General features: G+C 52.6%; 80 protein-coding genes, 1 pseudogene and 1 riboswitch (2 of these 82 cut by a window edge). Of the genes and pseudogenes, 39 read left to right on the top strand and 42 right to left on the bottom strand.

Features of this window, described 5'->3' with window-relative positions:
* The 4 genes from BM123_RS00425 to BM123_RS00440 form a co-directional block, all read right to left on the bottom strand.
* On the bottom strand, positions 1–170 hold the 5' portion of the coding sequence (locus BM123_RS00425; protein WP_245748365.1) for a zinc dependent phospholipase C family protein. Its footprint begins 1,090 nt before the window's first position; 170 of the gene's 1,260 nt are visible here — the first part of the coding sequence; the start codon lies at positions 168–170; its stop codon lies beyond the left edge, outside the window.
* Positions 171–313: 143 nt separating this feature from the next.
* On the bottom strand, positions 314–1,327 hold the full coding sequence (locus BM123_RS00430; protein WP_090164835.1) for a DUF4340 domain-containing protein: 1,014 nt from the start codon (positions 1,325–1,327) through the stop codon (positions 314–316).
* A 92-nt stretch (positions 1,328–1,419) separates the two neighbouring features.
* On the bottom strand, positions 1,420–3,156 hold the full coding sequence (gldG, locus tag BM123_RS00435; protein ID WP_175489200.1) for a gliding motility-associated ABC transporter substrate-binding protein GldG: 1,737 nt from the start codon (positions 3,154–3,156) through the stop codon (positions 1,420–1,422).
* 270 nt (positions 3,157–3,426) lie between these two features.
* Positions 3,427–3,819 (bottom strand): hypothetical protein, encoded by a 393-nt coding sequence (locus BM123_RS00440; RefSeq protein ID WP_090164837.1) that lies wholly within the window; start codon positions 3,817–3,819, stop codon positions 3,427–3,429.
* 507 nt (positions 3,820–4,326) lie between these two features.
* On the opposite strand from BM123_RS00440, the gene BM123_RS00445 reads away from it, so the two are divergent.
* Complete coding sequence (locus tag BM123_RS00445) at positions 4,327–5,637, top strand: polysaccharide deacetylase family protein (RefSeq protein WP_090164838.1); 1,311 nt, start codon at positions 4,327–4,329, stop codon at positions 5,635–5,637.
* Positions 5,638–5,779: 142 nt separating this feature from the next.
* Here the strand turns inward: BM123_RS00445 and BM123_RS00450 are convergent, their stop codons facing one another.
* From BM123_RS00450 to BM123_RS00465, 4 genes are all read right to left on the bottom strand, one after another.
* Positions 5,780–6,664 (bottom strand): sugar phosphate isomerase/epimerase family protein, encoded by an 885-nt coding sequence (locus BM123_RS00450; protein WP_175489201.1) that lies wholly within the window; start codon positions 6,662–6,664, stop codon positions 5,780–5,782.
* Between the two features lie 122 nt (positions 6,665–6,786).
* Complete coding sequence (locus BM123_RS00455; RefSeq protein ID WP_090164839.1) at positions 6,787–7,737, bottom strand: NAD(P)-dependent oxidoreductase; 951 nt, start codon at positions 7,735–7,737, stop codon at positions 6,787–6,789.
* 6 nt (positions 7,738–7,743) lie between these two features.
* Positions 7,744–8,229: a VOC family protein gene (locus tag BM123_RS00460; RefSeq protein WP_090164840.1), complete on the bottom strand. Its 486-nt coding sequence runs from the start codon at positions 8,227–8,229 to the stop codon at positions 7,744–7,746.
* 531 nt (positions 8,230–8,760) lie between these two features.
* Positions 8,761–9,921: a mandelate racemase/muconate lactonizing enzyme family protein gene (locus BM123_RS00465; RefSeq protein ID WP_090164841.1), complete on the bottom strand. Its 1,161-nt coding sequence runs from the start codon at positions 9,919–9,921 to the stop codon at positions 8,761–8,763.
* 115 nt (positions 9,922–10,036) lie between these two features.
* Between BM123_RS00465 and BM123_RS00470 the strand changes: the two genes are divergently transcribed.
* On the top strand, positions 10,037–10,879 hold the full coding sequence (locus BM123_RS00470; protein ID WP_090164842.1) for a carboxypeptidase-like regulatory domain-containing protein: 843 nt from the start codon (positions 10,037–10,039) through the stop codon (positions 10,877–10,879).
* A gap of 780 nt (positions 10,880–11,659) precedes the next feature.
* On the opposite strand, the gene BM123_RS00475 is transcribed toward BM123_RS00470, so the two are convergent.
* From BM123_RS00475 to BM123_RS00490, 4 genes are all read right to left on the bottom strand, one after another.
* Positions 11,660–12,430 (bottom strand): SGNH/GDSL hydrolase family protein, encoded by a 771-nt coding sequence (locus BM123_RS00475; RefSeq protein WP_090164843.1) that lies wholly within the window; start codon positions 12,428–12,430, stop codon positions 11,660–11,662.
* Complete coding sequence (locus tag BM123_RS00480) at positions 12,430–14,259, bottom strand: arylsulfatase (RefSeq protein ID WP_090164844.1); 1,830 nt, start codon at positions 14,257–14,259, stop codon at positions 12,430–12,432. The genes BM123_RS00475 and BM123_RS00480 overlap by 1 nt, the downstream gene beginning before the upstream one ends.
* Positions 14,260–14,364: 105 nt before the next feature.
* Positions 14,365–15,168: a hypothetical protein gene (locus BM123_RS00485; RefSeq protein ID WP_090164845.1), complete on the bottom strand. Its 804-nt coding sequence runs from the start codon at positions 15,166–15,168 to the stop codon at positions 14,365–14,367.
* 82 nt (positions 15,169–15,250) lie between these two features.
* Positions 15,251–17,671: a zinc-dependent metalloprotease gene (locus BM123_RS00490; RefSeq protein WP_090164846.1), complete on the bottom strand. Its 2,421-nt coding sequence runs from the start codon at positions 17,669–17,671 to the stop codon at positions 15,251–15,253.
* A 191-nt stretch (positions 17,672–17,862) separates the two neighbouring features.
* On the opposite strand from BM123_RS00490, the gene BM123_RS00495 reads away from it, so the two are divergent.
* Complete coding sequence (locus BM123_RS00495; protein WP_090164847.1) at positions 17,863–18,927, top strand: fasciclin domain-containing protein; 1,065 nt, start codon at positions 17,863–17,865, stop codon at positions 18,925–18,927.
* Positions 18,928–19,023: 96 nt separating this feature from the next.
* Here the strand turns inward: BM123_RS00495 and pgi are convergent, their stop codons facing one another.
* Complete coding sequence (gene pgi / locus BM123_RS00500; protein WP_090164848.1) at positions 19,024–20,673, bottom strand: glucose-6-phosphate isomerase; 1,650 nt, start codon at positions 20,671–20,673, stop codon at positions 19,024–19,026.
* A 457-nt stretch (positions 20,674–21,130) separates the two neighbouring features.
* On the opposite strand from pgi, the gene gldA reads away from it, so the two are divergent.
* Genes gldA through gldF form a run of 3 tightly spaced genes read left to right on the top strand, consistent with a single transcriptional unit; the run spans position 21,131 to position 23,535 of the window.
* Positions 21,131–22,066, top strand: a complete 936-nt coding sequence (gene gldA / locus BM123_RS00505) for a gliding motility-associated ABC transporter ATP-binding subunit GldA (RefSeq protein ID WP_090164849.1) — start codon at positions 21,131–21,133, stop codon at positions 22,064–22,066.
* A 53-nt stretch (positions 22,067–22,119) separates the two neighbouring features.
* Positions 22,120–22,779, top strand: a complete 660-nt coding sequence (locus BM123_RS00510; protein WP_090164850.1) for a hypothetical protein — start codon at positions 22,120–22,122, stop codon at positions 22,777–22,779.
* Between the two features lie 24 nt (positions 22,780–22,803).
* Positions 22,804–23,535 carry a gliding motility-associated ABC transporter permease subunit GldF gene (gene gldF / locus BM123_RS00515; RefSeq protein WP_090164851.1) on the top strand — a complete coding sequence of 244 codons (732 nt, stop codon included), beginning with the start codon at positions 22,804–22,806 and terminating at the stop codon, positions 23,533–23,535.
* On the opposite strand, the gene BM123_RS00520 is transcribed toward gldF, so the two are convergent.
* Together BM123_RS00520 and BM123_RS00525 are read right to left on the bottom strand one after the other, a co-directional pair.
* Entirely contained in the window at positions 23,536–25,485 is a 1,950-nt protein-coding gene (locus tag BM123_RS00520; RefSeq protein ID WP_090164852.1) for a glycosyltransferase family 2 protein, read from the bottom strand.
* Positions 25,486–25,658: 173 nt separating this feature from the next.
* A complete protein-coding gene (locus BM123_RS00525) occupies positions 25,659–34,034 on the bottom strand; it encodes a gliding motility-associated C-terminal domain-containing protein (protein WP_175489202.1) in 8,376 nt (2,791 codons plus the stop codon).
* 338 nt (positions 34,035–34,372) lie between these two features.
* On the opposite strand from BM123_RS00525, the gene BM123_RS00530 reads away from it, so the two are divergent.
* The 4 genes from BM123_RS00530 (at position 34,373) to BM123_RS00550 (ending at position 38,742) form a co-directional block, all read left to right on the top strand.
* Complete coding sequence (locus tag BM123_RS00530; protein WP_090164854.1) at positions 34,373–35,260, top strand: CPBP family intramembrane glutamic endopeptidase; 888 nt, start codon at positions 34,373–34,375, stop codon at positions 35,258–35,260.
* Positions 35,261–35,468: 208 nt separating this feature from the next.
* The gene (locus BM123_RS00535; RefSeq protein ID WP_090164855.1) at positions 35,469–36,707 is read left to right on the top strand and encodes a cytochrome-c peroxidase; all 1,239 of its coding nucleotides are present in this window, start codon (positions 35,469–35,471) and stop codon (positions 36,705–36,707) included.
* Positions 36,708–37,106: 399 nt separating this feature from the next.
* The gene (locus BM123_RS00545) at positions 37,107–37,832 is read left to right on the top strand and encodes a sulfotransferase-like domain-containing protein (protein ID WP_245748366.1); all 726 of its coding nucleotides are present in this window, start codon (positions 37,107–37,109) and stop codon (positions 37,830–37,832) included.
* A 13-nt stretch (positions 37,833–37,845) separates the two neighbouring features.
* Entirely contained in the window at positions 37,846–38,742 is an 897-nt protein-coding gene (locus tag BM123_RS00550; RefSeq protein ID WP_090164857.1) for an aminotransferase class IV, read from the top strand.
* A 42-nt stretch (positions 38,743–38,784) separates the two neighbouring features.
* Here BM123_RS00550 and BM123_RS00555 read toward each other — a convergent pair whose 3' ends face one another.
* Positions 38,785–39,681, bottom strand: coding sequence for a hypothetical protein (locus BM123_RS00555; protein ID WP_139211705.1), 897 nt, complete (start codon positions 39,679–39,681; stop codon positions 38,785–38,787).
* A gap of 160 nt (positions 39,682–39,841) precedes the next feature.
* On the opposite strand from BM123_RS00555, the gene BM123_RS00560 reads away from it, so the two are divergent.
* The 6 genes from BM123_RS00560 (at position 39,842) to BM123_RS00585 (ending at position 47,678) form a co-directional block, all read left to right on the top strand.
* The gene (locus tag BM123_RS00560) at positions 39,842–40,654 is read left to right on the top strand and encodes a queuosine precursor transporter (RefSeq protein ID WP_245748367.1); all 813 of its coding nucleotides are present in this window, start codon (positions 39,842–39,844) and stop codon (positions 40,652–40,654) included.
* A gap of 42 nt (positions 40,655–40,696) precedes the next feature.
* Positions 40,697–41,179 carry a YkgJ family cysteine cluster protein gene (locus BM123_RS00565; protein ID WP_090164859.1) on the top strand — a complete coding sequence of 161 codons (483 nt, stop codon included), beginning with the start codon at positions 40,697–40,699 and terminating at the stop codon, positions 41,177–41,179.
* A 178-nt stretch (positions 41,180–41,357) separates the two neighbouring features.
* Positions 41,358–42,572, top strand: coding sequence for a DUF4856 domain-containing protein (locus tag BM123_RS00570; protein ID WP_090164860.1), 1,215 nt, complete (start codon positions 41,358–41,360; stop codon positions 42,570–42,572).
* A gap of 34 nt (positions 42,573–42,606) precedes the next feature.
* Complete coding sequence (locus tag BM123_RS00575; RefSeq protein ID WP_090164861.1) at positions 42,607–43,662, top strand: imelysin family protein; 1,056 nt, start codon at positions 42,607–42,609, stop codon at positions 43,660–43,662.
* 55 nt (positions 43,663–43,717) lie between these two features.
* Entirely contained in the window at positions 43,718–45,154 is a 1,437-nt protein-coding gene (locus tag BM123_RS00580) for an HTTM domain-containing protein (RefSeq protein WP_090164862.1), read from the top strand.
* 25 nt (positions 45,155–45,179) lie between these two features.
* Entirely contained in the window at positions 45,180–47,678 is a 2,499-nt protein-coding gene (locus BM123_RS00585) for a TonB-dependent receptor family protein (RefSeq protein WP_090165180.1), read from the top strand.
* A 134-nt stretch (positions 47,679–47,812) separates the two neighbouring features.
* On the opposite strand, the gene BM123_RS00590 is transcribed toward BM123_RS00585, so the two are convergent.
* The 3 genes from BM123_RS00590 to BM123_RS00600 form a co-directional block, all read right to left on the bottom strand.
* Complete coding sequence (locus tag BM123_RS00590; RefSeq protein ID WP_090164863.1) at positions 47,813–48,769, bottom strand: T9SS type A sorting domain-containing protein; 957 nt, start codon at positions 48,767–48,769, stop codon at positions 47,813–47,815.
* Between the two features lie 154 nt (positions 48,770–48,923).
* Positions 48,924–49,196 carry a hypothetical protein gene (locus BM123_RS00595; protein WP_090164864.1) on the bottom strand — a complete coding sequence of 91 codons (273 nt, stop codon included), beginning with the start codon at positions 49,194–49,196 and terminating at the stop codon, positions 48,924–48,926.
* Positions 49,197–49,286: 90 nt separating this feature from the next.
* Positions 49,287–50,399 carry an Mrp/NBP35 family ATP-binding protein gene (locus tag BM123_RS00600; protein WP_090164865.1) on the bottom strand — a complete coding sequence of 371 codons (1,113 nt, stop codon included), beginning with the start codon at positions 50,397–50,399 and terminating at the stop codon, positions 49,287–49,289.
* A 265-nt stretch (positions 50,400–50,664) separates the two neighbouring features.
* Between BM123_RS00600 and BM123_RS00605 the strand changes: the two genes are divergently transcribed.
* A complete protein-coding gene (locus tag BM123_RS00605) occupies positions 50,665–52,698 on the top strand; it encodes a bifunctional riboflavin kinase/FAD synthetase (protein WP_090164866.1) in 2,034 nt (677 codons plus the stop codon).
* Here BM123_RS00605 and BM123_RS00610 read toward each other — a convergent pair.
* Both BM123_RS00610 and BM123_RS00615 read right to left on the bottom strand, forming a co-directional pair.
* Complete coding sequence (locus tag BM123_RS00610; protein ID WP_090164867.1) at positions 52,691–54,565, bottom strand: tetratricopeptide repeat-containing sensor histidine kinase; 1,875 nt, start codon at positions 54,563–54,565, stop codon at positions 52,691–52,693. The two genes, BM123_RS00605 and BM123_RS00610, sit on opposite strands and share 8 nt — an antisense overlap.
* Before the next feature lie 173 nt (positions 54,566–54,738).
* A complete protein-coding gene (locus BM123_RS00615) occupies positions 54,739–55,773 on the bottom strand; it encodes an SIMPL domain-containing protein (protein WP_245748368.1) in 1,035 nt (344 codons plus the stop codon).
* A 315-nt stretch (positions 55,774–56,088) separates the two neighbouring features.
* Between BM123_RS00615 and BM123_RS00620 the strand changes: the two genes are divergently transcribed.
* Positions 56,089–57,309, top strand: coding sequence for a VWA domain-containing protein (locus BM123_RS00620; protein WP_090164868.1), 1,221 nt, complete (start codon positions 56,089–56,091; stop codon positions 57,307–57,309).
* A gap of 61 nt (positions 57,310–57,370) precedes the next feature.
* Here BM123_RS00620 and BM123_RS00625 read toward each other — a convergent pair whose 3' ends face one another.
* Positions 57,371–58,330 (bottom strand): ThuA domain-containing protein, encoded by a 960-nt coding sequence (locus tag BM123_RS00625; protein WP_090164869.1) that lies wholly within the window; start codon positions 58,328–58,330, stop codon positions 57,371–57,373.
* 250 nt (positions 58,331–58,580) lie between these two features.
* Here BM123_RS00625 and BM123_RS00630 point away from each other — a divergent pair.
* From BM123_RS00630 to BM123_RS00655, 6 genes and pseudogenes are all read left to right on the top strand, one after another.
* Positions 58,581–59,096 (top strand): annotated as a pseudogene (locus tag BM123_RS00630) (isocitrate/isopropylmalate family dehydrogenase); the annotation flags it as partial.
* Positions 59,097–59,315: 219 nt separating this feature from the next.
* A complete protein-coding gene (locus BM123_RS00635) occupies positions 59,316–60,134 on the top strand; it encodes a Gfo/Idh/MocA family protein (RefSeq protein WP_245748370.1) in 819 nt (272 codons plus the stop codon).
* Positions 60,135–60,623: 489 nt separating this feature from the next.
* On the top strand, positions 60,624–63,908 hold the full coding sequence (locus BM123_RS00640; protein ID WP_090164871.1) for a SusC/RagA family TonB-linked outer membrane protein: 3,285 nt from the start codon (positions 60,624–60,626) through the stop codon (positions 63,906–63,908).
* Between the two features lie 20 nt (positions 63,909–63,928).
* Positions 63,929–65,608 (top strand): RagB/SusD family nutrient uptake outer membrane protein, encoded by a 1,680-nt coding sequence (locus tag BM123_RS00645; protein WP_090164872.1) that lies wholly within the window; start codon positions 63,929–63,931, stop codon positions 65,606–65,608.
* Positions 65,609–65,885: 277 nt separating this feature from the next.
* Positions 65,886–67,361 (top strand): outer membrane protein assembly factor BamB family protein, encoded by a 1,476-nt coding sequence (locus BM123_RS00650; RefSeq protein WP_175489203.1) that lies wholly within the window; start codon positions 65,886–65,888, stop codon positions 67,359–67,361.
* Entirely contained in the window at positions 67,358–68,833 is a 1,476-nt protein-coding gene (locus BM123_RS00655) for an FG-GAP repeat domain-containing protein (protein WP_090164874.1), read from the top strand. Before BM123_RS00650 ends, BM123_RS00655 begins: the two co-directional genes overlap by 4 nt.
* Before the next feature lie 79 nt (positions 68,834–68,912).
* On the opposite strand, the gene BM123_RS00660 is transcribed toward BM123_RS00655, so the two are convergent.
* The 6 genes from BM123_RS00660 to BM123_RS00685 form a co-directional block, all read right to left on the bottom strand.
* Positions 68,913–70,256 (bottom strand): TolC family protein, encoded by a 1,344-nt coding sequence (locus BM123_RS00660; protein ID WP_090164875.1) that lies wholly within the window; start codon positions 70,254–70,256, stop codon positions 68,913–68,915.
* 13 nt (positions 70,257–70,269) lie between these two features.
* Entirely contained in the window at positions 70,270–70,743 is a 474-nt protein-coding gene (locus BM123_RS00665; protein ID WP_090164876.1) for a GtrA family protein, read from the bottom strand.
* Complete coding sequence (locus BM123_RS00670) at positions 70,740–71,285, bottom strand: 5' nucleotidase, NT5C type (protein WP_090164877.1); 546 nt, start codon at positions 71,283–71,285, stop codon at positions 70,740–70,742. Before BM123_RS00670 ends, BM123_RS00665 begins: the two co-directional genes overlap by 4 nt.
* Before the next feature lie 152 nt (positions 71,286–71,437).
* Entirely contained in the window at positions 71,438–74,635 is a 3,198-nt protein-coding gene (locus tag BM123_RS00675) for an efflux RND transporter permease subunit (RefSeq protein ID WP_090164878.1), read from the bottom strand.
* A 145-nt stretch (positions 74,636–74,780) separates the two neighbouring features.
* Positions 74,781–75,977 (bottom strand): efflux RND transporter periplasmic adaptor subunit, encoded by a 1,197-nt coding sequence (locus BM123_RS00680; RefSeq protein WP_090164879.1) that lies wholly within the window; start codon positions 75,975–75,977, stop codon positions 74,781–74,783.
* Positions 75,970–76,440, bottom strand: a complete 471-nt coding sequence (locus tag BM123_RS00685; RefSeq protein WP_175489204.1) for a MarR family winged helix-turn-helix transcriptional regulator — start codon at positions 76,438–76,440, stop codon at positions 75,970–75,972. Before BM123_RS00685 ends, BM123_RS00680 begins: the two co-directional genes overlap by 8 nt.
* 250 nt (positions 76,441–76,690) lie before the next feature.
* On the opposite strand from BM123_RS00685, the gene BM123_RS00690 reads away from it, so the two are divergent.
* Together BM123_RS00690 and BM123_RS00695 are read left to right on the top strand one after the other, a co-directional pair.
* A complete protein-coding gene (locus BM123_RS00690) occupies positions 76,691–80,053 on the top strand; it encodes a VCBS repeat-containing protein (protein WP_175489205.1) in 3,363 nt (1,120 codons plus the stop codon).
* A gap of 216 nt (positions 80,054–80,269) precedes the next feature.
* Positions 80,270–83,716, top strand: a complete 3,447-nt coding sequence (locus BM123_RS00695; protein ID WP_090164881.1) for an FG-GAP repeat domain-containing protein — start codon at positions 80,270–80,272, stop codon at positions 83,714–83,716.
* Positions 83,717–83,796: 80 nt separating this feature from the next.
* Here the strand turns inward: BM123_RS00695 and BM123_RS00700 are convergent, their stop codons facing one another.
* From BM123_RS00700 to BM123_RS00710, 3 genes are all read right to left on the bottom strand, one after another.
* The gene (locus tag BM123_RS00700; protein WP_175489206.1) at positions 83,797–85,107 is read right to left on the bottom strand and encodes a TolC family protein; all 1,311 of its coding nucleotides are present in this window, start codon (positions 85,105–85,107) and stop codon (positions 83,797–83,799) included.
* A gap of 161 nt (positions 85,108–85,268) precedes the next feature.
* Positions 85,269–86,657 carry an HlyD family secretion protein gene (locus BM123_RS00705; protein WP_245748371.1) on the bottom strand — a complete coding sequence of 463 codons (1,389 nt, stop codon included), beginning with the start codon at positions 86,655–86,657 and terminating at the stop codon, positions 85,269–85,271.
* A gap of 80 nt (positions 86,658–86,737) precedes the next feature.
* A complete protein-coding gene (locus BM123_RS00710; protein ID WP_245748372.1) occupies positions 86,738–88,432 on the bottom strand; it encodes a peptidase domain-containing ABC transporter in 1,695 nt (564 codons plus the stop codon).
* A gap of 245 nt (positions 88,433–88,677) precedes the next feature.
* Here BM123_RS00710 and BM123_RS00715 point away from each other — a divergent pair, with 245 nt between their 5' ends.
* Entirely contained in the window at positions 88,678–89,298 is a 621-nt protein-coding gene (locus tag BM123_RS00715) for a porin family protein (RefSeq protein WP_090164884.1), read from the top strand.
* An 8-nt stretch (positions 89,299–89,306) separates the two neighbouring features.
* On the opposite strand, the gene BM123_RS00720 is transcribed toward BM123_RS00715, so the two are convergent.
* Together BM123_RS00720 and BM123_RS00725 are read right to left on the bottom strand one after the other, a co-directional pair.
* Positions 89,307–90,794 carry a GH3 auxin-responsive promoter family protein gene (locus BM123_RS00720; RefSeq protein WP_090164885.1) on the bottom strand — a complete coding sequence of 496 codons (1,488 nt, stop codon included), beginning with the start codon at positions 90,792–90,794 and terminating at the stop codon, positions 89,307–89,309.
* A gap of 103 nt (positions 90,795–90,897) precedes the next feature.
* Positions 90,898–91,833, bottom strand: a complete 936-nt coding sequence (locus BM123_RS00725; RefSeq protein ID WP_090164886.1) for a lytic transglycosylase domain-containing protein — start codon at positions 91,831–91,833, stop codon at positions 90,898–90,900.
* A 166-nt stretch (positions 91,834–91,999) separates the two neighbouring features.
* Here BM123_RS00725 and BM123_RS00730 point away from each other — a divergent pair, with 166 nt between their 5' ends.
* Complete coding sequence (locus tag BM123_RS00730; protein ID WP_090164887.1) at positions 92,000–92,602, top strand: RNA polymerase sigma factor; 603 nt, start codon at positions 92,000–92,002, stop codon at positions 92,600–92,602.
* 6 nt (positions 92,603–92,608) lie between these two features.
* Positions 92,609–93,415, top strand: coding sequence for an anti-sigma factor (locus tag BM123_RS00735; RefSeq protein WP_090164888.1), 807 nt, complete (start codon positions 92,609–92,611; stop codon positions 93,413–93,415).
* A gap of 106 nt (positions 93,416–93,521) precedes the next feature.
* Here the strand turns inward: BM123_RS00735 and BM123_RS00740 are convergent, their stop codons facing one another.
* Positions 93,522–93,995, bottom strand: coding sequence for a DUF2452 domain-containing protein (locus BM123_RS00740; protein WP_090164889.1), 474 nt, complete (start codon positions 93,993–93,995; stop codon positions 93,522–93,524).
* Between the two features lie 100 nt (positions 93,996–94,095).
* Between BM123_RS00740 and arfB the strand changes: the two genes are divergently transcribed.
* Positions 94,096–94,533, top strand: a complete 438-nt coding sequence (gene arfB, locus BM123_RS00745; RefSeq protein WP_090164890.1) for an alternative ribosome rescue aminoacyl-tRNA hydrolase ArfB — start codon at positions 94,096–94,098, stop codon at positions 94,531–94,533.
* Between the two features lie 256 nt (positions 94,534–94,789).
* On the opposite strand, the gene BM123_RS00750 is transcribed toward arfB, so the two are convergent.
* Entirely contained in the window at positions 94,790–95,467 is a 678-nt protein-coding gene (locus tag BM123_RS00750; protein WP_217642074.1) for a GDSL-type esterase/lipase family protein, read from the bottom strand.
* A gap of 121 nt (positions 95,468–95,588) precedes the next feature.
* On the opposite strand from BM123_RS00750, the gene coaE reads away from it, so the two are divergent.
* From coaE to BM123_RS00770, 4 genes are all read left to right on the top strand, one after another.
* Positions 95,589–96,173, top strand: a complete 585-nt coding sequence (coaE, locus tag BM123_RS00755; protein WP_090164891.1) for a dephospho-CoA kinase — start codon at positions 95,589–95,591, stop codon at positions 96,171–96,173.
* A 78-nt stretch (positions 96,174–96,251) separates the two neighbouring features.
* Complete coding sequence (locus tag BM123_RS00760) at positions 96,252–97,391, top strand: LOG family protein (protein WP_090164892.1); 1,140 nt, start codon at positions 96,252–96,254, stop codon at positions 97,389–97,391.
* A 10-nt stretch (positions 97,392–97,401) separates the two neighbouring features.
* Positions 97,402–98,160, top strand: a complete 759-nt coding sequence (locus BM123_RS23790; RefSeq protein ID WP_139211708.1) for a hypothetical protein — start codon at positions 97,402–97,404, stop codon at positions 98,158–98,160.
* A 104-nt stretch (positions 98,161–98,264) separates the two neighbouring features.
* Entirely contained in the window at positions 98,265–100,655 is a 2,391-nt protein-coding gene (locus BM123_RS00770; RefSeq protein WP_175489207.1) for a choice-of-anchor B family protein, read from the top strand.
* Between the two features lie 96 nt (positions 100,656–100,751).
* Here the strand turns inward: BM123_RS00770 and mnmH are convergent, their stop codons facing one another.
* Both mnmH and BM123_RS00780 read right to left on the bottom strand, forming a co-directional pair.
* Positions 100,752–101,783, bottom strand: a complete 1,032-nt coding sequence (mnmH, locus tag BM123_RS00775) for a tRNA 2-selenouridine(34) synthase MnmH (protein ID WP_090164895.1) — start codon at positions 101,781–101,783, stop codon at positions 100,752–100,754.
* 127 nt (positions 101,784–101,910) lie between these two features.
* Entirely contained in the window at positions 101,911–102,507 is a 597-nt protein-coding gene (locus BM123_RS00780) for an RDD family protein (protein ID WP_090164896.1), read from the bottom strand.
* A gap of 123 nt (positions 102,508–102,630) precedes the next feature.
* Positions 102,631–102,826: riboswitch (cobalamin riboswitch) on the top strand.
* A 187-nt stretch (positions 102,827–103,013) separates the two neighbouring features.
* Here BM123_RS00780 and BM123_RS00785 point away from each other — a divergent pair.
* Positions 103,014–104,900: a TonB-dependent receptor plug domain-containing protein gene (locus BM123_RS00785; protein WP_090164897.1), complete on the top strand. Its 1,887-nt coding sequence runs from the start codon at positions 103,014–103,016 to the stop codon at positions 104,898–104,900.
* A gap of 847 nt (positions 104,901–105,747) precedes the next feature.
* The gene (locus BM123_RS00790; RefSeq protein ID WP_090164898.1) at positions 105,748–106,434 is read left to right on the top strand and encodes an HAD family hydrolase; all 687 of its coding nucleotides are present in this window, start codon (positions 105,748–105,750) and stop codon (positions 106,432–106,434) included.
* Positions 106,435–106,456: 22 nt separating this feature from the next.
* On the opposite strand, the gene BM123_RS00795 is transcribed toward BM123_RS00790, so the two are convergent.
* Positions 106,457–107,851: a NupC/NupG family nucleoside CNT transporter gene (locus BM123_RS00795; protein WP_090164899.1), complete on the bottom strand. Its 1,395-nt coding sequence runs from the start codon at positions 107,849–107,851 to the stop codon at positions 106,457–106,459.
* 133 nt (positions 107,852–107,984) lie between these two features.
* On the opposite strand from BM123_RS00795, the gene BM123_RS00800 reads away from it, so the two are divergent.
* Positions 107,985–108,599: a uridine kinase family protein gene (locus BM123_RS00800; protein ID WP_090164900.1), complete on the top strand. Its 615-nt coding sequence runs from the start codon at positions 107,985–107,987 to the stop codon at positions 108,597–108,599.
* A gap of 209 nt (positions 108,600–108,808) precedes the next feature.
* Here the strand turns inward: BM123_RS00800 and BM123_RS00805 are convergent, their stop codons facing one another.
* Both BM123_RS00805 and BM123_RS00810 read right to left on the bottom strand, forming a co-directional pair.
* Positions 108,809–109,153 carry a hypothetical protein gene (locus BM123_RS00805; protein WP_090164901.1) on the bottom strand — a complete coding sequence of 115 codons (345 nt, stop codon included), beginning with the start codon at positions 109,151–109,153 and terminating at the stop codon, positions 108,809–108,811.
* Positions 109,153–109,872 (bottom strand): carboxylesterase family protein, encoded by a 720-nt coding sequence (locus tag BM123_RS00810; RefSeq protein ID WP_090164902.1) that lies wholly within the window; start codon positions 109,870–109,872, stop codon positions 109,153–109,155. The genes BM123_RS00805 and BM123_RS00810 overlap by 1 nt, the downstream gene beginning before the upstream one ends.
* A gap of 213 nt (positions 109,873–110,085) precedes the next feature.
* Between BM123_RS00810 and BM123_RS00815 the strand changes: the two genes are divergently transcribed.
* Entirely contained in the window at positions 110,086–111,225 is a 1,140-nt protein-coding gene (locus BM123_RS00815; RefSeq protein WP_090164903.1) for an HU domain-containing protein, read from the top strand.
* 71 nt (positions 111,226–111,296) lie between these two features.
* Here the strand turns inward: BM123_RS00815 and BM123_RS00820 are convergent, their stop codons facing one another.
* Together BM123_RS00820 and BM123_RS00825 are read right to left on the bottom strand one after the other, a co-directional pair.
* Positions 111,297–112,973: a caspase family protein gene (locus BM123_RS00820; RefSeq protein ID WP_090164904.1), complete on the bottom strand. Its 1,677-nt coding sequence runs from the start codon at positions 112,971–112,973 to the stop codon at positions 111,297–111,299.
* 206 nt (positions 112,974–113,179) lie between these two features.
* Positions 113,180–113,794 carry a hypothetical protein gene (locus tag BM123_RS00825; protein WP_090164905.1) on the bottom strand — a complete coding sequence of 205 codons (615 nt, stop codon included), beginning with the start codon at positions 113,792–113,794 and terminating at the stop codon, positions 113,180–113,182.
* 379 nt (positions 113,795–114,173) lie between these two features.
* Between BM123_RS00825 and BM123_RS00830 the strand changes: the two genes are divergently transcribed.
* On the top strand, positions 114,174–115,343 hold the 5' portion of the coding sequence (locus BM123_RS00830) for an alpha-1,4-glucan--maltose-1-phosphate maltosyltransferase (RefSeq protein WP_090164906.1). Its footprint extends 765 nt past the window's final position; only the first 1,170 of its 1,935 coding nucleotides appear in the window; its start codon is at positions 114,174–114,176; the stop codon falls past the right edge of the window.

Genomic DNA, 115,343 nt, shown 5'->3' on the forward strand with positions numbered 1-115,343 from the left:
ATGTTGGCCCGAAAGAAGGGCATCATCTCCTGATCGAGCGTAAAAACGGCCAGGCGGTTAAGACGACGATGGCCGAAAAAGCCCCATTGCGGGTCTTCAGCAATCGTCCAGGCGCTAAAAGCAATGAGCGCCAGGAAAAGAGTAACAAAAAAGGTGGTGGTGAACCGCACGGCATTGTTTTTTGAAACCCCCTCCCCAACCCTTACCGTAATACTGCGGGATGAGGGAGTGGGAAAACGCTCCGCGTTTTAATTATCGAGATCGTTTAGTATACAGCCAGATCATTCGGTATTGGATGTAAACTTTCCAGCATTTAAAAAGAGTCATACCCCACCAGTAACGGCAGCGTTGTTTCTACGTTCAAAAGTACCCAATCCTCTCCGTTATTGATGTAGGCTTTAAAGGATTTTATGTCTCCGCTTGTGATCACTTCACCACTCTTAGGGTCGTTTTGGTAGGTGACTTCCTGGTATTGGGGATACAACTCCATCACTTTCTCATCTTCCCCTTCTTCTTTAAGGGTGATGATGGCGAAGGGGAGTTTTTCTTTAGCTTCCTCCATCCCCTTTTCGTCCTCGTTCTGGTAACGGTTTACATAGTATTTTTCGTAGCGGGCCAAAATCCCTTCTGCGACACCACGAGCGATATCCCTACCTGTTTGCTCCGATTCATAAAAGGGTTTTAGCTGGTATTGACTTCCTTGCTTTTCCAAAAGGAAGCTTTTATTCCGGATGGTAGGATATTCGATGCTGAAACGTTCTACCCGGTCGGGGTCTATCCGAAAATAGACCTTATCCCTCCAGTCATCGTCCCAAAGATTGAAGCGAGCCCGAATATTTCCGGTCCAGCCCGTCATTTGCACGATGTAAGGGTTTTCGCTTCCCTCCATGATCGCAAAAGTGCCCATTTCATCGTTGGTGGAGCCCCCGATGTAGTAGCCACGCAATTTCTTACCGGCTTCGTCGAAGAGCTGGACGAGTATGCCCTCCGTTGCCAGGTTTTTCACCATGTTAGGCACGGCTTTACTGGTTGGCAGCGACTGAATGTCTATCTTCTGCAAGGTCGTCATCATATTCTTCATGATGTTCTCATTAGCCGGGCGGCCATCTACCAGCCAACCGGTAACTCCTCCCCGGGTAAAGGTGGCGGTATGCTCTTTCCGGTCAGCGATGAAGATCCGGTGCACCTCGTCAATATTTGAATAACCGAACTGCCGGTCGTTGCCCCGCTCGCTCACTTTTTCAGGTGCAGCGCCTGCGGTGGTAGCGTACCAGGCAATGCCCCCCAAAAGCAGCACGGCCAGTAAAAGAATAAGGGTACGATTCATGGGTATAACTTTAGTTCAGAAGCGCGAAATTGAGGCTAATTATGCAGAGCCCGGCCATTCGACGGCAATATTTTCGGGTTGGGTCGGCTTGCTTACCCCTTCTGTGCATACCGGCGCCGGCGGAGCCAGTTAAACAACAGCCCGAAAATGGCCAGTAGAACCATCGGAACCAAAAGGTTAATGGTTCGCCATTTGTTAGCCTCAGCAATGGCTGCTTCCTTGTCGATCAATCGCAGCTTCACGTCCTTGCCCCTTGCGGCAATCACTCCGTCGGGGTTCATGAGGTACTCGATAGCGTTGAGCATAAGCGCCTTATTGGCGTACTGAAATTTCTCCCAGGGGTTAATGCCTAAGGCCCGGTAGCCCTGGCTGCTAACGCCGTTGGCCAATACATCCCCATCAGCAATAATGATCATGCTGGTGGGCGCAGATTTCCCTTTAAAGTCCATCCCTTGTGCCCGAAGACTCTGTTCGTTCTCCCGGCTCAGTCGGTTAGCATAGGGGCTGGTAAAGCTCCCCTCCAACAGGTAAGCTAAGGGCAAATTGCTTTCATTGAAACGATCCAGGTCCATCTCATATTTCTGGGCGTCCAGGTCAATGGGAGACGGTAGTCGTTGCCGACGGGAGCGGTTACTGGTCGACAGCAGGAGTGTTTTCTTGACCGAAGGGTCTTCGTCGTTAACCGTTTCGATAACGGAAGGGAAACGCAAGTCTACGGGGTCCAGATTTTTAATGATGGGATGATCTCCCTCCGGTACTGCCATCACGTGATAAGGAAAGGGCACCATTGAAATATTCGGTTTCCCTCCGGTACTACCCGTTACGATTCCGATACGGGTACTGACCAGGTCAAGTGCCAAAACGGGATCGAGCCGAAAACCGTATTTGAAGAACATGTCTTCCAGTCCGAGTTCTCTGGCCTGGGGGTAGAACTCATTTCTGCCCTGAAGAGAATCATAGTCCATCCCTACAGCATCAATGGCCCAGAGCACCTTACCACCGTTCATTACGTATTGATCGAGTTTGAAGGCATCAAAGTCCGAGAATGGCTTCGTCGGCTTCGCAACGATGAGCAGTTTTACATCCTGTGGAATGGTAGCGAAACTATCCAGATCAATGGGCCCGAGGTCATAGTCCTCCCGCAGACTGCGGACCAAATCAACGGTGTTAGGCCCGGGCAGTTCTCCGTGCCCCAGGGTAAAGCCGATGAGTGGTTTATCGTTATTGGTTAGTCCTTCAATAGCACGGCTGAAGTTATACTCTAACAAAGCTTCCGCCTGATTTACCTGCCGCTCTTCGCTGACGTTAGGCAGCGCATTGCCGAGGAAAGGAACGACGCGGGTACGGTTGCCGTAGTAGACAATTGCGTAGGGATAAATGGCATTGACCGAACGCTCGGCAGCGCTGGCGGCGGAGAACACCGTGACGGGCGTAATGCCAAGATCTTCCTGCAGTTGCTTCTGCCGTTCCTGTATTTGTTCCGCGCTACCGCCGGAGAGCGGGTCAGCAAATTCCCATTCCAATTTTGGAGAATAACCGGAAAAATCGACCAATAATTCCTCCACCTTATCCTTTAGCCGCTGGTAATTGGCGGGGAGATCTCCGTCCAGCAATACCCGAACGAAGATGGGCTCTTCAATGGACCGCAATTGTTCTGCCGTATTTTCCGTGAGGGTAAACCGCTTATCCTCCGTAAGGTCCCACGCGCCGTAAAGTGATGTGCCACCAATGCGAGTGTTAGCCAACACATTGATGATGATCAACAGCGCTACAGCGAGTAGCAATTGGATCAGCGATTGGGTACGGTTTTTACGTTCGAGTTCAGCCATAATTCTGGAAAGAGAACGCGAAGATAGGGCGTTGGGGTATTTTTGGTGGGGGGAATTTGGTAGCGTGCCCGAGCGAGCGCAAGCTTCACGCAGGGACGCTCGAAGGTCCCGCAATACTGCGGGACGCTTAAAGGTCCAACGGATAGTGGCAGGTAAACCTCGAAGCGTCTTGGAAGGACCTTCGAGCGTTTGCTCTTTTCCGACTTTGCAATTGCCCTGGGTAGCGTGCCAGGGCAAACCCAATTCCGGCATAAAAGCCGGAGAACCAGTCTAGCGCCTCACCAATTCCATCTTGAGCCAGCGAGCCCGGCTGAATTCTTCCCCATCGGTGCCCACGATCCCCTGCACTACAATCTCGTTTCCAGCTTTAATTTTGACGTTCCTGATTCGAAAGTTGAAAGCTTCGCCAGCCTCCCAGGGCTCCGTACTCAGGGGCAGCTTCTTTTTACCAACTGTTTTATCATTGACGAGAATTTCGAAGGCAGACTGTCCGTCACTTTCCCCAATGCCGTAAAAGACAATATCGTAGCGCCCGCTTTGCCCGAGAAAACGATGAGCAATGGCGCCCGTCTTTTTCAAGTTGGGGTTGAGCGCCAACAGCGGCATACCGGTGAAATTATCCAGATAAAAATCGCTGTCTTCGTAAGGGAAATCTTTGGACATCAGTGTGGTGATCGTTCCAGCAGGATCTTGAGGTCCGGTCGTGGTGGTCGCACAGGCGGACAAAAGCACAGCTAGAGATAACAGAAGAAGGAAGCGCATTACAAAGACAATTTCGGTGGTAGATAAAGGGCTAATTTACTGCCTCAGAGAGAGATTGCCGAATTGGATGTTCATTGGCTACTAATTGGCTCTTCGGGGGCTTACTTTCAAACAAATGTCAATTTGTAAGAGACTATGTCACTGGTACCATTCATCAGTGATAGTAACAGACGAAGAACTAAACCTTGTTGCCAGATCAAATTTAGTGCAACTGCTGTGATCAACACGATAGCCTTTAGTCCCGATAGGGACGGGCCAGCTCCTTAGCGAGGTACGCAAGAGCGGCGAAGCCAGCGATGGCGTGCCTCGCAAACAAGCTATGTAATACTTGATTTTCCCGAAAGCAAAGCCCACCTCTAGTAGAAAAATTATTCCCGATCCAAAAGACGATTCCCTTACCTTAGCCCAATGCCACAGCCCCTCATCACCGTTCTGAGTGCGCACCGCCATCCGCGACTTCGTTACACGCTTAAAGAGCTTGGACGAGACCTTGGCTACCAGTTTCAATTGATGACAGACCGGGAAAAGTGGACAGCATCATCGGCTGACGCAAAAGTGGTGTATGGTGAGGCGAAAAAGGGAGAAACAGCCTGGCCGGCGCATCCGGTTTTGCAGGGCGCGGACGCGGGTGCAAAGGATTTGACCGTTGACAGCAAGGAAGGAACACCCCGTTTCTTCGCCAGCGGCGAAGGCCATGACCTCCTGGCCTGCATTTTCTTTGCACTCTCCCGCTACGAGGAATACCAGGCCTTTACCCCTGACCATCATGGCCGCTTCCCGGCCAGCGAAAGCCACGCCCAACAGCATGGCTACCTGGAGCGCCCCGTCGTGCGGGAATGGGCAACGCTATTGGCGGACTCTTTGCGGAGAGACTTCCCCACCCTGCCGCCGCCTAAGCGGCGGCCCTTCACCTTCCAACCCACCTACGACATCGACATCCTCTGGGCCTGGCAACACCGCGGCCTGCGGGGAATCGGCGCAGGAATCAAGGATTTTTTCAGCGGCCGGTTCGGCCGGGCCTGGAGAAGATTCACCGCTCCGAAGGAGCAGGACCCTTTCCAAACCCTTGCCTATATCCGGTCTTTGCACCCGCGTACGCGCCCTCAAATTTTCTGGCTGCTATCCAACGGACAAGACCGCCGCGATACAAACCCCTACCCCATACCTCCCGCTCAGGAGGCTTTAATTCAGGAACTCGCCGAGCAATCTACCATCGGTATTCATCCCAGCTATCACAGTAGTGACCGCCCTGAACTCATCCGGGAAGAAATTGCCCGACTGAAAGGCATCATCGGCCGAAATCCACTGCACTCCCGCCAGCATTTTCTGCGCTTTCGCATTCCCCAAACCTACCGGGAGCTGCAACGCTCCGCCATCACTAATGATCACAGCATGGGGTACGCCGATGCCGTTGGATGGCGCGCGGGCACTAACCTGCCTTTCCACTGGTACGATCTCGAGCGGGAAAGCATGACCGGCCTGCTCGTCCATCCCTTCGCCGCCATGGACGGTACCCTTAAAGATTATCTCCAGCTCTCCGTTCCGGAAGCCCTGAGAAAAGTGGAGACTCTCGCTGAAGATGTTCGCCCCTTCGGAGGGGTTTTTCCGCTCCTGTGGCACAACAGCAGTTTTTCCGACGATTATGGTTGGGCCGGCTGGCGGGAAATGTATGAGGAGTGCGTAAAATTCCTGGGGGATGGAGCGATTATCTCCGGCTGAGGGGCTCCGCCCAGAACGGCCAAGGGAGCGCAGTGACTTTGGCCGTGTGACGCATGATATTACTTTAGCTACCGCTGTTACGCGCTCCGGGAGCCTGCGGCCCCGTTCGCGTTCGGGGCACAGCCCCTCAACCAGAGATCACCTACAGCAAAGGCTGTAAGGTATCCAGCGAGGTCTGGGTCAACTGCGCATAAAATTCTTCCGTAAACGCTGAGCTGCCATGGTCTTCCAGAAACTTTTTCTGCTCAGGAGACAGGCCAACCGGGTTGGTATCGATACTGCCGGGATAAGGGTTCGCCGGCGTGCGGTCCAGGGGCGGGCAGAACTCCACGGAGACGGCGCCATCGTAGCCAATTTCTTTGAGCACACCGATGATGGCCGCCCAGTCCAGGCTCCCCATGCCGGGGGCCATGCGGTTGTTATCGGCGACGTGGAAGCCGTGGAGACGATCAGCACTTCGGCGCAAAGCGGCGGCCCAGTCCGCTTCCTCCAAATTCATGTGGAAGATGTCCAGGCAAACTCCGCAGTTCTCCCCCGTGGCTTCTGCTAATGCATAAGCCTGATCCGCCCGGTTGACGAAGTAGGTCTCGAAGCGGTTGATGGGTTCAATCCCCAGCAAAACGCCCGCTTTTTCCGCATGAGCATATATCTCCTGCATACTGGCGACTGCCCATTTCCACTCCTCCTCCGGACGGCCGTCCGGGACGATCTTACCCACCGTGCCCGGCACGACGGAGACCATGTGTCCATCCAGTTCTTTCACCATATCGACGAGGCTTTTGACGTAGGTGACGGAGTTAGCCCGTTCGTCCGGATCAGCAGAGAGCAGGTTCAAACCGTCTTCCATCAGGGTCACACTACCCCAGCACTTGAGGCCATAATCTTTGAGTTGCTGCCGTACTACTTTGGTATCGTAGAGCTGGGGAGCGCCCATGATTTCAATGGAGCCGTAGCCCATGGAGGAGATGCGACGGAGGGTAGTTTCGAGGGGCTCGGCCCGCATCCAGTTGTGAATGGAAAGGTGCATGAGGAAGGGAGTGAATGAGGGAATGAGAGAATGAGAGAATGAGGGAATGAGAGAATGGGAGAATGAGGGAATGAGGAAATGAGAGAATGACAGGTTCACAGGTTCTTTGAGCGGTAGGTCTTCTAGCCCAGCGCCGCCCCATTAAACAAGTAATGTCGATCAATCGCCTGCCCGTTCAGAACAGCCATGGTATTGCGGACAGAAATTAAGCAAATTTCGCGGTAGGTATTGGCCGTAAGGCTGGCGGCGTGGGGAGTTACCAGTACGTTGGGCAGTGCCAGTAAGGCAGCCCGCGCTTCGCCATCAAGGCCGAGAACGTCCGATGCGTAGCCGCCGATCGCTCCGCTTTGCAGTCCGGAAAGGAGGGCTGTTTCGTCGATGATCTCAGCGCGGGCGGTGTTAATGATCGACGCGCCGGGGCGCAGGTGAGCGAGGGCTTCAGCATTAAGTAACTGTCGGGTGGTGGCCCGGAGCGGCAGGTGGACGGAGATGATGTCACACTCCGCCAGCAGGTCGGGTAGCTGTCGGGCATCCTTGCCGTCCAACTTTGCCGGCACCTGCGGGTGCGCCATGTGCAAGACTTGCATACCAAAAGCCAGCGCCAGGTTTTTCACCCGCTGACCAATGTTGCCAAAGCCCATGATGCCGAGGGTCTTGCCGCGAATCTCATCGCCGCTAAAGGAGGTTCGGAAGGCCCAGTTACCCGCCTTTACGGCGGTGGCGGCGGCGAAGGTCTGCCGTTGCAGGCTCAGCATCAGGTTCAGGGTATGCTCGGCTACGGTGTCGGCATTGCTGCCGGGGGCGTTGATCACCTGGACGCCACGTTTGGTGGCGTGTTTTACGTCGACATTGTCCAAACCGACACCACAGCGGGCAATGACCCGAAGGTTAAAACAAAGATCGATCAGCTCAGCGGAGACATCACCTTTACCCCGGGTCACGATGGCGTGAATGTCGTTAGCACGAGCCAGCTTCGGGCCGGAGCCTGGTGTCTCTGCCATCAGCAAGGTCGCAGACGCCTCGAGCAAGTCATGTGCCTCGGGCGCAATGGTTTCGAGTAAAAGGATATTCATAGTTGCTTATTCACCGGTGTATAAGGTAGCATTCTCTGCCTTATATCCCCGGAAGTCGTTGCGGCCGGAAACATAGAGCCCTTCCTGGTAGAGTTCATCTTCAAAAATAGCCGGGTCGATGGAATCGGCGTCTTCGGGGCGGGAAACGAATTCGACCAGGTTACCGGAGGGATCCCGCACGAATAGTTGCATGACGCCTTTCTGCAGCTGCCGGACCTTACCCCAGGGCTTGATGTCAATGATGCCTAGCTCTTTCATCCGGTAAAAGACTTCGTTGAAGTTATCCACCGTAATGCACAAGTGGCCACGAAATGATTGCTCATCCTCCCATTCGGAGAGGTGAAGCTGTTGTCCGTTCGGGAATTTGAAAAAGGCCGTGGGATAGTCAAAAACGAAGGCAGGGACGGCTTCTAATCCTACTTCTTCCTCATAGAACTTCGCCGCCGTTTCCAGCTGATCAACGATAAGAGTGACGTGGTTGATTTCGGGCATGATCAAGATTTGGAGTAAGATAGGAAGGCGCGGGCGCAGGTGCAAGCTTATCGAGGGGTGCGAAGTGCAAGGGAGGCTCTTTGAAAAGAGTCGAGAAAATTAGAATTTCTATTATTGGGCGGTGGGTTGACAGGGTAAGGAGAGAGACCGTGAAACTTGCACAAAGTGTACAGACCCAACTAACACATTGTATTTTTTAATATTTAACACAACACTGTCACTCACGCATTGTGTTGTTACCAACTACCTACGCACCTCAAACTTAACAAGCACAAGCCTTCCAGCTCTAAAAGCCTTGCGTAATGGCCAATATCATGCGATCTTGAGTTGACGTAATTGACAAAAATATAGCGCAACAAAGTCACTTATCCACGGTTCATGCTGCGTATACCAAGGCAATCGCAAGCTCTCCGCCGAGACGCTCAAAGGTCGCTCCGCGACGCTTTGAGGTCCCTTAAGCGAGGTAAAGCGGACCTCGAAGCGTCCTGGAAGGACCTTCGAGCGTCCGCGTTACCCGAGCTTGCGATTGTCCTACTGCGCATACTCCCCCACAAAATCCCAATCCGGCGTCACCCCCAAGCCCGGTCTGGTGGGTGCTTCGATGTGACCATCTACCGCCACTATTTTTTCGTTCACCAGATCATACATCATCGGGTTGCCGCCGGAGGAGAATTCGATGATGGCCGCAGAGGAACTGGCGAAGGCTACTGCCACCCCCGCCATAAAACTGAAGGCCGAGCCCCAGCAATGCGGGGCCAGCTCCAACTGGTAGGCTTCGGCCAGCCCGGCGACCCGCCGGGCCTCGGTAATCCCGCCAATGATGGCGCAATCGGGCTGGACGACGTCTACGGCCCGGTGCTCAATGAGTTCGCGTACGTTGAAGCGGGTGAACTCGCTCTCCCCCGCCGCAATGGGGGTACAGGTGGAGGCGCGGACTTCCGCCGTACCGATTTTGTTATCCGGAGAGATGGGTTCTTCGAACCAGTAGAGATGGCTATCCTCTACACCCCGGCAAAACTGCTTTGCCTCCGGCACACTGTAGGTACCATGGGCATCGGCCATAATCTTCACCTCAGGGCCAAGGGCCTCGCGGGCGGCGCGGACACGGGCCACGGAGTTGGCCACCGTCTCATCCATCACCCCAACGCGCATTTTCACCGCCTTAAAACCTTTGGAGCAGTAGCCGAGGAGTTGCTCTCCGATATTATCCGCGTCCGCCCAACCGCCACTGGCGTAGGCTTCCATCCGTGGGCGAAGGGCTCCGCCCAGCAGCTGCACGACGGGCACGTTGAGGTCTTTGCCCAACAGATCCCACAAAGCCATATCGACGCCGCTCATGGCGGCGACGTGAATACCCCGGTTACCGAGTACGGGAAAGACTCGTCCGCGTTTGATGGCGTAGTGATCGCGGGTTCCGTTATACATCCGCTCCCAGAGTTCGTTGATGTTGCGGGCGTCACGACCGACCAACATGGGAGCCAGCTCCTTCTCTACGCAGGTAACAATGGAAGAACAGCTGCCGGAGGAACCTACGGCGGCTTTACCCTCTCCAAAACCCTGGCGGCCGTCTTCGGTAGTGACAACAACGAGGGTCATATCAAAATCCGTAAGCAATCCGTAATCCGACCGGTGCTGTTTGGCCTTAGGAATGGGGCAGGAAAGCCAGTAGGCTTCAACTTTGGCGATTATCATGGATGCTAAGGTTTTGTTAAACGCGGAATTTACGGATTTGAGCTGCAACCACGCCTAGCGACTTCAGTCATTATGACGAATAATAGCTTCCCTGCCTGAATTCAACGGACAAATTATGAAACACCTCTCCTTATTCTGTTTATTCCTGATTTCGCTTTCGGGATACGCCCAAACCTTCCTGACCGGAACCATCATTGACGCGAAGAACGGGCAAGCCATCCCCTACGTCAATGTAGGCCTGGTGGGCAAAAACACGGGTACGGTATCCAACGACAATGGCACTTTCGACTTACGCGTCTCTGCGCGAGATGAGAATGCTGAAATCCGGGTATCTATTCTCGGCTATCAGAGTCAATCCTTCACGGTTAAACAGCTCGAGGCCAAACTGGAAGAGAACGCTGCACTCAGGCTTCAGGCCCAGGCCTACAACCTTGATGAGATTGTTGTCGTTCCGAAATTCACAAAAACGAAAAGGTTCGGAAACCGGGCTGTATCCACTAACCTTAATGACGGTTTTGCCGGCGACAAACTCGGGCGTGAAGGAGGCATCGTAGTGAAATTAAAAGAGCGGTACCGCCCGGCAGTTGTCACTAACTTCAGCACTTACATCGTCAAAAACACCTACGATGAAATAACCTTCCGCCTCAACTTTTATACCGTAAAGAATGGACTGCCCGACAAGCCGCTCCCCCGGGAAAGCATCATCATTAGCAGCAAGATCGAGAAGGGCGTACTCAGTGTAGACCTGGAGGAATATGGCATTGTTGTGGAAGATGACTTCGCCGTCACCCTGGAATGGATCAAGGATTTCGGTGAATACGGCAGCCTTCTGTTCGCTATGCGGCTCTTCACCGGGCCAACCTGTGTATACCGCTATACCAGTCAGGCCAGGTGGGATGCCTACACCGGAATCATCAGTCCCAGCCCCTGCATGAACGTTACGGTTGGGTATAAGTGAGGTAACCCACCAAAAGGGATTCACTTCGTGGCTGCTGCGCGGTAGAATGATAGAATGATAGAATTTTAGAATGAGGCCGGGGGAGCTGGATTCCTAGGATGAAAAACAGGATTTTTAGGATTAGAAACAGATTTGTTATCCCTCTCTGTGGACCTCCGTAAAATACCTCTCTGTACCTCTGTGGTAAAAACATCTCCCGTCGCGAAGCGACCAAAATCTGTGGTCCTCTGTGTAAATCTGTGGTTAAAAAAGACGCTGCGAAGAAGCCTCTCCTCGGCTCTGGAAAGAAAACCATGCCCCATCCAAAAGGGATTAGAATGAAAGAATTTTAGAATGAGGCAGGGGGAGTTGGATTCCTAGGACAACAACCAGGATTCTTAGGATTAGAAACAGATTCGTTGTCCCCCTCTGTGAACCTCCGTGAAATACCTCTCTGTACCTCTGTGGTAAAAACATCTCCCGTCGCGAAGCGACCAAAATCTGTGGTCCTCTGTGTAAATCTGTGGTTAAAAAATAACCGCTGCGAAGCAGCCTCTCCTCTACTGCGGAAAGAAAAACATAATCCACCAAAAGAGATTAGAATGAAAGAATTTTAGAATGAGGCCGGGGGAGCTGGATTCCTAGGATAACAACCAGGATTCTTAGGATTAGAAACAGATTCGTTGTCCCCCTCTGTGAACCTCCGTGAAATACCTCTGTGCACCTCTGTGGTTAAAAAATATCTCCCGTCGCGAAACGGCCAAAATCTGTGGTTAAAAAGCCGCTGCGAAGCAGCCCCTCCTACTCCCAATCCAAAGCCCCGCTCCCCAGCACAAACTCCCCAAAGTTCTTCCCCCAAACCTGATAGGTCAGTCCGGAAGGATGCACCCCATCGCTGAAGAAGGCCGTGGGGTCTTCGTCCAGGTTCAGTTCTTTGGCCCAGGGCTTAAGGCGAATGATTTCATCATTAAAAACGACCGTCGGGTACTTTTTTGTCAGCTTACGAATCTCCTTGCCATGCCACTCCACCAGATTACCGATCGTCCATTTTATGAGAGGCGTAAAAGCAGGAAATTCTTTAATGGGCGGGATGTTGGCAAAAGCAATCGGCGTACCCGGAAAACGCGCCTGCAGGAAGGCAATCATGTAAGCTACGTCTTTCCGGAAGTTCCAGGGCTGGGTCAGCTTAAAAGCATCATTTCCTGCGGTTCCAATGACGATCAGGTCGGCCGCTGTTTCCGTAATTTGGGGCAAGACCTCTTCATTGAGCCGGGCTGCCGTATAGCCGCTGCGGGCATATATTTTCCAACGCACGCTGCTCTTTAGTTCTTCGGCCAGCACCTGCGCCAGCGCCGCCGTAAAACCTTCCTCTTGTGTTTCCACCCCAACGCCCGCAAAAGTACTTTCCCCGATGGCCAGTAGCCGAAAGGGCTTCCCCTCCCCCGTTACTCCCTGCGGCCCGGTTGCATCCGGTAGTTTAGGAACAGATGCCAGAATTTTCTGCCCGTGCCAATACATGATGGGAAGCGTAGGAATCGCCGCCATAAGCCCCAACAGGTATCGTATGTACATTATTTCGAATTTAGTAGTTCCAGAGAAACATAATAAGCGCCCCGGGTCACCCCTTGTTCATCCGTGATCCAGGTTTGTAAGTCCTGCGGGCCTTTCAGCAGGTAAACCACCTTCGAAATGGCCTCCGCTCCGGGAGCTACTTCCAATTTTAAGACTTTCTCTCCAACCTTAAGCACGGCATTTTGAGGGTTAATCGTTACGCCCTCTTTATACCCATCTCCGCCCGGAACGGCCGGCATTGAAGGCACCGTTGCCGCAAACTGGCGCGCCACTCCGGGCGGCCACCGGTACAGATTAATGAGGTATTCGCCCGCTTCCGCTACGTCAATGGCCCAGTAGCCGTTGTGGACCTGCCCGGCCCGCACGAGGTTTTGGTTCCAGGGGGAGCCCGTTTCCGTATGCCAGTCGTGTGCCGTAATCAGCGCCGGATTTTCGGCCGGGTGCCCCACGATTATTCGACTCATCATTGCGCTGTCAATGGCCACCTGACGCCACCAGTCTTCATAGGCTTCGTTCAGTTTCCCCGCCAGTTCAGGCTGCGTACTGATCAGGTTTTCCCGCTGCCCCGGATCATCCTTCAGCTTATACAATTCTTTACCGTTAATCAGTCGCCAGTCCTGCATCATCACGCAGCTTCGCTTTCCTTTTTCCAGAAGTTCCTCACGTTGAGTGTCTACTACGACGATGCGATCATTAAGTTCCGGCTGCTCCCCGTTTTGAATGAGAGGCAGCAGGCTCTGCCCGTCTAACGGATAATCTACTTCCAGCGGGTGACCCACTATATCCAACAGTGTGGGCAAAATATCGGTGTAGGTCGTCAGCTCATCGTGAGCGACGGGCGATGGCCCGCCTTTAGGGAAACGCAGAAATAAAGGCACCCGGTGTCCGCCTTCATATTCATCCACTTTTCGGCCGCGCATACCGGCGTTGTAGCCTTTAGTGACGTGCCGGTCCTTTCCGAGGTTTGCTCCGGAAGAGGTGCCATTGTCGGTCATGAACACGATCAGGGTATTGTCTTCGATGTCTAAATCACGGAGTTGAGCCCGCAGTCGCCCGATATTATCGTCCACGTTGGCAATCATACCACAAAACCGGGGGTTGGGTATCTCCGTATTATCACGGTAGGGATCAACGTATTTATCGGCAATGTGATAGGGCCCGTGTGGGGTATTAGTTACGATATAGGTGAAAAAGGGCTCCCCTTTTTCTACTTTTTCCTTCATGAAATCACCGGCTTCTTCAAACCACACATCGGTGCAGTAACCTTCGTATTTTTTGGGCACTCCGTTATGGAAGTAGGTATCGTCAAAGTAGTCGTTCCCCCAGGCGTCAGGGGTTTGCCCGACACCACCGCCACCGTGGATGAGCACTTCGTCAAAGCCCCGGTCCTGCGGCCGAAAGGGATAATTGTCCCCCAGGTGCCATTTGCCAAAAATGCCGGTCGCATAGCCAGCGGATTGCAACTCTGAAGCCAGGGTGGTGAACCGGCTGGCCAGCAGGGAACGGCCGCCAATGGTGTGCCAGGCACCGGCCCGGTTGCAGTTGACGCCCGACATCAAACCCGCCCGGGTAGGCGCACAAGTGGTGGCCACATGAAAATTAGTGAAGCGTACGCTTTCGTCATGCAGCGCATCCATCTCTGGTGTGTTGAGCCAGGGGTTTCCGTGAGCTGCGATATCTCCGTAGCCCTGATCGTCCGTCATGATCAAGACGATATTCATCGGTTGATCTGAGGCTTTGTCAGAAGAAGAAGAAGAAGAAGAAGAAGAAGGAGGAGTCGAGCAGGCAGCCAGACAAAGTGCCAGTAATAAAGCGGGGATTGATCTCATGCCCGAAATATAGCGTCCGGAAAAATAAGCGGCGCTGACGCAGGTGCAAAGAATGTTGTGAGAAGCAAAGTTTGAACCATTACTGGCAGCGACTCTCTGACGGGATCATCCCCTCATGGCCTCCCCCAATTTTTTCATGTACTGAGCGCTGGTCTCCTTCAGGTATATGCCTAAAGATATGGCGGTTTTATCCAGCAGGTTAACGTCAAAGAAAACGTAGTCAAAGCCATGCTGTCGCCCGCTGGTGGCCTCCTCCCGTTGGCGAATCAGCAGCTGAAGCTCTGCATCACTGATATTATTCTTTCCGCCCACATTTACGTACCCACGAATCCGGCGTTCGGTGTCTTCCAGACCCTTTTTCAGGATCTGCAGACTGTTGGTGGCCTCGGCCAAAATCTTCCGCTGCAGGTTAATTCCATCCACGGCACGCTTTTTTTCGGCAGCAATTACCTGATCGGTTTTCTCTACGGAATAGTAGTGCTCATCGATGTCCCGGTTGAACTGCTTTACCGTTGCCAGGTGGAGATCTGCCAGCTCGCGCATCGGCTGAATAATGGTTCTGAATTTGGTTAATTGCAGTTCGTGATACTGCTTCTCTCCGGAGAGAGTCCCTCTTTGGTGAGGATCATCCACTTCAAGAAAAAGGCGGGTGAGCTTCCCTTTCACTTCATGATCAACCACCCGAAGTTCGCTTAGTAATCTTGAAAAAGTGAGGGCTTTTTCATTGAAGGCAGCGACGGAACCCAGCACTTCGTCCAGGGCTTCCGGGCCGTCATCCTGAAAGCGAGGATCGTTCAGGTCAACGGGTTCGTACTGCGGCGTAGCCGCAGCGGGAGGAGGTGTTTCCTCCCGCTGCGGTGTTTTTTCCGGCTCATCGTTGCTCAGTATGTCGTCGTAGGGGTTGGGCATAGTGGCAAGTTAGGACCTGAGATGGAATCCGGCAAAGCCTGCCGGAAAAGTACGGCTGATTAATCCTTCAAACCTTCAGGTATTACTCACGATCAAGCAGTTCATCCACAAGAGCCACAATGTCTCTGAGATGATAGCGCACGATACCACGCTTGTAAGCCGGGGAGGCCACCTTAGCCATTTGCCTGATCTTTTCCAGTTCAGCCCTGGCGGCCGCGCTGACGTCTGTCCGCTTCTTAGCGTCTTCTTCCATAATGTCCGCCAGTCGCTGTACATGTGCCCGTTGCAGGTTACGGCGGAAGGCGTCTACCTCTTTGTTTCCCGGTATTTCTGACCAAAGCCCCATTCTGAGGTCAGCCAGCATGTCCGTTAACAAATAGGCTGTCTCCGGTTCCATCGCTCCATTGTCTATCATGCGCTGAAGCCGGCTGTACCGGAGCAGGTTATTTAGTTGGCGTTCCTGCATCCCACGGATCCGGCTGAGCGTACCGTCGGGGCTAATGTTTCTAACAATATTATCCGGCAATAACCATTTTGGGGTGCTGAAGACGTGATTGTTGAGAAAGTCCATCGACTCCTTTTGGACTTCTTTAGTCGTGGGGGTATACACGAAGCCTGGCTCATCGGTGATTCTACGCTGTTCATAGACACCGCCAACGTTAGTTACTACGTGACCGGCAAAACGGGACCAAACGCCCAGTAATTCGCCGTAGAGTTCTTCCAGATCAGCATAGCCTTCTCCGGGAGTAGCGGTCCATTCCGCAAGTTTTGGAGCCACTCGCTTGAGGTTGGCCAGTGCGTAGGAACTTGCCTTAACCGGGTCATCTCCCACTGACTCCGTTTGAGAACTGGGGTCAAAACTGTTACGGGCGCCAAACAGATAAAACGGGTCGCCTTTTTTGTCTGCAATCCACTTATCCAGGGTTGCCTTCTCCGCAGCCGCCGAGCTTGCCCCGGGGATATAGCGGTACCCCCAGTTGATGGCATAAATATCGTAGGGGCCGAGCATACGGACCCAGCGAACACCTTCATCCCCTGGCTGCGCAACGTAGTTGTAGCGGGTATAATCCATGATGGTGGTTGCCAATCCCCATTTATTGGTAAAAGTGGCTGAACGCAGCGAATCCACCGGGTAAGCGTAGCTGGCCTTCATGTTGTGGGGCAAACCGAGTGCGTGCCCGATCTCATGCGAGATAACCCGGCGCATCATTTCCCCGATTTCCTCTTCGGGGGTATCCAGGGTTCTTGCTTTGGGGTTTGCGGCGCCCGTTTCCAGCAAATAGCGGTTACGGTAGCTCCGCAGATGGTTGTGGTACCAGATAATATCACTCTCGATGATTTCCCCTGACCTTGGGTCACTAACGCTGGGCCCTACCGCATTTCGGGTGGTACTTGCTACGTAACGGACGGTGCTGTAGCGGGCATCTTCCGGGCTCCAGTCGGGGTCTTCCTCCGGGCTGGGAGCCCGTTTTGCAATAATAGCGTTTTTGAATCCTGCAGCCTCAAAGGCTTCCTGCCAGTCTTCTACTCCCTGAATGAAGTAGGGCACGAACTTCTCCGGGGTTGCGGGATCAATGTAGTAGACGATGGGCTTTACGGGCTCCACCAGTTCACCACGCGCATAGGCAGCCTTATCCTTTGGCACCAGTTGCCAGCGACGAATGAAGGTCTTTTCATCTGACTTTAGCTTATCACTGCCGTAGTCTACCTGGCTAACGGTAAACCAACCCACACGAGGGTCATACATTCTTGGCTGCATAGGCTTCTCTGGCAATAGGTAAAATGACTGTGCCATCTGTAAGCTTAGAGTTCCTGTCCGGGAATTGCTCGGTGGCTGCCCTGCATTGAAAGTCATGTCATGCCGAACTTCAATGTTTTCCGGATAACTGGCCATCCGACTGATGAAGGTGCGCTTTTTATCCAGGTTTTTAACCTTGTAGGTCGTTCTGATTCTGGTTGACAGACCGCTTATTGCCGGTACGTCGGAGAGGAAAAAGTCGTTCACCTCCACCACTGCTGCCGTAGAGTCCGGATTAAAAGCTTCAATTTTAAAGGCCATCAGAAGTGGCGCGTAGTTATTGTTCTTGACGGAGATATAGATCGGAAGGCTATCCGCAGCAACGCTGTTGTACGATTCCGAGGTAAGATGAATCCGATCGTTGACCCGGGCAAAGCGCACCAGCTGCTCGTTCGTTTTAGAACCTGCGTTGACGTAACCTCCTCCTAATCCGGAAGGGATTTTAGCGATCCGACTCACCAGTAACATATCCCGCTCCAATGTTTCAAAGGGGATTTCAAAGTAGTACTTCTCCCCTACCCGATGGGTTTTGAAAAGCCCGTCGGTGGATACGGCTTCGGGCGTAATCAGTTCATCATAAGGTTTAAAGGGGGACTTTTTCTTTTCCTCGCTTTTCTCTTTTTCGGTAGTTGGCTTGGCGGGCTCCTGGCCAAAGCTCCATAAAGAACAAGTAAACAGCAGAAAAAACAGACAGGCAGTTCTCATTGGGTTGGGTTGTTTTAAAAAATGGGCGGCGTTCGAAAGATTATTAAAAGAAAATCCCGCGCGCGTGTGTATAACGGCGTAAAGCCTCCTTTGTTAATTCCCCGCCCAATCTGTTTGCATATATTTCATGAACACAATTCGGCAGGCTACGTTTGGAGGAGTAGCATTAGTAATTTTTAAAAACCCAAACCATGAAAAGCTTCTTTTTAACCTTGCTTGCACTTGCAAGCTTCTCACTCGTAGTGCCCAGCTACGCCCAGGCTCAGGACATGAGCGACAAAAACATCGTCGAAATTGCAGCTGCAAACGGTGACTTCAGCACACTGGTAGCAGCCGTAAAAGCTGCTGACCTGGCTACGACCCTAAGCGGAGAAGGACCGTTTACCGTGTTCGCCCCGACCAATGATGCATTTGCGGACCTGCCAGAAGGCCTGGTAGCCGCATTGCTGAAGCCCGAGAATAAGGCAACGCTGCAGAAAATCCTTACTTACCACGTTGTCTCAGGCAAACTCATGGCAGGAGATGTAGTGGAAGGCATTACAACCTCTGGCGGAAACCTGTCTGCCGCAACAGTCGCCGGCTCGAACTTTAACGTGATGACAATGGACGATGCCGTGAAGATCAAAGATGGTCAGGGTGCGGTGACCACCGTGACGGCAACGGACATTACGGGCTCCAACGGAGTTATTCACGTGATTGACCGCGTTCTCCTGCCAGCGGATGTAAACCCCGCAGCCTTGCTTAAGGAAAAAGGAACGGCCATGACCGAAAGCAGAGTCAAAAAGCCGACCAACCGAAGCCAGAATCTGGACAACAGTATTGCAAAAGTTGCCTCTGGTAATGACAACTTCGAAACACTGGTAACGGCACTTGGTGCTGCTGGATTTGTGGACATGTTTGATTCCCCCGGAGAATATACCGTCTTTGCTCCCACCGATGCGGCCTTTGACAAGCTGCCCGAAGGCACCGTTGGCACGCTCGTCAAGCCCGAAAACAAGGAAAAGCTGCAGGGAATTCTTGCTTACCACGTAGTGCCTGCACGAATTACGGCCACTCAACTCATGGCAGCAATTGAGAAGAGCAATGGCTATTACCTCTTTAATACGGTAGCCAATCAAACCCTGGTGGCCAGCATTAAAGATGGCAAAGTAAAGATCACGGATGGCAACGGAAATACTTCTACCGTTATCATGACTGACGTAGATGCTGACAACGGCATCATCCACGCTATTGATAGCGTTTTAATGCCGAAGTAAATCTGCCTTCCGCTGACAAGGCGTTCATAATGGGTGGCCACTCATCAGCTTTAGCAATTCATTGCTGAAGTTCTGGTGAGTGGCCACCTTTTTTCTTTAGCGCCATTCTTTATAGGCATTAATCAGACCATTCGTGCTGCTATCATGACTTTGCACCTGCGCACCGTCGCCCAATTCCGGAAGGATAGCTTTGGCCAGCTGTTTACCTAGCTCCACTCCCCACTGATCAAAGCTGTAAATGTTCCAGATAATACCCTGAACGAAAATTTTATGCTCGTACAGAGCAATGAGTTGCCCAAGAACGTAAGGCGTTATTTTCTTCACCAGAATGGAGTTGGTAGGCCGGTTACCATCAAAAACCTTAAAGGGTATCAGCTTCGCGATTTCATCCTCTGTTTTGCCCTCCTTTTTTAATTCTGCTGACACCTGAGTAGCGGTCTTACCGTTCATCAGGGCTTCCGTTTGGGCAAAAAAGTTGCTCAACAGGATTGCATGGTGGTCTCCCAAAGGGTTATGAGAAACTGCCGGAGCGATAAAATCACAGGGGATGAGACGCGTTCCCTGATGGATGAGTTGGTAGAAAGCATGCTGGCCGTTGGTGCCGGGCTCGCCCCAGATGATGGGGCCGGTTTCGTAGTCTACCGGATTGCCGTTACGGTCTACGCTCTTACCGTTGCTTTCCATATTTCCTTGCTGGAAATAAGCGGGAAATCGATGGAGGTATTGATCGTAAGGAAGGATAGCTTCCGTTTCCGCGCCAAAGAAATTAGTGTACCAGATGCCGATCAAAGCCAGCTTTACCGGCAGGTTATCTTCCGGGGCTGTCCGGTGGAAGTGCTCATCCATGTTGTACATCCCGTCCAGCAAGCCCGCAAAATTATCAAAGCCTACGGTAAGCGCGATGCTCATCCCGATGGCACTTGACAGACTGTAGCGACCACCTACCCAGTCCCAGAAACCGAAGATGTTCTCCCGGTCAATGCCAAATTCCATAACTCCGTCGGCGTTCGTACTCAGTGCCGCAAAGTGCCTGGCTACGTCCGCTTCGCTTCCTCCCTGCTCATAGAACCACTGTCTGGCACTACGGGCGTTGGTCATGGTTTCCTGAGTAGTAAAGGTTTTTGAGGCGACGAGAAAGAGCGTTGTTTCAGGGTCTACCTTTTTTAGGACTTCCGCTAAATGAGTCCCGTCAATATTACTAACGAAGTATACCTCACGGCCCTCAATCCAGTAGGGCTTCAGTGCCTCCGTTACCATGACGGGGCCAAGGTCAGAACCTCCAATGCCAATATTGACAACCTGCGTCAGCGGCTTGCCCGTATAGCCCAGGTGTTTTCCGGAATGAACCCGCTCACAAAAAGCTTTCATCCGATCCAGGGTCTGGCGAACTTCGGGCATCACATCTTCGCCATCCACCAGGATGCTGCCGTCACCACGATTGCGCAGCGCTACGTGAAGGACCGCCCGGTTCTCCGTACCATTAATGATTTCACCGGCAAACATCTTTTCAGTCGCCTCCTTAACGCCGCATTCTTCCGCCAACCGGAAAAGTAAATCCAGCGTAGATTGCGTAAGAATGTTTTTGGAGTAGTCCAGTAAAATGTCTTCGTAAGTCTGACTGAGATTTTCAAATCTTTTGGGGTCCTGAGCGAACAGATCTTTCATGTGCCGCCCCTCCATTTCGTGGGCGTGCATTTCGAGTTCCTTCCAGGCAAGCGTAGAGGTGGGGTCGATTTGAGGAAGCATAGTGGTTGATATTCTTGAATGTGTGGGTATAAAGTCCGATGATATCTGGTTTGCGGCAGGAGCACAAATATGGTTAGCAATCATGAATTAGGCGTACTGTACCTACCTTAAAGTGAAAGAAATAGAAAAACAAATTCATTTTTGATAAATATTTCCGTCTTATATTGGTGATTAATCGCACATATTCCATGACGAGCGAAACTTTAAGATTTGTTCCCTTTCCTTTGATATAAGTTTGCACTTGTACATTACCCTCAGGCACCCCGGTGTCTGGCGTTAATGATTAGCTGTCCTATTGTAAATCGTTTTTTATCCAGCGTATTTGAGGAGGAGCACTGCGACTAGCTCCTCCCTTTTTATCTTTGCTCACTGACCTCAGAAGGAAGTTTACTTTTTGTGAAATAATCATGGTTCCTCTCTGTTCTACTACTATCGAATTAACCTCAACTTCGAGACTTTGTCAGTAAGTGTAAATAAGCTAACCAAACTTTACGGAGAGCAACGGGCTCTGGACGAGATATCCTTTAAAGCGAATCCTGGAGGAATCCTTGGTTTTCTGGGGCCAAATGGCGCCGGGAAGACCACCACTATGAAAATTCTGACCTGTTACTTAAGCCAGACCTCCGGAAGTGCCACCGTTTGCGGACATGACGTGACGACGGATAGTCTGGCGGTAAGAAAGCTCGTAGGCTATCTCCCCGAACATAATCCTTTGTACAAGGACATGTACTTACGGGAGTATCTCGCCTTTGCTGCCGGGGCCAACCGGGTGGAGAATGCCAAATCCCGGATAAAGGAACTCATTGAGGTAACGGGGCTGGGCCGGGAGAGTCATAAACGGATCGGCGCACTATCCAAGGGATACCGCCAGCGGGTTGGCCTGGCGCAGGCGATGCTGCACGATCCTAAAGTGCTGATTCTCGATGAGCCCACCAGTGGGCTTGACCCTAATCAATTGGCGGAGATCCGCTCATTGATCAAAAAACTGGGTCAGGAGAAAACGGTGATTTTCAGTACGCACATTATGCAGGAAGTCCAGGCTCTTTGTGACCGGGTGATTATAATTGACCGGGGTAAACTCGTAGCAGATGACCCCATCGAAAAGCTGAAACGTCGTTTGAGTGGTGACCGCTCCTTACTGGTGGCCTTTGATAAGTTAGCCGATCCCCAAAAATTACGGTCTATTCCCGGTGTTGCCCGGGTAGAAACCAACCCCGAAGGGTTCAGTTATCGTCTTTATCTGGACGCCAAGGCTGACCCACGTGCTGAAGTTTTCCGCTTTGCCGTTCAAAACGAGCTCGTTTTGCTGGGTATGCAAGCGGAAGACCTTAGCGTGGAAGAAGTCTTCAGAGCGCTCACCAATTCGAACGCCGGCAGTAAGGCTACCGTCTGACGTACGAGTTGCTTTCCGCTTAATCAACTTACCCTTCGCTCTCCCCCCCCAATATGGTACGACTCTTACTCCTTTTCTTCTTTCTTTCGGGTGCCTTGCTGTCGGCTCAGGCTGACTCCGCCCGCTTTGACGCCAATTTCCGCTTCGCAGAGGGTATCTATTTCAGCCACGCCTCGCTGCTGGCGAATCAACCGGACCTGGGCTGGGAGGCCATCGACGGGGAAATGGTGCAGCTTCCCGAGGACTTTAAAGTTCAGATTGCGAATTATGGCTACAAGGATGTACGGATCAACCAGGGCATTATTCCCTACGCCATCAGCCTTGACGGCAAGCCCTACTTCTTCGTTCGTCATGACCAAAAGCGGCAATTTCATGAGTTCACCGGGCTAAGGGTTCATGGCTTACTGAGCACGTTGCAGTACGACACTACGATACAGACCCGTCAATTGATGAAAGCTTACAACCCGGCTAACGGCCAACCCTTTCGTCAGGCATGGGTAGAACGCGAGAAAACCCTGCGCCTCCATCGAATACTGCACCTGCGCTCCGGCGCCCGCCTGCCTTTCACCCAAGAGAATATCCTGAAGCTTTGTGCTGATGATAAAGACCTCACCGAGGCTCTGATGAAACAAGAAAAAACAGAAGAGTCTTTGCTTTTACGAGCGGTACGACTCTATGATGATCGCCATTTCCTAAATTTGCCCCTTCGGTAAATCCTTATTTCTAAGTTCCCTTTCATGCTCGCTATCTTCCGTAAGGAAATCAATGCCTTTTTCAGCAGCCTTATTGGTTACATTGTAATTGCCGTGTTTCTGCTGGTGATGGGCCTGTTCATGTTTGTCTTCCCCGATACGAGTTTGCTCAACTTTGGCTACGCCAGTCTGGGACCATTTTTCACCCTGGCGCCTAACGTTCTTACCTTCATCATTCCGGCCATCTGCATGCGGGCTTTTGCAGAAGAAAAACAAACTGGTGCCATTGAGCTGTTGGTTACCCGTCCGCTGCGGGACGTAGAAATCATTATGGGCAAATTCCTTGCCTGCCTGAGCCTGGTGCTCATTGCACTTTTGCCCACCCTTCTATACTATTACACTATTTACCAACTCGGTTCTCCGGTGGGCAACATCGATGCTGGCGGCACAATTGGCTCCTACCTGGGGCTGGTATTCCTGTCCATGGCATTCGTGGCCATCGGCCTGTTTGCCAGTTCACTGACCTCCAATCAAATCGTTAGTTTCCTCATCGCCCTGGCGCTCAGCTTCTGGTGCTACTTTGGTTTTGACCTGCTGGCCAGCCTTCCGGTCTTTTACCTAAATGGTGAAAGTTTCATTCAGTCTCTTGGCATGCAGCACCACTTCCGATCACTGGGTCGTGGGCTTATTGACAGCAGAGATGTCGTCTATTTCCTGAGCCTGTCCGCCTTTTTTCTGCTCTTAACGGTACTCAGCCTGGAACGACGGAAATGGTAATCAGCTTCTGCCCAAATGCCGAAAATTGCTGAGCACAATTCGCCAATCCTCCCCAACGGAGTAATCCCGGGCGTAGAGAAAATTAAGATGTTGCAGCGTTTCCGAATCCGTTATTCGGGATCCCGTCGCGGGGCTTACAACCCCCGCTTTTAAGCCAGGAAGATTAGAACGGGCCTCCTGCACGGCGTAGCTCACCCAATGTTTACTACCAAAAAGAACCCGGAAGATATTTATCAAAAAAGCCCCTTTGTGCTCCACTAACCAGACCAAAACGGGTGACAGGATAAGTAAAAGCAAGGAAAGCCCTCTGTCAAAAAGCCACTTTCCCCTTCGGTTGACGGGCTCATCGATGCGGAGGTTTACGTCAATGGTATACAGCACCCCACGTTGATCAGAGCGGTGGCTGCCAATTATGCTACTACTGGCTTCGGGGAGGATCCGATACTGACAGCCCGGGCCCAACTGGCTCATCCATCCCTGAATATTTTCGTTGCTAAGATCCGCGGAGCAGAAGATGATTTCTTCCGCCCGATAGAGCTCGATCAGGGCCGGCAGACGATCCGTACTACCGATCGCGTCGACGGTCTCCGGATCATCAACGGGAGCAATGCGACCGAGCAGATTGCGTTGCGCGCCCGCTCTTTGCAGCAAGCTCAGGGCGCGTTCCATTTCCGACTCACTGCCCACAATAACAAGACGAAGGTCGTTTTGGGCGCCGAAGCGCAGGTGCCGAAACCGGACTAGATAAGCAATGATTCGGAGGCCCAAAGTCCAGCCTGCTGCCCAGGCAGCTCCCAGTAAGAGCAGGGCCCTGCTGGGGCGAAACTCCTCTGGCAGCAGGCCGTACACAGCGAATAGAATGAGCGTCCCGGTCCCGAGGCTCCGGAGTAACCTCCCCGGTGCGTAGGGGTGGTCGTAGCCTCCACTTAGAAAAATACTCCCCACCCAAAGCAGAGTATAAGCCGGGAAATGGAGGTAATTAATGTTTTCCGAAAAGTAGGTGGGGTCACCAAAGTGATACTCCGCCCAGAGCACCTTTAGTATTCGCAGCCCAACGTATATGCCCGCAGCATCCAGCAGCGGAAATTTAAGCCTGCTCCAAAGGTTAGAAACGACGGTCAATAGTGCTCTGAAGTAAATGGCGAACTGCATCAGTGCCACCAGGAGCTTGCCCTGAGAGCCGGAAAAGTGTTTCCGGGCGAAGATGATCATGGCCTGATAAAATACCCGCACGTAATTCAGGCTTCCCCGTTTTGTGCTTTCCCCCTTGTAGTGAATGATACTTGTTTCCGGAAAGTAGTAATTCTTATACCCTCCTTTAATGAGGCGGTAAGAGAGATCGATGTCCTCCCCGTACATAAAGAAGTCTTCGTCTAGCAAACCAACTTCGTCCAGTGCTTTACGACGCATTAGCATAAAGGCGCCAGCAAGAATTTCCACCTCGTGTACCTCTTCTTCGCTGAGGTACCCCAGATGGTAATGATTGAATCGCCGTGAACGAGGGAAAAGAGTGGAAAGACCAAAGGCTTTAGAAAAGGCCACCCAGGGCGTTGGCAGTCCGCGTTTACTTTCCTTCAGAAATCGCCCCTGACCATCCATCATACGCACCCCAAGGCCGCCAGCATCCTCATGCGCTTCCATAAACTGCAGGCAACGGCTAAAGGTATCTTCTTTTACTACCGTATCCGGATTAAGGAGCAAAACATACTTACCCCTTGACTGCCTGATCGCCTGATTATTAGCGATGGAAAAGCCGGGATTTCCCTCATTAGCGATCAGCCGGACCCACGGAAAGCGCTCACGGACCATCTCTACCGAACTATCCGCAGAGTTATTATCCACGACCCACACCTCTGCTTCCACGCCGGCAATGGCACGCTCTACGCTTAGCAAGGCCTGCTCCAGGAAGTAGCGGACATTATAATTAACGATGATAACGGAAAGCTCCATTAAGAGCAAAGGTAGCTTGGTGTTTTGGTTCCTGGGTATTGAAGGCTGCATGAAAAAGCGGTCAGCGGTCAACATTCAGGCACAAGGGCGCTGAAGGTTGACCGCTGACCGCTAAAGCATTATGGATAAGCCTGACGGAAAAGCCATAGTGCGGTTAAAAGCCTGGCGGGCCATTAGCGCAACAACACAAAGTCTCCTTTGTAAACAATTACTTCTCCGTCAGAGAAGTGAACGGTTGCGGTATAGACCAGCACCTGCGGATTCATCGGCCGGCCATTGAGCATTCCGTCCCAGCCGAAGTCAGGGTCATTGGGCAGGAACCGGCTACCATCACCCGGAGTTGCAATCTGATCTGCAGTGCCTACCTGCCCTCCTGTATAGACAGCTTCTCCCCATCTGTCATAGATGAAGAAGTCTTCGATAAAGTCAATCTCATCCAGATCACCTCCGATGAAGTATATATCGTTGATGTTGTCTCCGTTCGGGCTAAAGGCCGTTGGGAAGTAGATCGGACGATCCTTACGGACCAGGAGCATTTCGCGGTCAGTCGCGGAACATCCAAGTTCATCTACCACGGTTACCGAGATCATCTGAGTCTCCGTAGCCGTAAACTCGATACCAGATAAACCTCCTTCGGTGGTTTTGATACTGTCAGGCTGCCAGAGTAAAGTGTCAATAGCGTTTCCACCATTAACTGAGGCAGTAATAAAGATCTCCTCACCGTAGCTGACTTCAGTACTATCCCCCGGGAAGCGAAGACGGATAGACAGTTCGTCGGGCTCCGTCATGTCAATCAGGATGTTACTGAAACAACCATTCGCATCCGTAATCATCAGATCGTATTCTGCAGGTTCCAAACCAGCAAAGAGTGTCGATTGACCACGTTCCTCTCCATTCAGGCTGAAGGTATAGGGCGCTCTGCCACCATTAACATTGGTAACAAGAATTGCACCATCATCTGCCTGGAAGCAGGTAATCTGGCTGAGTTCTACTTCCATTACGGGGGCCTCTGTTTCCGCCGTAACGATTACATCGTTGGTGGAACTACAACCGATAGCATTGGTAACTTCCAGTTGATATACACCTGGCTGGCCAACGTCAATCATGGGTTGATCCGGATCCATAATCGTAATGTTCGGGTCATCAGTCGTCCAGCGGTAGGTAAAGCCTTCGCCGGAGTCCGAGTTCGTTCCGTTAAGGCTAACCATTCCCATCGTACAGGTAATGAGTTGATCAGGGCCTGCGTCAGCCACCGGAGCTCCTAATAACAAGAGCCCCAGTTCGGTGGTAACCGTTGGGCAGGTCGTTCCGTCAATGGTATATGCGAAGCGGTAATCTCCTGGAGGTAAGCTACCCGCGTCGAAAATTCCGGTACTTAGATTCAGTCCGGAATTGGAGGGGTTGCCACCTGGCGCAAAGTCCCAAACACCGCCCGGATCCTGCCCGGCAATCAATGTGTTCAGGTTAATGGTTTCGCTGTTGCCCGCACAAAGCTGTAAGTCATCACCGACGGCATTACCGGCATTGGCGGGTGCGGATACTTCTACTACCAGGTCCATCCGATCAGTACAACCATTGCTCGTTACCACGAGCTGAACGTTATGCGGCCCGTCCTCAGCCCAGCTGACGGGGAAATTGCTCAGCGCTCCCGTTGCCGTAGCGGGACTGGCTCCGGGGAAAGACCAGCTATAATCAGCACCGGCAATTGTGGGACCGTCAAGAGAAACCAGGGTTTCACTTCCGGCACAAATGACATTGTCAGAGACACGGAAAGCCGCGGAAGGCAGATCGAATAAGCGGACCGTTATTTGGTCGAAAGAATTACAGTTTGCTTCGCCAGTGTAGCTAACCGTGAGCTGATAATCTCCAGCAGAAAGCCCCGTTGGATCAAAGGTGTACATACCATTGCCCATATCTACGACACCGGTTCCAGACCATTCAACAGGCCCCGTCGGAGTTCCCATGTCGAGAGCAGCTTCCAGAGTAATAGCTTGTTCGTCACCATCGAGGCACATGTCCTGGTCCTGGGTGATAGCCTGAATACTGCCTCCCGGGCAGGGAAGCGTTTCACAGATTACGGTTCCGGCAACGGAGTTTCCGCAGGGGCCGGAGTTTAGTGCAACTACGGAAATGCCCATGGTCGTTTCCGGGCTCAATCCGGTCACGGTATAGCCCACCGTATCAATGATGGCAACCGTTTCGTCACTAAGTGTAACCTGATACCCCATTGCCCCTGGCACTGCGTCCCAGAGGAAGGTAATGGATTCCAGTTCTTGTTGACCGCAGCTTACTACTGGCATTGCCAGCGGAGATTCGATAATAACCTCCCGCATTACGGGCAGGCTTTCACAGCCACTAATATTGCTTACTACCGTTGCGATGATGGTTTTTGTGCCTGGGGTATCCCATACGACGAGGTAACTATTGTCGTCAGGGTTATCATCTTCTTGCACAATGCCACCATCCCAATCGACCTGAATATCATCATCAGAGACAAAGTTCGTGCTACCAATGAGGATACTTACGGCACTACCGACACATTCCGGATTAGTTTCTGTGATGAATGCCGCCGGACGTTCAAACACCGTTAAATCAAAATCTCCGGAGAAGGTACATGGTCCTGCTTCAACATAGTTGACGGTAATTGAATGAGCTACTCCTGCTTCACTTCCTCCCGCAGCAGCGGCGTCGAAGGTGGTGCCGGTAACTCCGTTCCCCGAGAACTGATACATTGCCCCCGTCCCGCTGCCTCCGGTAACGAGAACTGTCGTGAGGTCAATGGTTTCATCACCATTGAGCAAGCAAACTTCGTCCACCAATCCAGAAAGGTCGATGGCCAGCGTAGGACACTCTTCTGCCATACAGCTTTCACTCTCTGACGCGGGGCTGTTTCCGCAAGCAGCGGTAGATACCGCTATCACGGTGATGGATACGGATTCTCCGGGCTCAAGCCCGGTAACGACATGCGAGCGTTCAGTTGCCGTAAGCATAGTGCCATCGCTCACGAGATAGCCCTCGGCTCCCGGAACTGCATCCCAGCCGAAGGTAACGGAGTTAAGATCAGCCCCGGTGCAGCTCACAACCGGTGCGGCTAACGGAGCTTCAACGGTTACCGTCAGTCTGCTGGTATCGCTTACACAGTCATTGGCCGTTACCACCAGGCTGATGGTGTATTCTCCCGCATCATCGTAGGAAAGGCTGTAGGATTCAAAATTGCCGTCAGGGCCTCCGGCAGCGGAGGCAAAGCCCCATCCGAATGTTGCTCCATCAGCAGCCGTGAGCCCTCCGGTATAGAGCGCTGTAAAAGATTCTCCTTCACAAACCGTAATGGTTGCCGTCTGCCCGTTAAGGGTAAAGTCACTCGTGGGGACTTCGTTAACCGTCCAGTCGAACGTTGCCGTGCCGGAACAAACCCCTTCGTTGTAGGTAACGGTGATGGTGTGAACACCTGCGCCAGCGGCATCCGGATTGAAGGAATAAACACCGGCGTTTTCCGTAACGCCATTCCCGGCGAAGACAAAAGCTCCGGTGCCGGCAGCTCCCGATTGAGTGGCGGCAAGAACGATATCATTAGTGGGGTCACCCAGACAGAAGGATTCAGCAGCAGGAGGAGTTACGGTAATCGTGGGGCAGCTACCCGCTACACAAGGTTGGGTTGCGGGCTCGCTATTGCCACAAACACCACTTCCCATGGCGATGACAGTGATGGTTACCACATCTCCCTGGCTCAGTCCACCAACAAATAGGTTGGTGCTGTCCTGGAAGAAAGGTGCGCCTCCGTCAACGGAAACCTGGAAACTATCGACTCCGGCTTCCATGGCCCAGGAAAACTCAACGCTCGTTGGGGAACTCACACCACAACCAATGGCGGGAGCCATAAGCGGGGCGATAACATCGATACTATCCGTGAAAATCTCACTTTCACACGTCATGGCGTTGGTAACAACAAGGCTGATGCCCTTGCGCCCGGGTGTTGACCAGGACACTTCACGCACGGTGTTGGACGGTGAGACTACCGTGGCGTCAGCCGCGGCGATGGTCCATTCATAGCTGTTTCCAGCCACCTCTGCACCTGCGTCCGCGCTCACTACTTCATCAATACAGACCGGTCCGGTGGGCAAACTAAAGGACGCAACGGGAACAGGGTCAATCACAATATCGATGAAGGCCGGAAAGGCGCAACCTCCTTCGTTAAAGGTTGCATCAATTCGGTATGAGCCGGCGGCCCGACCAGCGGTGTTAAACATTCCGGTTCCACCGTCAGCAAAAGTGACTGTCCCTGATCCATCGGATCCGGTGACCGTAGTGGCGAGTTGAATATCCACCTCTTCGCCCTCACAGACAGAAGCTACCGGATCAATGCTGAAGGTTATGTTCGGGCAACTCTGGGCCGTACAGGTTTCCGATGCGGCATCCGCATCCCCACAAGCATTCACGCCCAGGGCCGTTACTTCAATGGTTACAGACTCTCCCTCGGCCAGCCCGGTGGCCAGTAGACTATTATTGGTTTGCGTGATCATCGCTCCTGCGGGCTGATCAATAATCGTAACCGTAAAGTTGGTCGCCGTAGGGTGCGTCCAGGAAAAACCTACCTGATCAAAACTCACGTTGGCACAGTCAATGGTTACGGGAGGGATCGGTTCTGCTACAATAATGCTGTCCCGCAGAGTATCGATTTCGCAGAAAGGTCCGGTAATGAGCAGTTGAGCAAACTGCCTGCCAGTACCAGAGAAGCTTACGTCCAGTGGTCCTGGCCCGTTTACATCACCAGCGACCAGCGTAGCGTCAGCGGGTAAAATCCATTCAAAATTGACATTATCCAGGTTCCCTCCCGTAAAACTCACGGTAGCGGTACCATCCTGACAAATATCATCAGCGTCAATATCCACCGTTCCGAAAGGCGGATCCACGACAACCAGCTGGAAGGATACCGGATAGGTACAGGTACCTTCCGTATAAACAACGGTGATAATGTGTTCGCCCGCGCCTGCGGCGGCGGGGTCAAACTGGTTTTGCGTAGCGTCAACTCCCGGGCCAGACCACATTACCGTGCCTGCGGCAGGAACGTTAACGGTCAGATCTACCAGCATTTCAGTTCCATCGGAACAGAAGGTATCAACCGGGGTTGTAATAACCGGGACGATGTTGGCACAAGACTGAGCGACACAGACGATTGTATCAGAAACTACTGGTGAGCAACCTGCTGAATTTGCCGTAACGGCGATTTCTACAGCATCCCCTGCGTTGAGGTTACGGACGATGAAGCCCGTTGTCGTTCGTTCGATCACACCTCCGGCAGGCACATCAATTGGATCAACGGTATAGCTGTCCGCTCCGACGTCCGTCCAGCCGATGGCTACGGAATCGAGCCCGGTGCCTTCACAAGTCAGGGTTGGCCTTGCCGGTGGGCGGACCAGGGTAAAGGGAATGGTAAAGCTGTCTGAGCAGTTAACATTCCCCATGGTCGTTGCCGTCAGGGTAATTTGGTAGGTCCGGAACTCCGTAAACCTGATTTCGTAGAGTTGATTGGCGGGATCTTCCTGAAGGATCGTTGTGCCAGCCGGGTTATCGATACTAATGGCATAGCTGGTATTCGGGTCTGCGACATTTGCCATCGTAAAGTCTACGTCGGCTTGTGCGGCACAAATACTAGCCATTGGCGTACTTATTTCCGGATTGGCCGGAGTCACTACCGGAATATTCAGGATGGTATCAAACGGACAGGATCCGTCCGGAAGCGCAAAAGATGCCGTTACCGTATAGGTTCCCGCAGTAGTACCAGCGGCAAGAGCTGGAAGGCTGACAGCAGTAACGCCACCAGGGCCGGTGCTTACGTCCGTCAGGCTGAGATCAGTACTGTTCAGTAGCACATTACCAGTGAGAGAGGTGTTGATCGTAAAGTCGAAGGCCTGCCCGTCGGTAGTCAGACAAACCGGCTCAATGGCGGTGAATTGCCAGCCAGGGTTATCGCAGGACTGCGTCGAACAAGTTGTTGACTGCTCGGGGCCGGCGCAAGTCACGCCATTGTTAACGGCAATGGGAACGACCCGAATGGTTACATTAGTCCCGGGGGTAATACCGGTTGCTGTGTAGCTCAAATCAGTGTAAGTCGTAGAAATAGTTGTCTCAGGGTTTACTCCCTCCGTCAGGTATACTTCAAAGCGGTCCTGGCCCACATCATTCCAGGAAAAGGTAATCTCGGAAGGAGAATCAGAGACACAGGTACCGAAGTTGACGCTCACCAATGCCGGCAGAATGGTAACATCCGCAAAATTGGAGAAAGCTGTACAGCCATTGGCGTCGGTGACTTCCACATAAATGGCCTCCGTGGTAGTCGAGTTCACGTCTACCGTGAGTGTAGAGGAGGTTACAACATTGTCCGGCCCCCAAAGATAAGTATAGGGTTCAGTGCCTCCGGAAACCGTTGTCATTAGCGTAACCATGCCATCAGCACAAATGGTAGGAGCATCAGGACTAATGGACACCTCTGGCCCTTCAAGCACCCGGAAAGGTTCGGCGACCGTAGCGGAACACATTGAGGGATTGGTAACCACTACTTCCATAGTATAAGGCCCTGGCGGGTAACCAAGGTTTTCAGCAGCGGTAAGCGTATAGGTAGTTCCCGTCCCATCACCGTTGTTCCAGTCAAAGGTCCATCCTGAAGGAAAAAAGGAACCGTCCGCCTGTCGTATCGAAAATTCAATATCTTCTCCTTCGCAGACTTCTCCGTTAGGGTTCATAATAATCATGCCGGTAATCTCGTCGGCAACGAAGACGTCTACCGTACGGGTAACGGAACAGTTGGCATCAGAGATGTTGACGGAGTAAGTCTGAATACCGCCAGGACCACCGGCAGTCGTGGTGATGGTGGCGCTGTTACTCCCGATAATATTTCCGTCGGGGTCATACCACTCGAAGTCTGTCCCTCCGTCGGTAACTTCCATTTCCAGGTCATCCCCAAAACAGAGGTTATCGTTTACTGCATTGGCCTGTGGATCAAATACTAAGTACTCCACCTCTACATCGGTTGGATCACTATCACAACCGTCGACGGTGATAGTCAGCGTATAGGTTCCTTCTACCGCAGGGTCAGCAGTGAAGGCACTTGCTCCGTTTGCGGTAAAACCACCGGGGCCTGTCCAGTTATAATCAATAACGGTCCCCGGTGTAGTCGTTGATCCGATAAGCTCGATAGCTCCGCCGTCGGGGCAGACATCGGAGTGTTCAGCGGTTACGTCTACGGGGTCACCGGGGTCGATGGTACCGGTAGTTACCTGTGGGCAGCCGGAGATAATTCCGATGGCCTCAATCGTATAGTCTCCCGGAGGCAGATCTCTTGTTTGAACCGGAGAAGGGCAGCCATTACAAACGAATACCGCCGTTGACGTTTCGTCACGAACCGTGAAATTGTACAGCAGCCCCGGGGTCAGGCCTCCGTTCGCCTGAATGTCAAAGAAACCGTTTTCGGCACCGGGGCAATCCTCGGCTGTAGGCATTGCGATAGGCTCTAAATCGTCACAGACGATAACACTAGCAATAGTTTCAAACGTTGGCGTACCACACACTTGTTGGTTCCAGGAACCAGAGAAAGCATCACTGAGAACCTGAACACTTACGGTCAAGTCTTCTCCGGTGAAGGTGTTAGAGCCTGGCGGACAATCTTTAACATCGACAGTAAAACACCAGGTGAGCGGAGCGGGGATGGCCGTACATCCTGCACCACCATCACCATAATTATTGCCTGGCCCAGTATTCGACGCATCAGTACAATCTCCTTGACCAGCCGTAGTTTCATAAGCAAACCCTCGGTCGAACGAATCGCCAGAAAAACACCCCGTCCAACCAGCGGGGTACCAGCCCCAACTACCGGAACCACTACAGCTACCAGGTATAACAGTAGGTGTAATGGTGGTTAAATCCCAACCAGGTCCTAAAGTAGGCACCATAGCATGAATCCATTCTACTGAGCCAGCGTCGTTACCTGACCATTCGTAAAGGGTGAAACAAATTTCAGCCGTCGAACCACAAGCATAAGTAGCTGAAGCATTTCTAGGGTTTATGGTTACTTCACCATTATCATCACGTGCGCAAGCGGAACAGTTACTGGAGCTTTCCACCTCAATGTCAAAGGTTCCCTGGTCCGCTAAGTCACCAGGAGCACCAGCCACTAAAATGAAGACTCTTTGACCGGGCTGAGCGATTATACGCATAGTCGCTGTTCGCCCTTCACCACAAGCCCTGAACTGAATGTTATTACAATCGTCCCCTACAAATCCGAAAATTTGCAAACTATTCATGTCGTTAGTCGTAACCGTTATGTCATTGATCGCACCACTGGCTTGAAACCGGAAGTAAACGTCCGGAGAAGCATCATTCGTACAGTTCGGACTGCTGGGAAAAGGTGCAGTAGGTCCAGCATCTATGTTTGTCCCTGAAATGGAAGAAGAAAAGGAGACTCCATCATCTGCCGGACAGGTTTGTAATCTGGCAAAAGGCGGCATCGCTACCGCCAACTCACAAATATCATTCGCCGGAGCTTGTGCGAACAAGGTCAAAGGAAGGATAGCCAATAAAAATGCAAACGTTAAGTAGGTAGAAAACTTCATTCATTTAGCCGGTGGAGGGACGTCAAACACCAATACATACTCTACCACAGGTTCCGTTGTGACGTTGTAGGGCAGTGTAAATTAGGTGAAGATTTTCAACGAACTTTGTTGATAGCTTAAGCCAATCGAAAAGGTTGGTAAAAAGGTGGTTAGGACCTGAGTTGAATAGTAAGCAAAGGGATAAGTCACGAGTAAAATAAAAACGGGCGAAGTAGAACTTAACCCGACAAATCGTCCGCAAAATACGCCAATCATTTACATTTAGCCAACCAAAACTTAATATGAAGCAAACAAACGTCAATTCTGCCTTACCTCTACGGCTCTTTTTAACAGCTATTTTTTTCTTCATCCTCTTATTATTTGCCGGTAGTGGTCTGTCCGCCGCAATTATCAGTTTACTCGGCTTTTCTCCTTATTCAACCCTGGATTTACCCGAAAGGCAATGGTTTCGACTGGCTTTATTAGGGAATAACCTGCTAACTTTTTCTGTATCCGCCCTGCTATCCTTTTGGTGGGTTTATCGCAAAAGGTGGGCAAGTGCCGCGGGCTTTACGCTGAAGGCTAATGACAAGTCCGTTCCTTTCGGGGTTTCTGTTTTTTTACTGTCGCTTCCTTTAGTAGCCTGGCTGGCCTGGATCAACTTACAGGCACCACTCCCCGATTGGGCGGTTCGCAGTGAGGAGCAAACCAATCAGTTCTTGCACAGTATTCTCACCATGGAAAGTGTTCCGGAGCTATTTCTTGCTCTACTGACTGCAGCGGTTACTCCTGCGATAGGGGAAGAATTGTTACTGCGTGGTTTGCTGCAACGCCGGGTATTAGCCCCACTGCTTGGCAATCATCACCTGGCCATTTGGCTAGCGGCTTTTGCCTTTAGTTTTATGCATTTTGAATTTGCGGGCTTTCTGCCACGGCTGCTTCTGGGCGCAACTCTGGGCTATGCTTACCATTGGTCTCGTTCCATCTGGGTCCCCATTGTTTTACACTTTCTGTTCAATGGTATGCAGGTTATGGTCGCCTATTTCAGCGGAGGTTTCACCCCGGACACGGAGATGGAGATCGTGCCGCCATGGTGGCTGGCGCTGGCCAGCCTGGTCGCCATTCTGTACATTGGCTGGAAAGCAGAACAACTGTATGGAAGAGCTGAAGCCAGGCAGGAGACCGCATAAGGGGCGGCGCTACCGCAGGTGCAATGAAAGCTTAAAAAGCAGTGAAGCCCCCCCGAGCAGAGCCTCTTTCCATCGGTGCCCGAAACGTTAAAGTTGGGCCAGCAGCAAACGGTTAAAGACTTTCCTTCGTCTTTTAACTGACCCTTAACTGACACTTGCGTGGCAATTCCATGACATTCGTCTTACTTTTAGGGTAAATATCATCGGTATGAGATCACTTCTTCCCCTTTTAGCCCTTACACTTTCTCTTTTCACCCTCACGGGATGTTTGGAAGAAAAGGTTACAACTGAGACTCCTGCAGGCAATGGATTCAGCTCACCCCAGGAAATGTCCTTTAACGGACAGGAATTCGGCAAGCTCAATGAAACGCTTAACATTGCGCAAACCATTCAAATCCCTTCAACCTCCGTTCCGGACCACATCGGCCGCAGGTCGGGTATTAATCACATTACCCAAAGTGCTTCGGATACCCGTAAGGCTTTGTTAGGCCGGGTGCTCTTTTACGATACCCAGCTTTCCGCTACCGGAGAAACCAGCTGTGCTACCTGTCACGAACAAGACAAGGCCTTCGCCGATGGCAAGGCATTTTCTGATGGCATTAATGGTGCCGTTACCAAGCGCAACTCCATCGCCCTGGGTTCAGTGCCTACTTTCGCCCCCTCAATCAGTGGTTATGGGCGCTCCGGGGACAGCGAGAGTGTTGCAGTTGAAGGCCGGGTCAAGTTCTTCTGGGACGAACGGGCTGCTACCGTGAAAGAACAAAGCGAAGCCACCATCCAGGATGAAATTGAAATGGGCCGTGAACTGCACGAACTCTCGGCAGACCTCCGTAATCAGGAGATGTACAAGATCCTGACGATGAAAGCCTTCGGCACGACGGACCTTACCCCCGACCGGATCACCCTGGCGCTGGAGAAGTTTACCAGTTCTATCTCTTCCATGAATACCCGCTTTGATGAATTAGTAGATGCGGAGAACAGCCACCGCGTTGAATCTTCGGGTTTATTCTCTGAACTGGAAATTGAAGGCCGGGAACTGTTTAACGCCAATTGTGCCTCCTGTCACAGTTCTAACCTAACGGAACCCATTTTCCCCGTAGCCAACAACGGGCTTGATATGAACTACGAAGACAAAGGCGTTGGTTCCATCAGCGGCGAAGTGTGGCAAAATGGACTGTTCAAAGTCCCCTTCCTACGCAATGTTGCCCTTACCGGACCATACATGCACGACGGCCGCTTCGAAACCCTTCGGGAAGTTATTGATCACTACAGCGAAGGCATTCAGGATCACCGTAACCTGCACCCTCTGCTACGAGGCACCAATAACCGCGCCATCCGTATGAACTTTACCGAAGCCCAAAAGGATGCGCTGGTGGCTTTCCTGGAGATGACAACAGACAATGAGGTGCTACAGGCAGAACGATTCTCCAATCCTTTCAGAGAATAAATTCCTCTGAGAAAACCAAAAACAAGAAACATGAGTCATCCCTAATTTTCGGATTAGATGACGGTGTTTTCTGGCAAAAAATAGGATTTTTAGCGATCAGCGGACAGCATTCAGGCAAAACGGCTCTGAATGCTGTCCGCTGATCGCTTTTTTATACCGACCGAACCAGGTTCCATCCGAGAAAACACAGAAAAGGCTGCCCAAACTCCGGGATGAGCCATGTTTTTCTTTTAAACGGGTTCATTTGAAAGTTTGTGGAGGAGGGCCGAAGTGAAGGCATCCTGACGTTTTGAGCAAAAAACAGAAATTGAGGAGTAAAATTTGTTGGGTTAAACCTACTTTGGCCCCTCGGAAGCCAGCGGGTTTCCTTCATCAGGAAAATTGCACTAAGCTCCATCAATGGCTACCACCCAAAGGATTAATCTCTGGTCTTCTCCGCGAAACATCAGCACTGCTTTGATGTACAGTCTGGCCAACCACCCCGATATCCGGGTGGTAGATGAACCGCTTTATGCCCATTACCTTATCCATCAGCGAACGGAGGCCAAACATCCCGGCAAAGAAGAAATACTAGCCAGCCAGCCAAATGACGGAACGGAGGTAGTCAGATCAATGCTGACGGCAGATTTCGAAAAACCGATCGTCATATTCAAACAGATGACCCATCATCTCATTGAGCTTGACCGGGCTTTTATCGGAGAGATGCACAATGTATTACTCATCAGAAACCCACGGGCGATTCTTGCCTCCTTCAGCAAGGTTGTTGATGAAGTAACTGCGGAGGACATCGGACTCCCCCAGCAATACGAGCTCTTCCAGTCCCTTCGGGCAAGCGGGCGGGGGGTTGCTGTTCTCGACGCCCGGAAACTGCTAGAGGACCCCAGAGGCGTATTGAGTCGCTTATGCGCTAACCTGGGGATACAGTTCAACGAATCTATGTTGAGCTGGCCCGCAGGGGCCAGAGTGGAAGATGGTGTGTGGGCCAAATACTGGTACGCCAATGTCCATAAAAGCACCGGCTTCCAGCCCTTCGTACCAAAAGAATATTCATTAACGCCCGCACTGGAAACCATCGCCCGGAGCTGCGAACCACTTTATCAAGAAATGTTGGCGCAAGCCTTCTAAATGTACAATCACTATGCTTCAGCAATTTAACCCTGACAATAAGGACCTGCTCATCTACATTGACGGAGAAATGATTCATCGGGATAAAGCCGGAATCAGTGTTTTTGACAGTGCCGTTCAGGGTGGAGATGCAGTCTGGGAAGGAATTCGGGTATATAAAGGCCGGGTATTCTCTTTGGAGGCTCACCTGGATCGGTTATTTGACTCCGCTCATGCGATGCTCTTTGCCGGCGTGCCGAGCAGAGAAGAAGTTCGCCAGGCCATCTTCACCACACTGAAGGCTAATAAGATGACAGACGGTGTACACATCAGGTTGACTCTCAGCCGGGGCAGGAAGATAACATCTGGTATGGACCCCCGCCTGAACCAGCAGGGCTGCACCCTGATAGTGGTTGCGGAGCACAAACCTCCCGTTTATCCGGAAACCATCACCCTGGCCACCAGCTCTACCCGGCGTAACAGCCCGATGAGTATTGACAGCAAAATCCATCACAATAATCTGATCAATAATATTCTGGCAAAGATCGAAGCCAATAACGCCGGCGCTGATGCAGGTCTGATGCTCGATAAAGACGGGTATATCTCGGAAGCCAATGGCGTCAATGTTTTCTCTATTCGCCGGGGCGTCGTCTACACTCCCCATGCAGACTATTGCCTGCCGGGCATTACCCGGCAGACCATCCTGGATATTTGCAAAGACAATGATATTCCCTGCCAGGAAAAGCGCTTATCACTTACCGAGTTTTACACCGCTGATGAGGTGTTCACAACCGGTACAATGGGAGAACTCACCAAAGTGGCCAGTATTGATGGGCGGGACATTGTCAACAAATCCGAAGGCTCCGTACTTGACCGGCTGAAGCAACTCTTCCGGGAGTTAACGGCTACAAAGGGGACGCCCATTGCCTGAAAAAACTTCCTTTGCACCTGCGTGCTGCGCCCACTGCTTTTTCTACCAGTAGTAGGAATAACCAACGTAGGGCAGCGGCGGTGGAAAGAAGTTGTCTTCATCAAAGAAGACCGTGAAAATACCAAAGTGCCAGCGATGTTTCTTCGCCCCTAAGCTGGCGTTGATGGATGGGAAAAGGCTCAATTCGCTGAACTCGTCATTGAGCGTCATCAGCATCTCCGAATACACATGCCAGCGCGGGCTGATCCGCCCGCCAATACCAAACCGGTGGCCCCAGATAGGGGACCCGGGGTCGTCATTGTTGAAGAGAATACCCGTACCGAAATTAGCAAACCGACGATCGTTTCCAACGGTCAGCATCGCCGAAACATCACCAAGAACCACCGGTCCGTTATTTGGAAAACGTTCAATCAGGGGAAGGAACAGTATTTGACTACTAACTCCCAGGTGGAGATCCGGAGTTATGCTAAAACGATATTTCTGTGTGGTCATTATCCCTAATGGTCCCGCCAATCCGACTCCCAGGCGAAGGTTTTTATTTAGGTTCCACTCGGCTACCGAGTATAAGAGATTAATTACCCGTATTTGCCCCTTTGAATGATGGGGAAGTGCCGTGCGTTCATAGGTAAGATCCGAAAAGCCGGGTACCCCTCTGGTGTCCCGATACGGGCGGCTTTCAACACTGTTGAAGACCCCTAAGAATCGTAACTCCCTGAGAGGAATGGCTGTCGGTTCATTAGTTCCTCTCACCAGAAAATAAATGGAGTCCTTCTCTACCTCCACGGCAGTGCCCAGAAGCTTGGTATAATCCAGTAATATGAGTTGATGTAATTGACTACTGTCTCCCATATTCACTTTGTAATGAATTCTGGACTTGAAGGACTGAGCAGAAAGGCCTACACTAAAAGCTAATAAGGCGAACAAAACGATATGGCGCATGAAAACGGGGTAGAGTGAAAGAAGGTAGGTTAATAAACCTTATTGAATTATCAGACGTCAAGATAGGCATTCCACGTTGGTCTACAAGTTTCAAAATCTCTCTTAACTTGTGAGCGCTCTACATACTGCATTTTTAAAAACTGCTTTCAGACAGATTGATTTGAACGACAAAGAAGCAACACCCCAAAACGTCATTTCTTACCGCCCCAGCCGATTATTTATCGTATTGGCCGGCTTTTTTGTCGCTAACGCCCTGGTGGCAGAATTGATTGGGGTAAAAATCTTTGCGCTGGAAGATACTTTAGGCATCGCACCCTGGAACTTCAACCTATTCGGTGAAAGCGGTGCCCTGCAGTTTTCTGCCGGAGTGCTGTTATGGCCGGTCGTTTTTGTCATGACCGACCTGCTCAACGAATACTACGGCCAGCGGGGTGTTCGGTTTTTAAGTTACCTGGCAGCGGGCCTGATCTCCTATGCCTTTGTGATGATTTATTTCGCCATTGAACTTGCCCCGGCTGATTGGTGGGTTGTACAGTCCGTTGACCGGAACATTGCTGACAGCCAGGCTGCTTTTGCCGTTACTTTCGGTCAGGGCTTATTCATCATTGTCGGCTCCCTGATGGCTTTCCTCCTGGCACAGCTGACGGACGTGCTTGTGTTTCAGCGAATCCGGCGGTCAACCGGCGAAAAATGGCTGTGGCTGCGGGCAACCGGCTCCACGATCGTCAGCCAGCTGGTGGACAGCTTTGTCGTGCTGCTGGTAGCCTTCAAGCTTGGCCCGGAGCTGTTTGGCGGCATCGCTGATCCCTGGCCATGGTCTCGTCTGCTGGCAGTGGCTACGGTGCAGTACACCTTCAAATTCATCATGGCGGTAGGGCTTACCCCGGTCATCTATGGAATGCATCATCTTATTGACCGGTATCTCGGCAAGGAGTTGGCAGATGAGATGAAAGCCTCAGCGGGAACCGCCTGAAACCTCAGCGACCAGCCAACGACAGCAAGTATCTTTGCCGCAATGAATCTGCCCAAAGAAATCGAACGTGCCCGCCAGGAGCACAAGGTCAACAAGAAATTTCTCAGCCGGGTGAAAGCCCGGCCGCCAAAAGACCTGGACCAGCAATTCCACCAACTGCATGATGAGGTCTTCACCGAGGTAGACTGCCTGCAGTGTGCCAACTGCTGTAAAACGACCAGTCCCATATTTAGGGACGTTGACATTGACCGCCTGAGCAAGCACCTTAGCGTAAGACCAGCAGATTTAGTCAATGAGTACTTACACCTCGATGAAGACGGTGACTACGTACTGAACAGTTCCCCCTGCCCCTTTTTGGGCCCGGACAACTATTGCTCGGTCTACGAGGCCAGGCCCAAAGCCTGCCGTGAATACCCCCACACAGACCGGAAAAACATGATCCAGATCTTGCCGCTTACGCTACGGAACACGCTTGTTTGCCCGGCCGTCAGTAAGGTCATGCGCAGGATGAGAGGGGCAGAATAGAACGTCTGGTCGACGTGAGCTCGTACGGAAGATGCATTATGCAAATCCGGTTAAAACCTCACCAATAAACCCTTATCAAGAATCATTCAAAATAAGTTCCAAAAACCTTGCACAGCACATTCGGCTGACGTTACCTTTGCACTATTAAGATTTATTACAGATAAAAATAACCCGCCGAATGAAGCTTTCTATTTACTCCTTTCTTGCTCTTTTTCTGGTTCTTGCTGCTACTGGCTGTGATGACGATGATATCATGACGCCGTCTTTCGTAGTACCCGACACTTACGCCTTTGAGCGGAATGGTACATCCACCGTTAGCTTTAGTGGCCAGACTGAACGCCTTGGTATGGCGCAGGAATTATCCGCAGCTCTTCTTGATTTTTCCAAGAGTGAAGAAGACCTCTTCAATATGTACCAAAACCCTGAAGGAGTAGATCCGTTTAGTGACCCTGCACTCAACGAGGCCACCAAATCCATCAGCTCTAAAGTTGCTGCCAGCCGTGACCTCTTCTTTACCAATGCAACCGCTGCCGCCGCCATTAAGGCAGACTTTGATGCCTGGATTAGCGGGCAGGTAAATGAAGTATTCCCCAACGAAAATGAACTGGCTGCACGTGGCCAGGCCGGACAGGTAGCTGATGGAGGTAGCGTTCGCTACGTCAATGAATGGGGTCTGGAATACAACCAGGCTTTCAGCAAAGCGCTCATCGGCGGATTAATGTACGATCAGGCCGTGAACAACTACCTGAGTACGGCCGTACTGGACGAAGGCACCAATCAGGACGACAACGACATGGGCATTACGGTAGAAGGCGAGTCTTACACCAACATGGAGCATAAATGGGACGAAGCTTTTGGCTACATCTTTGGCCTCTCCGCCAACCCCGCTCAACCGCTCGACGATCTTGGCGAAGCGGATAACTTCCTGAACAAATACCTCAGCCGGGTAGAGGATGACCCCGACTTTACGGGCATTGCTGCAAACCTCGAGTCTGACTTCCGTTTAGGACGCGCCGCCATTGTAGTGGGCGAATACGCAGAGCGTGACGCACGGGCCAATCGCATTAAAGAAATCCTGACCGACGTACTCGTTATCCGGTCCATCTACTACCTCAAACAAGCTGAAGCCCAACTGCGGGCAACACCACTTATGCCGCAGGCAGCTTTTCACGACCTGAGTGAGGCTTACGGTTTCGTGTATTCTCTTCGTTTCATTCGCCTGCAGGTGGATGGCCAGTTAGTGGATTACACCACCTTCTCGGACAACAGCCTCGCGGCTCTCCGTAACGCTGACGATAACGGCTTTTGGGGACTTGAGGCTGACGAACTAGCCACCCTTGCGGAAGATATTGCCTCCGTATTCTTCATCAACCTGGAAGCGGCTGCTAACTAAACCACTCTTCAGGGTTCATAGAAATACCTTCACGATGCGTATTACCTCTCTTGCTTTCCTTCTCTTGCTCTTTATTAGTGCCTGCACCACTAATAACGGGGATGATGACGGCCCGGAACCGGTAGCCTTTGATCGGCAGGCGATGCTGGCGAATTGGGCGGACAATTTGATCGCCCCCGCCTATGAAGCGCTTGAAGCTGCGCTAATCAGTCTTGATCTGGCCGCACAGGTTTATGAGGAAAACCCCAATTCGATCTCCAGGGCACAGCTGGAAAGCAGATTTGAGTCAGCCTACCTGAGTTGGCAACGTGCCAGCCCCTTCTCCCTTGGGAAAGCTGAAGAGATTCGTCTTCGCGGACAACTCAATACCTACCCCACTGACGTGTCGCTAATCGAAGAAAACCTTGCTAACCTAAATGGTATAAACCTGGAGTTACCATCCCAGGCGGCTGCTCAGGGTTTACCGGCACTGGACTACCTGCTTTTTAGCCTTTCAGAGGATGCACTGAATAACAGCCCTGCCTACCGCAGCTATCTGAAGCAACTCACCAGCCGTATGGTCAGCCTTACCCGGATCGTCCGGGATGACCTGGCCGTTAACCGTGATGCTTACATTCAAAACGACGGAAACAGTGCCACGGCCAGCATCGACCGGACGGTTAACGACTACATTTTCTACTTCGAGAAGTTCCTGCGGGCAGGCAAAGTGGGTATTCCCGCCGGTGTGTTCAGCGATGACCCGCTGGCCGACCGGGCAGAGAGCCTGTATGCGGGCCAGTCAAAAGCCCTGTTCTTAGCCGGACTCAACGGTAGCGAACAGTTCTTTAACAACGGCCTGAATGACTACCTCGACGCCCTTGGCGTAGAGCGGAGTGGCGAACTGCTGAGTCAACAGATCAATGATCAATTCGCTGCCATCAAAGCAGCTGCGAACTCATTAAACGACAACTTTTCCACCCAGGTGGAAAATGACAATACAGCCATGTTACAGCTTTACGACGAACTACAAAAGCAGGTGGTTTTTCTAAAAGTTGACATGCTGCAAGCACTAAGCATCAACGTGGATTACGTGGATGCTGACGGAGATTGAGTAGACAATATGAAAGACGGAAAGCCCCATTGAATGGTTTTAAAATGGCGATGCTATGAACGATAAATTACCGCCAGGTCAATCGGGGCTTTCGTCTGTCTTTCTCTCCGGTAATGACACCGTTTCCGCCGCACCACTGGCAACATTCCGGATTGGCTTTGGCCTCATGATGCTCCTTAGTGTCATCAGGTTTTGGTGGAATGGATGGATTGAAAAGCTCTACCTCGAGCCTGAATACTTTTTCAGTTACCGCTATTTTGAATGGGTAAAACCGCTGGGTGACTGGACCTACCTCCTCTTTGGCATCATTGCTCTTTCTGCCTTCCTGATGATGATCGGCTGGCGTTTCCGACTGGCCAGCATAGCGTTTTTCCTCAGTTTCACCTATGTGGAATTGATGGACAAGACGACCTACCTCAACCACTACTACTTCGTCAGTATCCTGGCCTTCACGCTAATCTGGTTGCCAGCGGCCAGTGCTTACTCCGCGGATACAGGTTGGCAAAAGGGACAAGGTGTCCCGGGCTGGACGATAACAGCGCTCAAAGTATTGGTCGGGGTTGTCTATTTCTACGCCGGCCTGGCGAAACTTAACTCCGACTGGCTGCTGCACGCCCAGCCGCTCGCCATCTGGTTACCGGCTAAATACAGCATCCCCCTATTGGGCGATCTCTTGCAGCAGCGATGGGTTCAATATGCTTTTTCCTGGTCGGGTGCCGCTTACGATTTACTGATACCCTTCCTGCTTTTGTGGCGACCAACGCGGATTTTTGCCTTTATCCTCGTCGTCGTTTTCCACCTTTTGACCCGGGTGCTGTTTCCGATCGGGATGTTTCCCTACGTGATGATCGTCAGCGCAACGATCTTTTTTGCACCGGCGGTACATGAGCGTTTCCTGGATTGGGTAAGCCTGACCGTCAGATCAATCTGGCCCGGTAGCCGTTCAACTACCGAGGAAAATATTTCGGCACTTCGGCAAGCTCAGCAGGGGGCGCAAACGCAGGTGCAAGGGAAGGTTAAAAAGCAGAGTGCCCTACCGCCTTACATCGTCGCAACGATCATTGTGCTTCACCTGCTACTGCCCTGGCGCTACCTCCTGCATTCCGGCGAGCTGTTCTGGACGGAAGAAGGCTATCGCTTCAGCTGGCGGGTTATGCTGATGGAAAAGGCCGGCTACACCAACTTCCGGCTCGTAGACCCCGACACGGGGAAAAGCCGGGTCATCAACCCGGGAGACTACCTCACGACCTTTCAGGAAAAACAGATGAGCACCCAGCCAGATTTCATCCTGGAATTTGCACATTTCCTCGCCAGAGAGAAAAAGAATGCTTCGGGTCGCCAACCAGAAGTGTACGTAGAGAGTTACGTTGCTCTTAACGGCAGGGGAAGTCAGGTCTACGTTCGCCCCGACCTTGACCTCACTACCATCACCTTTTCCACTCCGCGGACGGAGTGGCTGATGCCTTTTGAAGATTCGATTTATGGACTGTGATAATAAGTATGATAGTAGTGATAGTATGATAATAGGCACCAGGCTTCGCCTACTACCCTACTATCATTACTACCTGACTATCATACTAACCCTCCTCTGCACCTGCGTCAGCGCCCAGAATGTCCTGAAGCTCAGTTTAGTTAATCAGGAAAGTAAGGCCCCGCTGGCCGCGGTGGAGGTCTTCGCTGAAGAGACCGGTCAGGTGTATGAAAGTAACCGCAAGGGCACCCTCAGTATCAGCAGTGAGTCCCCTACCCTTACGCTGACTATTCTGGCCATTGGCTTCAACAGCCGGCAGGAAGTAGTCAGCCTGAATGCCCCCATCGTTGAACAAACAATTTTCCTGCGTCCGCTACAACAGGATCTGACGGCCGTCACCGTCATCGCCGAAACAGAAAAACGGGCCGCCATGACTCGCCTGAGAGCCGTGGAAGGGACGGCCATCTACGCCGGCAAAAAGACCGAAGTCGTCCGTCTCGAAGCCCTGACGGCCAACAAGGCGACTAACCTTGCCCGCCAGATTTACGGGCAGGTGTCCGGCCTGAACATTTACGAATCAGACGATGCCGGGCTGCAACTCAGCATCGGTGGACGAGGGCTCGACCCCAATCGATCGGCCAGTTTTAACACCCGACAGAACGGCTATGACATTAGTGCCGATGTGCTGGGCTATCCGGAAAGCTACTACAGCCCTCCGGCGGAAGCCCTGACGGAAGTGCAGGTCGTGCGCGGTGCGGCCAGTCTGCAATACGGCACGCAGTTTGGCGGACTGGTCAACTTCATCTTTCGCGAGCCGGACCCCAGAAAAAAGCTGTCTTTTACCAGCCGGCAGACGATCGGTTCTAACGCCCTGTTCACCAGTTTCAATTCCCTGAGCGGAACGGTGGGCAAAGTGGGCTATTACGGCTACTTCAATTACAAACGGGGAGATGGCTTCCGGCCTAACTCCGGTTTCAACAGCAGAAATGCCTACCTGCATCTGGATTACGAAGTGGCCGAAAACAGCCGCATCAGCCTGGAATACACCTACCTCGATTATCTGGCACAACAGGCTGGCGGCCTGACGGACGCACAGTTCTACACCGATCCGCGCCAAAGTAACCGGACGCGCAACTGGTTTGAAGTAGACTGGCAGCTCTTCAACCTTCGCTGGGAACACAGGCTCAGCGATCGCACCAACATTTCCCTGAATATCTTCGGTCTCGACGCCGCCCGCCGGGCGGTCGGTTTCCGAACCAACCGCGTCAGCCAGGTCGATGACCTCTCCGCTCCGCGCGACCTCATCGTGGGCGAATTCAATAACTGGGGAGCCGAAGGCCGGGTTTTACACCGCTACCAAATTGGTGAACGCAACGCCGTTTTCCTGCTCGGCGCGAAGTATTACAAAGCCGACAATACCGCTTTTCAGGGTCCTGGCACTAACGGCGCAGATGCCGATTTCTCCCTCGCCGGCCGCGAGTTTCCGAACTACCCCAATCAATCTTCGTTCATCTTCCCCAACCGGAACCTGGCTTTGTTCGGAGAGCATATATTCTACCTCAACGACAAGCTGAGTTTCACCCCTGGCGCCCGCTTTGAGTACATCCGGACGGAGAGTAGCGGCACCTTCCGAAGGATAGATTTTGACCTGGCGGGAAACCCGATCCGGGATGAAGAGCTGCCTGACAACCGGACCTTTGAGCGCAATATCTTCCTTTTGGGCCTTGGACTGAGTTACCGTTCATCTGAGCAACTGGAGTTCTTCGCCAACATCAGCCAGAATTACCGCTCGGTAACGTTCAATGACATCCGGACCGTCAATCCATCCTTCAGCGTAGACCCTGACATCAGAGACGAAAACGGGTATACGGCGGATGCTGGTCTGAGAGGGACCCTGGGCCAAGTCAGTTATACGGCCAATCTCTTCGGCCTTCGGTACAATGACCGCCTGGGCGAAGTGCTCATTCCCGAAGTAAGCATCAGGGCGGACGGAACGGAAGTCCGGACCGGTCGCATCATTCGCCAACGGGGAAACATCGGAGCAGCCTTTATTTACGGTCTGGAATCTCTGTTGGAGTGGAAAGCCCTGGATAACAAGACGGCCGGAGGGCGGCCCTACACTTTGTCCCTGTTTGCAAACACGAGCATTACCCGTTCGACTTACACCTCCTCCGAGATCGCCGGAGTGGAAGGTAATGAGGTAGAGTTCATCCCGCTGCTCAACCTGAAAACCGGCCTGCGTTTTGGCTACGGAAATTTACTGGGTTCCTTGCAGTACAGCTATCTCTCCGAGCAGTTTACTGACGCCAGTAACGCCCCGCAGGATCGGGCGGACAATCAGTCTGGTATCGTAGGCAGCATCCCCGCCTACGGTATCATGGATCTTTCCCTTTCCTACCGGTGGAAGAAGCTGAGCCTTGAAACGGGTATCACTAACCTGCTGGATGAGGTGTACTTCACCCGCCGCGCTACTGGCTATCCCGGGCCGGGGATTATCCCTTCTGCGCCACGGGCGCTTTATCTGACGGTGGGCGTAGCGCTTTAAGGTTAAAAGGCCCTGCAAGCAGAAAAAAGGCTGGCAGGCAAAAAAAGTAGCCAGCTCCTGATTTCTACCGAATGTAAATATCCGGAGTACCAGAAGCTGACCATCAACGACAATTAAATAATATAAGACGCTCTTTAGCGGACGATTAGCCGCTTTGTATCTGATTCACTACGGAGTAGGTAAATGCCTGCCGGGAGTTCGGAAACATTGAAGCTCACCTGATTATCTCCGGCGCGCAGGGCGTTAGCACTGGACAGCACCACCCGACCGGTAAGGTCTAATAGCTCAACCTTTGTAGCAGAAGTTACGGAGACCCAATCTGTTGCCGGGTTAGGGAATACCTCAAAGCCAGAGATCGTGTTGAAGCTGGTGGATACCACGGGAGAGAACATAAAGCTTCCGTCCAGATCTACCTGCTTGAGGCGGTAGTAAACATCTCCGGTAACAGCCTCCTCATCGAGGAAAGAATAAACCTGTGGCTCATTACTGTCTCCGGCACTGTACACCCGGTCAAGGGGCTGCCAATCTCCGTCGTTCCGGGCACGTTGTATCTCGAAGTAGTCGCTGCCGGTCTCCGTGGCGGTAGCCCAGTCAAGCTGAACTGCCTTACCTACGTTACGGGCAACAAAAGAGATGAACTCAACGGGAAGAAGGGATGAAGCATCAATTTGCTGGCTGGGGATACCGGGACCGTTGATCTCCAGGATAAGCTCTTCACAGAGTAAATCATCAACCGTGGCTGGTACGCCACAATCTGATTGAAAGGCATTTCCGGTAGTCGTTGCCTGACCCGTGCCACCTCCGTTTTCCAGGGGAAGGAACAGGTTACTCACGCCGCAACCAAGGTTACCCTGGAGGGTGTACAAGCCGCCGGAGGGAATATTTGTCCCAGTGAAGGAAATGTCATAATCAAAGACTATATCGTAGTTATAGCCATCCGGACAGGGGTTGTTTACCTGAACACCAACGGGGGTCAACAAAATACTCACGGTGTAGCCCTCACTAGAGACCACCTCAATGGGATTTTGTGCAACAAGCGTCGGAAGTCCACCCAGAAGAAACACTAAGAGGAGAGGTAAAATTCGCTTCATGGGAGAAAAATTGAGTTTGCGATTAAAAAATTACAATTCACTCTTTCCGACGCCCAACGCACCGATAAGTCACAAAATGACACCGTTTCCTAATTAAAACATACCGTTTACCAATTAAAACATCCCGGTCTTCACCATACTAAGTAGTAAGACCTTAACTGTCTCCGCTATTCATCTTTCTCAATTTCAGCTTCCGGATATGACGAAGGCGGAGAAGGCGTCGAATCTCCTCATAGACCAACCAGCAGCCACTGATTACCGAGAGGGTAATAATGGTATAGCCTTGTACAGAAACACATCCTCCATCCTGGCAAAGCCAGGTTCCTCCACTGGTTTTACGAACCATCCCCATGCCTGCGGAGAGGCCAACCAGGACGGTAAGTAAACCAAACCAATCAGAGGGTACCTTTCTCAACTTTCTGATCATAAGATGTCAATTTCTCCTAAACACGGAAGGAGAAAACCAAACATCTTATTTATTCGATGAGGCGTGCCTGGAATAAGACGACAGTCTCCATCAGGACTTCACCTCCACTACCTTAGTTGCCCCCATCATCTCATTACGCAACGCCGTCTGCCGGGCAACGTTTTTGGCAACCTTCATCCAGGCTTCGCGGATGAGGGTGTTCTCTTTGTCCAGGAAGGCGGGTTTACCATCGTCTCCGCCCTCACGGATAGATTGAACGATCGGGATCTGGCCCAAAAGCATGGAGTTGGATTTTTTTGCCAGTGACTTACCACCGTCCTTACCAAAGAGGTAATATTTGTTATCCGGCAACTCGGCGGGGGTAAACCAACTCATGTTCTCCACTACGCCGAGTACGGGCACCTGCACATCGGGGAGGAAAAACATATTCATGGCCTTGATGGCGTCGGAGAGGGCTACTTCCTGCGGTGTGGTAACCAAAACAGCTCCGGTAACGGAGACGGTTTGCACGAGGCTGAGTTGTACGTCTCCGGTACCAGGGGGAAGATCAACGATGAGGTAATCCAGCGGAGGCCAGACACATTCTTCGAGGAACTGCTTGATGATGCCGGAGAGCCTTGGTCCACGGAGAACAACTGCTTGTTCCGGCTCCACAACAAAGCCGGTACTCATGACGGGCATTCCGTAGGCGAAGAGAGGCTTGATCTTAGGCTTACCGTAGATTTTTTCCACCTTGGGCTTTTGCCCCTGCAGGCCAAGCATCGTTGGCGCGCTGGGGCCATAGACATCAGCGTCGAGCAGTCCGACGGCACCACCGAGCTCCTGCAGGGCAAGAGCGAGGTTTACGGAAACGGTACTCTTGCCTACCCCACCCTTACCGCTGGCCACCGCGATGATGTTCCGTACGTGCGGCAAGGGGTTGCCTTTCTTCGGTCCGCCCCCCTGGCCGGCAGCAGCCGTTGCGCCGGGGTTTTGCATGTGGACGTGGACATTTGCCTCGGGGTAAATGCCCATAATTGCCTCCTGGCAGGCGAAGTTGAGTTGCTGCTTATAATCCGCATCAAGCTTCGGAAGCTGAAGGGTAAAAGAAACGTTAGGTGCTTCTACTTTCAGGTGAAGCACCATATTAGCGGTAATGATATCCTGTCCGGTGTTGGGATCCTGAACGGTAGCCAGAGCCTTGACAATTTTCGACGTTTCCATAGGGGGCAAACATACGATGGAGCGGAGAGTTTTAGAAAGGCGCGAACGCAGGTGCAAAAATTGTTCTCTCCGGACTACGCCGCTGACTTCGTCAACTGCTTCGTCCGGAGCTAAAGATGTTTGATTCCCTTCGGGGCTGCTACGCGGTCCTCCGGGTTCTATTCAACTCGTTTATAAAAAACATGGCCATTATTCCTACCTTGCACCCGCGCTTGCGCCCCCCATTGAGCTTGCCGAAGTGTCTACGAATGTTTTGCCCCAAAGAATGACAACCCACTATCAGCTTTCTGATCTTCCCCGTTTCCGTCGTGCCGTTGTCACGATTGGTAGCTTTGATGGGGTTCACCGTGGCCATCAGTCACTCTTAGCGCGCATCCGACGGCTGGCAGAGCGCCGTGGCGGAGAAAGTGTGATGATCACCTTTGACCCTCATCCGCGCTCCGTTCTACGCCCGGAAGATGATAGCCTGCGGCTACTGACCACCACCCCGGAGAAAATCGCCTGCTGCGAAGAAGCCGGCATCGACCATCTGGTTGTTGTGCCCTTCAACATAGAATTCAGCCAGCAAACACCGGAAGAATACATCGAAAATTTTCTCGTTCGCCACTTTCATCCGGATCGTATCGTAATCGGCTACGATCATCGATTCGGTAAAGACCGCATGGGAGATGTTGCCTATCTGGACCATCTAGGGCAGGAACACGGGTATGAAGTCATTGAGATTGACGCCCAGGAAGTGAACGACATCACCGTAAGCTCCACCAAGATCCGTAAAGCCTTACTGGCAGGTGAGGTAAGTGTTGCGGCGGAGCTACTTGGCCGACCGTACGAGCTTACCGGCCGCGTCATCGAGGGGCAGAAAATCGGTCGGACCATCGGCTTCCCTACCGCTAATCTGGAGCCCTTTCACCGGCTGAAGCTCATTCCTGCCAATGGGATATACGCCGTTCACGCCCGTTGGAAAAACCAGGTACTGGGCGGCATGCTTTACATCGGCGATCGTCCCAGTCTGAACGACGGCCGGGGCATCACGGTAGAGCTCAACCTCTTCGACTTCAACGAGGACATCTACGGAGACACCATCACGGTCACTTTCCATGATCACCTGCGTGGGGATATGGAACTCAGCAGCCTGGACGAGCTTAAGGCGCAATTGTCTCTCGATGAAGCCGCCGCCAAAGCTGCCCTGGCAGTCCCCCAAAAAAAAGAAAAAGATAAAGAGATTTACGCTCCGGATACCGCAGTAGTCATCCTGAATTACAACGGACGTAATTACCTGGAAAAATACCTGCCCGGCGTAGTAGAAAGCCTCCCGCCCCATGCCCGGGCCATCGTGGCTGACAACCTGAGTACGGACGATTCCATCGCCTGGCTGCGGGAACACTATCCGGAGGTTGAATGCATTGAACTCCCCGAAAACTATGGCTTCGCCAACGGCTACAACATGGCCATGATGCAAGTGAAGGCAGAGGTCTACGTTTTGCTTAACAGCGATGTCCGGGTGTCTCCGAACTGGCTCGAGGTCATCTTGCCCCTCTTCAAAAAGGAGGACATCGGAGCCGTCCAGCCCAAGATTTTGTCTGAGGCCAATCCTGAGGTCTTCGAGTACGCCGGCGCTGCCGGCGGGTACATTGACTATCTGGGCTACCCTTTCTGCCGGGGGCGTATTTTCCACCATACAGAACGGGATGAGGGGCAGTACGACGGGCGAAAAGAAATATTCTGGGCTTCCGGAGCGGCCTTCTTTTGCCGGGCCGACCTTTTTCATGCCCTTGGCGGCTTTGAGCCCGAGTACTTTGCCCACGCCGAAGAAATTGATCTTTGCTGGCGCATGAAACGCGCCGGATACCGCATTCTTGCCGAACCAGCCTCAGTGGTCTATCACGTTGGCGGCGGCACGCTCAACTACAACACTCCCCGGAAAACGTACCTCAACTTCCGGAATACCCTGACGACAAGCTTTAAGAACGAGCCCATAGCTCGCCTGATCTGGTGGCTGCCGGTGCGGTTAGTCCTTGATGGACTGGCCGGCTTACTCTTTTTAAGCCAGGGCAATGTGGCCCATATCACCTCCATCCTCAAGGCGCACCTGCACTTTTACGGTCACCTGGGGCTGTGGATCGGCCGGCGCAAAGAGCGCCGGGAACAACTCGAAGCCGCCCGCATCGGAAAAGACCGGACGGCCATCGGGCGGGTGGCCGATAGTGTCATTCTGCACTACTACTTACTGGGCCACCGCCGATTTGCGGAGATAGTGAATAAGCAGGTCCCGACTGAGGTGCAGGAAGTAGTTAAGTAAGCAGTATCCGCACCCGGGTACCCACAAATTCTGCTCCGGGAAAAGCATCTTCCACCTGGATGCGAAAGTTCTTTCCGTAATGCAGATTAATGAGCTCCAGCCGTTGTTGACTCGTGGCAATTCCCGTACTACCATGCTTTCGTTGGTTCTCCGTCTTTAGTTCGGCAGATTTTTCACGGCCAATGCCGTTGTCGGTAATGACGATAGCACGGTCGCTGTTGCTCTGGCCTTCAAAGGACAGGCGAAGTCGTCCGCCATCAGGGCGGTAGCGGAGGCCGTGCCAAATGGCATTTTCCACGAAAGGCTGCAGAATCATGGGGGGCAGCTGTACTTCTTCCAATGCTGGCGGTAAGGTATCAACATCGGGTAGCTCATAGTCGAACTTACCCCCGAAGCGCTCTTTTTCCAGTTCCAGATAAAGGCCAAGTTGCTCGAGCTCTTCGCTTAAGGGAACAAAATCCTTCCCCGACTGATCCATCACGTTACGCATCAGCTTGGCAAAGCGACCGAGGTAGCGGTTCGCTGAGCGCTCATCCTGCCGTGCGATGTAATTATTGATGCTGTTCAGGCTATTGAAGATGAAGTGGGGATTCATCCTGGTTTGCAGGTTGCGCAGCAATAACTCCTGGTTCGCCCGGCGGCGCTTACGGACGTTCCGCCAGATGAGTAAGACCGATAGCAACGCGCCCAGCAGCAAGGCCGCCAGCAGGTAGATAAGCCAGCGCTGCAGGCTAACCTGTTGGCTGAGGAGCCGGCCTTCTGTTTCCGCACTCCGGAGGTCCTTCAGACCCAGGTCAACCTGTTGTTGTTCACGTAAAACGGCCACCCGCTGATCGAGTTCTTCCCGTTTTTCGGCGAGCAGGCGGTTATTAGCTTCTGTATAATCACGGTAGACTTCTGCCGCCCGCCTGGCCTGATTTCGGTCCAGGTAAAAATCCGCGCCCTCCGCGTAGATTTTGGTTGAAATTTCAGTCGGCGTTTCTGCATCAATGCGCTCAATGGCTTCGGCCAACTTAGTCTCCGCCAACTTGCTTTCTCCTTTTTCCCGTAAGGACCTGAAACGCTCAAAATTATCCGTCAGCACCAGAGGAGCGGGAGCCGAAGGCAACAGCTCAATAACCGGCTCGGTCACTCCTGCTGACTCTTTGGTTACCGCTTTTCGGAAGTTAACGTTGGCCGTAACCAATTCTTCGGACTCAGCCTCGGGCAAGGTCGTGTTTCTGGGCACCTGCTTAATGGCTTCGTTCAAGGATGCAGCAGAGTTAATAATGTCGTTTTGCTGCAGATAGACATTAGAGCGCTTGGCATTTACCCGTAGCTGCAGCAGGCTATCGGCCGGCTGAGCGATTTGGACCTGCTCGTAATAATTCTGGCTTTGCGCGTAGTTACTTGCAAGAGCTTCCAGGTCGGCCAGGCCTTCACGGCAAGCGATGTTTTGGGCGCTCCCCGCAGGTGCAAGGTCAAGGCAAGCCGTAAACATGGCCCGTGCCTGGGAGGTATTGTTCTGCGCCAGATACACCCTTCCCCGCTTCAGGGAAAGTTGGGCAGCAGTGAGCTTATCACTGGGGTTCACCACTTCCAGCGCCCGTTCGTAACGGCCAAGCGCCAGTTCGGGCTGCTCGATGTCTGCATAAATGTCTCCCAGCAGGATGAAAGCCTCCGTAAGGTCTTTAGTGGCGGGCTTAGACTGGATCAGGTCACTGAGTGTCCGGATGGCCGCAGCAGGGTCAGTTTCCCGCAGGGCGGCAGCCCGCTCAATGGCCGATGGAGCCATCTCCTGCTTGCTCCGCTTCTTGCTCACAGATTGCCCGTTAACACCTGGGAAGGTGAATAGCGCAAAGAGGAGCAAGAGGAGGAGTTTTGGCATGGTGAGTGAAGGTAAGGATTTTGGGATTTTAGTTTGCTTTACTTCTTTATTTGGTCGAACCTGGAGGCCCTTCGCCCAACCTGGTTTGAGGACCCCCAGGTCCGATCGCGAACGGGGCCGAAGGCTCCCGGAGCGGGTTAGCGCGGCAGCCTACAGACGACCAGGCCACAAGCCTACTTCGCCGTTCCCAACGGCAGCGGCACCACCTTCCCCTCCGGCGTAAGGTAGAAGTAGGTATGCTCCGTCACCGTTTTAATCTCTGGTTCAGGAGCCGGAACGGGCTTTTTCTCCTCCGGCAGGATGAACTTCACCTTCATGCTGTAAGTGAATTGCGCCGTGGGTGCCAGCACGTCAGGGTTCAGTACCAGGTCATAGTCATTGAACGGGATGGCATTGTAAAACCGGAGGGTTGGTTTATTTACCTGACTGACGTTGGCTCCCTCCCGATCCTCTTTACTCAGCTTCTGGGAAGCATGCGCAGAATAACTCTCGTAGCGATCCTTTGGGTACACCACCCAGGCAGATTCCGCTACGGAGAGCTTGGAGCTGTCCAGAGCAATACCGTTATCGGAATACATGGCCTTGAGTTCTTCGAGGTACTCGAAGGTGAGCTTTCGCAACTCCGTATAGACCTCCTGAGGCTTTTCAACGATTTCGTCTACTTTGATGATGTCATAGATACCCGCATTGGTGGCGGCAGTCATGATGTCGTCCAGCATACCAGCTTCGTGGTAACGGATGTGGAGGTTCTTCTGCAACTGAAAGCCGGTAGGCTTCTCGGTCAGCGTTTTCTTGGAGAAGATTTTGTTCTCCTCGCTGAAAGCATAGGTGGGCAGGAAGTTTACCATGTCGATATAGATATCCTCTTCCTTTACGCCGATGGCGGTTAGCCCATCTGTCATATCGGTGATTCTCTCGTTGATGGAAGAGTTAACGTCCTTAACCGTCTCCCCCGCCTGGAAAACACTGAAGATTGCGACGAAAGCGCTGGCCCTTTGATTAGACAGCGCGTTAATCGTGAACTCCATCTCACGGGTATTCGGGGCGAAGGCCGCCGTTCGGGGAACAGCCCTGAACTGTGGCCGGTAGTTGATGGCATTCGTTGGTTGCTGGGTGTTGTAATTGCCCATTACCTGAGCGGTAGCTGACGGGCTTAAGAAGAGCAGACAAATGGATAACAGCGTTAAATTTTTAAAGATGTTTTTCATATTGGGAAATTTATGGATGAGTAATTTTGCCAACACCCTGTCGCATTATTTATCCTTCATTCCGGGTGTCTGGCAAAGACAAAATTATGGTCCGGAACCCTGGCTCTACCTTGCCAGGAGCTGGTAAAAGGGTGCATTATGGGCACTTCCCGTAGTCAGCGGTCCCGTTCACAAAGTCAGTGGCTGCTTTGCCAAATTGCGGATAACTGTCCGCAGTATTCCGCCCCAACTTTGTTGTGTAATCGAGCCGGAACGAGCATCCATTGCCTGAAACCGAATCTCCGGCTTATCCATTTAACCCAACCCTCCCCTAGCATGAAAATCCCCACTACTTTCGCCTGGCTCTCAGCAGCTGTTCTGACGGCCATCGGTTGTTTGTTTCTCGCTGGCAACCTTCTTTACGGTAATACGAGCCTGCCCCCGACTCCCCCTGCTCCTGTCAGCTACCCTGCACCTGCGACCGCGCCGCCTTCCGTCTCCACCCGATCCGGTAAAAATCTGATTCAGATCGCCTTCCTGCTGGACACCAGCAGCTCAATGGATGGATTGATCGACCAGGCCAAAAGCCGTCTCTGGAACATCCTTAACGAAATCCTCAAAGCCCAAAAAGACGGCGAAGCACCGGACATAGAAGTAGCTCTTTACCAATATGGCAACAGTGGTTTGCTACCCGAAAAAGGGTACATCGAGCAGGTTGTCCCGCTCACTACGGACGTGGATCTGTTTAGCGATAAGCTCTTCGGTCTTAAGACCGGCGGAGGCGACGAATTCTGTGGCCACGTCATCCTTCGCTCCACTGACGACCTGACCTGGGACGCTAACGACGGCACCATCAAGCTCATTTATATTGCTGGCAACGAGCCCTTCACCCAGGGCGAAGTGAAGCCCGAAGACGCCCTGCGCAAAGCCCGTGGGAAAGACATCATCGTGAATACCATTCTCTGCGGCAACCCCAACGGAAGTGACGGCCCCAGCTGGCGTAGCGGTGCCAAAAACGGTGATGGAGACTTCTTCTTCATCAATCAGGATGAGCGGGTAACTTACATCGCATCTCCTTATGATGATGCGATCGAAAAGTGCAACCTCCGGCTCAACCGCACCTACATTGCCTATGGTGCGCAGGGCGCTACCTTCCAGGCGAATCAGATGCGGCAGGATGTAAACGCCGGCTCGTACAGCAAAGCCAATCTGAGCTCCAGGGCCAGGTTCAAGGCCAGCAAAAAATACAAGAATACTGCATGGGACGTAGTGGATGCCGCCGAAGAAAACGAAGAGGTCGTGCTAAGTCAAAAAGAAACCATGCCGGACAGTTTATCCCGTTTATCCGACGAAGCGCTTAAAGTAAAGATCAAGCAAATGAGCGAGGAACGAAAAGCGCTGCAAGCAGAAATTCTCGCCCTTACCGCTAAGCGCGACGCCTATGTTGCCGAAGCCCGTAAAAAAGCAAGTGGCAATGAGGTAAATACCCTGGGAGAGAAACTTAAGCTCAGCGTTCGTAAGCGACTGTTAGCCAGAGAGTATGAGATTGTTGAATAGTAATTTAAACAGTCCATGTATTCAGGCGGAGTATCACGGGTTAATTCCTGTGATACTCCGTTCACTTTTTAACTTTAAAGTCCCTACTGCTAGCCACCTTTTCCGTTGGAAAATCAGAAGGTATCTCACGAGTCACTTTACCGGTGGCAGTCCATTCTACACCGCGCAAAAAACTTTCAATGAAGCCTACGCCTTCCATGGATACATCCGAATGCCCGAGCGTGGAATGAAAAATCCGCCCTTTACCGTAGGTCACCGTCATCAACACGGGTTCATGACGGTCAGTGGGTGGTTTGTCTGAGTGATCTTTGCCGGTGGCCAGAACCGTTAGGTTCTTAGCCGGGCCACGAAGTTGGGCATAACATTCGTCTACTGTTGTCAGCCACACCGCAGGCATCCCCCGGGTGATGGGGTGGTTAGGCTCACGAACCGTTACCGGGAATTCATGCCTGGGGCCATGGCTGCCCGCTTTACCGTTCGATTCATCACGGATGAGTTCTCCCTCATTGCTGTAATACACATACGGACCATCCTTTTCAGTACGACCTCCCCAGCCCCCCAGGCCAATCATTTCATTGTAGGCTTTCCAGTCAGGAAATGAGTTGTCAGCGGCATGGATGGAGACAAAACCACCTCCTTGTTTCACAAACTCTTCAAAAGCCCGTTGAGTAGCTGCCGGCCAGGCAGCTGCCTTCCAGCCAAAGTTGGAAATAACAACATCGTATTTCTTAAAGTCGGGTGCAAAATCCGGGTCCGTTTGGGGTTGCTCTTTATCTTGTGTAAGACCCACGCCGGCCAACGGAAGATAGTCTGACTGCTTGCCCCCCTTCCAGGTGAACTGGCTACGATTGACCGCAACCTTAAAACCTTTCGCTTCCTCCAGGTACTGCTTCATCATGACGGTTGACTTTGGCCAAACATCATGATTATTCTGTCCGTCAATGATCAGGACTTTTACGGGAGAACAAGAAGAGAGAAGGCAAGTAAATGCCAGTAAAAGGTAAAAGAATGTAGCGTTCATAACTGATATTTTAGCGGCCTGGAAGGCATACAACCTTCTTTGTTTAGCAGGAACAATTAGATACGAAACCTGACAGACGAAGCAAGCAGACAATCGTATCTGATTTGTGCAAAAAAGTAACTTTTTGGGATAAAACAGCCTGATTTTTTCTTTCACACACCCAAGAGGAAGGCTTTCTGTGTATTTTTAACCCAGAAACAATCCACCCATACAAATTGAAGACTTATAAAATTGCGGCCGTAAACGGCGAAAGCACGTGACGAACGTGACCAAGTCGAACACCATGATCCACACCCTCACGCTTTGGGATAATACCATCGCAGAGGTCGCCGCCAACTACCCTGATGCGGAATATCGTAAAATGTACATCGATACGGCTTCGGCCAATTTCGTGCTTCACCCGGAATACTTCGACGTAGTACTAACCACTAACATGCTTGGTGATATCCTGTCTGACTTGGGCGGAGCCATTACGGGTAGCCTTGGATTGGGTGGTAGTGGCAACGTTAATCCGGAAAGAACCTTCCCCTCCATGTTTGAGCCCATCCACGGCTCTGCACCAGACATTATGGGGCAAAACAAAGCCAACCCCATCGGGCAGTTTTGGTCGGCAGCCTTGCTGCTGGAGCATCTGGGTGAAATGGAAGCCGCGGCCGACATTATGAAAGCCATCAATACCGTAACGGCTTCGGGAACACTGACGGCAGAACTGGGAGGTACAGCCAGCACGACGGATATAACGGCGGCGGCGCTGGCGGCTTTGTAGGTTGCAGGTTGCAGGGTACAGGTTGCAGTGTAGCATGCGCGACAGGCAACCCGCAACTTGCAACCTGCAACCTGCAACCTACAACCTGCAACTTAAAAACATGATCAACTTCCAAAACTACCACCTCCACGACCTCACCCATACCTACACCGATGGCCTGCCCGCTATGAGTGGGAACAGGCGCGGACGCGGGTGAAAGATGGTTGGAATGCAAGGTGGTTGCGGCTCTACTCTCACGTAGGGACGCACATGGATGCGCAGAAACACTTCGACGTTGGCAAGCACATCACCTGCCAAAAGCCCCTGGCGCCAACGCTGGCGGAGTCGAAAGAGATCCATCGCACCTGCGTCCGCGCCCAAAAACGATTTATGGTGCACGAAAACTTCCGTTTTCAGCCTTGGCATCGTAAAATAAAGGAACTGATACAGGCCGGAGTGCTTGGGGACCGCCTGCATACCATCACCCAACGAATGCGGACCGGAGACGGTTACGGCCCGGATGCCTACCTTGGCCGCCAGCCTTATTTCAGGACAATGCCCCGGCTGCTGATGTTTGAAACCGGTATTCATTTCATCGATGTTTTGCGTTTCCTGGGTGGCGAAGTAAGCACCGTCTTTGCCAAAATGAGAACACTGAATCCGGTCATTGCCGGGGAGGATGCCGCCATTGTGTTACTGGATTTTGCCTCCGGCGCTCAGGGGATCATCGACGGAAACCGATACAACGAGGCCAATCATCCTGACCCCAGGTACACCTTCGGCACTACGGTGATTGAAGGAAGCAATGGCACACTGCGCCTTTCCCTGGACGGGACGCTGACCCTGCAGCCTCTGGGCGAACAGGAACGAGAAGTAAAATACGCCCACGCGCGACGGGGATTTGCGGGAGACTGCGTCTATTCCATTCAACAACATTTCCTCGAAGCATTTCAATCAGGCAGCCCATTTGAAACCAATGGAGATGACTATCTGAAGAGTCTGGCCGTGTTAGAAGCCTGTTATGACAGTGCAGCCAATAAGCAAATTGTAAAATTATAAAAGGCGGCTTACCTGCTCATCCAGCTACTGCTTTCAATCAATTATCGGAAAGGGCCGAACGGAATTACCTGCAATCGATTGGGAAGAAAAAGTTGCAGATCACGCAGCGTATCCAAATCTCGTTTCGTTATCGGAGTAACGGAAAAATTATCTTCCGTTTTGTTTGGTTCCTTCCATTTAGTGTTGCACATTTGATGGAAAGGAATGCTGCTTTAACAAGTATAGTTAGTGTAACATTCACACATTCAGAACATTAAAGTCTAAATCGATCAAGCGAAACACAAACTGCCTCCCCTTTTTTGGGGCCGCAAACTCCGTAAAGTCTAGTTTGGATGAAAACTGTGCCAGGCAGCAATGCCATGGTATGGGTATCATACATCTTACTGTTACCTCATAATTCAACTTTTCAACTCAGGGTGCTACTTCTGCTGCGCAAGCATCAATCTGTAGTTCCACTTCACAACATTCAATCATACAATTTATTCATCTATGAAAGTGTTTCAACACTATCTGCCCAATCCAGGAGGCACAAAATCAGGACGGTCGCTTTTTGTGACGCTGCTCCTGTTGCTGTGTACCGGTTGGGTCGCCGCCCAAACCGTATCAGGTACGGTTTATGATGAGACCGGTTTTGGTCTTGTCGGTGCGACAATTCTCGTTGATGGTACCACCACCGGTACCGTTACTGACCTTGATGGTACTTATTCCATCCAGGCAGATGCCAACGACGTACTCATCATTTCTTTTACCGGTTATACTACCCAGCGTATTACGGTGGGTAGCCAGAGCAAGATCGACATCAGCCTTGAGCCCGATGTAGCGATTCTTGATCAGGTAGTCGTAACGGGTTACAGCCAGCAGCGTAAAGGTGACATCACCGGTGCCGTTGCCGTTCTGGATACGGATGAGCTGACTTCCATTGCCGCCACTTCGGTCAACCAGCAGCTTTCTGGTCGGGCTACGGGTGTACAAACTTCTACTTCCGGTGCCGCTGGTGACGGAACGAACGTTCGTATTCGTGGTATTTCTTCTTTCACCTCTAATGATCCGCTGACGATCGTTGACGGTGTTCCTCAGGTCAATAACTTCCTCAACAACATTAACCCTAATGATATTGAGTCCGTTCAGATCCTGAAGGATGCTTCTGCTGCCTCTATTTACGGTACACGTGCACTCAATGGTGTAATCATTATTACCACCAAGACGGGTAAGTCTGGTAAGCCAAAGATCACCTACGATGCCTACTACGGTATTCAGGGGCACGAGCGCGGCTGGGATGACATCCTGATTCAGGATCCGCTGGAGTACGCTAACCTTTTCTATGACAGCTACACCAACCAGGGTCAGCTTCCTGGTGAAGCGACTATCTACGGTCAGTCTGGTGAGCCGGTAATTCCACAGTACATTTACGTATGTCCTGATTGCCGGAATGCTGATGGTTCCGTAAACCGCGATGCATACAGCTACCCCAACAACCTGATCATGGAAGCTAATCCTGACGGTACGAACTGGTGGGAAGAAACCATGAGTGCTGCGCCGATTACGGATCACACCCTCGCAATCTCCGGAGGTACGGATGCCGGCTCTTACCGCATCTCGGCTAACTACCAGGATCAGCAGGGTACGATGGATAACACTTACTTCCAGCGTATGTCCGTACGGGCTAACTCTCAGTGGAGTCTGGGTAAAGTTACTATTGGTGAGAACCTGAACATCAGCCGTGTTACTTCTGTAGGTGTACCTGGCGGTGGACAAAACGAGCAGGGTACTCTTATGCAAATCGTAAAGGCCCAGCCCATCATTCCTGTTTATGACATCTCTGGTGAGCGGTTTGCTTCTGGTAAGACGACAGGGCTTTCTAATGGCTCTAACCCCGTTGGCCAAACGGTTTACAACAAGGATGATGTAGGAGAATATGATGCCATTGTCGGTAGCATGTTTGCTGAGCTTGAGATCATTGACGGCCTTAATTTCAAGTCGCTGGTAGGTATTAACTACAGCGTTGGTGGTGCCGTTGACTGGAGCAACCCAACCTGGGAAAACTCTGAGCCTACGACCGTAAACGGTTTCAGTGAGAACCTTAGCCGGAATTACAACTGGGTATGGACCAACACGCTCAACTACAACAAGACCTTTAACGAGCGCCACAACGTAGGTGTTCTTTTGGGCTACGAGAGCTTGCGGGAACGCGGTCGTGGTATCAGCGGCAGCTTTGGTCAGTACTTTATCTCTGACCTATCTGCCCGCTACCTCAGTGCCTCTCTTGCGAATCCGGAAACCCGTAACGTTAGCAGTGGTGGAAGTGAGCACACGCTGCTTTCTCAGTTCGGTCAGCTTTCTTATGCTCTGGATAATAAGTACCTTTTCACGGCTACTATTCGTCGTGATGGTTCCAGCCGTTTCGGACCGGAAAACCGCTTTGGTATCTTCCCCGCAGCGAGCTTCGGCTGGCGCGTGTCTGACGAAGCCTTCATGGACAATGTGAATTTCCTGACGGACCTTAAGCTACGTATTGGCTACGGTGTTGTTGGAAATGAAAACTTCCGGAACTATGGTTTCGTCAACAACTTTGGTGGTGGCACGGGTAGCACCTTCTACGCCATTGGTGGAGGTAACTCCCTTGCGACCGGTTACACCGCTACAGCGCTTGGTGATGCAACAACAGGTTGGGAGGAAAAGACAACTACTAACGTAGGTGTTGATGCCACCGTTCTTGATGGAAAGCTGAGTGTAAACCTTGACGTTTACACTTCTACTGTAGACGGCCTTCTCTTCAACCCTGCCCTTCCTTTGACTGCAGGTACGCCTGCTCCTCCATTCAGCAACGTTGGATCAATGGAGAACAATGGTTTTGACCTCGGTTTGAACTGGCGTCCTGAAATCGGTGACTTCAAATTCAACATCAGTGCTAACATTAGCCAGTACACGAACGAGATCGTTGCTATTGATGGTTCGCAAACCGAATTCTTCGGTCGCGGTGGCCCAGGTACTCGTATCGGTAACATCCAGATTAACCGCTTAGGAGAATCCATTGGTTCTTTCTACGGTTTCCAGCAAAACGGAATCTGGCAGAGCCAGGCTGAAATCGATGCCGCTAACGCAATCGACGGAGACGCTTCTTCTGTATTCCAGGCAAACGCAGCTCCGGGACGCTTCCGCTGGCAGGACATTGACAGCTACGACCCCGAAACAGGTGAGCTGACTGGTGTTCCTGACGGATTGATCAACGATGCAGATATCACCATCATCGGTAACCCACACCCCGACCTGACTGCAGGCCTGAACATTGGTGTTAACTACAAAGCCTTTGACTTCACGGCCTTCTTCTTTGGTAGCTTCGGTAACGATATCTTCAACTCAACGAAGCAGTTTACCATCTTCCGCCAGTTCGATACGAACGCTGATCGTCGCCTGGTTACGGATGCCTGGACGCCACAGAACCCGAATACGGACCTGCCTGCACTGGACATTAACGACACGGAAAGCCGTCGTCCTTCTTCTTTCTACGTAGAAGACGGTTCTTACATTCGTCTCGCCCAGCTTCAGCTCGGCTACACTTTCCCCGGAACTTTCGGTGGTGACGTTCTGAGCAACCTGCGCGTTTACGTACAGGGTCAGAACCTGTTTACCATTACTGACTACTCTGGTCTGGATCCTGCCCTGTCCTCTTTTGGTACGGGTAACTCTGACGCGGATGACCTCTTCATGGGCGTTGACTTTGGCAATTATCCTACCACCCGCATCTTCATGGTAGGTGTAAATGCTTCATTCTAATCAGATAAACTATCACAAACATGAAATCATTATTTAAAATAACCGCCCTGTTTGGGCTCTGCGTCCTTGCCTGGACGTGTAATGAGGACGAGTTCCTCAACACCCCTCCACAGGGGGTGCTTTCCCAGAGTAATCTGACGGCCCGCGCCGGTATCGATGCTGCTCTGATCTCTGCCTACTCTCGTGTTGACGGCTGGGCCGTTGACTGGGGGCAGTCTGGCTGGGGTATGGCTGGTTCCAACTGGCTATTTGGTTCTGTTGCTTCTGACGATGCCCACAAGGGTTCTGAGCCCGCAGATGGTGCAACCATGCAGCAGATCGAGCTTTTCCAGTGGCGTCCATCTTTGCCGGAGATTCAGGGCAAATTTGTAGCTGTTTATGACGGTATTCGTCGTGCTAATGAAACCATTAGCCTCATCAATGGTAATGAGACCCTCAATGATGATGATCGCAACCGCCTAACGGGCGAAGCGCGTTTCCTCCGTGGCCACTACCATTTTGAGGCCTGGAAAATGTGGGAGAACATCCCCTACTACGATGAGACCGACGTAGACTTCCGTAAGCCAAATGATGAGGACATCTTCCCACGCATCGTTGCCGACTTCGAGTTCGCTGCAAATAACCTGCCAGCTACTCAGGGTGAGGTAGGGCGTGCTACCAGTGGTGCAGCCAATGCTATGCTTGGCCGCCTACACATGATGGTCCGCGATTATTCTTCTGCTAAGACTGCCCTTGACAAAGTGAATGGCTACGCACTGCAGGATTGCTACCATGACATTTTCTCCCTCGGCGGTGAGAATGGTTCTGGTATGGTCTTCTCTACTCAGGCTTCCGCAAACGATGGTGACCCGAACGGAGATAATGCCAATTTCTCTGAGCGCCTGGCTAACCCACACGGTGGTTCTCCCATCGGCTGCTGTGGTTTCCACCAGCCAACCCAGAGCCTCGTTAACGCTTACCGCGTAACGGCTGAAGGCCTGCCCCTCAATGAGAATACTTCAACCTCTAACCCAACGGCAACCGATCCGGTAGATCCACGTATTGACTGGAATATTGGTCGTGACGGTGTCCCTTACCTAAACTGGGGAACACACGAAGCCAGCTGGATTCGTGACCGTGGTTATTCTTCTGAGTACAGCCCGAAGAAATTCGTAATGGCCAGTGGAGAAGAGTCTAACGTAGGTTGGGTAAACAAGCAATTGTCTCCCATTAACATTCCACTTATCCGCTACGCTGATGTTATTCTGATGTTGGCTGAAATCGATGTTGAAAACAACAATCTGGATGATGCCCGTGCTAAAGTGAATATGATTCGCGAACGCGCCGGAAACTGCGCCCAGGGCGCTGACCAATTTGGTGTTCCACTGGACGATGCCAGCACTGGCCACGCCAACTACGTGATCGGAACTTACGACGACTCTTGGACCGACCAGGGTGCCGCCCGCGAAGCCGTTCGTTTAGAGCGTCGCCTCGAGTTGGCCATGGAAGGTCACCGCTTCTTTGACCTCAAGCGTTACGGCGAAAGCTACATGATCAGTACGATGACGACTCACTTCAACGTGGAAAAAGAACGTCGTCCATTCATGGCAGCCTTCGAGACTCCTGCTCCATACCACATGCGCTACCCCATTCCAACAGCTGCTATCCAGCAGTCTTTGGTGGACGGTGCGCCGACTCTACGCCAGAACACCGGATACTAATCAAAGGTGTTTTTGTAAGACAATCAGCCCCCCGGTGGAACATTCCGCCGGGGGGCTTTTTGTTGGTATTGACGGGCGAAGGCCACAGGGCAATTGCAAGCTCCACGCAGGTCGCTCCGCGACGCTACAAGGTCCCTTGAGCCAGGCTAAGCGGACCTCGTAGCGGCCTGAAAGGACCTTCGAGCGTCCGCGTTATCTGAGCTTGCGATTACCATGGCGAAGGCCCGTGGAAAGAATGAACTACAGTGACGGATTAATTATCTTCCTATCTTGCACCATGATGAGATTTTGTGCTTCAGCAGCCATATTTATGGCTTTGCTGTTTACCGGCTGCGCCTTCGAAGGGGACCAATGGGTCGCTGATTTCAAGGGCGTTGGCTCCTCCTCCTCCCCCGGAGCTGCGGACTTAAACGGAGATGGGATTCTGGACATCGTTATCGGTGGCAGCGGAACAGAGTTCAAATCCATCGAGCATGCCGTGATGGCCATTGACGGAGCCACGGGCGCGACACTATGGACCGTCGGCGGCCACAATCAAATGGTAGGTTCCCCTACCTTCAAAGACATCAATGAAGATGGAACCGATGATGTCGTCATCGGCGGAAGGTCCGGAATGCTCTTCGCCCTGGAAGGAACAACCGGCGAAAAGCTATGGGAATTTCTCCCCTATCAACCCACCAACCGGTACGTAGACGATACCACCATTCTCAACTTCTTCAATCTTCAGTGGACACCCGACCAGAACGATGATGGGTTCCCTGATCTACTGGCCCCCTACGGAGGCTTCGTGAAAGCTAAACCCGGAGACCCCAACCGACCAGCGGGCTATCTACTGCTCATCAGCGGTAAAAACGGAGCTACCATTGCTAAAGCCCGGGTGCCTGATGGCAGGGAAACTTATCTGTCCCCCCTACTCTATGATTTTGGCCAGGGCCTGGAAGTCATCTTTGGTACGGGTGGTGAAGATCTCCCCGGGTCCCTTTACCGGGCACCCTTATCCGCCGTTAAAAAGGAAGACCTGTCAATGGCAACAAATTTGCTTAGTGGTGGAAGCAAAGGATTCATCGCTCCTCCCATCCTCGCAAAGGTCACGGAGGACGACATTCCGGAAATAATCGTCTGCACGGTAGATGGACGAATGGTATGTCTCGATGGCCAATCGAATTCGGTACTTTGGTCCGCCAGTCCCGGCGGAGACTTTGACACCTACGTCATGCCCGCGCCGGGCCATTTTACGGGCGAGGACGATATCCTCGACTTTTTCGCCAGCTATGGCAAAGGCGCCTGGCCAAACACCGACTATACCTTGCATACTCTGGTAGACGGAAAAACCGGGCAAATCGTCTTCACCGATACGCTGGGAACTTTTCAATATGCCTCCCCGATTGTTGCTGACTTCACAAAAGACGGAAAGCACGATGTAATGCTTTCCATCAACTACTTGTCGACACACGACGTCATCGGTGACCCGACTGATTTCTACAACAACGGTCTCTACATTTACACTGGTGGACAAGGAGCACCACGCCAGGCTTTTGACGCACCGCTGGGTTCCAACCTGGGCTCCACTCCTCTGATAACTGACCTGGATGGAGACGGCAAAATCGACATGGTAACCGCCTATATGAGTGACCCCCAGAATTTCTATTCTTTCAAAAATTTGAAAGTAGAACGCAGGGAAATAAATCGATCGGCCGACGGGATTTTTTGGGGCAACTACATGGGCCCGGACGGCAAAGCAACCGTAGAATGAAAAAGCTTCAGGTATTCATCTTTTTAGTTTTGCTCTCTTTCCTTCTCGTCCGCTGCCAGGAAGAGAGAGTTGACTCTGCGGGAGAAAGGCTGGCCAAGATCTACTGTACCAGCTGTCACCTCTTACCATCGCCAAAGGATCTGAATCGGGAAATATGGGTTACGGAGGTTCTGCCCCAGATGGCCGCATTTTACGGACTATATGGTAATAAGAGTCGGGCCGATTACCTCGGCTCCTCCCAGGAAGCGCCCTTCCTCGCCGATGTATACCCGGAGAGTCCCTTATTGGATGCAGCGGTGTGGGACACCATCTTCAACTACTACGTAGAGCAATCACCTGACCGGCTAGGAAAGCCGACTTCTCCTCCGACGGTATTTGAGTTGAAGCAGTTTCAGCAAAAGCTAATTCGTGATGACAGCGACGAGGCATATCCTGCATTGGCCACCTCGATTGCCGTTGACGAAGGCACGGGGGAGGTAGTTGTAGCCAGCTTATTGGCAGCAAATGGAGGCCAAAGACGGTTCCTTAATCAGCGCGTAAGCACCCGAGAGGACTTCGTCGGGATTCAGCCCACCCTCCGACCAGCATTGACGGGCCGACTAAGCATGGGGAGTCTCATCCCATCGGATGTGCCCCGGGGCACTCTGATCACCGATAAAGACACGCTAAAGCAATTACTGCGCCCACTGGATTTTCTCTACTGGGATGGAAACCAGAACGGCACCCAGGAGCTTATCATCGCCGAATACGGGAATATGACCGGCCGGCTAAGCAGCTACGACGGTGGACAAAAAACGATCCTATCCCCCACTCCCGGCGCTCTCCGCCTTCGGCTGGCAGACCTGGATGAGGACGGCTACGAAGACCTGCTCGTCCTCTTCGCTCAGGGAGATGAACGCATTGAGGTCTGGTACAGCCGCCCGGGTAAACCCGAACGGAAACTTCTCCACCGCTTTCCACCAAGCTTTGGCTCCTCTGACCTGCAGGTAGCGGACATTGACGCGGACGGAGACCTGGACCTGATTCATTCCTGCGGAGACAATTACGACTACCAACCCATTCCCAAACCCTACCATGGCGTTCGGGTGCTGCTCAACGACGGCCGGGGGGATTTCTCAGAAGCCTGGTTCTATCACCTGGACGGCGCCTACGGCGCCGAAGTAGATGACTTTGACGGAGACGGAGACCAGGACATCGCCGCCATCGCTTACTTTATTCCACCCGATAAGCGCGCGCTGAACAGTTTCGTTTACCTGGAGCAAACCGGCCCAATGGAATTTAAAGCACAGGGCTTCGAAAAACAACCGGGCTTACACTATATCTGTCTGGACAAAGGTGATCCGGACGGAGACGGAGACCAGGACATCGTTATCGGAAACTTCAGCGGGTACCTGCCTGATGGAATGCCGAATACAAGGCGTAGTGGAAAGGGGGAGGTCGTTTACGTTTGGCTGGAAAATGTAGGTAAGTAAGTTAGCACCTGCCCCCCTACAACCCGCACCTTGCAACCTGCAACCTGCAACCTGCAACCTGCCCCTTGCAACCCGCCCTCTAATTCACAATCTGCCCCGTCAGCCGTAGCAACTCCGTTTCCGTGTTCTGCAAATTGAGCAAGGAGCTGAGCAGTTGGAATTCAGCGTTTACGTAAGCCAACTGAATTTGCCGATAATCGAAGCTATTAATCGTTCCTCCCTTAAATCGCTCTTCGCTTATTTCAATATTCCGTTCAGCGTTATCAATTAGTCTGCGGGTAATGGCCACTATTTCCCGCTGATTGTTGTAGCGGGCAAGGGTGTTTTGCAATAAAGTGCGCAATTGCTGCTCGGTGGCATCAACGTTGAGGCGGCTAGTCAGTTCCTGCAGCTTTGAGGTTTGCGCGCGCACATCACGGGCGCCTCCATCGAAGAGCAGATAGCTGGCCGTCAGCCCCAACTGCCCGCTCAACGTTGTGGCACCAATCCCCGGGAGATCACGGGCATCGGGCGGAGCATCTCCGAAGACGAAGGTTTGGGTTCCCGTAGCCAGGCTGTAGTCGTAACTGGCCCCGGCTGAGAGGGCAATGGTAGGCTTATTTTCGGCCTCGATGAGGCGGGTATTAATGTCGGCTAATTCCTGGTTAATTCGCAGGGTTCTTAGCTGGCTGTTAGTGGCGAGCATCTTACGATCCAGTTCTTCGGGATCGAAAATCTGCTCTTCCAGCTCCAGTTTGGTCGTCAGCGTAATGGATTGATCAAAATCCTCCTCTCCCATAAGTTGTAGCAGGTTACGAATCGCGTTTTCGTAATTGAGTTGTTGCAACACCAGACTGGTGGAATCCGACAGATAGGCGTCATTCGCCTGCAGCTCATCGAACGTTCCGCCCTGGCCAAACTCCCGGCGCACGGCCTGATAGTCAATCCGGTCACGACTCAGGTCCAGGACCCGCTGAAAAACGGCAATTTGCTCCTGCTGCACCACGGCATTATAGTAGGCGTCAATAATATCCGCAATACTGTTTTCCACCTGCAGTTGAAGCTGGCCGGCACTCAAGTCAGCCAGAGTAGCCAATCGCTCTTTATTCATTTCAATGCGCCCGCCGTTGAACAGGGTCCAGTTCAGGCTGGCGCTAGGCGCAATATTGTAAGAAAAGGTGGAGGATTTAGCGACAATGCTGGCGGGGTTACTGTTGTTACGATAAGCGATACCCGGACTAATCCCTAAAGAAATAGTAGGCTTTTTACCGGTCAGGGCATAATTATCATTATTGCGGGCAACTTCCAGTTCATTGGCTGCAATTCGGATTTGGTAGTTATTCTGCAGCCCCTGCTGAATAGCATCGCTGAGGCTGAGCGCAGTTTGGGCGCTGACGCAGGTGCAAAGTAGAGGAATAAAGGAGCAAAGTAAAAGGGTACGCATCTGTCTGTAAAATTTAGTCTTTGTTCGGGGTATGGGCCTCCTGGCTGTCAAGAACCTCCCTTTGCACCTGCGGCCGCGCCTCTTCCGGCTTCCGCTTGCCTTCGAAAACCCGTCGCTTGGCGTAGAAATTGTAGAAGAACACAATGCCCGTGGCCGCCAGTTTGATGATCCATTCTTCGTTTCCCAGCAGCGGGAAGGTGTGTAATCCTACCACAATAGCCCAGTCAATCAACAAGCCGAAAGCACTCACTACCATGCTTAGCGCAAAGGCTGACCGTACGCTACGATTAAGCTCGAATACGAAGTAGCGTTGCAATACGAAGTTGAGCAAAACACTGCTGGAATAAGCGATCACCGTCGCCGGTCCCGGCGGCAAAAAACGATCCACCAGCAGGAGATATACTCCATAGTTGATGCCCGTAGCCACCAGCCCGGTCATGGCGAAAGGGATTTTCTCCCGGATGAATTGCCAGAGTCTTTCCATCATGCCATCTCCGCTGTTCTTTCAGCCCGTTGCCGGCGGAAATAATCTCTTACTTCCAGCCAGTTATTGACCCGGTGATACCGTTTTTCGTCCAGATTGGGGCTTGAGGTAAACAAAAGTCCGGTGCCGGAAAACGTATCCAGGTTTTTAGCTTTGTCGTCAATCATGAAGTCTCCATGAACGATACTTTTGTCACCGCAGAATACGATCCGACTATGGTGAATGAAGGGAAAATGCTCCTCCAGCCACTCGTACTTATCCAGGAAACTGTACCGAAACTCGGTTGCCGTCGTGACAATGTACACCTCGTAGTGGACGTATAGTTCCCGGACGACTTCCACCGCGTTTTCAATGACCGGCAGGTTACGAAAATGGCCCTTCTCGTACAGCACATTTCGCACCTCGGCCAGCCCCGGCAAATCGTAGACTTTTCGCCCCCGATGATCCTCTGGCCCAACATCAATGCCAAAGCGCTCCTTCGCCTCCCGGTAAAAGGAAGGGAAGTTATCCGCCAGGACTTCGTCCATATCGATGATAATACGCATGGTTGGTTCTTTGGTCTTTTGGTTCTTTGGGCTGCCGCATATTGAAGGCGGCAATGTGTAATTGTGCTATGTGTAGCTCAGCAGTATCGAAGCTTGCCTTTCCGGGCTCGTGCGGCAGCCCAAAAGACCAACGACAAACAGACTAAAAAAAACTACTCCGCAGGCTCGTGTTCAAGCTCTGGCACTTCCGCATCCTGATTGATATCGAAGTGCAATTGCTTATAGGCTGGTTCCACATCTCGATAACTCAGGTCTGCGTCAGGGTCTTTAGCCCGGGCAAAATTGTACCGGAACCGATTGAGCAGTACCAACAGTGCCGGTAAAAGGATCAGTAGAATGAAAGTAATGGCCAGCAGGCCAAAGGCCACCGAAATGGCCATCGGGATGAGGAACTGTGCCTGGCGGCTCTTGTTCAGGAGCAGTGGCGCCAGGCCGGCAAAGGTAGTTACCGAAGTAAGCAGGATCGGCCGGAAGCGGCTCCGCCCCGCGTCCGCCAACGCATCCATCATCGGCATTCCATCGCGGAGGTTATCGTTATAAGTAGCGATGAAAACCAGACCGTCATTTACGATGATGCCGATGAGGGCAATGATACCCAGGCCGGAGAAAAGCGACATGGGCTTATCCATTAACCAGTGCCCCCAGATTACACCGATGAAACCAAAGGGAATCAGCAGGAACAGCATCAGGGCCTGAGAGATGGAACGGAAAGTCAATGCAATGACGAAAAACATCAGACCAAAGACTACCGGCATTACCAACGCCAGCGAAGCCCCGGTCTTTTTCTGGTTGCGTACCTGTCCGTCGTCGACGGTACTAACGCCGGGATAACGATCCAGAACGGTCGGCAGAATATCATCCTGCACACGCGCATTTACGTCCGTTACGGATACCGAGTTATTGCTGATATCTGCTTCTACCTTTACTTCTCGTCTGCCGTCTACGTGATTAATGCCAATCACACCGCGCTGGGGGGTAAAGGAGGCAATCTCCGACAGCGGATACTCCGCTCCGCCGGCCAGACGGATACGCATGTTGTTCAGGTCCGCCAGGCTCCGGCGTTCATTTTCGCCATAGCGGAGCCATACTCGAACCTCATCTTCTCCACGTTGTAAGCGCTGGGCTTCGGTGCCAAAGAAGGCGGACCTGACCTGACCAACGATGTCTTGCAGATCAATCCCCAGGTAGCGGGCTTTCTCCTTCAGCGTAATGTTCATTTCGCGCAGGCCTTCCTGGTTATTATCCACCACGTCAGCCAGTTCCGGCATCAGGCTAAGCTCCTTTTTCAGGTCTTCCGTAGCCTTGGCCAACTCATCAATATTACTGCCCGTGAGGCTTACACTTACGGGTTTACCGAAAAAGGAACGCCCTCCGAAGGAAAGCACTTCCGCCTCATCCACCGGACCTACGGCCTGGCGAATAGCGCGAGTCATCTGCTCCTGGGTTACCGGCTCCCGGTCTTCGCCGGGAATCATGGCAACGGTGATACTTCCCTGATAGGTAGTTGGGCCAACCTTTATTTCTATCCGCTCTACGGCCTGCTTTTCCTCATTACCGTAGGTTTCGGCGCTAACCTCTTTACCTACCCGCTCGGCGGTCTCGGCAATGTGATTGAGCAACTCCATTGTCCGCGTTTCGGGCGTACCAGCGGGGAGCTGCAGCGTAATCTGCACATCATCTCCGGGAATAATGGGGAAGAAAGTCGTTTTCACAAACCCACCCGATACCATGCCAAAACTGAGGAAAAGAATGGCCACACATAAGGACAGGCTGATGAATTTATTCCGCATCGTCCAGCGGAGAACGGGGCCGTAGATCGTGTCCCGCATGAAATCCATGAGCTTATCGAAGGTCCGTTGCACCAGGTTCGGTTTGGATCCTTTGGCGAGGGCCTTACTATGGGCTACGTGTGTTGGCAGAATGATGGCTCCTTCCACCAGCGAGAACACCAGAGAAAAGATCACCACTATGGCCATTTCCGGAAAGAAGTCTCCGAGAGAACCATCCAGAAAAAAGAAGCTGGAGAAAGCAATGACGGTCGTTACGATGGCGGCAAAGACCGCACTAAGCACATTGTTTGTCCCGTCGATAGCTGCCCGAATACGGGGAATTCCTTTTTCGTGATAGCTATAGATGTTCTCCCCGATTACAATACCGTCGTCCACCAGAATACCAATCACGAGAATCATACCGAAGAGGCTGATAACGTTGAGGGTAATGCCCAGCGCGTTGGCAATGATGAACATACCGGCAAAACTAATCGGGATGGAAAGCGCCACCCAGAAGGCCAGTCGCCAGTGCAGAAAGACCGCAAGCAAAATACAGACGATGAGGAAGCCCTGCCACCCATTGTTAATCAGGGTGTTGATCCGCTGGCGCAGGGTAACACTTGCATCGCTGATGATTTCAGCGCGAATATCCGTATTCTCTGCGTTGAACTCTTCGATGTAGTTTTTAACCTTGTCCGTGATGGCCAGCATGTCTTCCTCCAAAGTGTTCTGCACGTTGACGTTAACGGAGGGCGAACCGTCTACGAAGGTCCGGTCGGGCGTATCTGCCCAACGGTCCCGCACGGTCGCAACCTGATTGAGGCGTACCGTACCACCATTCGGGGTGGTTTTCACCACAATATCCCGCAGGCCATCGGCATAATACTCCTTGTTACGAGCCCGGAGGAGTAACTCTTCCTCGGTTCCTTTTACCGTACCACCAGTGATGTCAACATTGGTACGGCGGACAGCCGTTGCCGCCTCGGCGAAGGTCATCCCAAAACGTTGCAGGTCTGCTTCACGAAAGGCGATTTCGATCTCTTCGTCCGGAAAACCGGAGAGTTGCACTTTAGAAAGCCCGTCGAAGGCCAGCAGGTCATCCTCGACTTGTCGGGCGGCGCGTTTAAGCGCCGCCAGGCTGACCCCGTCGCCGGTCAGGGCAAAACTGATGGCTCGTCCTAAAGATTCCTGCTTATAAATCACGGGAGGCTCCATGCCTACCGGGAAAGAGTTGATCCGGTCAACTTCATTCTTGACGTCCTGCAGAATAATTTCCGTGTCGTAACCTTTGAGCACCTCCACAGTCACTGTTCCGCTGTTCTCTGAACTAACACTGGTGTACCGCTCAATACCGGTAAGCCCCTTCAGGTTCTCCTCGATCTTATTGATGATGCCTTCTTCCACCTCCTCCGGGCTTGCACCCGGGTAGATGATCTGAATGGAGATGGTACGGCTCTTAAACTCCGGAAAGAAGGTCGCCTTCATCTGAGTCAGACTCACTACTCCGAGAATCAGAATCCCGAACATGATCAGGTTCGCAGCAACGGGATATTTGATAAAATATGCGATGAAATTCTTCATGCAGGCTGGGTTGTTCGACTCTTACTTTCCCTGGGAGGTTCTCCTGAAGACAGGATATAACAGCAGGGTGAATCGTTTGTGTTTTGGATAGTCGCTAAAAGTACCTGACTGGTAAGACCGTTCATCAGAACTTCGCGATAAAGAGTTATTTTGAAACGGGAACTTCCGCCTGAGCGGCTGGCTTTTCACCAGCCGTATCTCCTCGTTTTACAGCACCTGTCCGTTTTACGCGCATGCCATCGTAAGCGCCGGCAACATCACTGGTCAGTAATTCAGCACCTTCGGGTAAACCACTGACAATTACGGTCTCCCGATTGAATTTACGCACCACCACCGGCACCAGAGAGAGCAAAGTATCGTTTTCCACTACGTAAACTTCTCCTTCGTCGATCAGTAAATCACGATCAATTTCAACGACGTTTTCCAGAGTTCGGGCGTCTGCTTCTCCGCGCAAGTACATGCCTTCACGGAGTTCTTTACCGCTTACGCCAATAAAGACGTTTACCGTTTGGGTAGTAGCGTCAATCTGATCGCTTATCCGGCGAATTTTTCCCGTCCATTTGCCGTCAATGTCTTCACTATACAGCTCTACAGAACCACCGGGCTTCAGGAAGTCGAGGTCCGAAAGTGAAACCGTCGCCACCATCTCATAAAATCCTGTTGCCATGATTTCCCCCAACTGCTGACCGGGGCGAACGACGGCTCCACGATCAATTTCGGTGCTGGTTAACACACCGCTGAAAGGTGCACGCAGCGTGTATTTGCTCAGCCGTTCTTCTACACTTTTAATGTTATAGTACTGACTGTACAGATTTTTCCCGGCGATGAAGAGCTTCTCCCGCTGGTTAACGGCTGAGGGAAGTGGCTTAATGGGTGCATTTTCATCAAATTGACCGAGGTAGCTCTCCCAGGCAGCAAAACTCTCGGGGTAATCAATTTTCAGGTCCGGCATGATCATCGCAATGCCGTTGAGTAAAGTTGCCTTCTGAGCCTGCAGACTCAGACGGGCTTCGGCATCATCGATTCTCAGTAAGGTTTCGCCCTTACCAAAGTACACACCCTTTTTAAAAGATTTACCCGTTTCCAATACGGTTCCGCCAACTTCTGTAAACAGAGCAATCTTGTTGTAGGCTTCCAGCCGTCCCTGCACATCAAGCTTAGTGGCTAAAGCGGCGTTCTTCACGGTAGCAGACTCGACGCTCTTAATCCGTTTAGGAATTTCCTTTTTCATTGGCGCAGGCTTCATGCCCGCCAGCGCATTATAGCCCATATAGCCTCCAACCAGAATCAATACGCCTAGTAAAATGGAAAATATGGTTCTTGGAAGATTACGGTTACTCATGACTGGATGTTTGGGGAATACTCAGTTGCTGGTGCAAATTTTGGTAGACGCGTTTCAGTACGTCAATACAAGTGTCGAATTCAGTTTGCTCGATATCGTGGGTCGCAGTTACCATTGTTTCTGTAGCCTTGCTCTGAGCAAATTGCCACAGGCGGTTTCCCTTATCGGTAAGGCGAATTAGTTTCTGGCGGCGGTCATCTGCATCTATCTGACGCATCAGGAGACCGGCGGACTCCAATTGCTTAAGCGCCCGGGCAACCGTTCCCTTGTCTTTGATGGTGGAAATCGCCAAATCCTGCTGTCGAAGGCCATCATTCCCCACAAGATCCGCAACCAGGCCCATATGGGTGCTTTGTGGTAGAAAGCCTTCAAACTCCATTTGTTCAAGCATCAGACGGGATAATTGCCGGCCAACGCGGTTGGTCAGGAAAATGAGGAGGTCGTGTGGTTTAGTGCCGGGCAAACTAGTTGCGTTTGCAACGAATAACCGATGCCGGGCCAAAGGGTTCAGTGACGACCGCCTTTTATTTCCCCCGACAACAGACTCCTTCCTTTGCTTTCCGGTTAAAACCCTTGCAATGGCAGCTCGGAGAGCTTCGTACCACAGTTCCGACACTTGTCAGCGGGCAGGAAACCTGCAAAATTATTGCCTACTCAAACCATCCTGCGCTCCCCCATTTTCTTCGTATTTTCGCCTTCCCCAAATTGCGTTCATGCTATCTGACATTCGATCATTCCTTTTTCCATTTTCCATCCTTCTTTTCCCCTTCCTGTTCAGTAGCTGCGAATCTTCCGATTCAGGCTACCGGGCACCGGCCAATGCGGTGTTCACTGACCTGGGCGGAAGTGCCAGCGGTGTAGACTTTGTCAACAAGGTCGAAGACGGTGAAGATTTCAACGTGCTTTCTTACCGGCTGTTCTACAACGGCGGTGGAGTGGCCATCGCCGACCTGAACGGTGATGACCGCAATGATCTCTACTTCGTCGCCAATCAGGGCCCAAACCGGATGTACCTCAATGAAGGAGACCTTCAGTTTACCGAAGTGGAGGGCGCAGCCGCAGGTGCCATGACCTGGTCAACCGGAGTCACCGCCGTTGACGTTAATGCAGATGGCCGCCAGGATTTATATGTCTGCAACTCCGGCGACAATGAGGGCAGTGGCAGAACAAATGAACTGTTCATTAACCAGGGCAACGACGAAGCGGGCAACCCCCGTTTTGAAGAAATGGCCAGCGCCTACGGCCTGGCCGACGAAGGCTTCGGCACCCAGGCCGCCTGGCTGGATTATGACCGTGACGGCGACCTCGACGTCTACCTGCTCAACAACTCCTATCTCAACCCAGAGCGCATCAACCCTAACGGCGAAAACCGCAGTATCCGCGATCCGGAAGGTGGAGATAAACTGCTACGCAATGACCCCGGACCAGACGGGCACCCCGTATTTACCGACGTCAGCGAAGAGGCGGGCATCTTCGGCAGTAAGGTGGGCTTTGGCCTGGGCTCCGGCCTCGGAGATGTCAATGGTGATGGCTGGACGGACATTTACGTCTCCAATGACTTCTGGGAACGAGACTACCTCTACATCAACCAGCAGGACGGAACCTTCAAAGAAGAACTCACCAGCCGGATAGACCACATTTCCATCTCCTCCATGGGCTCTGACGTAGCAGACCTGGACAATGACGGCGACCTGGAGATCTTCTCCACCGATATGCTGCCCTCGGATAATACCCGCCTGAAATCTGCCACCCTGTTCGACAGCTACAATACCGAAGCCATCAAGTTCGAGGCGGACTACCACCACCAGATCCTGCAGAACTGCCTGCAGGTCAATGATGGCTCGGGCAACTTCATCGAGACAGGCCACTATTCCGGCGTAGCGGCCACTGACTGGAGCTGGGGAGCTCTGCTCTTCGATATGAACAATGACGGGCTGAAGGACATCTTCGTCGCCAACGGCATTTACCGGGACATTATGGACCTGGATTTCGCTGACTTTCTGGCCGATAAGGAAAAGGTGAAAGCCATGGTGGAAGCCCGGGGCCGCTATGACTGGCGCGACTTTGTGGAGAAGCTGCCGCATAACCGGCAGCCCAACTATGCCTTCCTCAACCGCGGAGAGCTGCAGTTTGACAACCAGGCCCACGCTCTGGGCCTGGGCGCACCGTCTTACTCCAACGGTGCCGCCTACGGCGACCTGGACGGAGACGGAGACCTGGAACTGGTCGTCAATAACGTCAACCAGCCCGCCATGATTTACCGCAACAACAGCGTGGAAAATGGAGCTGGATTCCTGATGGTCAAGCTGGAAGGACCGGCGACGAACCCCGCAGGCATCGGGGCAAAAGTCAGTGTTACTGCCGGCGCCCAAACCTTTGTGCAGGAGCAATTCACCAGCCGGGGCTTCCTGAGCTCCGTTGGCCGGGAAATGGTTTTTGGCCTTGGAGACATTGATGCCCCGCTGGAGATCGTCGTTAACTGGCCCGACGGGAGAGTTACGGCGGCCACGGCTTCCGTAAAGGAGACCGTAGTCGTCAGTCATAGTCAGGCAAGCCCTGCTCCTTCCACCAGGCCTGCACCTGCGACAGCGCCCCTTTTTGCGGAGGCTTCCGGACTACTGGATCGGCCCGCCGTTCATGCAGAAAAATTCCACAATGACTTTGACCATGAGCCGCTTTTGCTCCAGAAAATTTCTGACCCCGGGCCTAAGATCGTCAAAGGCGACCCGAACGGAGACGGGCTGGAAGACTTTGTTTTACTTGGTGGGCAAGACGACCCCGACAAGCTCTATCTGCAGCAGCCCGATGGCAGCTTTAAATTTGAGCCCAACAGTTTCTTCGAAGCGACTGCCGAATACGAAAGCAGCTGCGGCGCCTTCTTCGATATCGATGGTGACGGTGACGACGACCTGATGCTTGGCGCTGGCGGCAACGAATTTAGCCGTGGTTACCGGGCCTACCCCATTCGGACCTACGAGAATATTCGCGGCCAACTGGTCTCTAACCACCTACTCTCCCCCACCGCCGGCGGCGAGGTGAGCTGCATCGTACCCGAGGACATTGATTTTGACGGAGACATCGACCTCTTCATCGGCGGCCGGGCGGTGCCCGGCAACTACGGCCTCATTCCCGGTTCCTTCCTCTTCATCCGCGAAGGCAACAGCTGGGTTAACCAAACGCCTCAAGACATCGGTGGCTCAGGCATGGTAACCGATGCCACCTGGGCTGACCTGAACAATGACGGCCGACCGGACCTTGTGATGGTCGGCGACTGGATGCCAATCACCGTCGCTTTTACTCTGAACAACGCCAGCATCAGTCAGATCTTCGAGATTCCGAACAGCTCCGGCTGGTGGAACAGCGTTGAGTCAGCCGACCTGGACGGCGACGGGCGCGAAGACCTCATTGCCACTAATTGGGGGCTGAACTCCAAGTTCCGTGCCAGCGTAGATAAGCCGCTCAAACTTCACGTCAAGGATTTTGACGACAACAAAAAGAGTGACTTCATCATCGAGTGGTATCCACCCGCTGACGAGCAGCCCTACCCCTTCGCCAGTAAGCGGGAACTACACGCTCAGCTACCGCACCTCCGCAAGAAAACACTGCAATACAAAGATTTTGCCGCTGCCACCTACGAGAGCCTCTTCACCGAACAAGAACGGGAGAGAACCCAGAATTGGGACGCAAAGGAACTACGCAGTTGTGTCATCTGGAATCAGGATAAGGGTAACGTCCGTATCGAACCACTCCCCTGGCAGGCACAACTAACCAAGCTGTTCACCGCCGCCATCGGTGACGTAAACGGAGACGATCGCCCGGATCTCTGGCTCGGCGGCAACATCTTCGGCCTGTCCCCACAAGTAGGCCGGGCGGATGCCGGCCGCGGTTGCCTGCTGCTGAACGAAGGCGACCGAAACTGGTCTTACGTAGATAATGAGCAATCCGGAATTTCCGTTAAGGGGCAAGTTCGGGACGCCCAGTTCATTGACCTGGCTAATGGCGGTAAATCACTAATGATTAGCCCCAATAATGAAGCATTACGGGTGTTTATGCTGGGGTCCCCGAAGACTAAGTAGAATTAAATTGCTAAGTCCTGAAATCCTCCCCGTCAAGTCCGGACACTCAAAGGAGTTAGCACTTCCGCCTCCGGCTGCATGGCTATCACCTTCGAGGTCCTCAGTTCAGTAGGACCTCGAAGGTGCTCAACACGGAGCGGAGCGAAGTTTTGAGTTCCTTTGAGTGTCCGGCCAACGAACCATTTTCACCCGCCGCCTGATAAACCACCTTTCCAAATGAAGTACCTCATTTTTCTATCAACGTTGCTGTTTTTGGTCAGCTGCACGGAAAAACAAGTCACCACCTTTACCCGCCTCTCCCCCTCAGAAACCGGCATCACCTTCACCAACCTTACCGGTGAAAGTGACAGCTTCAACATCCTTACTAACGAGTACATCTATAATGGTGGTGGAGTTGGGATCGGAGATTTTGACCAGGATGGCCTGCCCGATGTATTCTTCTCCGGCAGCGACACCGAAAACCAGCTCTACCTCAACCGGGGAGACTGGACATTTGAAGACGTCAGCCAGGTGGCAGGCATTGGCGGTGGTGATAACTGGAACAATGGCGTCACTGTTGTTGACGTCAATAATGACGGGCTGGACGACATTTACGTCTGTTCTACCATGCGGCAGGAAGCCCGTCTACGGGCCAACCAACTTTACCTGAATCAGGGGAAGAATGCCAATGGTATTCCGACCTTCATTAACGTTGCGGCTGCCTACGGCATCGCCGATACGACGCATAACACCCAGGCGGCGTGGCTGGACTATGACCAGGACGGCGACCTCGACCTCTTCCTGCTCGTCAATGAAATGATCGATAGCCGCAAGCCTAACCAGTTTAGCCGGAAAACACAGGATGGTAGCGGGATCCGGACGGACAAGTTATACCGACAGGATGAGGTAGATGGACAGATTAGATTTACGGAGGTGGGCAAGGAGACGGGGATTCTCTTCCAGGGCTTTGCGCTTGCAGTTACGGTGACGGACTTCAACCGGGACGGCTGGCCGGACCTCTACATCAGCAATGACTACCTCAGTAATGACCTGGCCTACCTGAATACGAAAGGCCCGGATGGCGGCCGCTACTTCGTCGACATCGCCAGCCAACTGGTAAAACACACCAGCTACTCCGCCATGGGTAACGATGTAGCCGATATGAACAACGATGGCATCCCAGACATCGTCGCCGTAGACATGCTCCCCGCCGACAACCTCAGACGCAAAATGATGTTAACGGCCAACAACTACACCTATTTGATTAATTTAGAACGTTATGGTTATCATCCACAGTTTACGCGTAACACCTTGCAGATCAGCCAGGGAATACGGTCTGACTCTATGAAAGGTTTACCTCAGTACAGTGAGCTGGCCATGCAGGCGGGCCTGCCGGCCACCGACTGGAGCTGGACGCCGCTGGTAGCCGACTTCAACCTGGACGGCAACAAGGATGTCATCATCACTAACGGCTTTCCGCGGGACATTACGGACAAAGACTTCGGCGACTACAACGCCGAAAACAGTCGCTTCTTTTCGGTGAAGAAGATGCTGGAGAAAATCCCCTCCGTCAAAATTCCTAACGTTGCCTTCCGGGCAAGACCAACGGAAGATGGTGTACCGATCTTTGATGACGTGACGGAGGAATGGGGCATTGACGTCACCAGCTTCAGTAACGGCGCGGCCTACGCCGACTTTGACCGCGACGGCGACCTGGATTACATCGTGAACAACATCGATGACCCGGCGCACGTGTATCGGAACAATACGATTTCGGACAAAAAAGAGAATCCCGGCTTTCTCCGCATTACCGTAGACCCTGCGGTACGGGACGCCGCCATGTTTGGGGCGGAAATTGAAGTGATGTCTGACCAAGGCTCACAGGTCTATTATTTGCATCCGCACCGGGGATACTTATCGAGCACCTCGAAGGAGGTGCTGGCGGCTGCCAGCGGTTCGGTAACCGTGAAGGCCATCTTCCCCGGTCAAAACGCCCGTTACTGGGAAGCAACTGCGGGGAGCACCCTGACCATTTCTCCGGATTCAGGCGCCAAGGGGCCGCTCAGGCCGGATAATTCCCAGGTGAGGACTTTCCTGAGAGCACTCCCCTCTCCTGCCTTTACCCACGTGGACAAGGATTACATTGACTTCAACGTGCAGCCCATGCTGCTGCATAAACTGAGCCAGCAAGGACCGGGCCTAGCCGTGACAGACTGGAACAACGACGGCATTGACGATATCTACGTTAGTGGTTCTTACGAAGAGGCGGGCACCTTCCTGCAGGGCACGGCGGATGGCTTTGAGCCCATCCTTTCCCTGATCGATGGCGAGACCGATGAGCGGCGCGAAGAACTGGGCGCCTTGTTCTTTGACGCCGACGGTGACGGCGATGAGGACCTCTACGTCGTCAGTGGCAGCTATGAGTTTACGCTGGAAGACGGTGATTTTAAAGACCGTTTCTACCGTTTCGAGAACGGGCGTTACGTGCGCGACGATGCGGCCCTGGCCGGCCTTACAACTTTCTCTGGATCCTGCGTCCGCGCCGCTGACTATGACAATGATGGAGACCTCGATCTCTTCGTTGGTGGCCGTGTGGAACCCCACAAATATCCTTCGCCCGTCGCCAGTTTGCTCCTGCGCAATGAATCTTCCAACGGTACTGTGCGTTTCATTCAGGATGAAGCGGCAACGGCAGCCATCGCCTCGGCCCAAAACGTCTGTGATGCTCTCTTCACTGACTACGACAACGACGGCGACCCAGACCTGCTGCTGGCCGGAGAATGGTCTCCCCTCCGCCTCTATGCCAACGACGGCGGTCAGTTCAACGAAATAACCGAGGGTCAGGGGCTCGCGGGAAAATCTGGCTGGTGGAACTCCCTCGCCGCCGGCGATTTTGACAATGACGGAGACACCGATTACCTGGCCGGCAACCTCGGCGACAACAGTATCCTGCGGCCAACACAGGACGAACCCGTTACCGCCATCCTCACCGATCTCGACCAGAACGGTGGCGTGGATTTCATCCCTTTCACCTGGTTCACTGATGCAAGTGGCAAGCGAGGCAACTATCCCTACTTCAACCGCAATGACTTTGCGAAGCAGGTGACCAAGATCAAATCCCTGCACAAGACCCACAACTCCTACGCAGCAGCTGACAAGGCCAGTTACCTGTCAGAATTACCCGACGACTATCAGGAATTCAGCGTCAATTACGCCAAATCCGTCTACCTGGAGAACACGCCGGAAGGCTTCGTCTTTCACGAATTACCAGCACCAGCTCAATCCTTCCCGGTGTTCGGTATGCTCCCCATTGATCTGAACGATGATGATTTTCTTGACCTCCTGGTTATTGGAAATGATCATGGCTCGGAGACGGCTCAAGGGTTTATGGACGCCGGAAATGGGTTGCAGCTGCTGGGGCGTGGAGACGGAAGTTTTTTCAAGGCACTAACTTCAGATCGATATCAATCAAGTGACCAGTTTGTTATCCCCGGCGAGGGACGCGCTTTGGTCTTGGCTAATGCGCCTTCCGGCACGAAAGTAGTCGCCTCCCAAAATTCAGGTCCGCTGGTGGTGGCGCAGCCGCTGGTGCAAACTAAGCTTACCGAAGCAGTGGAGGGCCGGAAATCGGAGGTATACTGGGGCAGCGGGTATTTGGGCCAGTCGATGCGTGCCAGGCAGTAGCAACGGCTTCTGCCGTTCGCTGGCAAGCGAAGACTAATTGAAAAAGCGCTTCGTTAGCCAGCAGATGGCTAAGGCCATCGCTACCACTCCGCGATCAAATACCGCAGCGTAACCACCGCCTTATTCCGCGAGAAGCGCAGCTTCTCCAGATTCAACAGGGCCTTCTGGAAGTTCTGCTGTCGGGCGTTGAGCAAAAACTGGGTACTTTCTCCCAGGGAGAATAACTCCTGTTCGGCTTCCAGCAAGCGACGCGACTGATCGGCGAGCTGCCCGGCGGCGGAAAGTTGCTGGTTGTAGGCGGCGATGGCGTCCTGGTAGGCAGCTGACTTCTGTTCCAGCGACTGGGTTTTAGCGGAGAGCTTCGCGGCTCCTTCCCGGATTTTCAGCTCTGCCTCCTGCACCCCGCCGCGGGCTTTACGGTTGAAGATGGGATAGCTGGCTTTAGCACCGACTTTGAAAGCACGGTCCAGCAGACCGCCGTTTTGATCATCGCCTGCCGGCAGGTCGAAGCCGTCACCCAGGAGGTAGTAACTTACGTCCAGGGTGGGTTTGAGCATTTCGCGCTTGAGGCGTTCCTGAAGCTGGTAATCATTGACGGTCAGGCGGGCCTCCTGCAATTCCGGGTGAGTGGCCGCCCAATTCCCCGTAGGGATAACCATCAGCCATTCGGGGCGCAGGCCATTAGGGATGTCCGTAAACTCCAGCGGCCAGTAGAGTTCGCTCAGGGATCGACGGGCCAGATCAGCATCTACCTGTGCCTGACGGGTCGCCTGCCGCTGGGTGTTGAGGTAAACGCTGGCTTCGAGCGTATCTACGGCGGCTTTGTCTCCCTGCTGAAAGAGACCCCGGGTGTTTTCCAGGTAGACGTTGATCAGTTCTTCGGTCTCCTGATTGATGGCTACTGCCCGCTCAGCGTAGAGCCAGGCGGCGTAGCGGGTGGCCAGGTCGTAGCGCAGTTCATTACGGATCACGTCGGCCATTGCCTGCTGTCTGTCCATTGCCAGCATCCCGCGTTCGCGCCCAATTCTGGCGGCATCCGTAATCAGCCCCTGCAGCAAGGGGAGTTTGACCGCTAAATAAGCCTGCCCGTTGGCAGGAACCGTTCGCTCGTCGTTCAGGTAGGTTCCCCGGGCAAATTGGTAGCCACCGGCAATTTTCACGGCATAAGGGCTTTGCCATTCCACTCCGGCTTCACCATAGTTGAAGTACTCGGTACTCTTGAATTCCTTCAGATCATAAGTGCCGGACAGCTTCGGATCAAAAGCTCCCCGGGCCTGCAACAGGGCCGCCTCGCCCCGTTCTGCCACGGCATCCGCTAACTCCCCCATGGGATGATTAGCTTCTGCCCAGGCGAGCATTTCCTCCAGGGAAATTGCTTTTTGGGCTTTCATCCCGACCGGAGAAATGACCAGCAGAATCAGGAACAGCCATATTTTTTGGCTCCGGGCAACCCACACCCTGCAACCTGCACCCCACAACCTGCAACCTGCACCCTGCACCCTGCAACCCGCAACCTGCACCCTGCAACCCGCCCCCCGCAACTTTCGCTCCATCATTTGATTACATTTTTCACCGGCGCTTTCATTTTAAGCCCCTTTTCTGCTTCCTTTACGTAGCGATCGTCCTGATAATAATCTGGCGGGAAAGCGTTCAGCTGCCTCCATAGTTCGTACCAAACGGGAACATTTCCCAGCAGGACAATTCCTTCGGCGCCGGAGCCGGGCCGCAGGACGGCCGGCCAGTCCCGTCCGTCATCACTTGGGCGAACCAGCACCCGGTACCGCCCTTTGCTGTCAATGATATTATCGATGGCAACGATTCTACCGACGAAGGTGCCGTAGCTAAGTCCCGGCCAACCACTAAAGTTGACCGCCGGCCAACCATCGAAGAGAAAGCGAACTTCCTGCCCCTGACGCACAAGCGGCAGGTTAAAGGGATCAACGAATATCTCAACTGCCGAAACAAAATTGGCGGGTAAGAGACTAATGATCGCTTCTCCTTCTTTGATGGTTTCCCCAATCCCTGGAGTTAATATCCGGGCAACAACACCGGCCTGTGGCGCCAGAATGTATTGAAAGCCCTGCCGGATCCGGTAGTTCGTTTCCTGGGTTTCCAGCTTGGCCACCTCACCGATGCTTCCGTAATAAGCCGTCAGTGCGCTCTGTCGGTCGCTTTCTGCTTTAGCAATTTTGTTAGCGTAGGTTGGTCCAACGGCTTCAATGGCTATCTGAGATTGCTCAACGTCTGTTTTTGCCTGATCGAGCTTGTTTTGGATGGCCGTTAATTTCGCCGCAGCTTCCTGCGCCTTTAGCCGCTTGGCTTCCAGGTCGGTCAGTGGCTTGAGGCCTTTCTGGTAAAGGCTATCCGCTCGCAGGAGCTGGTAATCAGCAATGGCAACCTGGGTTCGCTGTTGGGCAAGATCTGCTTCGTAGGTAGTAACGTAGAGACGGCTTTGCTCCAGTTTATTTCGGGTGGTTCTTTCTTTGAGGTCACGTTCCTGGCGCAGGCTGCTGATTTGTTGCGCCAGCGCACTCGCTTTAGCCAGATAGCCATCGGCACTGCTGGCTTTTGATTCCCGGGTAGTGGCCGTTCTGGCAACAATGTCCGGATCCATGTATTCCGGCTTGATTTCACTCATTCTCGCGATGGTATCGCCTACGGCGACCGTGTCTCCTTCAAAAACGAACCACTGCTCGATTCTGCCCGGGATAGTAGCGTGGATGGTTTGGGGCCTGCTGGCAGGATCGAGGGCGGTGACGGTGCCCTTGGCCCGGAAATTCTGCGTCCAGGGAAGGAAAAGGATAATGAACCCAATGATGGCCAGGGCGAGCATCCAGCGGCGGAACATACGTTGACCAATGGGTAGACTCACCCGGGTAAGTGCAGAAAGATCCATTCCACTTACGTCATTCAAAACACGTTCGGGAGATAAATTCAGCATTCTTCTGGGGGGTTAAGTTTTCCGGGCGCGGGGCCGCGGGTGCAAGGTTTTGTTGGGAAGAGCAGCGAGGAGGACTATTGCTACCGGGGGGGATTCGAGTGGTTCCAGACTTCGGCAATTTCGGGGAGGTTACAGAGGAATTCTGCCGTATCATCATGTAAAATTCTCCCCTTCCGCATAACTAAGACCCGATTACAGGCTTCCGCTACGACGGGATCATTGCTAACGATGACTAAGGTCCACGGCTGTTTTTTATCCGTTAGTTCCTTGATGATCTTCATACGGATCGAAGGCTCCAGTTGCTCCAGCAAACTACCCAGAACCAGCAAGCGGGGCTTGCGGACGATAGCCCGGGCCAGCAACAGCCGTACCCGCACTGACTTAGGAACGTTCTGCCCTTCTGCCACCAGTTCGAATTCATATCCGTCTTCCTGTTCAGAGACCCAATTGGAGAGATTAGATAGCTCCAGCGCCCATTTGATGTCCTGGAATTTTACGTCCGGGTGGCCCAGGCAGATATTGTCGTTGAGGCTACCGGGGAAAATGCTTTCATCGGGGCTGTAGTCACCAATATTACGCCGCAGGCTCTCCATTTCCAGATTACCTACCGGGACTCCGTTGAAGTTGATCATCCCTTCACAGTCGAAGCGAAGCCCCGTCAGCAGTTTTACCAGAGTTGACCGTCCGGAGCGGTTATAACCAGCAATACACACGCGGTCATTAGCTTTCAGGCTCAGGTTTAAGTTCTGGAGCGCAGGCCTGCCGTTGGTGATATAATTGAAGGTGATATCGGTCAGATCAACAGACATTCCCTCTCCGGTGTCAATAGTTTCGAAACGCAGATCACCACCTCGCTCCAGCGGCAGGTCAGTTACTGAGCTGAGTTTTTCAATACCCGTCAGGGTATCGTACACCACATCAAGAGTAAAGATCAGCTTCTCCGCAGAGCTTACAATCGACAGAATAACGATTTCTGCCGCAACGAATTGGCCGATATTGATCTGATTTTCGATAACCAGCCAGCCTCCCAACAACAGAAAACTGGAGGTAATCAGGGCCTGAATTACAATCAAACCACCGTAGTGAAACAGCAGGACGCGAAAATGAGAGGCACGTGCGTCCAGGTAGCCGGTTAGTAAAGTGTTTGTTTTGCGCATCGTTAATCGCTCCCCACCAGCTAACTTGAAGGTATTGTTCGTACGGGCGATATCTTCCAGCCAGCCAGCCACTTTGTATTTGTATTTACTCTCCGTGAGGCTGGTCTGTAATCCGCGGGGAGCAATGGCACGAATCACTAAAAAAAGTAACAGACAGAGCACGAGGCCAAACAGCGCGAAAAAGGGATTGTAGAGAGAGACCAGAATCAAACCAAAGAGAATCTGCATAACGGCCCCACTGAGATCCAGCAATATTTTGGGTAAGCCTTTTTGTATCGTGAGAGTGTCAAAGAATCGATTGACCAACTCTGGAGGGTAGTGCTCCTGTAAGGCTTCCAGCTTTATCCGGGGCAGTCGGTAGGCAAACTCTAAGGCCGCCCGGGTAAAAACCCGGCGTTGCAGGGCTTCCGCAACAACATATTGCATCACCTTTAGTACCCCCACCAGCACCGTTGCCCCGGCAACAACCATTACCAACAGGACGAGTGAAGCATTAAGCGTTCCACCGGCAATAATGTTGATGATTGCCTGAACACCCAACGGAGCAACAAGGGCTAACAAGCCAATCATTACCGCATAGAGGTAGATATAGCTTATTTCTTTCCGGTCAGGTTTCAACAGTCTGAAGAATCGCCGCAAAGGGTGTATCTGTGAGTTCACCATAGTTTTTCATTCGCTGATGATAGTAATACTTTTAAGGTCGAATTGTTTGCTCGCACGGTGCTTTTTTTAATCCATGATCCCTTCGTTACTCGGATAGTGGATTTGACAACAGACCGAACATGTTTTTTTCCCTTCCGTTCTTTCTACCAAACAACAAGGTGGCATAAAAAAAACTGCCATCCGTTAAACATCAATTTTTTATGAGAAGTTATCTACTTTTTGCGATCGCATTTTCTTGTTTCATTTCTTCGCTTTCTGCTCAGCATTTTGGTCTGCGGGTTGGTGCAAATGCAACTGATGCAACCTTTGATCTGGATAGCCGCGAAATTGAGACGGAAGGAGAAACCAATTTGATGCTTGGTATTTTTGTCGACCTCCCACTGGTTACTGACCTGATCAGCATACAGCCGGAAATCAATTACCTCAATCGAGGCTACAGTACCAACTTCGATGTTGGCGCGCTCAGTTTCAGCCGGACACTGGCGTACATTGACCTCGGGGGCATCGTTAAACTAAACCTGGGCGCAGACGATGGTCTCGGCTTTTATCTTGGCGCCGGCCCGATGTACAGCTATGCCGTTTCCGGTACGGTAACCGAAGTAGGCGGAGAGCGGGATGTGGATTTTGACGGGGATCGGCTTAACCGGGGAGAGTTACAGTTTGCCGGTGTTGCGGGTTTGACCTACAACTTCGGTCTACGTTTCTTTGTGGAGGGGCGTTATAATGGCAGTCTGTCTGACCAATCCGATCTGGACAATTCAGAAATCCGCCAGCGATCAATTGGCATCAACGGTGGCATAATGATTCCGCTCGGCAATTAAGCTTACACTCAGGCCAGCCCCAGCTTATCCGCAATTTTCCGGTCATTGCTCAAACGGGGGACTTTGTTCTGCCCACCGAGCTTACCCTGGCTTTTCATGTAATCGCGGAATGCGCCGGGAGCAGTTGGACGCACCACCAGCGGGCGAAGAATCCCGCCCGTAATCAGATCCTTGTAGTAGATGTTCTGTTTTATCAACGCCTCATCGAGGTCTGCTGCAAAAGCAGTGGGGTCCGCTGGTGGGCTGGCGTATTCCACAAACCACTCATGGTAAGGCAGACCACCCTCCGGCGGGGTAACCTGCGGGGCAACGGTAAACTCTGTTACCTCTACCCCATGTTTAGCTACGGCAATACGCATGGCGTCTTCCACTTCCTTACCGATCACGTGCTCGCCGAAGGCGGAGATGAAGTGTTTGATCCGGCCGGTTACTTTCAGCCGGAAAGGGTTCAGACTGACAAACTCAACCGTGTCACCAATGTTATAGCCCCACAGGCCGGCATTGGTATTGAGGAGGATAGCGTAATTAACGCCCGTTTCCACCTGCCCCAGACTCAGCCGGGTAGGTCGTTCATCAAAAATTTCTCCGGCGGGTACAAACTCAAAAAAGATACCGCTGTCCGAATTAAGCAGTAAGCCTTCTTCGGTCTGGCTATCCTGAAAGGCAATGAAGCCTTCACTTGCCGGGTAGGTTTCCACGCTGGGGATGCGGCCACCGACCAGGGCTTCGAGACTCTTCCGGTAGGGCTCGAAGTTTACTCCACCGTAAACAAACATCTCCAGATTGGGGAATAACTCCAGAATAGTGTCTTTGCCGCTTCGGGCCAGCAGACGTTCGTAATACATCTGCACCCAGGGCGGAATACCCGAAATCAGGCGCATATCAGCGTTGATGGTTTCGTCTACGATTCGCTCAAGCTTCGTTTCCCAGTCTTCGATGCAGTTTGTTTCGTAGGATGGTAGCTGATTGGTCCGCAACCAGGCGGGTACCTGATGATTAACGATGCCCGATAGACGGCCGGTCAGAATTCCGTTCGTGTCGCTCATTTCCGGACTACCGCTGAGGAAGATCATTTTACCGTCGAGCCATTTACTCTTACCGGTTTCGGAGATGTAGCTAAAAAGTGCGTTACGCGCCGTTCCAAAATGGTTCGGAATACTCTGCCTGGTGAGCGGGATAAATTTCACCCCACTGGTCGTGCCGCTGGTCTTGGCAAAGTATTTGGGTTTACCGACCCAGCTGATGTTGGATTCTCCGTCGCGAATACGGTCTGCGTAGGGCCGGAAAGCTTCGTAATCAACGATGGGGACACGGGCCTTGAAATCCTCATAAGTCCGGATACCCGCAAAGTCATGGTCCCGGCCGAAGGCTGTGTCCCTGGCCGTCCGGACTAAATCGAGCATGATTTCTTCCTGCGACAGTACCGCCCGCTCGGCGGCCTTACGAACCTTGCGGCGAACGTAATGAGCGTAGGGTTTGAGGAGCGTTGACTTCATGGATTGCTTGACATCAGATTCGGGAGGCGAAGGTAATTATTGTGAAGACAATGAGCAGACGTTACCTTGCCCCTAACCTTTCCTTGCACCTGCGTCAGCGCCTCTACATCTCATCCGGTATACGGATATCGTAGCTATTGCCCGAGCGGATGGGCAACGCGCCACTCACCAACCAGGGGTTGTACAATTTCAGCATGCGATAACTGGTTCCCTGTTCCTTCGCGAAGTCGCCAAGGTTAGCAATACTCTCTGAAACTGTCACCGTACGGTACCGGTCAAGTGCCGGATAAGACTCATTCGCTCCGATCTCATAGCCAAAGGCTCCCGGGTCTTGCAAAATGGTTTTTAAGGCCACGATCCTAAACAGGTAGGCCATGGTTTCACTGTTGATGTCCAGATCAAATACCGTTTCGGCCCGCTGCCGCTCGCGCCATTTTCGCACATTAGGGCCACCCATATTATAAGCCGCTGCTACCCAGCGCCAGTCACCAAACTCCCGATGATACTCTTTCAGATACTGGCAGGCAGCCCGGGTGGCTTTCTCCAGGTGAAAGCGTTCGTCTACCTGCTCATTGATCTCCAGACCGAAGTGCTTTCCGGTAGGCGTCATAAATTGCCAGACTCCCTTGGCACCGGCAACACTGGTGGCTTCTGACAGGCCACTTTCGGCAACTGCTAAATATTTCAGATCATCAGGCACGCCTTCTTCCGCCAAAATCGGTTCAATAATGGGGAAATAGCGGGCACGCCGCTTCAGCAACAGAATGGTATTACGATGAAAGTAAGCATTCCGCAAAAGCTCCTGATCGAGGCGTTCGCGCACGTCAAAATTATCCATCGGCAATTCCTCTCCCGCAAAAGTGAAGGGGCCGCTCAGGTCAACAGAGCGAACGCGCTGTGGCAATTGGGCTGAATTGTCACTCACCGAACTGGTCCGGGAAGAATCATCAACCGGTGATGCTTTGTCAGAGCTGAGCAGGAAGAGCCAGGCCGTCAGAAATACGATACCGATACCAAGGCCAGTTAGAAGATGCTTCATTGGGATGTGGGATTAATTTGTGCAAGATAAACCGTTTCCAGAGAAGAGAAATTTCTTTTCGCCGAACTTCTCCTCTTATTTATTAGATTTGTCACCACAATTAGCCCTGGACCTCAGCAAAATTTTAGTAGTGTCTTCTTAGTTTTTTTTATCCTTCTTCAATACCATGGCTATTAAAAGTAAATCAGATGAGCGTCAGGAAATTGTCCTCCGGTTGCTACGGCAACGGGATGAAGAAGGTATGCGACTATTGTTCCATCACTACTCAGGAGCGTTACTGTCCATTATTCAGCCAATAATCAATCAACAGGAAACGTCTGAAGAAGTATTACACGATACACTTTTAAAGATCTGGACCAATATAGATTCCTACGACGCTGGCAAAAGCCGCTTCTTTACCTGGATGGCCCGAATTGCCCGAAATGCAGCCATTGATAAGATCCGTTCGAAGAGTTTCCGTAAGAATAGAAAAACCGATGTTATTGATGACGTCGTAAGTAAACGTGAGGAGCTTAGTCAGACTCCCTCAACGGACCATATCGGAGTAGTAAAGTTATTGGATCAACTCGATGAACAACATCGGGCCATCATCCTGTTGCTTTACCTCAAAGATTATACGCAATCAGAGGCTGCCAAAGAACTTGGTATCCCTCTTGGCACGGTAAAAACCAGAGCGCGCCGTGCTATCCAGCAACTACGCCAGCACCTTGGTGGTGAAGCGACCTGGTTGCTATTGATTACCTTACTTTCCAACCATCCTCATACCTAAGCGAACGTGGATATTAAGCAATACATAAGCTCCGGCATATTAGAACTATATGTTCTGGGCCGACTACCACCCGAAGAAACGCGGGAGGTAGAAGCCAATGCCGCTGACTATCCTGAGATCAGGGAGGAGATTGAACAGATTGAACTAACGCTGGAAGGTATGGCCATGGCCATGGCTCCGGAGGTATCTCCTGAGCTTCTTGACCGGGTTTTGGAAGACCTTCCGAGAGGCTCCACTCCGAAGCCACCTCCGTCTTCGGGAGGCTCCGATACCAAAACAACTTCAGCGGGTGGTTTCCCGCGCATCCTCCCCTGGCTGCTAGCCCTTGCTGGCTTACTGGGCATACTGTATTACTACTTCACTCATTCCGCCCTCACCGCCGAGAAGGAAAAGCTCGAAGAGCAAATGCAAATGCTGAAACAGGAATGCGAGGAAACGGAGAACATTTTGCTGGCCTCCGAGCAGCGACTGCGGGATCTCACCAACCCCGCCACCCAAAACATCATCCTGGCGGGCACAGAATCCCATCCTGATAACGGAGCTGTCGTTTTTTACAATACGGCTACCAATAAGGCTTTTTTCACGCCCAGCAACCTGCCTCCTCCGCCAGCGGGAAAGCAATACCAGCTTTGGGCTATCGATGCAGATGGGCCAAAAGACCTCGGCGTTCTGGCACTTGACATTAGCGCTGACGACATCATCGAAGTTGATTTTCTCCCTGGCGTAGCTGCCTTCGCCATTACACTCGAAGACGAAGGTGGTAAACCAGCGCCTGATCTGACCCAACTACGGGTGATTGGTAATGTGGGGTAAGGTAGTCTGGCAGGCTCCGCACGTTGGAGGCTTTGGAGGCCAAATAAAAACCTCCTGCTTTGCCGCCTGTAAGCTCCGAAATGCGTCAGCCCACAAAATAACCAGACTATCCCACGTCTTCGCGTCGCACCAGAATATCCCAGGTGTGATCAGCCAGTAGCTTAATGGTCGCCACAAAGGCGAAAGGAATTTTCGGGCCCCATTCTTCCGGAGAAACGAGGCTCAGAACGTTGGTGCCATCTTTGCGGGTATACAGATGGTAGGTTCTGCCAACGATGGGGTCAATTCCCATTTCTGCCTCGTAGATTCTTTCGGAGATAGTCATGCGATTTTGAATCTCATTGGCTTGGCGGGCGAGTAATTCTATCTGAGCTTTGATCTGATCGAGCTGCATATCCGTCTGCTCATACATAGCAGACATAGCCAGCCCAACCACCTTACCCTGGTCCATAGGTTTGATGGAAGCGCCACCACGTTCATGGGCATAGGGCAACAAATGCGGGTTTTCCGCAATCTTTTCACCATCAATGGGGTTGATGATGCTCTCCTCCAGTGTAGGTTTTTTATCCTTATCGGCCATATTAATTCATAACCGCCGATGGCCGGAATGGTTTTACAAGAAGTGCATAAGCAGCATTTTCTGGCGCTGGCGCAGGTGCAAAGAACGTTAAAGAACAGCCATGGAAGCCCTACCTTTAAGCCAAGACCCGATGACGATGAACTGGGAACAAATCCTTCAGGAAACGGAAAAACGCACCTCCCGCGCCAGCGGCGCGGGCGGCCAGCACGTAAACAAGACGGAAAGCCGGGTCGAGATCGTCTTCAACGTCACCACCAGCGAAGCGCTCAGCGCCCGGCAAAAGCGACACCTCCGCCACCATCTCGGTCGCAGAATCGATAGCCAGGGGCGGATTTCCGTCGTTGATCAGTCTGACCGTAGCCAGCACGTCAACAACAAACGTGCTTTGGCACGATTACGCAAGCTGTTGGAAAAAGGTATTCGTCCGATTCCAAAAAAGCATAAGGGCAAAGCCTTTGTTGCCAACAAAAAGAAGCGCTTAGACCGGAAGAAGCGGCGGTCGGAGATTAAGGCGGGACGAAGTAAGAAGTGGGGATAGAGAGAAAGGACGTAAAGGGAAAAAGGAGTGAAGGGCTAAGGCCGGCCTCTTTTGGTATGGGAGCTTGCCCTGGGGTGTTTCCTTTATTGAGCTACAGGCGTGGCGAGTTCTGTGAGCCAGCTCGTCAGAGCTTTGTAGCACAGGTCTGGGGTTCGATTCGCGGCTGCCTACGGCGGTTAGCCCAAATATGGCCCCAACAATCCGTCCCTGCTCAACTCCTATAGACGGACCCCTAGGGCTTACCCAGGGTTGTCGTTTACCGCAAGGCCTCCAACACCAGCTCACCCATAATGGCGTAAGCTTTCATGGTAGGGTGAACACCGTCTTTAGCCAGGTCAGTATCCATGCCATTTTCGTCATTCTTCAGCGCTGAATGATAGTCTATGTAGGTCAGGCCTCTTTCTTTAGCCAACACCTTCAGCGCTTCATTGAGCGCTACAATTTCAGCTGACCGATCCCCAAGTTTAGGCCGCCAGCTAAATTGAGTAGCGGGTAAAACAGAGGCGACAATGGCTTCAATCCCGTTTTTCTCCGCCAGGTCAATCATCGACTCAATATTACCAAGAGTAAATGCCTGATCGTAGGGCCCCGTGTTCTCGGCAATATCGTTGGTTCCAATATGAATGATCACGGTGGCAGGTTTCAGGTCGATTACATCCTGCCGGAAACGGACCAATAGCTGAGGAGATGTTTGCCCGCTGATACCACGACCAACAAGGTTGTTATCCTCAAAAAAAGCTGCATCCCGGACCGCCCAGGCGTCCGTAATTGAATTCCCCAGGAGTACAACCCGGCCGTCAACGTTGACATCAAGTTTTGCATTGGCTGACTTATAGCGATTCAATCCGCCATAATCCGGGGCGGGGGCTTCTTTGTTCTGCCCAATACAGGGTAGTGTAATCAGGGCCAGTAGAAATGTCAGTAGCTGCTTCAAGGTTGCCTCGTTTTGTTTTGGTTTGCTAAATGTAAGGCCAGCGATTACTTTCGGACTAATCCATTTGAGAGTTTAACCGTTTAACTTCTTACATCCATTACTCCCTTCTCCCTTACTCCCCATGCACTACGCCCTTACCGGAAACATCGGCTCTGGAAAATCTACCGTTGCCCGCGAATTTGAGCGGCTTGGCATTCCCGTTTACTACGCGGATGCTGCGGCGAAGCGGTTGATGCTCGAAGACCAGGAACTGCGCGCGGGCTTGAAGGCTGCCTTCGGCGAAGAGACCTATTTACCGGACGGTAGCCTTAACCGCAGCTGGTTGGCAGAGAAGGCTTTTTCGGACGATGAGCAGTTGCGGCGGTTAAATGGCCTGGTCCACCCGGCCGTCCACCGGGATGCCGCCGCCTGGCGGCGGGCCAACGAGACGGCGCCCTACACACTCTACGAAGCCGCCATTGTACTGGAGCTTGGCCGGCAGGCTGATTTTGCCGGCGTTATTGTTGTTGCCTGTCCGGAATCCATTCGGCGCCAGCGGGTTATTCAACGAGACCATACAACTGCTGCGGCCTTCGAGGCCCGCGCCGCCAAGCAGTGGACAGACGATAAAAAAGAAGCCGCTGCCGATTACCTCATTAAAAACAATGGCTACGAATTACTTTTGCCGCAAGTTTTACACTTACACCAGCAGTTGCTTACCCGATAGTAGCTTTTACGCGGTGTGACTTCGCCGACTGCTTTGAGTCTTACTCTCGCAGTAGCTGATAATTAATCATTCGACCTGATGCCAACAAAATTTACCGGAGACGCTTGTCCCATCATCCGTACCATCGATGAGCTTTGGCTCTTAAGCGGACTAAAAGACCTGACGGACACCACCGTTGTCGACATTGACCTGACGGAGGTGAAGGTAAAATGGGAGGACATCAAAATTGACTGCACTACCCTCTTTATCGGTTGTACTCTGTCACTCGAAACGGAGTTGGCCCTGCGTGCCAGAGAGGCCAACTTCCTGCATGTCCCTAAAGTATTACCCTTTCGCCCAATACGCCGCAATCTATACACCTGGCGCGAACTGATGGAGGGCTATAGCCCTGAGCAGGACAATAGCGCAGACCTTAAAATCTACGAACATTTTGAGTTTGGCAAACGATGCCCGAGCATTAACGAAGCGCTTTGGCAACGTCTTCATGACTTCAGCATTGACGAGGGTCTTCGGCGTTTGTTAGATTTTAGCCCAAGCGGTTTACCCAAAAGAAAGGTCGTTGGTTTTATGGGAGGCCACAGCACTGCCCGAACCACAGAAGATTACCGCCGGAGCCTGCTCACGGCCAAGCTATTGACGGAGGCCGGCTATTTTGTTGTTTCCGGTGGCGGGCCGGGCATTATGGAAGCCGCCAACCTTGGCGCCTACCTTGCTGGCAGAAGTGACGAGGACATTAACTGGGTATTAGCAACACTTTCGAAGGCCCCGACTTACAAAGATAAGGGCTTTCAGGAGGCCGCTTACGCTATTCTTGATCGCTTTCCTGACGGTGCGGAGAGTCTGGCTATTCCTACCTGGTTTTATGGCCACGAGCCCAGTAACCTGTTTGCCACTTACATTGCCAAATACTTCAGTAACAGCATCCGGGAAGATACGTTGCTGGCCATTGCGTTGTACGGAATTGTCTATGCTCCCGGCAGCGCCGGCACTACTCAGGAGATATTCATGGACGCTACCCAGAACCATTATGTCACCTTCGACTACGTCAGCCCGATGGTTTTCCTCGGTAAAAAACGGTACACCGAAGACACGCAGCTATTCCCGCTCATCGAACAATTGGCCGCTGGCCGGGATTACGCTAAATACCTCTACCTTACCGATGATCCAGCGCAAGTCGTTAGCTTTGTCGATGCCCACCCACCTTTGTTTGTTGAATAAACAACTTGTTATGCGTACGTTTTTGCTACTTCTGATGGCTGCTTGTTTTTGTAGCTGCTCCTTTTTTCAAAAGATCACGGGTAAGACGCCGGCGGCGTCTGAGGTGGTAGAAGCCCCCACGAACTTAGAAGGTCCGGCGTATGACCCGGCTACCAGTCCCAGGGTAATGACTTCCTCCACACCGCTGCCCACCGCAGCGGGCACGACGACAACTAATAGCGGACAGCCCGCGGCTTATGGTCAGGCACCATCAACAGCACCTGCCAGCGGGCAACCTGCCACCTATAGCCAACCCTCTGCAACACCAGTTAACGGTGGGCAACCAGAGGTCTACGGCCAGGCGGGCAATGCTCCTTCAACTTACTCTGCACCTGCGACTGCGCCCCAAACAGAGGCTAAAGGAGGTGCGGCCCCGACAGCTTACGGTAACACTACAACCATGGCGCCACCTACCGGAGAAGCGGCTGTATTAGCTGCCACCCTAAACGGGCTCTGGGTCAACAGCGTAGACCCCAACGAGGTCGTTGAATTCACGACCGATCATTATTCTACTTTTTACGAAGGGCAATTACTCATTCAGGAACCCATGGAATACCACGCCCGTTGCCCCGGGGATTGTGCAGATGGGCAGGAAATGGAGATCGCCTGTTTTACCATTACCGGCCCCGCCGGAACGGATTGCTATGGCATCATCCGGATGACTCCTGATGTTTTAGAACTCAGTATGCTGGGTGTGAGCACGGAAACAATAGTCTACCGGAAGAAATAAGCTTCAAGAAAGGTCTGCCAAACGTCTAACAAGGCTACCAATGAGGATATATGCGTGTGCGCAGGCCTACGTTACTATCTTCGCGATCCTACTCAAAAAACAACATGAAGCAACTACTATTGCTGGCCATTATGGCCTGCTCCGCCATTCTCTCTGCACAGCTCAATTCCACCCTTCGTTCTAATCTTGAATACGATGACGGTGTTAACGACATCTGGGGCTATGTTGCTCCTGATGGAACAGAGTATGCCATTGTTGGTGTACTCAATGGCGTCTCTTTTGTTAGCCTTGCCGACCCTGACAATCCTGTAGAAGTAGTTCGCGTACCCGGAGACCGCTCCGCATGGCGCGACATGAAGACCTATGGTGATTACGCCTACGTTGTAGCGGATCAGGGAGATGATGGCATCGTCGCCTATGACCTTCGTTTTTTGCCCGACAGCGTTCCTACTCGCCAGAACCGGTATCAGGTTCCCGGCTTTCCGCTGCAATTCGACCAGGCGCATAACATCTACATTGACGAAACAATTGGCCGTGCCTACACTGCTGGTGGTAGCCGACAGATCAATGACGGGGGAATCCTGATGTTCGACCTGACGGAAGACCCAATGTCGCCCGTTTACGTCGGTAAAGGGCCAGAAACTTACTCGCACGATGTATTCGTACTGGGTGACACCATGTACTGTTCCGAAATTTACGATGGTGAGTTAGCGATCTACGACATTTCAAACCTGGACAGTATCATCACCCTCGGGACGACCCTGACACCACTGGATTTTACACATAATGCCTGGACTACTGCCGACGGGCAGACCATCTTTACCACCGACGAACGGGCAAACGCTCCCGTAGCGGCCTATGACATCAGTGATAAAAAAGACATCAAGGAACTGTACCAGTTCCGGCCTTTAGAATCAATCAACAGAGGAGTCATTCCCCATAATGTACACGTCATTGATGACTATCTCTCCATCAGCTACTATACCGATGGCTTACGGGTAGCGGATGCCAGCAAGCCGGACAACATCATTGAAGTAGCCAACTACGACACCTGGCTCGGAGCTGACGGAGACTTCAATGGTGCCTGGGGAGCCTACCCTTTCCTGCCCAGTGGCCTGACGCTGGTATCTGACCGGCAATCTGGTCTTTTCGTAGTAGACGTTGACTACAAACGAGCCGCACGTCTGGAAGGCATTATCACTGACTTTGAGTTCGGTACCCCACTGAACAATGTAGACGTTTCTATTTCTGCGCCACAACTGAACAGCGGCACCACCGATGCCCTGGGACGCTATAAAACAGGACTGGCTAATGGCGGTACGTATGAGGTCACTTTTACCGCTGAAAACTACAATCCGCTTACGGTTGACGTAACCCTTGAAAACGGTGTTTGCACCATTTTAGACACTTTCATGGAAACAACCCTGCCACGCTTTAACCTGAAGGTGACCGTTATTGATGATGAGACGGAAGAGTTGATTTCCTCTTCTACAGTCCGACTTGTTAGTAACGAAGAGGATATGGTAAGCCAGACGGACATCAACGGGGAAGTCCGGGTCAACGGAGTCTTTGAAACCACCTTCGACCTCTACGTCGCAGAATGGGGCTATGAGACCGAGGAGCGTCTCAATATCTCTACCGAAGACTTACAGGATTTAGTCATTCGCCTCCGGCCAGGATTCATGGACGATTTCGTGACGGATGAAGGTTGGGAGGTTGTCTCAGGAGCTAACAGCGGTAACTGGGAAAGAGCCGTGCCACGAGGTACTTTCTTCGGGAATGAGCCCTTCAACCCTGGATTTGACGTTGATGGTGACATCGGCGCAGAAGCCTACGTGACGGGCAACCGTGGCACTGGTGCCGGTGATGACGACGTAGACGGTGATGCCACCATTCTTACCTCTCCGGTTTTTTACTCCCTGCCCGGCCAGGATTCCCTGCGGGTTAAATACCAGTATTGGTTTGCTAATGATGGAGGAGACACCCCGGAGAATGACACCCTGACCATCAGCATCAATAATAACGAAGAGACGGTTATCGTCCGTCAGTACACCGGAATTCAAAACGAATGGACGCAGGATTCTTTCCTGGTCGCTGATTACCTGAGAGAGAGCAGCCAGCTACGACTTATCGTCACCACCAGTGACTTTAGTTTTGCCGGCCACCTCGTGGAGGCTGGCTTCGACAACTTCCGCGCCTACGGGCGGTCCATTCCGGTGAATACCGACGATCTAAGCCTTTGTGCTGACTGTGATCAGGTACACATTTTCCCGAACCCGTCTAACAGCGAATTCCAGCTTACTATCGGCAGGAACCTCTCAGCGCCCAGCCTGCGGGTTCTGGACGCGCTTGGCCGCGTCGTGGAAAACAGAAAGCTCGCTGCGAATACCCGCGCCCTGACCTTCGGCCAGCAGTTACCTACCGGATTATACTTTGTTGAGATTCTCGACGGAGGTACCCGGGTGGAAACGAATAAGGTCATTAAGGAACAATAGCATCCTTTTGTTCATGCTTCCGCTGAGCCTTGCACCGCCTGGCTCGGCGGACGAATGAGGCTAACGGTTCAAATCCTCCCGTCGGGCGAGTAAATTCTAGCGACTGCCTCCGCCAGCCAATACCTGCTGCGCAATGGCATCCGGCACAGGAGAATCTGCCATTACCCGTGCAACGATGGTTCCTTTACGCCGCTCACCATAATGCTCATAGGCTTTATCGTAATACACCAGCGCGATCCTGGCCGCGGTGGCGTAGTCATTTGCCTCCAGAGCTTCCAGGGCTGCTTTCAGGTGTTGGCCGCCAAGACGCTTGCGAATGCGCTCAAAGCTCTGTCCCAGGTCTTCTTTAGGATAGGATCCATAGAGCTCAACCAGCCGGTCCACCCGCCAGTCCAGGGGCTGTTCCAGCACCACCACCGGAGCCGCAATCAGTCGGTCGTAAAACTCGTCTGGTTGATAAACATGACCAATTAGCCGGCTTTCATCCTCCACCCAAACCTGACTGCCTTCAGGGATAGCCCGGAGGGCGGCGAAGAGCTGATTTTCGAATTCTTCCGTCGTCGGCTGGGGTAATTCCCCGATGGCACCAAAGGCGGAGCCTTTGTGGTTGGCGAGCCCCTCCAGATCGATAACCTTAGCGCCCCGCTGACGCATGGCCAGCAGGACGGGCGTTTTCCCGGAGCCCGTAGGCCCGCTCAGTACGCTTAGTTGATGGCGGTCTTCGGCCAGGTACTGGCGAATGTAGTGTCGGGCAGCTTTGTACCCACCGGCCAGTTTCACCACTTCCATCCCGGCTCGTTCCAGCAGCCAGGCGACACTTCCGCTGCGCTGGCCGCCGCGCCAGCAGTGGACAACGACCCGATTGTCTGGTGCCAGTTGCCGGGCAAGTTCCACTAACTGACGCATTTTTCCGCCAGCAATGTCAAGCCCTTCCAACAGGGCCGCATCCGGTGATTCCTGCTTGTACAGGGTCCCGACCCTGGCCCGCTCTTCATCAGAGAATAATGGTAGAGACTGTGCTGCGGGTAGTTTGCCCGTGGCATACTCTCCCGGCGAGCGAACGTCCAGTAACACGTTGTTTTGCCACTTTGGGTCAGTAAAAAATTCTTCCGGAGTAATGGTTTGCATCTGGGAGCGAAGGTACGGTTAAGAGCGGGGACTGTTTTAATTTAAGCTGCTGCCCACCGGGTAATAAAAAGCGGGCCCCGGAACGATTGCCCCGGAACCCGCTTCCAACTGGTTTTAAGAGCTCGGCCTACAGGCTCTGCGTCTTTGGTTCTTTGTGGACAACGAAAGTTTCCGCCAGTTGATCGTGGGCAGCCTGCTTGCGTTTATTGGCAAATAAAAACAGTGCAGAGACAAGGGGCAGCCAGCCAGCCAGATTCTGTAAAATTCGCATAGGCATGCTCATGTTCTCAGCCTGCCATTCAGCCAGCATCATGGAGTATTCCATAAAGCCTTCGGCTTCTTCTATGCCGGGAATCTGAAACATCATCTGAGCGAAATAGAGCGTAACCAGCAAGCCTAGTATCCAGGGTGTGTACCGGATGAAAGCCTGACTGAGCGTGATGGGAGCATAATCTTTGTTTACTACCTTAAGCTTTAGAATCATCTTACCCGGGGTAGCTCCGTACAAGCCCTCCAGCACGGGTTTGTATAGAGAGGCAAGCACCATGATGGCCATATAATTCGTGAGACTTGGCGACATCATCTGAAAGTACATCGCCCCAAAAACCAGGGGGGAAGTGATCAGTCCATCAATAATTGCAGCCCCCAGGCGTGGGCCGAAACCAGCAAAACGTGGTGCCTGATCAAGGAGGCCGGAGCCTCCGTCAAGAGTATCTGTGTACATAAGCGTGTGTTTAGTTTGTGGGTCTAAGATAGTAAGTTGCTTCTGCGAGACAAGGATTTAGAGATGAATTACAGTGACTTTTCGACGAAAGGAAAAAAGCGGAAATATCAGCAACAGGAATACTACCTTCGCGCCGCAATCGGTAAGCCGCTCCGGTAAGTGGAGCGGTTTTTAAAAGGGAATCCGGTGAAAATCCGGAGCTATCCCCGTAGCTGTAAGCCCGTGTGGGCGATGTCATCAGGCCACTGAATCGGAAGATTTGGGAAGGCGACATTGCCTTAGGGTAAGCCAGAAGACCTGCCGCTGCACATAGTTCTTCGCTTTTCGGTGAGAAAGAGGGAGGTTGGAAGCTTGGTCCGCTACCAGTGAGAGTATATCCTCATGGCGCGGACGCAGGTGCAAAATGGGTTGCAGAAGCAAGGGGAAAGGGCATCGTTCTTTCGCCAAAGCGCTTGCCGTGCCCCTGTCAACCGCTGCTCTTTTCTACCGGTTCAACAACCGTTTTTATGCAGCCATTTTCACTCTCTTTACTCTTTGTCCTTTTTCTTTCCTTCGGGGTCTTTGCCCAGGCTCCTTCGATGACAACTACGGCCGACGAAGTCGTCGTCACCGGCAGTCGATTCTCCCGCTCACTGACCAATAGCCCGCAGCGGGTAACCGTCATTGATTCAGTGGAAATTGCTCAGTCGGCAGATCTGGCCCAGCTTCTTTCCGAGCAGGCAGGTATCGTTATCAATGGAGCGTACAGCAACCCCGGCAAAGACAAGTCTCTCTTCCTCCGTAACGGGGCCAACCAGTTTACGCTCATCCTGATCGACGGGCAGCCACTCCTGGATCCTTCCTCGCTGGGAGGGGCCGTTGATTTACGCTTACTCTCCCTGGCGGGTATCGAGCGCATCGAAATTCTGCGGGGCGCCAGATCCTTACTTTACGGCTCGGACGCCGTGGCCGGAGTCATTAACCTGATTACGAAGAAAAACACTGCTCCTGATACCTTCACCTTGCACCTGCGCGCCGCCGCCCAGACCCTCAACACCTACGAGGGAAGCGCTGCCCTCTCCGGCAGTACTGAAAAACTGGACTATCAGCTCGGCTATGAACACTACCAAACGGACGGGCTGAGTGAAGCCCTCGAGCCCGAAGTCAGTCCCATCGCTTTTGGCAAAGATGGCGCTCAGCGCCAAACCCTGACCGCCGGACTCACCTATCGCCCCAACGAATACCTGAGCCTCCGCCCTACCCTGCGCCTGGCTTCCTTTGACGGCGATTACGACGGTGGCAACTTTCAGGATGCTGACAATACCTACACCAACGAACTACTCGCTTCGGGGCTATCCGCTGATTATTCACGAGGGGACAACAGTCTCGGTGCCCGCTTTAACTACGCCCACACCGACCGAAAATTCAACAGCACCTTCGGCACTTTTTCCGGCTTAGGCCGGGCCGCTCAGGCAGAAATCTTCGGCGTACACCGATTCACAGAACGAGCAACCCTGACCGCTGGCGTTCAATTGCGAGACGAAGCTCTCGGCCGCGAAGACGAGCAGCCCGACACCACCTCCGCCACCACCATCAGTCCCTACCTTTTGCTCAACCTGACCGTCGCCGAAGACCTGCTCGTAGAAGCAGGATACCGCTACAACAATCACTCCGGGTTCGGGGGGCAGAGCAATTTCTCGCTGGCCCTGGGCGTCAACAGCACCGACCATTGGAGCAGCCGGCTCAACCTGGCCTCCGCCTTCCAGAGCCCTACTCTGGATCAACTCGCCGGCCCCTTCGGTGCTAATCCGAACCTCGCCCCGCAAGTGGCCAACTCCATTGAAATCAGCACTCAACTGGCGGACCCCAAAGGAAGCTACCGCATCAATCTCGCCATCTTTCAGCGGGAGATTAAGGACGTTATCACCTTCGACTTTGCCGCCGGCTACCAAAACCAGGACGAACTGCTCGACCGGGGCGTAGAGCTCGAAGGTTTCTACCAGTTCAGCCAGCGATTTACCGTTAACAGCTCTCTGAGCCTGGTAAAAGGCCAACTGACCAGCCCCGACGGAAGCGGGGGAACAACGGAGACCGAAGACTTCCCCCGTCGCCCACAAACCAGCGGCCACCAGGGCCTCACCTACCGGGCAAAAGCGCCCTTTACCGCACGGCTCTCCGCTCACTACACGGGCCAACGGCCCGATGTGTTCTTCGACGAAAACTTCAGCCGCATCGATACCGAGCTTGATCCTTATTGGCTAATCAATTTCTACGCCGAATACCAACTCCTGAAAGACCGTCAGCTAACCCTCTTCGCTGACGTGCGCAACCTGACGAACACTGAATTCACGGAAGTAACGGGCTTCAGCACGCTGGGAAGAATGATCCGGGGAGGCTTTAGATTAACCTTATAAAAGGATTTACTTAGTGGCTGTGTAAATCAGCGGTTAAAAGCTGCGCAGCAGCCTACCTCTGTGCACCTCTGTGTAAACCTCAAAGCTGCGAAGCAGCCACGTAGTGAATCTGTGTAAATCCGTGGCAATCTGTGGTTAAAAGCTGCGCAGCAGCCTACCTCCGTGAACCTCTGTGTAAACCTCCGTGCAACTCTGTGGTTACCTCAAAGCTGCGAAGCAGCCACGTAGTGAATCTGTGTAAATCCGTGACAATCTGTGGTTAAAAGCTGCGAAGCAACCTACCTCCGTGCACCTCTGTGTAAACCTCCGTGCACCTCTGTGGTTACCTCAAAGCTGCGAAGCAGCCACGTAGTGAATCTGTGTAAATCCGTGACAATCTGTGGTTAAAAGCTGCGCAGCAGCCTACCTCCATGCACCTCTGTGTAAACCTCCGTGCACCTCTGTGGTTGCCTCAAAGCTGCGAAGCAGCCACGTAGTGAATCTGTGTAAATCCGTGACAATCTGTGGTTAAAAGCTGCGAAGCAACCACGTAGTGAATCTGTGTAAATCCGTGACAATCTGTGGTTAAAAGCTGCGAAGCAGCCACGTAGTGAATCTGTGTAAATCCGTGACAATCTGTGGTTAAAAGCTGCGCAGCAGCCTATCTCCATGCACCTCTGTGTAAACCTCCGTGCACCTCTGTGGTTACCTCAAAGCTGCGAAGCAGCCACGTAGTGAATCTGTGTAAATCCGTGACAATCTGTGGTTAAAAGCTGCGCAGCAGCCTACCTCCGTGAACCTCTGTGTAAACCTCCGTGCAACTCTGTGGTCACCTCAAAGCTGCGCAGCAGCAAAACCTCCATCCCCCATGAAAACCTTCATCCTCTTCGACATCGACGGCACGCTTCTCTTCTCCAACAAAGCAGATAGCCGTTGCTTTGCCAGTAGCTATGAGGTCATTTTCGGGCAGGCCTTCCCCACCATTGACTGGACGAAGTTCCCCGAGGTAACCGATCACGTCATTTTCAGAACGGCTTTCTACGAGCATTTTAAGCGCCACCCATCGGAGGAGGAACGGGAGACTTTCGAAGAGCACTATTTAGCGGCGCTGGCGCAGGTGCGGGGCGAGAATCCTTCGGAGTTCAGGGAAGTGCCCGGCGCCGCCGCCCTCTGGCGGCGACTTGAAGCCGATGATCGCTACCTGACGGGAGTCGCGACGGGTGGTTGGCAACGCCCGGCCGCCCTCAAACTGGCGCACGTCGGCATCCCGCCGGAGCCCCCCTTCGCCGGCTACGCCAACGATAAGTTCAGCCGCCGGGATATTCTGCAGGAGGCCATTGACCTTGCCCGGGCGGAGTACGAAGTCGGCCACATCGTTTATGTCGGGGATGCCGTCTGGGACGTCACGACCACCCAGGCAATGAACCTACCCTTGATTGGCGTTCGCCACCGCGGAGATCACGATAAGCTACTGGCAATGGGCGTGGAAAAAGTTGTTTCGGATTACCTGGATGTGGAAGGCTTTCTCAACGCAGCCTCCGTCGGGCGCTCGTAATGTCGGCTTCAGTCGGCGAACATCAATAAAACAGCCCCGCAATCGCCCCGGTCATCAAACAGGCAGCGGTTCCCCCCAACAGGGCGATCATGCCCAGATCCGTCAGGTTTTTGCGCTGTCCCGGAGCAATAGCCCCGATACCCCCCACCTGAATACCGATGCTGGCAAAGTTGGCAAATCCACAGAGTGCATAAGCTGCAATGAGTACACTTTTTGGCGAAAGGGAAATTCCTTCCGTTGCCTGAACCACCCGGAAGGTATCATAGGCAACAAACTCGTTAATAACCGTCTTCAGGCCAAGCAACTGACCAATTACGGTAATATCCTGCCCGGGGACACCAATGATCCAGGCAACGGGTGCAAAACAAAGCGCCAGTAAATAGGTGAAGCTGAAACCATCAAACCGGCCACCGGTAGAAGCTTTGATGGCTTCGTTCCAGTCACCAGCGTCAGGGTTAAGGTAAATGGCAAGACCATTCACAAGGTCAGTACCCGTCAGAAAAATCTCATTGAGCATGAAGATCAGGGCCGTAAAAACGAGGAGCATGGCGCCAACGTTTACGGCCAGCTTCAGGCCATCCGTAGTACCCCGGCTAATGGCGTCCAGAAGGTTATTGCTGTCATCGGCCGCCATGGTGAGGCGGGTGTCTTTTTTAGGCGTAATGGCTTCGTGGGTGTCTCCCTCCATTGCTCCGCCGGTAACTTCGGCCAGGGCTTCCGGTGTTTCCGGAAGCAGGATCTTCGCGCAAACGATGGCGGCTGGTGCGGAGATCATACTGGCCGTCAGCAGGTGCTTCGCGAAAAATTGCTGGGCCACGGGGTCAGAGCCCCCCAGAAAGCCTACGTAGGCCACAAAGACACTGCCCGCAATGGTGGCCATACCCCCCACCATAACACAAAGTAGCTCCGAAGGCGTCATCTTTTCCAGGTAGGGTTTAACGACCAGCGGGGCTTCCGTTTGCCCGATAAAAACGTTGGCGGCGGCGGCCAGGCTTTCCGGGCCGCTCAGGCCCATCGCTTTACTCAGCAGCCAGGCCAGCCCGTAGACGACCTTCTGCAAAATCCCGAGGTAATACAGGATGGCAGAAAGGGCCGAGAAGAATACCACCGTAGGCAATACCTGAAAGGCAAAGATGTAGCCGAAGCTGTCCATATCGTTCACGATGCTGCCAAAAAGAAACTCGGAGCCAGCAGCCGTAAACTCAAGCGTTTTACGAAAACCCGTAGCGATGTAGTCGAATATGACGCTTACCCCCTTCACTTTAAGGATCAGAATAGCCAACACGAATTGCATGGCCACGCCAATGCCCACCAGCTTCCAGTCAACCGCTTTGCGGTTGCGGCTAAAGAGGTAGCACACCCCAATCATGACAGAAAGACCGAGTAAACAGCGGAAAAGATCGTAGGCGAAATTCATGGTTTGGCTTGGGTACGGCGCAATATAGGCTGATTGAAGGAGAGAATGGAAGGATTAAGGGAATGAATGAAAGAATGGAGCAATGATGAAGGTGGAATGAGAGAATAACCCGGCATTCTTCTATCTTCGCGCCATGCAGAAACCTTTCCTTATTGGCATCACCGGAGGCTCCGGTTCCGGCAAGACTACTTTCATCCGTCAGTTACGGGATGGGCTCAATGACGATCAGGTCTGCTACCTGAGTATGGACGATTACTACGTACCCAGGGAACAGCAGAAAGTAGATGACGAGGGTGTTCATAATTTTGATCGCCCGAAGTCTATTTACCGCGACGAATTCGTCCGGGATCTCAAAAAGCTCTGCAAGGGAAAAACTGTCACCCGACAGGAGTACGTCTTTAACAACGAACTGGCGGAGCCCCGGATGCTGGTTTTCAAACCAGCGCCCGTCATCATCGTGGAGGGTTTGTTCGTCTTCCATTACAAAGAACTCCGTAAGATGCTCGACCTGCGCATCTTCCTGCACGCCAAGGACAATCTGAAGGTCGTCCGCCGCATCAAGCGCGACCGTGTAGAACGCAATTACCCGCTGGAAGACGTCCTCTACCGCTACGAACACCACGTGCTACCTGCCTTCGAAAAATACGTTGAGCCATACAAAGAGAAGGCCGATATCATCGTGAATAACAATACAGACTTCAATATGGGGCTGCAGGTGGTACGGGCTTTTGTGGAGGGGAAGGTTTGATTGATCAGGGTAATCGCAAGCTCCCACCTACACGCTTGAAGGTCCAATGAATAGTGGCAGACAAACCTCGAAGCGTCCCGCAGTATTGCGGGACCTTCAAAAGTTTACTCTTTTCCGAGCTTGCAATAGCCCTGTTTAATTGATCCGGTTATCGGATTACTTCCCAAGTTGATAAAAGACGGAGCTCACCGCTTCGACTAAAGAGAGCGTCAGGGTGGCCATCCATGCCCGCCCACCTTCACGTAGTGTTCAAAAGAAACACAATCGATGACAGACATATCGGCGGTAGAGTGATAGTCAACGGCGCGGGCCATGTCGAGGTAATAGCAGGCTTCTCCGGCTTTCACGACGAGGGAGTCGCCATTCCAGATAGCTTCGTCAACGGAGGGAAGGATGGGCTTTTGCCCGGCCATCAGGTGGTAATCGTCTCCTGCGGCCGAGTACTCCAGGCGTAGGAACCAGTTGACGGTGTAGGACTGTTTTTTGCCGCTGCACGCAGGGAGCAAAGTAAGGATGAAGAGCAATGCGGAGAATAGCGTAAGGCTTTGCTTCATTATTCCGGTTTTGGGCGTTTCTGGGCGAGCATCCATTTGTACAGTTCAGGATCAGCGTAAGCTTTCTCCCAGGCGTTGTGCCCTACCCCTTCGTAAAGGGTAAGTTTTGGCTTTGGGTTCATTTTTTTCCGGCGGAGGTTCTCGATCATATCGACGGATTCGGAGGGATGGATGAGGTCGTCATCCGTGCCATGAAAAGCCCAGATCGGGAGGTTTTCCGGGATCCAGATATCGTAGCTGCGAGGCACGGCGCCACAAACGGGCGCCAGGGCAGCAAAGCGTTCCGGCTCATGCATCGCCAGCATCCAGGCGGCGAAGCCGCCACGGCTCAAACCCGTGAGGTAGACCCGGTCCTGATCTATCCGCGGACTAAGCATGAAGTGATCGAGCAATTGGCTCAGGGCAACGTTATCCCAGAATCCGCGCGTAAACCGGTTCTGCGGAGCAAGCGTGATGAACGGAAACTGCCGGCCTTCGGCAATGTGCCTCGGCAGTCCGTTCTTCTTGACTTTCTCCAGATCATGTCCGCCCTCTCCTCCGCCATGAAGGAATAAGACCAGTGGCCATTTCTCCTGATTATTGTTGAAGCCTTCGGGGACGTTAAGCAGATAAAAAATAGTGTCCTTTCCGAGAACATAGCTCCCCTCCGTGAACTGAGCGGAGAGCTGAGTTAAGAAGGTGAGGAGAAAGAAGAAAATTACGGTAAAAAGTTTTTTCATTGTAATAGCTGACGCTGCGTTTAAAAGGAAGAACAGGCTAAAAGTACTGCCGAATAAGCTGGTTTGCTCACTTAGTTTATTAATGATCGTTGTTGAGTCGTCTAACGAATCCTTTTTTCGGTAAGCCCGCGAAGTTGGTTATCAGGAAAAGTTAGTCCGACGATTTCCGCCACGGTATTCTCTCCTAAAAGCAGACCACCTATCTTTGTGACCATGTCCAAGCAAATCACCGATATCATCCGGGGCATCCTCATGGAGGAAGATCAGGTCTGCCTGCCAGGCATCGGCACCCTGCGGCTAACGCCGCAGCCGGCGCTGATCAGCCCGATTGAAGGCAAGGCCACTCCGCCGTCCGAGCAGGTCAGTTTTAATGCTAATCTCGTGCTTGATGACGGACGAATCCTGCGAGGCCTTACCGAGTCTACGGCACTGGACCGCACGGCCGCACAGGCAGAATTGGCGGCTTTCCTGGAGCAAACAAAGGAGAACCTTGACGCCGGACGCTCGGTAACGCTGGAAGGTATTGGCCGGCTGTTTCGTCATTTTGACGGGCAACTTCGCTTCACGGCCGGAGGAGACAACTTCAGCAAGGCGTCCTTCGGATTACCGGCGGTGGACATTCGCCCGATCGCCCGAACGGAGAAAAGAGCCGCTACGTCAGACCCCATGCTGGGCACTCCCCTTGCTGCCTCAACGGACACTGCACCTGCGTCCGCGCCGCAAAAGAAAGCTCCCGGAGGCATTCTCTATGATCCCGAATTGCGTAAAATTCTTTGGTACGTGGCCGCCTTTCTGGGGTCCATCGCCCTGCTTTGCCTGCTCTACTTGCTGGGCACCACCATTGCCTCGGCCCTGAATGACGAGCCCACTCCGATCGTCCAGACAGACGAAGGGCCTGCTCCGCAGCCCCCCATTATCCGTAAGCCATTACCGCCGGTGGACGCCGGACGGGTCGTCCCGGATGACCCTCCACGCCTGCGGCAAACAGACAGCGAAGACAAACCCGACCGCAGCTATCAGCAAACCGAGCCTGCCGCCCAAAACAACACCGATCAAACCACTACGACGACGCCCACTCCTGCCCGATCATCAACGAGCAGTAGCAGCAATGTTGCCCTGATCGCCACGGGCCTGTACGGCAGCAGCCGGAACGTGGAAAAGAACATTGCCCGCATCAAAGCCGCAGGTTACGATGCCTTCTCCTCACCCGACGGGCGCTATACCCGCGTCGGCGTTCGTCTGGAATACCAGACGGAAGAAGAGCGGTTCAACGCCCTGAACCGTATCCGGCGATTATTCTCAGAAGATGCCTTTGTGTGGGAATTGAACGGAGAGCGGATGTCCGTGCAGTAGGCGGATTAGCCAGCCCGGACGCTTAAAGGTCCCACAGTATTGCGGGACGCTTCGAGGTCCTTAGACCTTTCCTACCGTTTCCCCCGAATCACCGATACCGGCATCAGATCATCATAGGTTCCCGTGAGGGTTGGCGTCTGAATGTTGCCGGTGTAACGGCGGACCTCGCGGTGGACGAAGCTGAAGAGTTCCTGAATGGAAACGAGCTGATCGCCATTATCGTCGGCTTCGCCCTTCATACCCCGGATGAGGTAATGGCTAAAGATGCCGCTACGCAGGCCGCCATCTTCGAGGCTGATTTCCTCTCCTTTGCTGGACAGCAACAGTGCCGTGGACGCCTGGGCATTATTGAGGGCATTGTAGTAAGCATTGAGTGCGGCATCCGCACCGCCACCACTTTTGCCAGCGAAGGCGATGTCCTGGCTGCTGGTGCGACCACCGAGGCTGCCGCTATGGCAGGCATCTGCGATGACGAGCTTGTGCTTCGCGCGGCTGGCCAGTAGCTGATCTCTAAGCTGGTAGTGCTCCAGGCGATTGGTGTATCCATCATAATCGACGGGAAGGAAGGCGCCGGGGAGTCCGTGCCCACTGAAGTAAAAGAGGATAACATCATTTTCATCAGCCCGCTGGTATACTTCGCGCATTGCCATGATGATGTTGCGGTGGGTTGCATCTTCGTCGATCAGGACACGAACCTGCTCGTCGGGCAGCGCACCTCCTTCCACGCTTTTGAGGAAAGAGAAGAGGTGATAGGCGTCATCGTCCGTGTAGCGCAGTGTTCGCATGTGGGTATAGCGGGCGGCGCCTACGACGACGGCCCAGACCTTTACAGCGGGGTCATAATCTACGGAGATTTCCTGCGCCGGGCGCCCCGTTGCGGTAAACAGGCGGCGGAACAAGCGGCCATTTCGCCAGAGGCCACCGTGCATCTGGCCGTCGGCGTAATACATGATACCCAGCCCGTCGGGCTGGTGGCTGGCGAAGGAACCATGATAAGTATTTCCGTTCGTGAAGGCAACGGTTCCGTTGCCGGAGGGTAATCCGGACTGGATCATACCGTAGAAGGTTGTCCCGTCCGGAAAGCGGTATTTACCCGGTCCGTCGGGGCAACCAGCACTGCAGTCGGCCACGGTGTTAGGGTTACCCTGAAAGCCGATGCTCGACCAGTCCGCCTGGAAGTTATCGTCTTCCCAGGTGCCGGCGATTTCTGTGCCGTCTTCGAGAATTTGCTTCCCTTGCCCGTGGCGAAGGTTATTCATCCATTCCCCGGTGTAGCGGTCACCGTTGACGTATTCCATCGTTCCCTGCCCCGTAATTTGCGTGCCGACCATCTCCCCCCGGTACAGATCGCCGTTGGCAAATTTGAACTCTGCCTGCCCCTGAATTTTGTCAAAAACCCAGGTAGCTTTTAGTTTATTCGCATTCTTGAAAGTAATCGTCCCGCCGCCATGCCGCTTACCGTTGTGCCATTTGCCGAAATAACTGGTACCATCGGCTTCGGTCATCCGTCCTTTGCCTTCCTGCAGGGAGTTTAACCAGTTACCGACATAAAGTCCGCCGCCGGGGAATTTGAGCAGGCCAAAGCCCGTAAACTTCCCTCGCTTAAAATCACCACTGTAAACCGCTCCGTCCGGGAAGCGGAAGTCTCCTTTTCCGTTGAGGCAATCGCCTTTAATGCATTGTCCTTGCTGAGCGGACAACATAAATGAGAAGAACAGCAAGCTGAAGCAGGTGAGAAAACGTGTCATCGGTTCGGGATTAGAATATGGTCTTTGGTTAAATCGGTATTTATTAAGCAGCTAAAGATGACGAAAAATTGTGTAGCTAAATCTTAAGGTTTTTAGAAGTTGAGGGAGCGGTGGCAAATAAGCGGTTAGCGGCGGGATGATGGCGAATTTAGGCGCGGTCGCAGGTGCAAGGGGGGATTTTTTCAGCAAAGAGATGCCATGCCGCCCTACATATTCAACTGCTTCTTCACCGCATTGAGATCAGAATAGCCGACGTCCGAGAAAGTAAGCCCGGTGATGTTGATAACAGCGTCCTCCGGATTGGCCAACAAATTTTTCTCGTAAGAGATATTAACGTCAGTGGCTTCGGCCGTTCCGGCGGCAGTGGAAGGATCGCTCAGGTCAAGCGTACCGGACAATTGGGCATCGGGCTGTTTAGCGCGCAAATTCGGGTCAAAACTGAAGAAGCCCGTCATGCGGTCTCCATCATTTTTTGCCAACTTCAGTTGCGCCGTCACCTTTTCCAGTTCAAAACTGTCTCCGTCGTAGTAAAGCTGGATGGATTCAGAGCCCTTCTCCAGTTTCTTTTTGAAGGTGATGATGGCCGTTCGTTTTCCACTATTCTTGTGGCGGGAGACGATGCCCGAAGCCTTGGTATAAGCCCAGGCCACCCCGTTAATTTCACAGAGTTTTGTTCCCTGATTAACGTTTTGAGGCAGAGTTTTCGACATTGCGACTTCAGGGGTAAGGGTGGTTTCTTCCACAACTTCTGCAGTGGCTTCCGAATCTCCGCCACAGGCAACGAAGGAGAAAAAACTCAGAAGAATAATAAATCGGAACATGGTCATAGTTTTTCGCCGATCATTTGATCGGTACTCAGGCCTTTATGGCCGAAAGAGACGGCGCGTTACGGATTGGGCTATTTTGCACTCTAATTGCCCCTTGCGCCCGCGCCCGCAATAAAACAAGGATTGCTGCGAACCACCACCGCCACTACTACCTTACTAGGACAAACGTCTTAGATCAAAAGACGTAGTTAAGTAGATGACCTTTGCCCAGCACGAACGTAGTGAGCTGTCACTTGCGGTAGCAAATCAAGAATCAAGAATCAAGAATCGCCAATCGCTATTCAAAAACGCAGTAAACGAAGTTTGCTGCGTTTGCCCCATCTCCTTACATCTTTTTACTTAATTTCGCACTTCTCAAATCCACGACCACACTATGCAGAATCGTTCCGTTATCGACAACGTCAAGCCGCAGATCAACAACGGCCGATTTATGATCCAGCGGGTCGTAGGGGAAAAGGTCAACGTTAGCGCCAGCATCTTTGGGGACGGACACGATTACCTGCGCGCCGTAGTAGAGTATAAAAAAGAGGGTACCAAAAAGTGGACCACCGTTGAAATGGCGGACCTCGGTAACGACGCCTGGAGTGCTTCCTTCACCGTTACCGAACAGGCTATTTATCAGTACCGGATCGTTTCCTGGGTGGATCACCTGCTCACCTGGTACCGGGGCTTCAAGAAAAAACAGGCGGACGGGCAGCCGATGGGCGTTGAACTGGCCATTGGAGGCAACCTGCTCACGGAGGTCGCCAAGTCACTAGCCAAAAGCAAACAGGCACCGGTTCGGGCGGCCATCAAAGAACTGGGCCAAAAGGACGAAGGCAGCGCTACCGATTATGTTCTCGGACCTGTTTTCGGAAAAATTGTTCAGGACTATCCACTGCGTAAGTTCGAAACCACTTACGACCACAATATGCGGGTAAAGGTCGGTCGTCTGCGCGAGCGTTTCAGCAGCTGGTATGAGCTTTTCCCCCGTTCTGCCAGTCAGGACGTCAACCGCACGGGCACCTTCAAGGACGTAGAGCTCTTACTGCCCCGCATTGATGAACTGGGCTTTAATGTGTTGTACATGCCGCCCGTCCACCCCATCGGCCGCAAGAACCGTAAAGGCCGCAACAACGCCACCACGGCGATGGAAGGCGAGCCGGGCAGCCCCTGGGCCATCGGCGCCGCCGAAGGCGGCCACAAAGCTATCCTCCCCGAACTGGGAGACATCAAGGACTACAAAGCCCTGATCCACAAAGCCAAAACAGAGTACGACATCGACGTAGCCCTCGACCTGGCTTTCCAGTGTGCGCCGGACCACCCCTACATCGAGGACCACCCCGACTGGTTCATCTGGCGGCCGGACGGCACCATCATGTACGCCGAGAATCCGCCGAAGAAATATCAGGATATTGTCCCCATCAACTTCGAAACCGAAGACTGGAAAGCGCTTTGGGAAGAACTGCTCAGTGTTGTTCTCTACTGGTGTGAAGCTGGAGTGACCATCTTCCGCGTAGACAACCCCCACACGAAGCCTTACCGCTTTTGGGAGTACGTTATC

Source organism: Neolewinella agarilytica (assembly GCF_900110645.1).
Taxonomy (GTDB): Bacteria; Bacteroidota; Bacteroidia; order Chitinophagales; family Saprospiraceae; genus Neolewinella; species Neolewinella agarilytica.

Coding starts and splice junctions, on each gene's coding strand:
- BM123_RS00465 (WP_090164841.1), bottom strand. CDS start 9,921: ATGATAATCGCCAAAGTTGAAGCCTACTGGCTTTCCTGCCCCATTCCT.
- BM123_RS00565 (WP_090164859.1), top strand. CDS start 40,697: ATGAATCTGCCCAAAGAAATCGAACGTGCCCGCCAGGAGCACAAGGTC.
- BM123_RS00700 (WP_175489206.1), bottom strand. CDS start 85,107: ATGAAAGCCCAAAAAGCAATTTCCCTGGAGGAAATGCTCGCCTGGGCA.
- BM123_RS00440 (WP_090164837.1), bottom strand. CDS start 3,819: ATGTCCAAAGATTTCCCTTACGAAGACAGCGATTTTTATCTGGATAAT.
- BM123_RS00600 (WP_090164865.1), bottom strand. CDS start 50,399: ATGGAAACGTCGAAAATTGTCAAGGCTCTGGCTACCGTTCAGGATCCC.
- BM123_RS00650 (WP_175489203.1), top strand. CDS start 65,886: ATGATGAGATTTTGTGCTTCAGCAGCCATATTTATGGCTTTGCTGTTT.
- pgi (WP_090164848.1), bottom strand. CDS start 20,673: ATGCTTCCTCAAATCGACCCCACCTCTACGCTTGCCTGGAAGGAACTC.
- BM123_RS00815 (WP_090164903.1), top strand. CDS start 110,086: ATGTCCAAGCAAATCACCGATATCATCCGGGGCATCCTCATGGAGGAA.
- BM123_RS00470 (WP_090164842.1), top strand. CDS start 10,037: ATGAAACACCTCTCCTTATTCTGTTTATTCCTGATTTCGCTTTCGGGA.
- BM123_RS00780 (WP_090164896.1), bottom strand. CDS start 102,507: ATGTACACAGATACTCTTGACGGAGGCTCCGGCCTCCTTGATCAGGCA.
- BM123_RS00715 (WP_090164884.1), top strand. CDS start 88,678: ATGAGAAGTTATCTACTTTTTGCGATCGCATTTTCTTGTTTCATTTCT.
- BM123_RS00655 (WP_090164874.1), top strand. CDS start 67,358: ATGAAAAAGCTTCAGGTATTCATCTTTTTAGTTTTGCTCTCTTTCCTT.
- BM123_RS00485 (WP_090164845.1), bottom strand. CDS start 15,168: ATGCCCAACCCCTACGACGACATACTGAGCAACGATGAGCCGGAAAAA.
- BM123_RS00590 (WP_090164863.1), bottom strand. CDS start 48,769: ATGAAGCGAATTTTACCTCTCCTCTTAGTGTTTCTTCTGGGTGGACTT.
- BM123_RS00595 (WP_090164864.1), bottom strand. CDS start 49,196: ATGATCAGAAAGTTGAGAAAGGTACCCTCTGATTGGTTTGGTTTACTT.
- BM123_RS00810 (WP_090164902.1), bottom strand. CDS start 109,872: ATGAAAAAACTTTTTACCGTAATTTTCTTCTTTCTCCTCACCTTCTTA.
- gldF (WP_090164851.1), top strand. CDS start 22,804: ATGCTCGCTATCTTCCGTAAGGAAATCAATGCCTTTTTCAGCAGCCTT.
- BM123_RS00570 (WP_090164860.1), top strand. CDS start 41,358: ATGAAGCTTTCTATTTACTCCTTTCTTGCTCTTTTTCTGGTTCTTGCT.
- BM123_RS00740 (WP_090164889.1), bottom strand. CDS start 93,995: ATGGCCGATAAGGATAAAAAACCTACACTGGAGGAGAGCATCATCAAC.
- mnmH (WP_090164895.1), bottom strand. CDS start 101,783: ATGCAAACCATTACTCCGGAAGAATTTTTTACTGACCCAAAGTGGCAA.
- BM123_RS00675 (WP_090164878.1), bottom strand. CDS start 74,635: ATGAAGAATTTCATCGCATATTTTATCAAATATCCCGTTGCTGCGAAC.
- BM123_RS00825 (WP_090164905.1), bottom strand. CDS start 113,794: ATGTTCCGATTTATTATTCTTCTGAGTTTTTTCTCCTTCGTTGCCTGT.
- BM123_RS00520 (WP_090164852.1), bottom strand. CDS start 25,485: ATGGAGCTTTCCGTTATCATCGTTAATTATAATGTCCGCTACTTCCTG.
- BM123_RS00640 (WP_090164871.1), top strand. CDS start 60,624: ATGAAAGTGTTTCAACACTATCTGCCCAATCCAGGAGGCACAAAATCA.
- BM123_RS00785 (WP_090164897.1), top strand. CDS start 103,014: ATGCAGCCATTTTCACTCTCTTTACTCTTTGTCCTTTTTCTTTCCTTC.
- BM123_RS00535 (WP_090164855.1), top strand. CDS start 35,469: ATGAGATCACTTCTTCCCCTTTTAGCCCTTACACTTTCTCTTTTCACC.
- BM123_RS00455 (WP_090164839.1), bottom strand. CDS start 7,737: ATGAATATCCTTTTACTCGAAACCATTGCGCCCGAGGCACATGACTTG.
- BM123_RS00480 (WP_090164844.1), bottom strand. CDS start 14,259: ATGAGATCAATCCCCGCTTTATTACTGGCACTTTGTCTGGCTGCCTGC.
- BM123_RS00730 (WP_090164887.1), top strand. CDS start 92,000: ATGGCTATTAAAAGTAAATCAGATGAGCGTCAGGAAATTGTCCTCCGG.
- BM123_RS00495 (WP_090164847.1), top strand. CDS start 17,863: ATGAAAAGCTTCTTTTTAACCTTGCTTGCACTTGCAAGCTTCTCACTC.
- BM123_RS00450 (WP_175489201.1), bottom strand. CDS start 6,664: ATGCACCTTTCCATTCACAACTGGATGCGGGCCGAGCCCCTCGAAACT.
- BM123_RS00795 (WP_090164899.1), bottom strand. CDS start 107,851: ATGAATTTCGCCTACGATCTTTTCCGCTGTTTACTCGGTCTTTCTGTC.
- BM123_RS00770 (WP_175489207.1), top strand. CDS start 98,265: ATGAAGCAACTACTATTGCTGGCCATTATGGCCTGCTCCGCCATTCTC.
- BM123_RS00475 (WP_090164843.1), bottom strand. CDS start 12,430: ATGTACATACGATACCTGTTGGGGCTTATGGCGGCGATTCCTACGCTT.
- BM123_RS00580 (WP_090164862.1), top strand. CDS start 43,718: ATGAACGATAAATTACCGCCAGGTCAATCGGGGCTTTCGTCTGTCTTT.
- BM123_RS00550 (WP_090164857.1), top strand. CDS start 37,846: ATGCTTCAGCAATTTAACCCTGACAATAAGGACCTGCTCATCTACATT.
- BM123_RS00625 (WP_090164869.1), bottom strand. CDS start 58,330: ATGAACGCTACATTCTTTTACCTTTTACTGGCATTTACTTGCCTTCTC.
- BM123_RS00695 (WP_090164881.1), top strand. CDS start 80,270: ATGAAGTACCTCATTTTTCTATCAACGTTGCTGTTTTTGGTCAGCTGC.
- BM123_RS00790 (WP_090164898.1), top strand. CDS start 105,748: ATGAAAACCTTCATCCTCTTCGACATCGACGGCACGCTTCTCTTCTCC.
- BM123_RS00530 (WP_090164854.1), top strand. CDS start 34,373: ATGAAGCAAACAAACGTCAATTCTGCCTTACCTCTACGGCTCTTTTTA.
- BM123_RS00645 (WP_090164872.1), top strand. CDS start 63,929: ATGAAATCATTATTTAAAATAACCGCCCTGTTTGGGCTCTGCGTCCTT.
- BM123_RS00705 (WP_245748371.1), bottom strand. CDS start 86,657: ATGCTGAATTTATCTCCCGAACGTGTTTTGAATGACGTAAGTGGAATG.
- coaE (WP_090164891.1), top strand. CDS start 95,589: ATGCACTACGCCCTTACCGGAAACATCGGCTCTGGAAAATCTACCGTT.
- BM123_RS00615 (WP_245748368.1), bottom strand. CDS start 55,773: ATGAAAAACATCTTTAAAAATTTAACGCTGTTATCCATTTGTCTGCTC.
- BM123_RS00800 (WP_090164900.1), top strand. CDS start 107,985: ATGCAGAAACCTTTCCTTATTGGCATCACCGGAGGCTCCGGTTCCGGC.
- BM123_RS00760 (WP_090164892.1), top strand. CDS start 96,252: ATGCCAACAAAATTTACCGGAGACGCTTGTCCCATCATCCGTACCATC.
- gldG (WP_175489200.1), bottom strand. CDS start 3,156: ATGGCTGAACTCGAACGTAAAAACCGTACCCAATCGCTGATCCAATTG.
- BM123_RS00680 (WP_090164879.1), bottom strand. CDS start 75,977: ATGAGTAACCGTAATCTTCCAAGAACCATATTTTCCATTTTACTAGGC.
- BM123_RS00610 (WP_090164867.1), bottom strand. CDS start 54,565: ATGCCAAAACTCCTCCTCTTGCTCCTCTTTGCGCTATTCACCTTCCCA.
- BM123_RS00575 (WP_090164861.1), top strand. CDS start 42,607: ATGCGTATTACCTCTCTTGCTTTCCTTCTCTTGCTCTTTATTAGTGCC.
- BM123_RS00720 (WP_090164885.1), bottom strand. CDS start 90,794: ATGAAGTCAACGCTCCTCAAACCCTACGCTCATTACGTTCGCCGCAAG.
- BM123_RS00725 (WP_090164886.1), bottom strand. CDS start 91,833: ATGAAGCATCTTCTAACTGGCCTTGGTATCGGTATCGTATTTCTGACG.
- BM123_RS00690 (WP_175489205.1), top strand. CDS start 76,691: ATGCTATCTGACATTCGATCATTCCTTTTTCCATTTTCCATCCTTCTT.
- BM123_RS00445 (WP_090164838.1), top strand. CDS start 4,327: ATGCCACAGCCCCTCATCACCGTTCTGAGTGCGCACCGCCATCCGCGA.
- BM123_RS00620 (WP_090164868.1), top strand. CDS start 56,089: ATGAAAATCCCCACTACTTTCGCCTGGCTCTCAGCAGCTGTTCTGACG.
- BM123_RS00665 (WP_090164876.1), bottom strand. CDS start 70,743: ATGATGGAAAGACTCTGGCAATTCATCCGGGAGAAAATCCCTTTCGCC.
- BM123_RS00490 (WP_090164846.1), bottom strand. CDS start 17,671: ATGAGAACTGCCTGTCTGTTTTTTCTGCTGTTTACTTGTTCTTTATGG.
- BM123_RS23790 (WP_139211708.1), top strand. CDS start 97,402: ATGCGTACGTTTTTGCTACTTCTGATGGCTGCTTGTTTTTGTAGCTGC.
- BM123_RS00510 (WP_090164850.1), top strand. CDS start 22,120: ATGGTACGACTCTTACTCCTTTTCTTCTTTCTTTCGGGTGCCTTGCTG.
- arfB (WP_090164890.1), top strand. CDS start 94,096: ATGGAAGCCCTACCTTTAAGCCAAGACCCGATGACGATGAACTGGGAA.
- BM123_RS00460 (WP_090164840.1), bottom strand. CDS start 8,229: ATGCCCGAAATCAACCACGTCACTCTTATCGTTGATCAGCTGGAAACG.
- BM123_RS00545 (WP_245748366.1), top strand. CDS start 37,107: ATGGCTACCACCCAAAGGATTAATCTCTGGTCTTCTCCGCGAAACATC.
- BM123_RS00660 (WP_090164875.1), bottom strand. CDS start 70,256: ATGCGTACCCTTTTACTTTGCTCCTTTATTCCTCTACTTTGCACCTGC.
- BM123_RS00605 (WP_090164866.1), top strand. CDS start 50,665: ATGACAACCCACTATCAGCTTTCTGATCTTCCCCGTTTCCGTCGTGCC.
- BM123_RS00430 (WP_090164835.1), bottom strand. CDS start 1,327: ATGAATCGTACCCTTATTCTTTTACTGGCCGTGCTGCTTTTGGGGGGC.
- BM123_RS00670 (WP_090164877.1), bottom strand. CDS start 71,285: ATGCGTATTATCATCGATATGGACGAAGTCCTGGCGGATAACTTCCCT.
- BM123_RS00805 (WP_090164901.1), bottom strand. CDS start 109,153: ATGAAGCAAAGCCTTACGCTATTCTCCGCATTGCTCTTCATCCTTACT.
- BM123_RS00555 (WP_139211705.1), bottom strand. CDS start 39,681: ATGCGCCATATCGTTTTGTTCGCCTTATTAGCTTTTAGTGTAGGCCTT.
- BM123_RS00585 (WP_090165180.1), top strand. CDS start 45,180: ATGATAATAGGCACCAGGCTTCGCCTACTACCCTACTATCATTACTAC.
- BM123_RS00820 (WP_090164904.1), bottom strand. CDS start 112,973: ATGACACGTTTTCTCACCTGCTTCAGCTTGCTGTTCTTCTCATTTATG.